Genomic DNA, 101,782 nt, shown 5'->3' with positions numbered 1-101,782 from the left:
CGGCGGCGCGGAGGTGGCCGGTGCATCGAGTGCGGCGGAGCCGTGGTCGGCAACGGCGCCGGACGCGGCTTGGGCGGCGAGCGCGGCGGGGTTGCGGTCTGCTACGGCGTCAGGGGCGGCTTGAGTGGCCGGCGGCGCGGAGGTGGCCGGTGCGGCGGAGTTGCGGTCCGTGGCGGCCTCGGGTGCGCCTTGGGCGGCAGGCATCGCAGAGGGCGCGGGCACTCCGGAACCGGCAGCCACCGGGGGCACGGCGGAACCCTGGTCCGCGGCGGGTTCGGGAAGCGCTTCGGTGATAGGTGGGGCGGAGGTGGCCCCCGCGGGGGTGGCTGACGCATCGGGGCCGGCGGAGCCCTGGTCCGCTACGGCGTCGGCTGTGGGGTCGGGGGTGGGGGGTGGCGGGGTTGGGTTTGTGCTCATCGTGGTTCCCCCTGTTCCGTGGTCCCCCGCGCATATCCACCCCGGTCGCGGAGCCGGGCGCACGCCCATACGCTCCGGAATGTGACGTCATCCTTGATCCGGGGCCGGCCAAGGCGTGCCGCGTCGCACATACGTGTGCGGGTGGCGCACACCGTGCTGGGCGGCGTCGTCTCGGTCGCGTGGCTGGTGTTGCCGGTGATGACGTTCGGCGCCCAAGATCCGGTTCCCGAGGCGCGCGCGGGACCCGTGGCCGACGCCGCGGTGCCGGGGCGGACCGGGACGTCTCCGGGCGATCTCGTCCTGCCGCTGGTGGCGGTGGGCACGGCGGTGGTGCTGGCGGGGTATGCATACCTACGGCGCACCCGGCGGGCCCGGACCCGTACGACACCCGGGGCACCGTCCTCACGCCCGCCCGCCCGGGTGCCCGCCGAGTCCGACCGGCAGGCCCGCGCCGCCCTGGTCGCGGCCGACGACGCCGTGCGCACCAGCCGGGAGGAACTGGCCTGGGCAAGGGCGCGGACCGGGCCCGCGACCGTCGAGCCGTTCGCGCGGGCCCTGCGGGCGGCCGAGACCGAGTTGTCGGCCGCGTTCGCGATACGACGGCGCTACGAGGAGGGGCTGCCGGGGGACGACGCCGCCCGGCGGCAGGCGCTCGTGGGGGTGGTCGGGCGGTGCGCGGAGGCCGGCCGGCGGCTGGACACGGAGGCGGCGGCCTTTGACCGGGTGCGGGCGCTGGAGCGTGACCCGGGCGGGGCGCTGGGACACGCGGAGCGGCGGTTCCGGGCGCTGGCGGGGCGGACGGCCGGCACGGAGGCGACCGCGGCCGGACTGGGCGAGCGCTATGGGCCGATGGCCGCCGAGCCGGTCCGGGGCCATGCCGAACAGGCCAAGGACCGGCTGCTGTTCGCCACCGCGGAACTCGACCGGGCCCGCCGGGCCGCCGATTCCGAGGACGCCGGGCGGACGGTCCGCCATCTGCGGGCGGCCGAGGGCGCCATCGCCCAGGCGGACGTCTTCGTGACCGGCGTCGAGCGGCTGGCCCAGCAACTGGCCGAGGCGGCGGCGCTGGTGCCGTCGGCGCTCACCGGAGCGGAGGCGGAACTGGCCCAGGCCCGGGGGCAGGTCCCTCGGGCACCGGCCGTCGAGCCCGGGGCCGCGGGCCGGCGCGGGGCCGCCGGGGCAGCGGGCGCCGGGGCCGAGGGCGCCGGGCCGGACGCGCCGCCGCCCCAGGGCCGGGCGGCCGCGTACCGGATTCCGTTCGGCGAGTTCCGTGCCCGGCTGGCGCACGCCGACGCCGTTCTGGCCGCCGTACGGGGGAAGCTGACCGGCGGGCCGTACGACCCGCTGGACGCGCTGCGGCGGATCGCGCGGGCCGTCGAGCCGGTCGGGGCGGGCCGCTCCGGCGCCGTACCGCTCGCCGGGTTCCTCGCCGCCCGCAGCGCCACCGCGATCGCCGAGGACTTCGTGACCACGCACCGGGCGGCGGTGGGCGCCGAGGCCCGCACGCTGCTGGCGGAGGCGGTGCGGCTGCTCGCCCGGGGCGACACCCGGGCGGCGGACGAACTCGCCCGCACGGCCCGCGAGTTCGCCGAACGGGACGTGCGCACCCACGGCACCCCGTACACCGGCGAGTCCGGGTACGCGGCCGGCCTGGCCGGTGCCGTCCTCGGCGGCGTCCTGCTCGGCGAGGACCCGGACGGCGGCCCGCCGGCGAGCTTCGGCGGGCCCCGCACCCGCGATCGCCTCCGGCGCTGAGCGCTGCGCTGGGCGTGCGGCGAAGTGCCGTCGGCCGGCTGCGGCACGGTTCGCCGCGGGCGCGCGCGACACCAAGTGCTCCGGTAGATGCCGCGATCTGCCGTCGGTCCGCTGCGGCCACATCGTGGCTGGTCGCGCAGTTCCCCGCGCCCCTTGCGGGGCACGGTCGAGTCGCCGCGGGCGCGTTCGGCACTGAGCGCTGCGCTGGGCGTGCCGCGATCTGCCGTCGGCCGGCTGCGGCCACATCGTGGCTGGTCGCGCCCACGCGGCGGAGCCGCATATCGACACAGCCCCGCGCCCCTTCGGGGCGGAGCCGCCTATCGGACCGCAGTGGGCTTCGTGGACCTGTTGAACCTGATCGGCGGTCAGAACAGGCTGAGTAGGGCCTCTGCTGGGTCTGTCAGGGGGGTTTCTCCGTCGGGGAGGGGGAGTTCGAACCAGACCGTCTTGCCGCGGGGCGTGCGCCGGGAGCCCCACGCCGCGCTGAGCAGGCCGACGAGTTGCAGGCCCCGGCCGCCCTCGTCGGTGTCCCGGGCCCGTCGGCGGCGCGGCTGGACCAGGCCGGAGTCCCAGACCTCGCAGACCAGGGTGCGGTCCAGCAGCAGACGGAGTCTGATCTCTCCCTCGCCGTACCGAAGCGCGTTCGTCACCAGCTCGCTGACCAGCAGCTCCGTGGTGTCGACCAGGGGTTCCAGGTCCCAGCCGAGCAGTTGCCCGCGCGCGTACTCACGGGCCCGGCCCACACTGCGCGGCTCACGCGGCAGCGTCCAGTCGCCGACGGACTCGGCGGGCAGCCCCTGCACCCGTGCCATCAGCAGCGCGATGTCGTCCTCGCCGTGATGCGTGTCGAGGGTGTTGAGGACGTGGTCGCAGACGTCCTCCAGCGCGCTGGTCGGATCCGTCAGCGCGCCCACGAACGCCTGAAGGCCCTCGTCGAGCGGATGGTCACGGGATTCGACGAGGCCGTCGGTGTAGAGGGCGAGCAGCGCGCCCTCGGGCAGTTCGACCTCCACCTCCTCGAACGGCTCGCCGCCCACGCCGAGCGGCATCCCGGGCGGCACGTCCAGCATCAGCGCCGCCTCGCCCGGCTCCACCAGCACCGGGGGCAGATGCCCCGCGTTGGCGAAGGTGCAGCGCCTGGTCACCGAGTCGTACACCGCGTACACGCACGTCGCCAGGTAGACCTCGGAGAGGTCCGCGTCCCGGGACTGACGGGCCGTGCGGGTCGCCTGGTGCACCCCGCCGGGCGTGCCGAGGCCCCGGGCGATCTCGTCCAACGCGGACAGCACCTCGGCCGGTTCCAGGTCGAGCAGGGCCAAGGTGCGTACCGCCGTGCGCAGTTCGCCCATGGCCACCGCCGCGCGCAGACCGCGGCCCATCACGTCGCCGACCACCAACGCCGTACGGTGGCCGGGGAGTTCGATGACGTCGAACCAGTCGCCGCCGACCTCCGTGGCCGCGTTGCCGGGCAGATAGCGGCAGGCGATGTCGAGGCCGGAGGCCTCCGGGTCGCCCGGCGGCAGCAGGGACCGTTGCAGTATCAGGGCGCGTTCGTGCTCGCGCCGGTACAGGCGGGCGTTGTCGATGCAGACCGCGGCGCGCGCGGCCAGCTCCACGGCGAGGTCCCGGTCGCGGTCGCCGAACGGTTCGCTGCCCTTCGTCCGGGAGAACTGGGCGAGGCCGACGACCGTGTCGTGGGCCACCATCGGAACGGCCAGCGTGGACTGGACGAGGCCGCCCTCCTCGGCGGGGACGGTCTGCGGGCGCGCGGTGCGCAGGGCGTCCGCGCAGGGCGAGTTGAAGGGGTAGTGGTGGACCGCGCCGACCGCGACCGGCGAGCCGCCGCCGGCGATCGGCGCGCCGGAGACCGCGCTGGCGAAGGCGACGCGGCGCAGTTCGGCGCTGCCGTCGGCGAGGCCCGGCGGGGTCTCGTCACCGGCCAGCAGCCCCTGGTAGAGGTCGACGGAGGCGAGGTCGCAGAAGCCGGGGACGACGACGTCGAGGAGTTCCCGGGCGGTGGTCTCCAGATCCAGGGAGTTCCCTATCCGGGCGCCCGCCTCGTTGAGGAGGGCGAGATTGCGTCGTGCGGCGGCGGCCTCCCGGGCCGCCTCCCGGCGGGCGGTGATGTCCGTGCCGAGCCAGGCGATGCCGAGCGGGCGACCGCTGCCGCTCTGCACGCGGTAGAGGTTGACGGACCAGTGCCGGCGTTCCTCGGAGTCCGGGACGAAGCCGGTGACGTGCATGTCCGTGATGGGTTCGCCGGTTTCCAGGACCCGGCGCAGGGTGGCGGCGATGCGCTCCGCCTCGCCCCGTGGCAGATAGTCGTGGACCCCCCGGCCGCGGTGGTCGTCGGGTGTGCCGCCGAAGATCGAGGCGATCCGTGTGTTGACGCGGCGCACCCGCAGCTCGGTGTCGATCAGGAAGAACCCGAACGGGGTTTGACCGAAAATCGCCTGCGAGGCGGCGAGGTCGGTCTCGATGCTGCGCAGGGTGCGGACGTCCACGACGATACAGACGGCGGCCCTTTCGCCCTCGGCGGTGCGGGTGGGCATGACGTAGACCTCGGCAAGGCCCTCTTCGCCGCGCCCGCCGCCCGGTCCGTCCGGCACCCGGAAGGGGACCACGCCGGTCCACTCCCGTCCATCGAGGACCTCGGCCATCTTCCGCTGGCCGCGCTCGCGCTGGTCGGGGTCGACGAACGCCTCGATGGGGTCCATGCCCACGGCGCGTTCGGCGGGGATCCCGAAGAGCTGCTCGGCCCGCAGGCTCCACTGGTCGACGAGCCCGCCGGGGCCGATGGAGAAGGAGGCGACCTTGATGTAGTCGTAGATGGAGCCGGGCGGACTGCTCTGCCACATGGCGTCGCCGGGCGCCGCGGCAGCCGCCACGTCCCGGGCCCTCGCGCCGTGCGACGGGTCCTCGGACTCCGTGGCCTTCGCTGGTATCTCGCTCACGCGAACCGTCCCCTCCAGCTCACCGCGCCCGGCACCGGTCACCGGGGGCGGCTGCCCGCAGTATCCAGCACTACGGGCCCGCACAACACGGTGTTCACGATCACAGCCTGGTCCAGGCGCTGTTCGGGCCGGGCCGTGACAACACTTCCAGTCTTCTAACCAGGGAGCACGCCGTCGAATCACGTCCCCCGGCAGCCGCCACCGGACGGCCGCCGAGCGTGGACACCACGGCAGACTCTGTACATCGTTTCCTGGTGCTTCCTGCTGTTTCCTCCCCTGTTCCGCACACCACCGTTCTACTCCCTCGCCCCGGCGGTTCAGTTCGGCACCGCCAGTTCGAACCACACCGTTTTACCGCTGTCGGCGGCCCGGGTCCCCCAACGGCGCGAGGAGTTGGCGACCAGTTGGAGACCGCGGCCGCTCTCGTCGTCGGGGCGGGGGATGCGCTCGCGCGGCAGGTCGGGGAGCGGGTCGGAGACCTCCACCCGCAGGGTGGCGCCGAGGTTCGCGGAGCGGACCAGGCGCACCCCGATGGGGCCCGTCGCATGCCGCAGGGAGTTGGTCACCAACTCGCTCACCAGGAGCGCGGAGAGGTCGGCGAGGCTGTCGAGCCCCCAGTCCCGCAGTTGGTCGCGGACCGCGCGGCGGGCGGTGCGCACGGAGCCGGGCTGCGCCGGAAACGTCCATTCGGCGCAGTCGCCTTCGGTGTCGATCACGCCGATCACTTCCCAGGCCAGCGAACCCATCCCATGTCCGGTTTCGTGGGGTTAATAGGCACATACCCGATATCCGGGAGCCAGTACCGCCCGGATGGGCGCACAGTGGCACGAACGGCGTACAGGTTGCTCAGCGGGCGTCCGAAGTCAGTCGGCCCATCACTTCGCGCACCGCGGGGACGTCCTGGTCGAGCCAGTCCACCTGCCAGATCTCGCCGGGGGCGAGCAGCCGCAGCGCATCATGGTCCTGAAGGGGTTCGGGGGCGGCGGAACCGGGGCGCAGCCGGACGGTCCACACCCGCAGCACATACGGGGACTTCAGGGGCCACTCCCCCGGGACGCGCGCGACGACTTCGGCGTCCACGCCGAGTTCCTCGCGCAGTTCACGCACCAGGGCATCCTCGGCCCGCTCACCGGGCTCGACCTTGCCGCCCGGCAGTTCCCAGCGGCCGGCCAGTTCGGGGGGTGTGGTGCGGCGGGCGGCGAGCAGGCGGCCGGTGTCGAGCAGGGCGGCCGCCACCACCACGATCCGTTCGGTCATGCGCCGGAGCCTACGGGAGCGCGCTCCGGCTCAGCCGCCGGTGCCCTCTCCGATCTGGCCGATGCGCTCGACCCAGTAGAGCTGTTTGTGTCCGCGGGCGTCGAGACTGTCGGCGATCTTCTGGGCCTCGGCGCGGGTGGCGTACCTGCCCACGCGATAGCGATTGCCGTTGTCGTCCTGCCGTATGACGAGCCAGGGCAGTAAGACCGTGCCGTCGCTCATCGCGCCCCTCCGCCGCCCGTCGCCCCGCCTGCTAAGGAAACCGCAATCCGCATATGCCCGAGCGTACGCCTAACCTTCACTCAGCGAATACGGCTTTTCACAAAGAGGTACGCAACCAGTCAGAGCCCCGGGGGCGCACCATGACGGGTGCGCCCCTCGTGCCTCCCGCCGCACGGGGCCGGGGCGCACCCGGCACAGCGCGGGCCACCTGCGCGGACGACCGGATCCCAACGGGCCGCCGGCGCACGCCGATCCGCGCGGTGTGAGGCTGAACACCCGGGGGGTGTGCGCTACTTCACCGGCAGGTGGTACGAAACCCGGTAGCGGTCCGCGGGGATCACCACGTCGGCCGTCTCGACCGGCCGGCCCGAGGCGTAGAAGGTGCGCTGGACGACCAGGACGACATGTCCGGGGACGCCGCCCAGCAGGTGCAGTTCCTCGGCGAGTCCGGGACGGGCGCCGACCTCCTCGGTGACGTTGTCGACGATGACGTCGATGGCGCGCATGCGCTCGACGACGCCCATGCCGCCGAGCGGGCCCTCCTCGGGGAGCATCACCGGCGTGCGCCCCGTGACGGCGAGGGGTTCCCAGGAGGTGGAGAGCATCATCGGCTCCCCGGCGTCCCGGAAAAGGTACTTGGTGCACATCACGCGGTCGCCGGCCCGGATGCCGAGCCGCTCGGCGATGACGCCGCTCGCCTCGGTCTGCTCGCTTCTGGACTCCCAGGTGCCGCGGGCGGTGACATCGGCCTGCTCCTGCCGGAACGGCGTGGCGCCGCCGTCCGGCCGGTACCCGGAACGGGCCACGCGCCGGGGCACGGGCCGCTCGCGCACATACGTCCCCGAACCGGAGCGCCCCTCGACCAGGCCCTCGGCCATCAGCACCTTGCGCGCCTCCAGCGCGACCGTGTCCGAGACGCCGTACTCCTGGCGGATCCGGGCCTGTGAAGGGAGCCGGGTGTGCGGCGGCAGTGAACCTTCGACGATCTTCTTGCGGAGATCACCCGCGACGCGTAGATACGCCGGCTGCTCACCGAAAGTCACTGGCCGCTCCCATCAGGTTGTACAGACAGCAACAGCGTGGCAACCCTGGGTTGAGACGTGCAAGCAAAGGCCAGAGAATCACTCGATGTGATTACTTACGGCCGGGGAAGGCCGTGCCCAGGCATTTTTTCTCCCCGCTCCCGACGCGATCACACCTCCATGCCGGTGCCGCCCCCGCCGCCGCCCGTACCGCTGCCGCCGTCCGCCTCCGACGGCGGGGTCGTGGCCAGCCCCAGAGCCTTGCGCGCCGTGACCGACCGCTTCGGGTCAAGAAGGTCGTACCCCTTCTCGTAGTGCTCGTAGAAGGTGTCCACGTCGCCGGACCCGGCGGCCTTCGACCACTGCGCCCGTGCCTTGTCCAGATCGTCCGCCAGGGCCGCCACCGGCCCGCTCGCGCCCTTCGGCCAGTCGTGCCCGCGCAGCATCCCGGTCTGCTCGTCCAGCGCCGTCGACACGCGCCGCGCCCACGCCCGGTGGCCCGGCAGGTCGTCCTCGACGTACTCGGCGTCGGGCGCGGCGTCGAGGGCCGCGTTCAGGACGTGCGCGGCCTTCAGATAGGCGACCTGGTCGGCGTCGAGGACGGTCTCGTCGTTGCGCAGCGAGCCGGTCAGCGGCTCGCCCTCGACCGTGTTGCCGAACAGGCAGGTCACCGCGCGGTCGCCGATGGACCAGCTCTCCGTGGTGGGCACGAGGTAGTACACGTCGACGTCGTCGGGCACGGCCCAGGCGTCCATCGCATAGCCGTCCTGGAGCCCGTAGCAGCGGTCGCCGGCCGTCTCGTCCAGCGCCTCCTGGCCCGGGTAGGAGCCGCCCGGCAGGTCGTAGGACGCGAACACCTCGGCGTCGTGCTCCCCGTCGCAGTCGACCGTGTCGAGGTCGTAGGTCTCGCCGTGCAGCGAGCCGCCCGGCGCGTTGACGCACTCGCCCTTGGACAGCGTGAAGACGACGTTGTCGCGTGCGCCCTCCTTGACCCCCTCCCAGAACGCGCCCGCCCCGCCTGTGGCGAGCATCAGCACCCACAGCCCGAGCCCGAGCCCGGACAGCACGGAGCCGCCGATCGCCAGCCCCCTGCCGCGTTCCCCGCGCCGCTTGATCTGTCGGAGCGCGACCAGCCCCAGCGCCAGGCCCACGCCGGGCAGACAGCACAGGATGCCGAGGACGAGGGAGGAGATGGCGAGCCCGTTGACGGGCGCCGGCCGGTTGTAGGGGCTGTAGCCCTGCCCCCACGCCGGGTACGGCGGCTGCCCGTACGGAGCCTGCTGATACGGACTCTGCTGATACGGACTGTGCTGGTACGGATCCTGCGGATACGGCCCCGGCGCGTACGGGCCCGGGCCCTGCGGGTGCGGGCCTGGCTGGTGCGGATACGGACCGGGCTGCGGGGAGGGCCCTTCGGGCTGGTGGGGGCCGGGGGGCGGGGGTATGGACACCGGTACCGTGCTCCTGGGTTCGGACGGCGGCAGCGCTGAACTGACGTACGACTTCGCGCATGGTAAGCGCGTTACGGGTGGGGGTGGAATGCGGGTCACGCGCGCGACGGTTCCCGCGGTGCACGGTCCGGCTCACGGGCCCCCGCCTCGCTTCGAGGACGAGTGGGAGAACGACGAGTGAGCGAGCTGACGCCCGAGACGGTCCGCGCGGTCAACGCGCTGACGGCGAGCTGGGCCGGGACCTCGGCCGAGGGCACCGTGCTCTCGGCCGCCGGGGTCTGGCCCCTGCTGGCCTTTCTCGCGGACGGGGCGGCGGGCCCGGCCCGCACCGAACTGGCGCGGGCCGTCGGGGTGCCCGCCGAGCAGGCGGCCGGTGCGGCACGGGAGGTGCTCGCCGCGCTGGACGGCATGCCCGGACTGGGCGCCGCCGTCGGCCTGTGGACCGGCCGCACGCTGGACGTACGGGACGAGTGGCGGGCCGGGCTGCCCGCGGACACCCACGGGAGGCTCGACGACGACCCGGAGGCCGCGCAGCGGACCCTCGACGCCTGGGCGGCGAAGCGGAGCGACGGACTGATCGAGCGGATGCCGGTCACGCTGACGCGGGACGCCAGAATGGTGCTCGCCACCGCCCTCACCGTGCGCACGGACTGGCCGCGGCCCTTCACGGAGCAGCCGAGCCACCCGCGGACCGGACCCTGGCGGGGGCGGACCCTGCTCGGACTGCACCGCAGGGGCGTGCGGCCCGACCGGATCGGCGTGGTCAGCGCCGCCGAGGGCCTGGTGACCGCGCTGAAGGTCCCCGGGGACAACGGCATCGACGTCCATCTGCTGCTCGGCGAGGAGCGGATGACCCCGGGACAGGTCCTGCGGGCCGGCATCGGAGCCCTGGAGCGCACGCTGCCGGTCGTCGGGGGCGGCCAACTCCCCTACGGGCACGTCGGACCGGGCCTGACCGTGGAACGGCAGCCGGCCATGACCCCCGAGCCGGTCACCCTCGACGTCACCACCGTCGCCTTCGATGTGCGGGCCGACCACGATCTGCTCGCCCTGCACCAGCTGTTCGGGCTCACCGGCGCGCGGGACACCCGCCGGGGCCACTTCCCCGGGATCAGCGGCTCCCCGCTCGCCATCGGGGCGGCCGCGCAGTCCGCGGTCGCCCGGTTCGGCGCGCTCGGCTTCCGGTCGGCGGCGGTGACGGCCGTCATGGCCGCGCCGGGCGGCATACCGCAGTACCGCCACGAAACCACCGTCGTACGCGCCGTCTTCGACCGGCCCTTCGCCTTCCTGGCCACCCACCGCCCCACCCGACTGGCCCTGGTGGCGGGCTGGGTGACGGGGCCCGTGGCGTATCCCGCGGGACCCGGCTCGGCGTGAGGGTCCGCCCGGTGCGAGGGGGTGCCGCCGCGCTCCGGTGCGCGGCACCCCGGCGGACGGGGAGAGCGCAGCCGACCGCGGTGAACTCCGGTCGGCTGCACGCCCGTTCGGGCGGTTCCACTCAGGGCTTGACGACCTGGGAGATCATCCAGCGCTGCGCGCTCAGTTCATTGTCGCCGCACCTCACCACGTAGAGCCTGGCGTCGTCTTTGGCGTTCCTGCCACCAATCACACTCATGCACAGGTTGCTCGCGATGTTGCGGATCCAGTAGCCCTGCGGCCGCGGATCAAGCCACCACTGCTGGTTGTCGGCGTTCGTGCCGTCGCAGTAGTACTCGCTGACCTTCGTCTGGGGTGCCACGCTGCCGTAGTACGGCAGGTCCAGGCACAGCCCGTCCTTGCGGTTCGTGATGACGAACAGGCTCGCTCCCCCCGGCCCGCCGTCCGGGTCCGTCACCTTCAGGTCCCAGAGCATGTTGTCCGCGGAGGTCGTGATGCAACTGTGCTGGTTCACCGCGCCGTCGACCGAACCGTGCCCGTAGCCGGGGATGTCGGCGCACCTGCCGGTCGCGACGTTCAACAGCAGCGCGTTGGCGCGGTTGGAGAGGGCGTTGACCAGCTGCCGGGTGGTGGGCGCGGGCGCCTTCTTCGCCTTCGTCTCGGTCGTCGGCTTCGCCGTGGGCTTGGCGGCGGCCGTCTCCTTGACGACGGGCCGGGGTGCGGCCTTCACCTCGGCGGGCGACGCGCTCGGCGAGGCGGACTTGGACGGGCTCGGTGAGGCCGAGGGCGAGGGCGACGGGGACTCGGCCGCGTAGTCGGCGGCCGGTTCGTCGGGCAGGCCGGCATCGAGCGTCGTACCGCCGACGGGCGCCGCGTTGACCGTGCGTTCGTCGTCACCGCTCAGAGCGAGCACCAGGAACGGCACGGAGATCAGCACCGCCCCGGCGATGGCGGCCGCGGCCAGCATGGGGCCGCGCGGCCGTCCCGGCGACGCCCCGGCCGCGTTCGGGTCGTCCGGGCCGTCGTCGCCGCCGGCGAACAGGACACCGGCCCCCGCATCGGGCTCCGGTCCGTCGGACGCCGCCGCCTGCCGCTGCCGTTGTTCCGGCTCCCGCTGGTGTCCCTGCTCGGCGGATGCCGGTTCCGCGGCGGCGGGCGCGGAGCGCCGCCCGAAGAGCCGCCTGGGCGCGGGCGCGGGGGACGCCGGTATCGGTATCGGGGCGGCCGGATCGGGGCCGGGGTCGGGGGTGCGCGGGCCGAGGTCCGCGCCGGGGTCCGCACCCGGCGGGGGCACGGGCACCGCACGGCGAACGGCGACGGAGGACGTCGTCTCGCTGGCCGGGGGTTCGTGCTGACGGGGCATGAACACTGCTCCTTGTCGATGAGTGGGGGCTTGCCGTGCGCTCCCGTCAGCTCTCGTCCGGGCCGCCGACGGGTCCGGCGCACCGGCCGGGCCAGTCGCCCGCGCCGGGGGCCGTACGGTCGGTCAGGGCGTGGTCGAGCCGCGCGAGCGCGGTGTCGTCGGCGTCCTCCAGGACGGCGGACACCGCCTGGGTGTCGGGCAGTTGACGCAGCAGCACCAGACGGCTCGCGGCGTCGGTACGTACGTCGAGCACCTTGAAGGCGGTGCCCGGGGCGAACACGACCTCGTCGCCGCCGTCCAGGAGCTGCCGGACTCGGCGGCCGGTGATCGACCAGATCGCGAAGCCCACACCCGCGACCCGGTCCTTGCCGGCCGGGTCGAGCGGCAGCCCGCTCAGCGGCGCGGGATCCCGCAGCACGTCACCGGGCCGCAGTCCGCCGAGGCCGGGCACGTCGGTACCGCCGCGCAGCACGGCCCCGCGGTACGACGGCAGCCGCCCGAGCCCGGACGCCAGACACCCGGCGTAGGGCACGAGGCGCTGCTCGCCGGCCCGCAGGGAACGCGTCAACTCCGCGGGCCCGAGGGGGCCTTCGCCGTTGTGGAGGTACATGCGCAGCGCGATCAGGTCGGTCCTGGCCGCCTCCTGTTCCTCGCCCCGCAGCGCGGGCATACCGGCCAGCGCCCGGTTCACCGCGGCGCTGTGCCGCTCCCACACCGGCTCCGCGAGCCTCCGGAAGGAGTCCCGCTCCGGGGTGGTGCTGCGGTGCCGCGGCGGCACCGGTACGGCGGGCAGCGGCCGGCCGCCGCCGGTCCCGGCCGGGGGCGGGACCGCGGGAGCTGGGGCCGGGGCGGCACCGCCGTCGTCCGGCTTGCGCGGGACCTCGGTGCGGGGTGCCTCCGGCCGTATCTCGGTGCGGGGTGCCTCCGTCCGTGTCTCGGTGCGGGGTGCCTCCGGCCGTATCTCGGTGCGGGGTGCCTCCGTCCGTGTCTCGGTGCGGGGTGCCTCCGCTGTCCGTGGTGCCTCCGTGCGGGGGGCCTCTGCGCGAGGGGCCACGGTCGTCTCGGGAGGGGACGGCGGCCGGGGCACCGCACCGCCGGCGGTCGGTACCGGACGCGCGGGCGCGATGGGAGCGGCGGGTGCGCCGACGGCCACCGGATCCCGGCGGGGCGTCCGCGGCGCGGACGCCGGCCCGGACGCCGGCCCGGACACCGGCTCGACGGCCTCGGGAGTCGAGACCACCACCTCGGGGGACGTCTCGGAGGATGCCGCGGAGGACGGCTCGGAGGACGGTTGCGCGACGGGGTCCGCGAGCGGCGCGGAGGACGGCTCGGATACCGGCGTAGAAACCGGAACGGCAACCGGAGCGGAGACCGGCGTAGAGACTGGAACGGAGACCGGCTCGGGCTTCGGCTCGGGGGCCGGACCAACGGGTGACAACGTTGGTTCCGAGGATCCGCCGGCCGGGTCGCCCCCGGACACGGTGGCCGGGCGACCGGGGGCCGCCGGGCCGGTCCCGGTTCCACCGGTCGCGGTGACGGGCACCCGGCTCGGCTTCGGCGGCCGGGGCGGACCGTCCGGGCCGGGCACGGCCACGGCAACTGCCGCGGAACCGTCCGGAACCGATGCCGCGGCACCGGCCGCCACGGTCTCCCCCGCGGCACCGGCCGCCGTCAACGGCGGCGGTACGGGCCGCGAACCGGCCCGCTGGACGGGGCCGTTCACCGGGCCGCCCGCCGGGCCGCCCGTGCGCACGGCGGGCCCGTCGCGTCGTGCCGGAGGCGCGGTCCGTGCCGCCGGGGCGAAGCGGATGACGCGCAGGGCGTGCTCCGCCGCCAGGATGCGCAGGGCGCGACCGCCGTCGGGCGCGGCGGCCTGCACATCGAGGGTGGTGCGGGCGCGCAGATCGGGGGCGAGACGGCCGAGGAAGCGGGACAGCACGGGCCAGAGAGAGGCGTCGAGCCGGTCGCCGACCCGGCCGACCTCGATGACCGGGCCCTCGATGCTCACCTGCCGGGCGCTCCTCGGCGGCGGGGTGCCGTCGCGGGGCCCCACCCACAGCCCGGCCCGGGTGACCACGGCCTGCCACGCGTCGGAGAGGCCGATCGCGCCGTCCGCGGAGGCCCCGAGGTCCGGCACCGGCGAGGACCAGCGCAGCAGCCGGGGAGCAGGGGCGGACCGCGGGCCCTGCGCGGGTCGGGCGTCCGGGCCGGGCGCCGGCTCCCGCGCGGGCAGGCACATCACCGCGTCCACGAACGGCAGCCAGCGCGGCTCCCCGTCCGGGCCGACCAGCACGGACCGTACCCGGTAGGTGCCCAGCGGGCCGTCGGCGGCGAAGAGCGGAAGACCGGTGGTGACCTCGACCTCCGCGTTCAGCAGGGCGGCCACCGACTGGCCGAGCGGCAGCAGGTCCCGCCGCCCTCCGGGGACGAGCCGGACCCCGGGGCGCACGGCGGCCGGCAAGGCGCCGAGGAGTTCGGCGACGTCGGTCGCGACGACGTCCTCGCCCCACGGCACGCCGACGATCACGGCGAGGCGCCTGGGGTCCACCGGTATGGCGTGGAACAGGTCGCCGGGCCGGGGCGCGCCGGCCTCGGCCGGACGGATCAGCAGGCCCGCCGGGATCTGGTCCACGACGCAGCCGTCCGCCGTACGGACCGGCGTGCGGCGCACCGCGGCCTGCCAGTCGGGCGCCGGGGTGCGCGGGCCGAGCAGTTCGGGCTCCTGCCCCGCGGCGAACCGCCACCAGCCGCCGTCCCCGGGCGGTACGAACACCGAGCCGCCGGGCACCACGAGGACCGGTCCGTCGGGGGCCTCGACCGTGACGTCCCAGGACTCGGCGATCCGGCGGGCCAGGGCGGGCCGGTCCGTGCGGTCGTGTCCGGCGCCGGACATCACCAGCCGCACCGACCGGGTGCCGGTGTCCCGCAGGGAGTCGAGCGATTCGCTCAGCCGGGGCCAGAGCGCCGTTGCCGCGTCGCCCTCGGCGACGGCGGCGATCGTGACGGTGCCGTCGTCCGCCGCGCGCAGCGCGCGGGCGAGGTCGGCGACGTCGGCCGGGAGCAGGGTGTCGTCCGTGGGCAGGCGGAGCAGCAGCAGGCCGTCATGGTCCTCGACCAGTACCCGCGGCTCCGCTCCGGGCACCGGACCCGGTGCGGTGGCGGCGGGCCGTTCGCGCTCGGCCCGAAAGGCCCCGCCGGCGGCACGGCGGCGGGCCGGACGGCCGTTCCAGCGGCTCATCCGACGTCCTCCCCCGGCGTACTCGCTTCACACACCCGTACGCCTCTCCCCAACCCACATGCCCTACGTTGCAGTTCCACCGGTCACACGCCCGTTCCACGTACTCACGAAGCCCTCGAACCACTCAACCAACTCTGAACCAACACTGGTTGCCGGCGAAGCTCGAATTCGGTGAACGTCGGGCGACACGAGATCACCGGGTCCGTGCCGACGCGGGCACACCGTCCTCGGCCCCGGCCTCAACCCCGTCGCCGGCCTCAGCCCCGGCACCGGCACCGGTCCCGCGCGCGATCGTCTCCGCCAGCGGCCCGGGTGCCAGGACGGCGCCCGCGGGGCTGGACGGGTTGACGTACAAGTGATGCCCGGATGGGAGTTGGGGCAGCAGGTCGTCCGTGGTCCGGCGCGCGAAGGCGAAGCCGCCGACGAGGTCGAGGTGGACGGTGGAGGTGAAGACGGGAACCACGGGGGTGCCGTCCGCCGCGGTGGCGGTCACCGGTGAGCCGTCGGGCAGTGTGAGCACCGCGAGGTCCGCGGCGGCCAGGGCGTGGGCGACGTCCTCGGCCGGTCCGTAACCGGTGACGGCGAGTTGGAGGGCGGCGTCGACGGCGTCGGTGGGCTCGGGCCAGCCCAGGGTCTCCGGGGAGGGGCGGTAGGCGTCGTTGTCCTCCCACTCCTCGATCTGCCCGCCGGCACCGGAGCGCCACCGGCCGGCCACGGCGAAGTCGGGCGGCATGCCCTCCCCGCGCCAGCCCGGATCGATCGCACTGATCCAGTGGTCCGGGGCGAGCCGGGCGGCCTCCACGACCTCCTTGGGCGGCTCGGGCGGCTCGGGCGGGGTGCCCCGGAAGGTCGTGCCGGCGTCGTGCGATGCGGACGAAGCAGTCGGCGCGGTCGGCGCGGTCGGCGCGGTCGTGGGCTGGGAGGGCATGAGGTCGTCCAGGTGGTGGGAAGGCGGCCAGGTGGTCACGGTCGGTTCAGCAGTGGCTCGACGGCCGGGGACGGGCCGAAGTGCCGTACCGCGCCGTCCGGTTCGGTGAGGGTGATGCGGACGCCGAGATCGGCCGCGGCCAGGGTGACGGCGATCTCCGCGACGGTGGCGCCGGCGTCGCCCCGCTGCCGCAGCAGGCGGTACCGCTGGGCCAGGGTGAGGGTGACCTCCTGCGGCGTCAGCCCTCCCGCGAGGGTGGCGTATCCGAGTTGGTCGCCCGTCAGTTCCACGCCGACTGCCTTCAGTTCATCAACGGTCAGCGAGGTGCCGGCTCCGGCCCAGTCGTCGGCGGCAAGGCGTGGGACATGGTGCGCCGCGTCGGGTTCGGCGAGCCGGGACTCGACCCAGCGGTGCAGCCCGTCGGCGGGGTCCGGCCCCGAGAGCGCCGCGCCCAGGCCCGGCCGGCCGAGGCGCCCCGGCGCCCGGGAGTGCAGCGCGCCCGCCAGGACTCCCGGCAGCCAGTCGCCGCCGCCCGCGGGCTGACGCAACGTCAGCATCGTGGCGTCCGGGTCCGGGCCGGCCGGCTGCGGCGCCTGCGGGGCCGCGGCGGCGGGGACCGTCAGGGGCGCGGAGGGCCGCGTCCCGGGGGCGGCAAAGGCGCGGGGGGCCGTCGAGGTGCCGCCGGGCGCGGCGACGGGGACCGGGACCGTAGCCGGGCGCCTGAGCGGCCTCGGGCGGACGAAGGTCCAGTCCCCGCTCCTGCTGTACTCCGTGGTGGTCATCACGAGGTCGATCACGCCCGTCGACGGGTCCTCCCGGAGATCCATCCGGCGCCGGGTCGCGACGACCACGCGGCCGACGGCATCCCGGCTCGCGAGGACCTTGCCGAGTTTCCTCGTGTCCGGGCCGAGACCGACGGGGACGATGCGCGTCTCGCTGGGGGGCGTCGCCCTCATGTCGGGGTCGTGGCGGATCAGTTCGGCGATCTCCTCGTAGGGCACGGACCGGAAGGTCCCGTCGGGCCACGGCATGGCGACGGTGTCCGGTTCCGTACCGGGAGTCAGGACCACGACGTACGGGGTGCCGCTGTCAGCTCCCGTGGTCCACGGAGTGGGGTAGTGCGGCTGTGGGCGGCCACCGGTCGGATCGACCACTGAATACCGCCCGGTGTCGAGCAGGCCGGTGTGCGGGTGCGGCGACCAGTTCCGTCCGACGGCACGGTCGCTCGTGCCGAAGACGCGGGTGCTGTCGTCCAACGCGCCGTGCCGTTGCAGGTCGTAGGCGGCGAGCGCGGTCGCACTGTGGACGTCACGGCCCACCGCCGCCGCCCCGGCCGCCGTCCACAGCAATGCCGCCCGATGCGCCGGGCCACCGGGATCCTCTCCCGGCGGCAGGTGCAGCACCCGCCGGGTGAGGTCATCGGCGTCCGGGTGGTTCTCCACCGCCTCGACGGCCCTGACGGTGGCCCACAGCAGCCACTGGCGGTCAGCAGGAGTGACGCTCTGGCCGGGCGGAATCCCCAGCACCTGCCGGGCCCGCGCATCGAGGTCGCCCGTGGCCAGCAGCTCCCGTGCCCGGTCGACGGCCGGGAGGGAGACGAACGCCGACAGGGCTGCCGTGTCGTCGGCGTCCAGAGCGGCACGCGCCGCCTGAAGCGTGGCACGCACATCGGCCGGCTCCAGGGGTGGCGGCTGGGGTGCACCGGCCACCGGCCGCCGGCCGGTGTGCGCCCAGGTGACCCGCTCCAGCAGATCGAGGGTGAACGCACCACCGCCCGCGCGGTCCGGGTCCCGCCGCCGCATGACCTCCAGGGCGCCGATGCCGCTCAGCAGCGCCCGGTGGGCGTTCCGGTCGTCCTCCACCTGGACGCCGAAGGTCTGCCGCAGGGCGCGTACCAGCCGCAGGGCGGTGTCCCGCCGCTCCTGCGGGTCGATCCGCAGCTCGTCGAGGCCGGCTGCCTCGGCGAGGGCGTCCAGACCGTTCTGGTCGGGCTCCGGCCGCGCCTCCGTCCAGTCGGCCAGGGACCCCAGGGCGGACGTGTACACCCCCTGCCGTGCGGTGCGACCGTCGTGCCAGAAGACGTGCATGCGGTTGGGGGAGAAGACGGTGCGCCGGTTCTCGTTGGCGACGTCCTGGGCGACGGACGTGACCGCGAGGCGGTCGGCGACGAAGGGGGTGGGGCTGTCGTAGCCGACCCGCTCGCCGCTGGCGGACGCGTCACCCCAGCACGAGATGAGCACGATCGGAACATCGGGGGCGAGTCTGCGCAGGCTGGGCCGGCGGCGGAGATAACGGCCGGTCGACGGGCCCGGCATGGTCCTCGGTGCGGAGTCGGTACCGACCACGCTGTTCAGGCCCGGCCGTCCGTGCAGCCACAGGAAGTAGGGTCTGCGCCCCCGCCACGGCACGGGGCGCGGGGCACCGACCGGCCGCTCGGTGACCGGGTCGATGGCGTGCCACTCACTGGACGACACCAGGTCCGCGACGCTTCCTTCGCGCATCCACTGGTCGCTGCCGCCCATCAGCATCCGGCCGGTCGGGCGCCCGTCCAGGGGCATGGTGACGCTCTTGATCGCGTCGGCGTGGACGGTGGTTCCGTCGGTCAGGAGCAGATCCGCCGGCTCGTCCGACGGGTCGGGGTCCGCCCAGTCGTCCGGTTCGCTCGCGACCCAGGTGCCCAGCGGCAGCCCGGCGTCACGGTCGTCCAGCACGTTGATGCGACGGCGGGAGGTCTGCGGGTACGTGCCCAGCAGCGGCGTACCGGTGTGCGCCCACACGGTCCGCCCGCTGCGGAACGCGGCCCGGCCGGGCAGTTCCAGGCCCATGTCGGCGGCCTTCGGCGAGACCAGGACCACCGGCACGGCGGGGTCGGCGCGCGTCAGGACGGGATCCAGGGCGAGGAGTTCGGCGAACACCTCCGGGGAGATCCGCCACCGCCTGCCGTCGGGCAGCGCCAGCTCGACTTCCGTGTGGTCGCCGCCCGCGGTGGCGACCAGGTACGGGTCGGGCGCCCCGGCCCGCGCCGCCCAAGGACCGGGCCGGGGCGTGCTGGTGAAGCTCTTGAGCGACACCACGTGGAACGCGGCGGTGTCGACCTCCTTGCCCGTCTGGTCCGTCCACTGGCGGCCCCGCGGTGTGCCGTCCGGCGCGGTGAGCAGGGTGTCGTCCGAGAACAGGCCCTGCCGACTCAGATGGAAGGCGGTCAGGGCGGCCGACCCGGCGGCCCGCCCCGCGGCCATCGCGTCGGCCACCAGGTCGTACAGGTCACGCAGTTCGTCCGGCACGGCGTCGGTGTCGAGGGAGATCCCGGGTGCTGCCGCGGAACCGCTCTGGTGCGCGGGGCTCTGGGCGGCGGCCGGAACGGCGTCGGGGCGGCCCAGAACGAGTTCCGCGACCTCGGCGAGACGCAGCGAGGAGCCGCCGGTCCCGAGGGGATCGAGCCGTGGGTAGAGCCGCCGCAGCCTGTCGAGCGCGGGGGACAGCGGCGACCGCTCGACGTCGATGACCGCCCGGCGCCGCTCGGCACGCCCGTCCGTCGCGACGGCCGTGCCGCTCGCCCGACCGGTACGGCCCCCGGTGCGCACGGCGATCGGGAAGTCCTCGACGCGGGCCTCCCTGCCCCGGCGCGCCCGCACCACCGCCAACGCCGCGCCCGAGGCGGCCAGTTCACGGCCGATCGCGGTACGCAGCGCATCGGCCACCGCCTGCGCCCGGCCTTGACCGGTGCGCTCCGCCTGCCGGATTGCCCCGGAACCGATGGCGAACCGGGGGCCGTTGCCGTACCCGGTGACGGTGACCCGGGGCACGCGAAGCCCGGCGCTCAGGTCGCGCAGCCCGTCGGCCACGATCTGCCGTGCCAGATCATCGAGCTGCCTCAGCCCTTCCTCATCGAGGTCCTTGTCGCCCTTGCCGAAGTCGACGTACGGCCGGGACGGTGCCCGGACCGGTACGGCGGCGGTCACCGCAAGCGTGCGCGCCGGGTGCGGTGAGGGCGCCTCCGGGGAGGCCGGCGCGTCACCGGCCGACGTGGCACCGGGCACGGGGGACGACGTGGCGCGGAAGACCGGGGCGGGCGTGGCAGCGGACACGGACGACGACGTGGGCACGGGCGCCGGAACGGGAGGCGGGTCCGCGGCGGGGTGCGGGTCCGTGCGGGAAAGCTCGCCCGGACCGGGGTCGGATGTCGCACCATCCCGGACGGACAGCTCGTCCAGATCCGCGTCGGACGGGTCCGTGTCGGACCAATCCGTGTCGGAACCCTCCGTATTGGACAGATCCGTGTCGGACCAATCCGTATGGGACAGATCCGTGTCCGACAGATCCGTGTCGGACACCTCGTCATCCCGGCCGGACCACTCGTCGGAACCCGTGTCGGTGTCCGGTCCTGCCGCCGCTTTTGGTGCCGGGGACGGGGCGGCGGCGTTGAGAGGGGTGAACCCGGTCGGCGGAGCCGCGGCGGTGATGACGATCGGCGGCCGGCCCGCCGGCGGCGAGAACTGGGTGAGCTGCCGCGCCTGCCACGCGTCGCCTGGCTTGGTGACGGCCCAGTCGGCGGCGGAGCTTGCGCCCACGGAGAACGGCCCGGTGTTCCCGGCCCGGCCCAGACCCGCCATGCCCCCCGACGTCCACACGGGCCGGGCCGTGGCCCAGGAGACCTCGTGCCGCAGCGGGAGCGGGGCGCCGGGCCGGGGCACCGCGGCACCGGCCGGAACACCGGCCAGCACGATGTCGGTGGTCAACAGGTCACGGCCGACGAGACCGGGATCGCGGGCGATGAGTTCGGCGACCTCCGCGTCCGGCACGGCGAACCGGCCGCCGGGCAGGTTGAGCCAGGTCCGGCCGGAGCCGGCACCGCCCACCGAGACGACGTACGCGGGATCCTTGCCCTGGGCGAGCCAGGGCGACGGGTCCTCGCCCGTGCGGCGCAGCCCGCCGCCGGGCCCAGGCGTCACGGTGCCGAGAACGGACGCGTCCAGGTGCGCGCCCGCCGGCAGCGGTTGCGCCCAGTTACGGCCGGACGGCCGGCCGGCGGCGTCGCGCATCCCGGTCTGCGCGGCGAACGCCCCCCGTTCCTCAAGGTGGAACGCGGCCAGCTCGACCAGGTTGTTCGGGTTGCGTCCGGCGGCGATCGCCCTGGTGGCCAGCCAGCCCAGCTCGACGCGTTTCGCGGGGTCGGGCGCGTTCAGGTGCAGCACCGTGGCGGCGGTGGCGCCCACGTCGGCCACCCCGCTGAGCCATTCGAAGGATCTCACCTGGGCCCAGAACAGGCGTGAAGTCTCCCGCTCGCCGACCGTGGCCGACGGGTCAAGGCGCAGCACCTTGGCAGCCGTCGCCGAAGGGTCCTTGAAGGAGCGTGTCTGCTGGGCGATCCCGGCGAGGTGCGGCACCCGGACGACGTCGGTCAGCGCGGTGCCCTGGGGCGCGGCTGCCGCCCGCGTGAGCAGACCGCGGTAGGCGGCGGCGTCCACCGGGCCCGACCCGCCGCCGTGGGCCCGCCGGTCGGCGAAGGCCGCCCGCTGGAACAGGTCCATGGTGAAGGGCCCCATCCCGGCCAGCTTCGGATCCCGGTGCCCCATCGCCTCCAGCGCGCCGATGCCCCGGAGCAGGTCACCGTAGGAGGGATCGTTGTCGATGCCCGGGCCGAGGGCCAGCCGCAGCGCTCGCACCAGCCGCAGGGTCCGGTCCAGGATCTCCCTCGGCACCGGCCCGGCGCCGGTGTGCAGGCCCGCGGTGCGGGCGCGGTCGGCCAGTTCCGCGTCCAGCGGCTCGGGCCAGAACTCCAGGATCCGGCCGTACCGCCCCTGGGCATCGGTGTACACCCCCGTCCAGAAGCTCGGGTTCGGGCCGGGCGTTTCCTGGTGACCGGTGGCGCGGTCCACGGCCCGTACCCGTTTCCGCGTGCCGTTCGCCACGATCTGGGCGACCGGGAGGTCCGCGAGCGGATCGGCGGTCGGCGGCAGGGACACGGCCACGTTCCCAGCCGAGTTCGCGTTCTGGCCGTCGGCGCTCCGACCGGCCCAGCACGCCTCCAGGTAGATCCAGTCCTGGTCGCGGAGCCTGCGCACGCTCGGCCGTCGTTTGAGCCAGCCCGTGAAACTCTCGCCGGACGCCCGGTAGGTCCTGCCGTCCTCCTGCGGTACGGAGACGCTGTCCGGCATACCGTGCAGGATGAGGTGGTACACCCGCTCACCGGGACGCGCGCCGACGTTCAGCGGGATGGCCGGGGTGCTGGCGAACGAACCGGGGTGCACCTGCCGATAGGACGTGATCTTGTGCAGGTTGCGGTACAGGTGCTCCCGCTTCCCGGTCAGTTCGGCCGGGCTGAAGAGCGCCCGGCCGAGCTGCGGGTGGCCGTCCTCGTCGGCGACGAGGGTGAAGCTGACCATCCGGCGTTCCCACTCGGGGACGTCCGTGCGGTCCTCCGTCTCCACCTCCCCGGGGCGGCTGCGGATCCAGTCGCCCCGGGGTACGCCCGGTTTCTTCTCCAGGCTGAGCGTGGCGGGCGTTGCGTCGTCCTTGGTGTTCAGGGCGGGCGTACCGCTGGTGGACCACACCTCGCGACCGAGCCGGTCGGCGAGCGCGCGCGGCAGCTTCAGCTCCCCGGCTCCGCCGCGCGGGACGACGAGCACCACGGGGACGTCCTTGGGCAACCCCGCCAGCACCGGGTCCAGGGCCAGCAGTTCGATGAACACGTCCTGCCCCACCGTGACCTCGGTGCCGTCGCGCAGCTCCACGGTGAGCACCTCGGAATTGCCGCCCGCCAGGACGACGAACGGCCGTGGCCGCCCCGGCGCCGGCCGCCACGGTGCCGGTCGGGGATCGGTCTCCTCGAACGTTCCGTCGTCGTGTTCGACGAGCACCGCCGTGGTGTCCGGGTTCAGGTCCAGGTGCTCGCCGGTGCCCGGCCGGTCGATCCAGTTGCGTCCGTACGGGGTGCCGTCGGAGCCGGTGAGCGCGGTCGCCGGGGACTGGCTGCCCCGCAGGGCGAGACCGAAGGCGGTCAGGGCCGCCAGGCCGCGGGTCTGTGCCACGGCCGGGTCGAGGGCGATCCGGAACAGGTCCCCGTGGTGCTCGTTGGTCACCGGCGTTCCCGGGTCGAGGAGCAGCACGTCGCGGGCCACGGCGTCCACGTCGAGCGGCCCCTCGCTCAGCGCGGGTTCCTTCGCGGACTGCCGCAGCCGGTCCAACCGCCCGACGGCGTCGTGCAGTTGCGGGTACAGCCGGTTGCGGGTGATGCCTCCCCCGAAGATCCGGACGAGTACCTGGTGGTACAGGGCGTCGGGGGCGGGCGGTGCGGGAGCGGGTGACTCGGGTCCGGGGGTGTCGAGGTCCATGTCCGCCGAGCCGAGGGAAGCAGTCGGGGAACCCGGAGCGGCGGGCGCGGAGGTCAGTGTCCAGGAGTCGGCGGAGGTGCCGTTGGACGTGGTGACCGGTGCTGTGCCCGTGGCTGTGGCCGGTGCCGTGAGGGTGGCCGTGGACGTCGCCGGTGCCGTGGCCGTCGCCGGTGCCGTGGCCGGCAGCGGCCGGGGGCGGTGGAGAGCCCAGTTCCTGTCGCTGTAGGGCGGCGGCACGGTCAGTTCGAGGGACATCGTGTTCTTGGTGGCGTCGTGACGCAGTTCCAGCGGGCGCAGCGTCGCGATCACGCCGCGGCTGACGGAGCCCCGGTCCGTGAACAGGTCGACGAGTTTCCCGGTGTCCGGACCGAGGCCCACGGGGACGACGCGCACCTCGCTGGCATACGGCATCTGCCGCATCACCCGGTCATGGCGGACCAGTTCGGCGATTTCCGCATAGGGAACGGACCGGGTCGTACCGTCGGGCCATGGCATGGCGACCGTGTCCGGTTCGGCACCCGGGCTGAGGACCACGAAGTACGGGTTGCCACGGTCAGGTCCCTCGGCCCACGGCGTCGGATGCTCCGACGACGCACGGCCCCCAGTCGGATCCACCACGGTGTACCGCTCGGTCTCCAGCCGACCGGTGACCGCACGCGGCGACCAGTTCCGCCCCACGGCACCGCCAGCCGTGGACGAGACAAGGCTGCCGTCGTCCAACGCGCCATGCTGCTGCAGGTCGAAAGCGGCGAGCGCGACCGGACTGTGGACGTCACGGCCGATCGCCGCCGCCCCGGCAGCCGTCCACAACAACGCGTCCCGATGCGCCGGATCACGGGGGTCCTGCCCCGCCCGCAGGTGCAACACCCGCCGGGTGAGGGCATCCGCGTCGGGATGGTTGTCCACCGCCTCGACAGCCTTCACCACAGCCCAGACCAACGCCCGGCGATCAGCCGGTGTGACGCTCGCACCCGCCGGCATACCGAGCACACGGCGGGCCCGCTCGGGCAGACCACCCGTGGTCATCAGCAGTTCCCGCGCCCGGTGCACGGCAGGCAACGAGACGAACCCCGACAACCGCGCCTGGCTGTCGGCGTCCAGAGCAGCACGCGCGGCCCGGAGCGTGGCCCGCACATCAGCCGGACGCAGGGACGGGGGCACAGGGGTTGCGGCCCCTGGTCGCTGCCCGGTGTGCGCCCATGTCACCCGCTCCAGCAGATCAAGCGTGAACACACCCCCGAACGCGTAAATCGGATCCCGCCGCCGCATGACCTCCAGAGCACCCAGCCCGCCCAGCAGTTCCCGGTAGGCGTTCCGGTCGTCCTCCACCGACACCCCGAAGATCTGCCGCACGGCGCGCACCAGCCGCAAAGCGGCATGCCGCCGCTCGTCCGCACCGATGGCCGGATCATCCAGACCGGCCATCCGCGCGACAGCGTCGAGACCGGCCTCATCCGGCTCCGGCCGCACCTCCTGCCAGTCGGCCAGGGTCCCCAGGGAGGATGTGTACACCCCGGATCTGGTTCCCCCGCCGCGGCTCTGCGTCAAGTGCTTCCGATTCGGGGCGAAGACGGTGCGCTGGTTCTCGTTGGCGATGTCCTGGGCGACGGACGTGACCCCGAGGGGATCACTGACGAAGGGGGCTGGACCGTCATCGCCGGGCCGTTCCGCGGTCGCGAGGCTGCCACCCCAGCACGAGACGAGCACGATCGGAACGTCCGGGGCGAGTCTGCGCAGGCTGGGCCGACGGCGGAGGTAACGGCCGGTCGAGGGGCCCCGCATGGTTCTGGGCCGGGTGTCGGCACCGACCACCTGGGTTCGCCCGGGGGTTCCGTGCACCCACAGGAAGTAAGGTCTGCGTCCCTTCCACGGCACCGGACGCGGGCCACCGACCGGCTCGTTGGTGACGGGGTCCAAGGCGTACCAGTCCGTCGACGACATCACGGCGGGGACGTGCGGTTCACGCGCCCAGTGGTCACGGGTGCCCATCAGCATCCGGCCTGACGAACGGCCGTCGAGGGGCAAGGTGACGCTCTTGATCTCCTCGGCATGGACGGTGGTTCCGTCCGTCAGGGGCAGATCAGCCGACACGTCCGACTGGTCGTCCTGGGCCCAGTCGTCCGGTTCGCTCGCGATCCAGGTGCCCAACGGGAGTTGGATCGCACGTTCGTCGAACACGTTGATACGCAGGCGGGAGGTCTGCGAATCCTCGCCCAGCCTCAGCCGACCGGCGTGGGCCCAGACCGTCCGCCGGGTACGGAACGAGGCCAGACGGGGCAGGCCAAGGCCCATGTCAGCGGCCCTCGGTGAGACCAGTACCACCGGAACGTCGTGGCCTTGGCCCGCCAGGACCGGATCCATGGTGAGGAGTTCGGCGAACACCTCCCGGGAGGTCCGCCACCGTCTGCCGTCGGGCAGCGCCAGCCTGACCGTCTCGTGGTCGCCATGGGTGGCGACCACGTACGGCGCTCGGGCGCCGGCCTTCGCCCAAGGTCCGGGGAGGGGAACGCTGTTGCTCCCGACCAACGGCACCTCGTGATACGTGGCGGTGTCGACCTCCTTACCGGCTTGGGACGTCCAGTTGCGGCCCCGAGATGTGCCGTTCTCGGTGAGCAGGGTGTCGTCCTCGAACAAGCCCTGCCTGCTCAGGTGGAAAGCGGCCAGGACTGTTGCGCTGGAGTCCCGCCCGGCGGTCATCGCGTCCGCCACCAGGTCGTACAGGTCACGCAGCTTGTCGGGCCCGGCGCCGCGGGCGGCGGCCGTGCCGGCGGGGAAGCTCAGCGCAAGGTCCGCGACCTCTTCGAGACTCAGTGACGACGGTTTGAGCTCGAAGAAATCGAGCTGCGGGTAGAGCTGCTGCAGTCTGTCGAGCACAGGGGACAGCGGCGACCGCTCGACGTCGATGACCACCCGGCGCCGCTCGACCGGCCCGTGCACCGCATCGGTCATACCGCTCACCGGGACCGTACGCCCCCCGCTGCGCACGGCGATCGGAAAGTCGTCGACCCCGACCGCCCTGCCCCGGCGCGCCCGCACCGCCTGCGACGCCGGACCCGACGCGGCCAGTTCACGGCGGATCGCGGTACGCAGCGCGTCGGCCACGGCCTGGGCCCGGCGCCTGCCGGTGTGCTCCGCCTGCCGGACGGCGCTGGAACCGATGGTGAACCGGGGGCCGTTGCCGTATCCGGTGACGGTGGTCTCGGGGACGCTCAGCCCGGCGCTCAGTTCGCGCAGCCCCTGGGACACGATCTCCTTGGCCAGTTCACCGATCTGCTGGAGTCCGTCCTCGTCGAGGCTCTTGTCGCCCTCGGTGAAGTCGATGTGTGGCCGGGGCCGTGCCCGGACGGGCACGGCGGCGGCCACCGAGAGCGTGGCGGCCGGGGGCTGCGAGCCCGCCTCGCCGGGTATCCGCACGTCGGCGGCCGGTGTGGAACTCGTCAGGCCGCGAGAGCTGACGTCAGGGGCGGCCGCGGCGACGTACGAGGCGGGCGATGTGGGCACGGGCGCCGGATCGGGAGCAGGCAACCCGGGCACAGGCGCCGGGGCCGGAACGGACGACACGGGCGCCGGCGCGGGAGCGGACGACACGGGCGCCGGCGTGGGAACGGACGACACGGGCACAGGCGCCGGATCGGGAGCAGGCGACCCGGGCACAGGCGCCGGGGCCGGAACGGACGACACGGGCGCCGGCGCGGGAGCGGACGACACGGGCACAGGCGCCGGATCGGGAGCGGGCGATGTGGGCACGGGCGCCGGGTCGGGAGCAGGCGACGTGGGCACGGGTGTCGGGGTCGGAGGGGGTGACGTGGGTGTCGGGGTCGGTGGGGGTGATGTGGGGGTGGGTGATGTCGGGACGGTCCGTGGGGTATCGGCCGTGTCGGGGGTGTCGCCCCGTTCCGGGGGCCGTAGGCCGAGGTCGCCTCGGAGCCGGTCGGCGAGCGCCCTCGCGTCCCTCCGCGAACCGTCCGTCACCAGCAGGTCCGCCACCTGCCGTACGGCATCCCGGACCCGGTCCACGGCAAACCGGGGGTCGGCGAGGGCGGACTCCCGTTCCACCCGGGTGATCAGGCCGAGGGCCCGGTACCAGTTCCGCCGGATGTCCCCCCGGTTGGTTTCCGGATCGGCGTCGAGCGCGGTGTCAGCGAACCGCGCGTACGTCTCGTTCCACAGCCGCAGGGTCGCGCGCGCCGCGACGGCACGGATCGGCTGCGACCAGGAACCGGTGCCGGCCATCAGCTCGCGGACCTGGTCCACGGGATCGTCGGCGTCGTAGATGCCATCGGGGTCGGGGATGCCGAGCCCGGACCGATCGGCCGGAAGGTCGTCGTGCGTCACCTGCCGGGCGATCCACCGGCGATGGGTCTCGTCGAGGTCGCCGACCGGGACGTCGAGCGCGGCCGGGTCCAGACCCAGCCCCCTGTCCACCGGCGGCTCGGTCGTCTCCGTCGTCCCCGTGGTCTCCCGCGTCGTCGTCCCCGGCGTCATCAGCGCCGACGTCACCGGCGCCACGGTCTCCGTCGTCCCCGGCGTCGACTCCGTCTCGGTGACCACCCGCACCGGCGGGGGCGGAGGCGTCGGGACGGGAGGTGCGGGAGGTGCGGGGGGCGGTGGAGTCGTCGTGGTCGTCCGCTCGGTGACGGCCGTCGCGGGGCCGTGGGGGCGCGGCAGGGCGGACAGGTAGGAGTCACCCCGGCGGTACACGGTCGCCTCGCCGAGCGGTCCGGTCGCGCGCGGCCCCGCGCCGGAGTACCGCCGCGCTGAGCCGTCCTCCTCGACCACCGTCAGGTTCACGCCGAGCGTGCGCGCGGTCAGGGACGCGGCCAGGTCGGCCGTGTCATCGTCCCAGCGGCGGGCCCGCTGCACATGGAGCCGGACCAGACTCCGCCGCTGGAAGGGGGTGAGCCCGTCGCGTACGGCGTCGGTCAGGCGTCCCCCGTCGGCCTCGATGCCGGCACGCAGGGCCGCGTCGCGTGCGAAACCGCGGCCGATCCTGATGTCCAACTCCCGTGTGTGGAACACCGCGTCCGGGTCGAGGGCCGGGTCGTCGGGCATGTACCGGCTCCGGGCCACCCGGGCGGCCAGCTCGGCGAGGGGCACGGTCCGGCCGCCGACGGCGTGGGCGACGGCGGCGAAGAAGCCGTTGCCGTCCACGTCCGGCCGGTGCAGGTCGTAGACCCGGGTACCGCCGTCGGGTTCGGTGGCGGTCAGGGTGCGGTGGTCGGTGGCGGCGTCGAAGCGTACGCCGGGCCGCGCCGGGTCCGGCTGCCAGGGCGGCCGTGCGTAGGCCGGACGGGCCCCCCGGCCCGCGCCGCCGTCGGTCCCACTCCTCTCACCGTCGCCCTTCTTGGCCTCGCTCTTCTTGGACTCGTCCTTCTTGGTCTCGCTCTTCTTGGACTCGTCCTTCTTGGGCTCGGCCTTCTTGGTTTCCGGTGGCTTGCTCTCGCCGTCGGCCGGCGGCGGGGTGAAGGTGACGTCGGCCGGTTCGGGAGTGGTGCCGAGCTGCCGGCGTCCCGCCTCGGTGGCGTTGAGCTGGTGCCACCGGGTCAGCCGGTCCGCGCCCTCGCGCACCCGGGCGTACTCGTCGGCCAGTGCCTCGGCGGTGGTGCGGGCCCGCTGCAGCCGCTCGGTGAACGTGCCCAGTTGGGCCTGTGCCTCGTCCCGGAGCCGCCGGGCGGCACTCACCTCGTCCGCCGCCGCCCGCCGCAGGTCCGCCAGCCGTTTCCCGGCCCGTGCCAGCTGCTCGCCTTGCAGTTCGGCCCAGCCGTCGTGCGCGGGTTCCGCGGACTCGGTCTCGTCCTGGATGCGCCGGTGGGCGTTGCGCGCCGCGACGATCTGCGGCAGGGTCTCGGGGTCGCGGGCGACGAGCCCGGCCAGGTTCCGCTCCGCCTGCTCCAGCGCCGCCTCAAGCCGCGCCCCCTCGTCCCGGCGCAGGTCCCAGTACTTCTTGTCGGCGGCCGTCCACGCCTTGTCCGCCTTGGTGACCGCGTCCCACGCCTTGGCCGGCTTCGGCGGGAAGCCGGCGTCGTCGATGAGGCCGAGGTCGCGGGCGATGTCCTCGCGCACCCACGCCAGCACGGCGGTGTCGGTCGCCACCGCCTGCGGCGCGCGGGTGGTGTCGCCGAACGGGCCACGCAGCAGCCGTACCGCCCCGCTGTCCTTGACGTGGTGGCGGACGGCGGCCACGCTCAGCCAGGTGGTGGGGATGGCGAACAGGAACGAACGCGTCGTGTTCGGCTTGACGTTGACCGAGGCCAGCCGGTCACCACCGGTGGTGAAGGCGTCGGAGTCGGTGGAGGAGTCACCGGGTCCGGAGGCCCCCATCTGGTTGGAGCCGGTGTTCTGCGTGGAGGTGACGGGGCCGCCGCCCAGCGAGGATTCGGTGGTGCCGACACGGCTGGCGGACATGCCGCCGGCGTGCGTGTCCCGTTTGGGCGCCTCGTGCTTCATCCCGTCCGTGACGGCGAGCAGTTGGGCCCCGCCGAAGTCGGGTTTGGAGTACAGCGTCAGATCGCCGTCCGCGCCGCCGAAGAAGCCCCGGTCGGTCAGGCCCGGCACCTGGTATCCCTGCGCGGTCAGGGTGCGGTCGTAGAAGGCGGTCAGCGCCCCGTTGCCGGTGCCGTCCTCCAGGTTCTGCGCGGAGCCGGTGCCGGCCCGGGTCAGCGGGGTGTCCAGCGCCTTGGCGAGCAGTTGCTCACTCGGCCCGCCGGTGTGCGGCACCTGGAGGGAGGAGTCGTACGCGGCCGCCAGCGCCAGGGTGTTGGCGTCGTGCAGCCGGTCCAGACCGATGATCCGGCGGACCTTGAAACCGTCCTCGGGCAGGGGGAACGGTTTTGTGCCGCCGTCGCCCGGATGCGGCACATCGTGCCAGCCGCCCGGGCCCATGGCGGGCGGCAGGGCCACCTTGCGGGGAGCGCCGGGCGGGGCGAGGGCCGGCGGGGCGAGCGGGTCGGGTTCCGGGGCACCGCCTTCGGCCGGGTCGATCGGATCGGGACGCATCAGGCTGAGGGGGTAGTGCTCGATCAGATCTCCCACATCGCCCTCGGAGACGACGGACAACCGGCGTCGGCCCGTGACCTTGCGCGCCCATCGACCGGCCCGCTGCTTGAGGGTGGTGGCCGTACCGGTGTCGGGGGTGCCGTGCGCGTCCCCGGTGTCCGTGACCTCCAGGCTCAGCCGGAGCCGGTAGCGGGTGACGTACTCGCCGTGCGCCTGGGTGGTCGTCGCGGTGGCGATGCGGACGCTGCCCTCGGAACGGTTCTGCCCCACGTTCTGCTGGGTGGAGCCGACCTCGGAGTAAGTGGGGCCCGCCGCCCGCACCGTGTCGTTGCCGGTGTGCACGCCCTCGGTGACGACGGTGCCGACGCTGGCGCCCGAGGCCCGGTCGCGGCCCTCCTGTACGGTCTCCACCGCCTGCCGGTGCTCCTCCAGCTCCACGCTGTGACCGAGGCCCGCGAACCCCGGCCCGTCACCGTCGGTGTCGGCCCGGGTGCGCGGCACCCGGACCGGAATCAGTTCCGCGCGGGCCCTGGCCTGCCGCTCGCCGATCCAGAACTGCACGCTCTTCGAGCCCCAGCGGCCGATTCCCGCGGTCACCGAGGAACCGGAACCGACCATCTCCTTGCCGAGCGCCCGCACCACCCGGTCCGACATCAGCCGCAGGACGGCGTCCCGGTCCGCCTTGGACCAGCCGAGCGGGCGCAGCTTCTGGTCGAAGTCGAGCAGCACGGACGCCGCGTTGAGGGAGTTCACCGGGAATCCGCCGAAGGGGTTGTCCAGCAGCCACGGCTGCGGTGACCAGGAGCGGCGGGTGTAGAGGGGCACGCCGCCCTGGCGGTCGCCGCTCCAGTGGTCGCTGAGCAGGCCCAGCCGGTAGGCGCTCTTCTCCGGGATGTGCCCGGTCCAGCCGTCGTCGACCCGCACCCGCCGCCCGGCGGCCCCGGCCATCCGGCGCGGTATCCCACGCCGGCCGAGCGCCTTCTGGCCGACCGTGGAGGAGGCGGCCGCGATCTCGTGCTGGACGTCACCGTTCGCCAGGACCTGGCGGTTGAAGTCCTTGCGGTTGATCTCGGCGACGGCGGACCGCGACACGGTGAGCACCCGGGAGCGGTCGAGCCGGTACGGGCTGACGGCGACACCGTAGGTGCCGGTCACTCCGGGCCCGGTGTGGTGGGAGTGCAGGTAGCCGAGCTGGCCGCCGAAGAACAGGGTGCTGACGCGGGCGTTGCGGCCGGCGGCCGGGGTGATGCCGCCGATCGTCGTCTCGGTGTCCACCGGGACGGGACCGGTCAGCGCGGTGAGGCTGCCGGGCACGATCGTCGTACGGTGCGCGAGGACCGAGGAGCGGTTCAGGTACGGCGCCCTGTCCCACAGGCCGGCCACCCGCCAGGCGAGCGGGCCGGAGGTCTGGTCGAAGTTGGCGGTGAGGTACTGGCTCTGGAAGGCCCGCAGCGCGGCGTCGTGCGAGGGGGCGCCCTCCTGCGACAGCAGCCACGAGCCGCCGGACGCCTCCTCCAGCGTCTCCTGGGCGGCGTGGGCGAGCCCGGGGTGGGTGGTGACGGTCAGGGTGGAGAAGGGGTGCCTCTGGTGCTGCTGGGGGCGGCGGCGCGCGGCCTGGCCGAACAGGGCGGGGGTGGCCAGGGCCAGATCGCGGGCGAGCCGGGGCGGCATGCGCAGCGGCCTGCCGTGCAGGGGGTGCGGGTCACGGGGCGTGGTGCGGGCCGTGGGGACGTGCTCCACCGGGATGCTCAGCAGCACCCGCCCGACCACCGGCGGGCGACCGTGCGGGGCCGGCCCGAGCAGATTGCTCTCCCGCTCGGAGAAGACGAACGGCTGGGTGCCCAGCAGGTTCAGGAAGAGGATGCCGCGCAGCAGGCTGCGGAACCGCCAGAAGCCGCCCCGCCGCGCGGTGACGCTGAGCTGGTAGCTGTAGAGGTGGGAGCCCTTGGTGCCGATGGACATGGCCTCGTGCGTGACGCTCGGGCCGTGGGAGCTGTCGGAGTCGTGCCGGGTGCCGTACCGCCCGCCGAGCGAGGCCGTGCCCGCGTGCAGCGGGACGCCGATGTTGTCCGTGCCGGCGTCGCGCGCCGAGAGCAGGCCCTCCGCGCCGACGTGCAGGCCGCGCCCGCTGCTCTGCTGCCCGCCCAGGTTCTCGCTGCCGGGCGCGCTGAACCGCAGCCGCAGGTCCTTCTGCGCCCCCTCGAACCGACGCCCGGTCAGCGTGGCGTCGATCCACACGTACCGCAGGCCCCGGGTGAGCCGACCGGAGTCGACCAGCGCGACGCGCAGCCCGCTGGTCATCATGGTTTCCAGGTTGCCCGCCATGCTGTGGTGGGTGAGCGTGTTCAGGATCTCCAGGCTGTTGGAGAGCACGATCTGGAAGTGGTCGGCGTCGCGCCAGCGCGGGTTGTCCGGGTTGAGTTCGGCCAGCGGCGCGACCAGGTCCGGGTAGACCCGGGCGACCTGGTCGAGCAGCTGCTCGGCGAGGTGTTCGGGGAAGGTGCGCTCCCGGCCGCCGGCGGTGCGGGTGAAGGCACCGTCGGCGAAGGTGAACTCCTCCGGGCGGGCCATGCCCAGGGTCGTCGGGTCGTCCTCGGCGAGGTATGGCGGCACGGCGGGCTCGGCGCCGTGCGGCGGGTCCCCGTCGAGGCCGGCCAGCCGCCGGGCCTCCGTACGGGTCAGCCGTTCCACCGCCCAGGTCTGGAAGGTCTGGCTGCGCGGCGGCAGGCTCCACGCCCCCGGCGGGTTCTTGCGCAGCTTGCCGCGCCGCTCTTCCCCGTCGCCCCGCTGGTCGGGCAGCGGGGCCTTGGTGTCGGGCGGCGCGGTGACGGTGATCGTCTTCTGGACGATGTAGAGCCCGGTCGGGTCGCCCTTGGCCTGTCCCGCGGCCTTGATGGCGCCGGTGCCGCCGGTCGTCGAGGTACGGCCGCGGGAACTGCCGTAACGGGCGTTGATCCCGAGCAGCAGACGCAGGTCGAACACGCCCCGTTCCAGGCCGAAGAACTGGAAGGAAGGCCCGACGGAGCCGCCGATCTCGGTGTTCTTCGACCGGCCCACCATCCGTTCGTTGCGGACCGTGGACTGGGTGATGTCCCGCAGTTCGGCGGCCTTGGTCTCGCTGATGCGGACCGCGTCGCCGGAGCGGACCTCCACCGAGAAGACGCCGAGCGGTGACTGGCCCGCCGAGTCACGGAACAACGGCGGAGTGGTGGTCCGGCCGGCGTTCAGCACCCGGCTCATCCGGTGGAAGCCGTCGGTGGAGAAGAAGTCGCTCAGCTGCGATCCGGCGATGCTGTCCGACTTCACCCCGGCCTGGTGCAACGCCCAGTCGCGGATGTGCGCCACCGGACCGTACGCCTCGGTGTTGACCAGGCGGTAGGAGGGCCTGCCGCCGAGGTCCATCCGGTCGGGCAGCGACTCCGGGAGCGCCTTGTCCTGGGTGAGGCTGTCGGCGAGCCGGGCGCCCACCCCGTCCCGGACGGCGAAACCGAAACCGACCGTGCGAGCCCTGCCGTCCCGGACGGCCTTGCCGGCCTCGTCGACGGGACGGCCCAGGCGGTCGGTGACCTTGACGTCGTACCAGACGTCCCCCAGGTGGGGGTGGGAACCGTCGGTGGTACGGGTCTCGATCTGGTTGAACGTCTGGTTCTGCAGCGCGTACTGCGCCCGCTTGCCCCAGGACTTGCGGAAGTAGACCCGGCCCCAGACGTGGAACTGCTCCTTGACGGGCCCGAGCGGCACCAGCGGCACCAGCGAGGTGGACGTGCTGTTGACGGCGGTCCGGCCGGTGGTGGTGGTGGACCGCTGCATGGTGTCGACCTTGACCGGATTGGCGTAGCCGAACGTGAACCGGCTCCAGTTCCCGTACGGGCGGGCGGTCACCGTGACCACGCGGGTACGGCCGCCGGCGGTGCGGTACGTGAACCGCTGCCCGTCGCCGAAGAAGCCGCGCGGATTCCGGGCCAGCCGGTGCTGTACGTCCTCCCGCAGGCTCCGCCCGGCGGTGCCCCACCGCTTCTTGGGCGGAGCGGCGGCCACCCGGCCCGGGAGCCGTCCGACGACCTCCGCCGCGACCTGGTCGGCGCCGCGCAGCTCGGGGTCGCTCTGGCCGAGCGTGTAGGAACGCCGTACGACGTCAGCGGGGAGTCCGGGGTGCAGGGCGGCGATGCCGCCCATGTAGGCGGGCAGCCGGGACCCGTCGGTGAACCGTACCGGTCCGCCGCCGTCCACGGGGGCGGGAGGCAGGTCACGGTCGATGCGGGGCGGTCGCCGCCGGTCGATGTCCTGGCCGACCCATGTGGGCGGCCGGACACCGCGCAGCGGCGGGGGCGGCGCGGGGGGCGGGGGCGGCGCGGGCGGCGGGACGGTCAGGGGCGCGTCCTCCGGGATGGTGCTCAGCGGGGTGGCGAGCGAGTGCGTGCGCGGGGGCGCGGCGGACCGGGAACGGCGGGCAGGGGGCGCACTGTCGCTGGTCTTCGGCGCGGCGGACCCGACGGCACGCGTCACGGGAGCGGAGGACGGCGTCTTGGAACCGACGCGCTTGAGGGTGGCCGGCTCGGCGGGCGGTGCGGTGGTCGACGACGTCACAACCGGGATAGACGGGACGTCGGAGGACGGGTCGGCGACCGACGGGGAGTCGGAGAACGGATGCGTGTCCCGCAGAGTGTCGGAGGACACGACGCCCGGAACCGGCGGGGTGTCGGAGGACGGGTGCGTGTCCCGCGGTGTATCGGAGGACGTGACGCCCGGAACCGGCAGGGCGTCCGAAGACGGGACCGCGACGGGCGGCGCGCCGGAAGACGGGACCGCAACCGGCGGGGAGTCGGAGGACGGGGCCGCAACCGGCGGGGAGTCGGAGGACGGGGCCGCAACCGGCGGGGAGTCGGAGGACGGGGCCGCAACCGGCGGTGTATCGGAAGACGTGACGACTGGGGTCGCCGGGGCGTCGGAAGACGGATGCGTGTCCCGCGGGGTATCGGAAGACGTGACGACCAGGGCCGGCGAGGCGTCGGAGGACGGTGCCGCGACGGGCGGGGGGTCGGAAGACGGGTCCACAACCGGCGGCGTATCAGAGGACACGACGACCGGGACCGGCGGAGCGTCGGAAGACGGGTGCGTGTCCGGCGGGGTGTCGGAGGACGTAACGCCCGGAACCGGCAGGGCGTCCGAAGACGGGGCCGCGACGTGCGGGGCGTCGGAAGACGGGTGCGTGTCCGACGGCGTATCGGAGGACGTGACGATCGGGGGCGGCGAGGCGTCGGAAGACGGTGCCGCGACGGGCGGGGGGTCGGAAGACGGGTCCACAACCGGCGGCGTATCAGAGGACACGACGACCGGGACCGGCGGAGCGTCGGAAGACGGGTGCGTGTCCGGCGGGGTGTCGGAGGACGTGACGGTCGGGGGTGGAGGTGGCTGCTTGAGTGATCCGGGGCGGGTGGGCGTCCGCTCGCCGGCGTGGCCACGGACCGGCAGGCCCAACCCGTCCCGGAGACGGTCGGCGAGATCGATGGCCGCCCGCGGGTTCCCGCCCGTCACCAGCAGGTCGGCGACCTGTCGTACGGCGTCCCGGTACGGTGCCCCGGCATACCGGAAGTCGGCGAGCACGGGGTGCGTCTCCGGCGGCAGCACCAGTGCCGTGGCCGTGTTCCACGCCCGGGACGGGTCCTCGGCCGGGCTCCCGTTGGTCTCCCCCGCCGCGGAGTTCACGAAGTCCGTGTACGCCTCCCCCCACAGCCGCCGTGTCACGTTCGCGACGATGACGTCGAGCGACTGCAGCCACGGCCCGGGACTCAGCATCAACAGCCGAGCCTGCTCGACCATGGACAACCCGATGCCCTGCAAGGGGAATTGATCGACGCCGAGCTGCTCCTGCACCAGCATCTCGGGCGGGATCGTGACCCCGGCCGCCCTCAGCTCGTCGAGACCGACCGTGCCGTCGACCCCGGTGTCCGGCATGCCGCTGCGCAGATCCTCGGCGGAGACCTGCTGGGCGATCCACACACGCTCGACGTCGTCGTGGGGAGCGACCGGAACGATGTCGGGCTGGGAGTCCGATGCCGGGCCGTACGGATCCACGCCCAGGTCCCGCAAGTGGCCCTCGGTCCGGGCCACATCCTCCCAGGCACGCTCGGCGTCGGCCATGGCCTCGTGAAGGCCGGCGTCATCGGTTGCCGCACCCGTCTGCGTACCGTGCCGGAGTTCGGCCACGGAGTGGACGGCGTCCGTGAACGCCCGTACCGCCTGGGCATGTTGGCCACCGGCGAGGTCGATGTCCGCGTCGGACGGCGTGTCGACGTGTTCGCCGCCCATGAAGTCGCCGCTCCCGTCGGCCTCCGGCAGGCGGGACCTGCCTCTCGTGTCGCCGTCCGGGGTGGTGCCGGACGGGTTCGGCGTGCGCTGCACGTCCGTCGCGTGGCCGGCGCTGGAGGACGTGGTCACCGGGGACGGGGACAGGACCGACGAGGAAGCCGGGGGCGGCACGGTGGGTGGGCCGGTGTTCGACTCCGGTTTCGGGGTCTCAGCCAGATCCTGGTCCTGGTCCTGGTGCTGGCTCTGGTCCCGGGGCTGGGGCTGGGGCTGGTCGGGATCCGGGGTCTGAGTCAGGTCCCGGCTCTGGTTCCTCCCCTGCTCCTGGCTCTGGGGCTGGGGCTGGGGCTGGGGCTGGTCATGATCCGGGGTCTCGCCGAGGTCCCGGCTCTGGTTCCTGCCCTGCTCCTGGCTCCCGCCCTGACTCTGACCCTGGTTCCCGCCCTGGCTCTGGCTCTGGCTCTGGTCGGTCTGTGTGTCGACGCGCTGCGGGTGAGTCGCGGAGCCGCTGTCCACGCTCCTCTCCTCGACCTCGCTGCCACTGTCACTGTCGACGTCGCCGTGCTGGGTGCGGTGACCGCTGCCGGTGCCGGAGTCTCCGGGCAGGCCCTGGGAGGACCCCGCGGAGGACACCGGAATGCGCGGGGCGTCGCTGCCGGCTGTCGGCGGGCGGTTGCTGGGGGCCGTCGTGGTGTCGGCCGGATTCCCGTCGGGCGTGGACTGCCGGTGCGTCTGGTCCTGCCCGTGCGTCTGGTCTTGCCCCCCTCCCTCGCCCTGCCCTTGGCTCTGACCGGAACGGCCGGGGACGTCCGGGACCGTGGACGATGAGGTGACGGGTCTCCCGCTGGGGGTGTCGCCAGGGGGCGCCTGCGTGTGGACATCCGCGTCGACAGCGCCACTGCCCCTGGTGTGCAGGCCGTCGGAACTCCCGTTGAAACGCCCGGGGTTAGCGTCGGAGCCGCCTGCGTCCCCGGTGAAGTTCCCCGTGTTGCTCTCGAAGCGCCCTACACCCCCGGTGAAGTTCCCCGCGTTGCTCTCGAAGCTCCCCACACCCCCGGTGAAGTTCGCGACGTCACCCTCGAAGCGCCCCTCGCTCCCCCCGTCGAAGCCTCCGGTGCCGAAGTTCGTCGGCTTGCTCGTCAGGTCGAGCGAGGACGGCAGACCGCCGTTCGTCGCTCCGGTGCCGTCGGCCCCCCGGTTACCCCCCTCGTCGCCGCCCTCCCTGCGACTGCCGGACGTATCGCCATGGCCGGACCTGCCGCCCGTACCGCCGGAGCGCCGGTCGCCCCAGTCCCGCGTGTTCGTGTCCCTGAAGCCGTTCGACGAGGGGTTCTTGAACGTCAGGTCATGCAGCGAGCCGAAGCCTTTCCCGATGCCCGCCTCCAGGCCCGCCTCGACCCGTTCGCTGAGCCCCGCCCCGACGAAGGTCATCCAGCTCGCGCCGAAGTCCCCGTAGAACGCGCCCATGGTGATGGCCTCGGCCAGCCACTCCGCCCCGCCGTCGGCGACGAACTGCAAGGGCTGTTCCTTGAGATCGAAGTCGTCCCCCTCGTCGTGGTGGTCCTTGCCGTTGCCGTAGCCGCCACCGCCGTTGGGGCCACCCACACCGTCCGGACCGCCCCTGCGATTCCCGTCGGGGAAGTCATGGTGGTTGCCGTTCGGGACGTCGTTGCCGCCGCCCCGGTGTCTGCCGGGGCCGTTGATGTCGTCGGGGCCGAAGTTCTTGCCCCATTTGTTCGGCGGATCCTTCAGCGTGTTGTTGAAGACCTTGTCGATGAAGCCGGTGATGTCCTTCGCGATGTTGCTGAAGATCGACGCGAACGCGCCGGCCAGCCCGCCGACGAACGCGCTGATCCCGACGTCCTTCCAGTCGACCCCGTCGGGCCGCTGGCCGTCCGGGCCCCACTTCATCAGGGCCAGCCGGACCACCAGGGTCTGGAACGCCTCCTCGATCGCCTCCGTGATGCTCGGCAGGAAATGCAGCCGCGTGCTCAGCTCAAGCAGGATCACCAGCATCCGGGCCTTGGCGACCAGCTTGCGCACCGCGATCGCGCTGAGTGAGGTGCCGCCGGTGAAGTACGACAGCGCTGTGAGCACGGCGATCTCCACCGCCAGCCTGATCAGTTCGGCGATGAGCTGCCACTTGGCCTCGCGGACGTCCATGGCCGTCTTCCGCAGCCCGTCCGCCACCTCGGTCATGCCGTCGGTGAGCTGGTCGAGGTACGGCAGGACCTCGTTCATGGAGTCGATGAAGCTCGCCCCGACATCACCGGGCAGCGCATCGCCCACGTACTTGATGGCGTCGCGTATCTTCCCCTTCAGGATGTCGACGTTGCCCTTGGTGGCCAGGTAGTCGAGGTTCCGTATGTTGGCCTCGTCCTCATCCGTCCGGGGAAACCGCTCTCCCGTCAGGATGAAGATCATGGTCTCTTGCCATGCGTTGGGCTTGAGCGTCATGAGCTAGCCCCGTCGGCCGCCGCCGTACTCACCCGACTGCTCGCCGATCGCGTCGAGGATCCCGTCCTGGGTGCCCTTCGTGGTCTTCAGGTTCATCAACGTCGCGTCACCGGTCCGTTCGAGGGCCTCGCCGAGGGACTGGAGGGTGCCCGTGGTGGAGTCCCGGTTCTCCACGAAGTTGCTGAGGATCTTGTGCCCGTTCTCGTCGTCGCCGGTCCAACTGGTGTCGGCCATGACGCTCTTGAACTGGGCCACGATGCTCCAGGCGTACGAGCCCAGCTCCGAGATGAGGGCGCTGCCCTGGTGGATGCGCTCGGGATCCACCTCGAAGGAACCCTCGTCGGTCACGTCTGCCTCCTGGCTCTCGATCGGAATCCCGCGCTGACACCGCTCACCGGCGGCGCTGCGCCCCGTCCGCCGGGCGGACCACGTCGTCGTCCTCGTCGATCTCGTCGCGCAGCCGGTCGTTCGCCGTCCGCTGTTCCGGCTCCCCGGGCAGCGCATCGGCCGCGGGCCCGACGAGCCGGTCCCAGTCGATCTCCATGCCGGGCAGCTCGGGCAGGGTCGCGCTCGGCCGGGTGAGCGGTTCGAAGAGATCCCGTACCGCGCGGGCGAAGTGCGAGCGCGCCTCCTGCACCGTGTCCAGCACGGCGTCGGCCAGTTGCGCGGGGGGCATGGACCGGTACTTGCCGTCCAGGAACCTCAGGCCCGTCAACTCGCCCTGCGCGCCCACCGTCACCTCCACCGAGCCGTCCTTGGACACCACGGTGGACGAGAAGGCGCCCATCCGCCGCTCGGCCTCCGCCACGGCGGCCTGTACGGACTCCAGCTCCGCGTTCGCCTGCGCGAGCCGCTTCTCCAGCCGCTCGACGTGGTCACTCATCGCCGACCCCACACTCCTGTCATCGTCCGATCACCGCGGGTGTCGTGCCCTCGTCGGTGCCCCAGACGTCCTCGTCCTCGGCCACCCAGGCCACCCGCTCGCGGTCGCCGCTCTGGGTGGCCCGGCCGCGCTGCGCGGGCGGTGGCACCGCGGGCACCAACGGCGCGCCGGAACGCGTGGTGATCACGTCCTCCTCCACCTCCTCGTCGGGCGTCGCCGCCGCGCGACGGCCGGCGGCGGCCTGCGAGGACGCCGAACCGCGCCGCATGGCCGTCCTGCTGACCCGGGGGCCGGGACTGGACCGCTCACGTTCCGTCGGGGACTCGCCGCCGCCGCGCATGCCGCCCATCGGCGGCATCATCGGGCTTCCGCCCCCGCTCCCTGAGCCGCCGGCGCCCAGCGCGCCGGAGCCCGCGCCGCTCTGGTCGCCCTGCGTGAACGGGTTGCCGGAGCCGGTCCCGTCGTAGCCGTTGGTCGATCCGGAGTGCGACGCGGCGGCCGCGTCGTCGTACGCGTAGCCGTCGGATGCCCCGTCGCTCCCGTGCCCGTACGAGTGCCCGCCGCCCGACCCGAGGCTCGACGAGTCCCCCGGGCTTCCGGGGATCGAGGGGTACGTGGTGTGCGAGCCGGACGACGAGTGCGGCATGTTGACGTCGACGTGCCCGGAACTGCCGCTCGGGTAGCGGGTGTCGATGTGGGATCCGGGGCCGGAACCGCTGCTGGAGTGGTTGGGGCCGTCGACGGTGATCGAACCGTCCGGCCTGGTGTGCGTGGACGAACCGTCCGGAGGCGTCACGGTGGTGCGGCCGTCCGGGGACGTCACCGTGGTGCTGCCGTCCGGCTGCGTCACCGTCTTACTGCCGTCCGGCCCGGTCACGCTGACGCTGCCGTCCGGATAGGTCGTGGTGATCCTTCCGCCCGGATCCGTCACCTGCACGCTGCCGTCGGGCAGGGTCACCTTGGTGCTGCCGTCCGGCGACGTCACACTGCTGCTGCCGTCCGGATGGGTCGTGGTGACCCTGCCGCCCGGATCCGTCACCTGCACGCTTCCGTCAGGCGACGTCACCTTGGTGCTGCCGTCCGGCTGCGTCACCGTCTTACTGCCGTCCGGTGAAATCACCGTTCTACTGCCGTCCGGCGATGTCACACTGCTGCTGCCGTCCGGATGGGTCGTGGTGACCCTGCCGCCCGGGTCGGTCACCTGCACGCTTCCGTCGGGCAGCGTCACCGTGGTGCTGCCGTCCGGCGACGTCACCGTGGTGCTGCCGTCCGACTGCGTCACGGTCCTACTGCCGTCCGGCGAAATCACCGTCTTGCTGCCGTCCGGGCCCGTCACTGTGACCGTGCCGTCCGAGGACGTCGTCGTACGGCCGCTCGGGCCGTCCACGCTCGTCGAACCGTCCGGATGCGTGGCGATCTCACCGCTCGGACCGGAAATGGTCGTCCTGCCGCCCGGGGAGGTGATCTCGCCGTTCGGGCCCGTCGTCCGCACGGAGCCGTCGGGGGCGGTGACGGTCATGGAGCCGTCCGGCTTGGTGACGGTGACGGTGCCGTCGGGACCGGTCTGGGTGACCGTTCCGTCCGGGCCGGTGGTCACCTCGGTGCCGTCGGAGTAGGTGGTCGTCTCGCTGCCGTCGGGGTTCTGGACGGTGACGCCGCCGGTTCGCTGGCGCGAGCCGCCGAAGGAACGGTCCGCCGGCGGCGCGGAGGTGACGAAGCTGCTGGTGGGCCCGAGCGGGACGCCGGACTGGTGGTTGCCGCTCTGGAGTTGGTCGTTGGCGTCGCCGATGACGGAGCGCGCCTGGTTGTTGGCCTCGTCGACGGCCTTGTCGGCCTGGTCGATCGCCGCGTCGATCGCCGACTTGGCATCGGAGTTCACCTTGTCGGCGGCGTCGTTGGCCTGGTCGTTCGCGGCGTCGATCGCCGACTTGGCATCGGCGTTGGACTTGTCCGCCGCGTCGTTGGCCTGGTCGTGCGCGCTCTGGACGGCCTTGTCGGCCTCGGAGTTGGCCTTGTCGATGGCCGCCTTGGCGTCGGCGTTCGACTTGTCGGCCTGGTTGTTGGCCTCGTCGATGGCCGACTTGGCCTGGTTGTTGGCGTCCTTGGCTGCCTTCTCCGCGTCCCCCTTGGCCTTCTCCGCCGCCTCGTTCGCCTTGTTGACGGCATCGTCGGCCCTGTCGTTGGCTTCGTCGACGGCCTTTTCCGCCTGCTCGCCGGCCTTCTTGATCGCCGCCTCGGCCTCCGCCCTGGCCTTGTCCGCCGCCGCGTTCGCCTTGTCGATGGCGTCCTGTGCCGCTTTGTTCGCCTTGTCGATGGCGTCCTGCGCCGCCTTGTTCGCCTTGTCGATCGCGTCCTGGGCGCCGTCCTTGCCGCCGCTGCCGGAGCCGCTCCCGCCCGACCCGCTGAAGTAGTTGGTGACCTCGGGTTCCAGCACCTCGTCGATGACTCGCCGGGCCGCGATGAAGGCGTTGTTGACGCTCGACAGCGTCTTGTCGGCCGTGGGAGCCAGGTGCTCCTCGACGCCCTTGTTCCAGGACTCGACGGCCCTGGTACCAAGACCGGCCCACGTGGAGACGTCGTTGAGGTAGCCGAGCCCGGGGATGACCTGCTCGGCCTCGGGCCTCAGGACGTAGAAGTGCGTCGTCGTCTTTGTGTCCTTCCAGCTGCCGGAGCCGCTGGTGTTGCCCCCGTAGTACGTCGACTCGGTGGACTCTTTTGTGCCTTTCACGGCGAACCTGGCGTTGTGGTTGTAGGCCCAGGTCTGGGCCGACTCCAGCATCGAGTAGAGGATGCCGTAGGGGCTGCCGAGGCCCGGCAGGTACTCCACTGGGTCATCGCCGGTGCTCAGCGGTTTCCAGTCGGCGTTGGTTCCGGTCTCCCAGTCGGTCCACGCCTGGTACAGGTCACGGATCGCGGTGAAGACGGCGTTGCCGGCGCCCAGGATCGCGTCCCCCTGGAGGCTCGACGACGCGTAGTAGTCCCACATCGACTCGTGCTTGGCGGAGAAGCCTTTGGGATGCATCTGGTCGGCGAACCCGCTGTAGTTCTTGTGCAGTCCGTCGATGAGATCGGCGAACACCTCGGCCGCCTTGCCCTTCCAGGCCGCGGTGTCCTCGCCCAGGGACTCCTTCCACTGCTTGAGCGTCTCGGCGTGGTCCATGAAGAACTTGGCCACCCGGTCGTACGCCTGGGCCGTCCTGGTGAAGGACTCGAAGTCCATGGCCCGGGACGCGTCCACCGTCACACCGTTGGACTCGAAGTCGATGTTGTTGTGGCTCGTGATCCCCCGGTAGCCGAGCTGGTACAGCGCGCTCCCCGCGCCCTGGACGAACTGGCCCATGGGGTGCTTCATCCCGACCAGCGAACTTCCGCTGTCGCCCTCGCTCCAGCTGAACGGGCTCAGGTAGTTGAGCTTGACGTCCGCACCGTCCGGACCGACGAAGTCGATGACGACCTTGCGGAGCCTCGGGTAGATCTTCTCCTTTAGCTCGTCCTCGGAGTAGTCGTCGACATCCACCTCGTCCGGGTCCTCCTTGCCCGGCAGGAAGAAGTGGATCACGAAGTCGTGCCCGTCGACGTCCGGTCCCGAGTAGAGCTGGTACGCGCTCTCCGTCATCTCCATGAACTCGCGGTCCTCGATCTTGACCGAGATCAACGGCGCGTTGCCGTTCGGCTCAAGGCCCTTCACGTCGTCGAACATGGTGTGGCGCGAGGGCATCTTGTAGCCGGTGAACGACTCGACGGCTCTGGCCCAGTGATCGGATTCGTCGGCCATGGGAGGACTCCCGGAGGTGGAACCTGTGGGTGGGTCAGGAGCAGAGAACGGAGGGCAGGGACGGCAGGAAGTGCGTTACTTGCCGCCGCCCTTGCTTCCCTTGTCGCCATCCTTGTCGCCGGACGAGTCCCCGTGATCACCGCTGCCCGACTCGCCCGAGAAGCCGGTTTCGGACAGGATCTCGGAGAACTTGTCCGCCCCGATCTTGCCGAGGTTGTCGCCCTGGGCCTTGAACAGCTCCTTGACGGTCGTGCGCAGGGCGTCATCGATCTCGTCGAATGTGTCCTGCTGTCCCAGCAGGACGTTGACGACCGTTTCGATGTTGGTGGCCAGCGCGTCGGCGAAGCTGGAGCCGGACGTGAGGTCGTCCGCGTCGATCAGCCCCATCATGATCGGCTTGCCCGCGGAGATCGCGCCCACGGTCTCCTCGGTGGTGATGCCGTCCGCCATGTCCCGCATGGACGGGTCGCCCTCAAGGATCTGCTTGAGGTCCCCGATGAACGTCGCGAGGTCCCCGTCGATGAACGACTGGAGGGACGTCTTGTCCAGGTGACTCAGGTCCGCCATGGCTGTTTCCCCTCTTACGGATGTCCCCGGTACGGCGGTGACGGCAGGCCGTGCGTACCGTGCGTGCCGTGTGTGCCGTCGTGGTACCGCCTCCGGCCGACGGTGCCCTGCTGCTGCCGGAGGCGGTGGCTCTCACGACACGGCTCACCTGCCGATGGACACCTCGGACCAGAGCTGGCTCAGGTTCTGCTCCGTGTACCGGTAGTTGTCCGAGACGTCGGTCAGCAGGTCGGCGTGCGAGTTCAGCAGCTGCTGCATGATGATGACAGCGTTGTCCCAGGCCGTCTGCTTCTCCTCGTAGACCGACGCGTCGTCACCCCACCAGGTCTGCTTGAGCGCGTTCAGCTCCATCTCCAGGTTGCTCAGGGTGCCCTCGATGGCCCGGGTCTGCTGGACCATGTCGTCGGCGGCATTGGTGACGGGGCTGTACTCGACGTGGATGTAGCCGTCGTTCAGGTCGGACATGGGCGATCCTCATCTCGTGGGGGTGCCGGTGGGGCGGGTCGGCGGTGACCGCCGCGGGCATCAGGCGACGGGGGAGCTGGCGGGCTTGATGGCCCCGGAACTGGACAGGGCGTCGAAGGCGGCCTCGCTCGCGCCGAACGCCTGGTCGATGGCCTCGTTGCCGGAGCCCTGGGCCAGGTTGTGCTGCACCAGGCTCGTGTTGAGCTTGTCGATCATGTCTTCGAGGTTGTTCAGGATGATGACCACCTGGTCGTCCCACAGGTCGAGCAGCCTGCCGTAGGCGCCGCCGTCCGAACCCTGGTAGGACTTCGACAGGTTGTTCTTGGTGCCCTCCACGTCCTGAAGGATGCGCTGGACGCCGCTGTACGCCTGCTCCAGCGCCAGGATCCCGCTACGGGTGGACGATTCCGATGACTGCTGACCGCCGGTCTCGCTCATGTTGCCCCTTCCCTGCTCCACGGCGCCGCCTCCGGCCCACGGCTGGTCGAACCGTCGCACCGGCCGAACCACGGTGCGGCGCACGCTGGTTCAGGTACCGACGCAAAAGACCGGAGGAGCTTCATGACTCATTTCCCGACCGCTTTGATTCGCTGCCAGCCTAAAGAGCGTCAAATTCATGGTGCAACAGTTCATGGCCCTTGACACACAAGCATCAATACCAACTCCGCCCCCATTCACCTTCTCGTCACCTTCAGGTATCCAACGAGACATTTGAAGGGTCAAACGCGCTCCTTTGAGCGCGAGTTGGGGTCACGGCTTCTGCTCGGTCCGCTGGGTCCTCCCGGGTGATTCCGACTACCGGCCCTGTGCCGGCGATCCCGCCGTCCGCGGTCCGGAAGCCCGGCAGCCCGCGCCGTCCGGTGCGCTGCGCGCGTCCGCGGCGGAGACCGCGACGGCCGCGTCCGCCGCGCCGAGGTCCGGCCCGGTCGGCAGCATCGACAGCAGCAGCGAGGGCACGGTCCGCACCTGGCCGGCGCTGTAGCCGAGGGCCGACCCGTCGCCGTCCGTGGGCACCCGGTACTTCACCCCGGTGTCCGTGACCAGGTACCGGCTGCCCCCGGCTTCGCCACCGGCGGCGCTGCTCGCCCGGACCAGTGCGCCACCGCCGGGTTCGACCACGACTCCGTCAACGGCCAGGCAGGCCGCGGCCGTCGGGGTGGCGGGCCGCTGGGCGAGCGGGGCCAGCGCGCTCTCGGCCACCACCGCGACGCCCACCCGCACCCCGGCTCCGGCCGCGGTACCGGGCGTCACGGACGCACAGACCCCCTGGTCCTCCTTGACCGCCGCGAGGGCGGGCGGCGACTTCGGCAGTGCCTCGGCGGAGCCGGCGGATGAGCCGGTGTCCGTGCCGCCGGCCGCCAAGTGGCCCTTGAGTGCGCCCGCTTCCAGCTGCCGCGCGCTCACGGGGCCGCCGCCGTACGCGTCCTTGGCGGTGTCCGGATCGCCTAGCTGCAACGCCGCCTGGGTGTTCGTCAGCGGCACCAGGCCCTCGTCGCGCAGCAGGTAGTACTGGGTCCGCGCGGATCCCGGCACGCTGGTGCGGAAGACCTGTCCGATCCGGGTGTCGAGCCCGCCGAGCGACGGTCCGGCCTTGCCGCGGCCCGGCACGTCGACCGGGGCCAGGTCGGGACCGGCCGGCAGGGCGTCGATGAACGCGGCGGAGACCTTGCGGGGTTCGGCCGATCCGTAGCCGAGGCCCTCCAGGGCGCTGCTGCCGGTGTCGATCCGCAGTCTCATGCCCTGCCAGACCAGATGACGGTTCCCGGACGGGTCGGCCACCAGCAGCGCACTGCTGGAGGGCAGCGGGCGTTCGATGGCGGTGGAGGCCACGGAGAGCACGGTGGCGTCGGTGCCCGCGCCGCCATCGGGCGCCGAACACACCAGCCAGGGGCGGGAGTCGGCGAGCGCGTCCGCGTCCGGCAGTACGTCCGGTGCGCCGCTGATGCCGACGGCGGCGCCGCGCGGGGTGTGCCGCAGCGACCCGGTGCCGACCGCCGTGGTGGACATCCCGCCGCCGCTCGCACCGGCGAGCAGCATCGCGGACGCGTAGTTCAGGACGGGGCGCAGCTCGCCGTCCTGGTAGAAGTAGCGGGCGCCGGTGTCCTTGTCCACGATCAGGGTCCCCGAGACCCGCCAGGAGTTGGTGGTGGACGGGGATATCAGGCCGTAGACGAAGGCGCCGGCCGACACCAGCAGCGCGACGACGATCCCGATCGCCAGGCCCCGGTTGGTGCGGCCGACGGGGCTCTCCGGCGCGTCCAGGTCGGTGCGCAGCAGTCCCGAGGTCAGCCGCCCCATGACGAACATGTGCGCCTGGACCTGGTCGCGTCTGTTCTGCACGTCTTGCTCCCTACACGGGTCGGGCTCAGGAGGTGGGCGGCTCGGAGTTCATCGAAGGTTCGGCAGCCGGTCGTTCACAAGTCGTCTGTGAGCAGCCGGCGTTGCGGAGCCGGACGGCCACGAGGGGCGTCACAGGTCCAGCCCCCGCAGGAACCCGTACACGCCGAGGATCCACAGGGCCAGCGGCAGCATGCTGATCGCCGCGGCCGAGTGCAGCAGTTCGGCGGCCCGGCCCCAGTACGGCACCAGCCGCCGGCCCGGCACCGTCCAGGACGCGATGGCGCACGCCGCCGCCGTGGCGAACAGCCCGACCAGCAGGGCCGGCCGGGATTCGGGCGAGATCGCCAGGGCCGCTGACACCACCAGGCCGGCCACGCCGAGCACGCCGGGGCCGATCAGCGCGAGCCGCTGCCAGGAGCTGCCCATGCCGCGGCCGTGCAGCAGCAGGAGCAGCGAGAGCCCGGCGGCCATGCAACCGCCGGGCCAGCCGAACGGCCGGACCAGGGCGGCGATGCAGGCCACGCTGAGCAGCCCTGCGGACGCGAACAGCGCGGTCATCCACGCGTCGGCGATCGCGGTACGGGCGGCCACGTCGGCGCTGGGGTGCGGGTCGATCCCCTGCTGGAGCTGCTGGGCGTTGGTCGGCAGCGGTGGGGTGCGCAGACCCGAGAGCCGGAAGGACAGCGCGGGCGTGAAAGCCCCGAACAACACGGTGACCAGGGCGGTAACTCCGGCCGCCTGCTGCGGCGTCAAGTCCAGCAGGACCAGCAGCAGCCCGCCGAGCGCGCCGCCCACCGCGATCGCGGCCGTGGCCAGGAACAGCGGGGTGAAGGCCGCCACCACGGCGAGCGCCAGCACCGCGCCGCCCGCCGCGGCGGCGGATGCGGCCAGGAGCCGGGCGCCGAGGACCTGGTCGGCCTGGTCGCCCTCGATGGTGCCGCCGGGCAGCAGCCAGCCCGCGTGCGTCCAGTACACGGTGGCCATCACGCCCAGCGCGGCGCCGGCGCCGGCGTCGCCGACGGCCCGGCTCGCCGAGGCCGCGCCGGCGAGCATCAGCAGCCCGCCGGCGAACAGGATGCCGACGCGCAGCGGGAAGCCCATGCCCGGCAGGGCGAGCAGGACCGATCCGGCGGCCAGCGCGGTCACCGTGAGGCCGATCAGCACCCGCCGGCTCACCGTCGGCGTCCAGGCGAACGGGCGGCGTTCCATGGTCGTGGCGATGCCGTCGACCAGGTCGTCGAAGTGCGGCTCGGGCAGTGCGTCGGCGCGTGGCCTCAGGTGCAGGGTCTCGCCGTCGCGGACCCCCGCCTCGTCGAGTGTGGCCTCCTCGTCGAGGGGCGCGCCGCCCAGGCGTTGGAGCACCCAGCCGCCGTGTTCGAGGCCGGCCTCCTGGGTGTCTTCGCCGGCGTAGTCGAGCAGCGCGGGCAGCAGATCGGCCACCGGTACGTCACCGGGTACGGCCAGGTCCATGGATTTCTCGGGTGCTCGCACCGTGATCCGGCACAGATGTGCCACCGTGCTGTCGGTCAAGGCTCGCTCGTCTCTCCGAATTGTGGGCAGGTGGCCTTCGGGCAATGAGGATGGAAGAAACCTTGTGGCAGTGGGGGTGCCGGGACCGACGCGCGAGATCGGCGTCTGGAATCGGACGGCTGTACCCTACAAAATCAATTCCGGTCCCGCCCGGGGTGGCCCGCCCCGAGACATCCGCTCCGGGGAATCCGCCGCTGAAGAACCCACCGCGGAACGCCCCCGCCCCGCTTACGAGTTCCCCAACGGGAGGGCTTTACAGTTTCGGTGCGCCGCGACCCCACTCCGCCAGGGCCACCGACAGCCCCCACCCGCCCCGCCCGACCACCCATTCTCCCACCACACCCAGCCGACCACTCCCGTCCAACGACTCTCCGGCCGACCACACCGCCCGACGTCTCACCCGACGTACCACACCGCCCACCGGCCTCGCCGGGCAAACCACACCGACCACGGCCCCCCAACCCACCCGTCCAAGCACTCCGCCCACCCCATCCAACCGCCCGTCCGCACCGACCACTTGACGGCCCCCGACCGACCACACCACTCCCCCGCCCGACCACTCCAACCGCCTTCCTACTTCGCCCAGCCGACGATCGGGCCCGCCGACCGCCCCACCCGGCCGACCACTCCCCCGGCGCCACACCGCCCGCCCACTCACACCGCCTGACCACCCCATCCGCCTGACCGCTCGACCCACTTGCCCGACCCGACCGGCCGACCGCCGCCACCGGCCACCCGCTCAGAGCAACGCGCCAATACGCCCGCCTGACCACCCCACCCCGTGACCGCCCCACTCAGCCGACCACTCCCCCGGCACCACACCGCTCGCCCCACCACACCCTCCGCCCGCCCACTCACACCAGCCGACCAATACGCCGCCTGACCACCCCGCCCGCGTGACCGATCCGCCAATCCGACCGTTCCGCTCCGTCCGACCGTTGTGTTCGTCCGTTTCGATCGGCCCGCCGTTTTGGCCGTGTGGGCTTTCGCCGCCGAGGAGGCTGTCCCTTGAGTGTGGTTCTCTTCCGTCGTCCGGCCCGTCGCCGGGCCCCGGACCTGCCCGAGGGAGAGCTGAGCCTCCAGGAGCCGCCCACCCTGCCGGAGATCGTGCCGGACACCTCCGCGGTGTGGAACTACCTGCCCATGGGCATGATGTCGGCCTCGATGATGCTGCTGTTCATCCGCATGGGCACCGGCAGCTCGACCCTCGGCTACACCGCCCTGGCCCTGATGGTGACCGCCTCCGGCCTGATGATCCTCGGCCAGGTGATGCGCAAGGCCGGAGACCGCAAACGCCGGCTCAAGGGCGAACGCCGCGACTACCTGCGCTACCTCCGGCAGACCCGGATCCAGGTCCGCGGAGCGTTCGTGCAGCAGCAGTACGCCCTGTCCTGGCGGCATCCCGAACCCGCCGCGCTGTCGTCGCTGGCCCGCACCTCCCGGCTGTGGGAACGCAGGCCCGGCCACGACGACTTCGGCGAGGCCCGGCTCGCGGTGGGCGGGCAACGGCTGGGACTGCGCCTGGCACCGATGTCCACCAAGCCCGTAGAGGACCTGGAACCGCTGTCCGCACACGCCCTGCGCAGCTTCATACGGGCCTACGCGACCGTCCCCGACCAGCCCATCGCGCTGTCCCTGCGGGCCTGGTCGCGGGTGCTGCTCCGGGGCGACGAGGAACGTATCCGCGACGCCGTCAGGGCGCTGGTGGCACAGCTCGCCGTGTTCCATTCGCCCGACGACCTGTGGCTGGCCTTCTGCGTGTCCGAGGACCGGCGCCCGGACTGGGACTGGGTGAAGTGGCTGCCGCACGCCCTGCACACCGAGGAGCAGGACGGCGCAGGCCCGGTGCGGCTGGTCGTGTCCACCATGACCGGCCTTGAGGACCTGCTCGGCGCGGAGTTCCAGGAGCGGCCGTCGTTCGACCCGGAGGCCGTGCCGGGCCGGGAGGAGCCGTTCACGGTGATCGTGGTGGACCAGGGCAGCGTGCCGAGCGGTCACCGGTTCGACGGCGCCGGGTTCCGCAACGCCGTCGTGCTGGACCTGTCCGGCGAGCTGACCTGGCGTCCCGGACGCTCTACGCTGCGCCTGGAGTTCAGCGAGGACGAGGGCAGGACCGGACGGCGGAACCGGACCAACGGCACCGTCACGCTGGTGCGCACCGACCGCAACCGCCAGGAGCAGCACACACTGCTCGGCCGTCCCGACCGGCTCGGCCCGGCCATGGCGCGGGCGGTGGCCATGCGGCTGTCCCCGTACCGCATGGCGTTCGGCAGTGACGCCGCCGAACCGATGTCCGCGGACATCGAGTTGACGTCGCTGCTCGGCCTCACGGACCTGCACCGCTTCGACCCGCGGGAGCTGTGGGCGCGCCGTGCCGGTTCGGACCGGCTGCGGGTGCCCATCGGCATCAGCGCCGAGGGCAGCCCGGTGGAGTTGGACATCAAGGAGGCCGCGCAGGGCGGTATGGGCCCGCACGGCATGCTGATCGGCGCGACCGGTTCCGGCAAGAGCGAGACGCTGCGCACCCTGGTGCTGGCGCTCGCGCTGACCCACTCCTCGGACACCCTCAACTTCGTCCTGGTGGACTTCAAGGGCGGCGCCACCTTCCTCGGCCTGGACGAACTCCCTCACACCTCCGCGGTGATCACCAACCTGGCCGACGAGGTCGCGCTCGTCTCACGCATGCAGGACGCCCTGCACGGCGAGCTGATCAGGCGTCAGGAACTGCTGCGCGCGGCCGGCAACTACACCTCGGCCCTGGAGTACGAGCGGGCGCGGGCCGCGGGCACCCCGCTCCAGCCGCTGCCCAGTCTGTTCGTCATCGTCGACGAGTTCAGCGAACTGCTGGCCGCGCACCGGGAGTTCATGGAGCTGTTCGTGATGATCGGCCGGCTCGGACGCAGCCTCGGCGTGCATCTGCTGCTGGCCTCGCAGCGGCTGGACGAGGGCCGCATGCACCAGTTGGAGAGCCATCTGTCCTACCGCATCGGTCTGCGCACCTTCTCGGCCATGGAGAGCCGGGGTGTGCTGGGCGTGCCGGACGCCTACCATCTGCCGCCGCAGCCCGGCAGCGGCTATCTGAAGAGCGGTGTGGAGGAGCTGACCCGGTTCCGTGCCGCATACGTCTCCGGGCCCTACGAGCACCGCAGCGGGCCGGTGGCACAGGCGCGGGCGGCCGGCCAGGTCGTGCCCTGGACGACGGACTGGATCGCGCCGCGCCCGGCACCGGACACTCCGGATGATCCGGACGTACCGAATGCACCGGACGTACCGGAGGGGAACGCCGCCGCGCCGGACGAGGAGGAGCAGCCCGGCGCCGGGCAGACGCTGCTGGCGGCGGCCCTGGACCGGCTGCGCGGCTCCGGACCGCCCGCCCACCAGGTGTGGCTGCCGCCGCTGGACGCCTCGCCCTCCCTGGACCAGATCCTCCCGCCGCTGGCGCCGCACCCCGAGTACGGTCTGACCACGGTGGGCTGGGCGGGCCGCGGCCGTCTCTCGGTGCCCGTCGGCATCGTCGACCGCCCCTTCGACCAGGTACGGGACCTGCTGACGGTCGACCTGTCCGGCGCCGGCGGCCATGTGGCCATCGCGGGCGGCCCGCAGAGCGGCAAAAGCACGGTCGTACGGACCCTGATATCGGCGCTGGCCCTCACCCACACCCCGCGTGAAGTGCAGTTCTACTGCCTGGACTTCGGCGGCGGATCACTGGCCGGGCTGGTCGAACTGCCGCACGTCGGCTCGGTGGCCGCCCGGGTCGACACCGAGCGCATCGGGCGGACCGTCGCCGAGGTCACCGCCATCCTGGAGGACCGCGAACGGCTCTTCCTCCAGGACGGCGTCGCCTCGATGCCCGACTACCGCGCCCGCCGGGCGGCCGGTGAGTTCGCCGACCAGCCGCACGGTGACGTGTTCGTGGTCGTGGACGGCTGGTCCACCGTCCGCCAGGACCACCAGGACCTGATCCAGACGTTCACCCGGATCGCCGCCCGCGGTCTCAACTACGGCATCCACCTGATCGTCACCACCGCCCGCTGGGTGGAACTGGCCGCCGCCGTGCGCGACCAGGCGGGCACCCGCATCGAGCTGCGGATGGGCGACCCCATCGAGTCCATGGTGGACACCCGCCGGGCCAGGACGGTGCCCGCCGCCCCGGGACGGGGCCTGACCATCGACGGCAAACTGCACTTCCTGTCGGCGCTGCCCCGGATCGACGGCGCAGAGAACGCCGACGACCTCGCGGCCGGGGCGTCCGCCCTGATCCTGGACATCAAGGAGCACTGGACGGGTCCGCGAGCGCCCGAGGTACGGCTGCTGCCGCAGCTGCTGGCCGCCGGCGAGCTGCCGCCCCCGCAGACCACCGCGGAGGGCGGGCTGCGCGTCGCGCTGGGCGTGGAGGAGGACAAACTCGCCCCCGCCTGGCACGACTTCTCCGTCACCCCGCATCTGCTCGTCGTCGGCGACACGGAAAGCGGCAAGACCAACCTGCTGCGGCTCGTCGCCCGCGCCATCACCGAGCGGTACACGCCCGAGGAGGCCCGGGTGCTGGTCGTGGACTACCGGCGTGACCTGGTGGAGGCCGTCCCGCAGGAGTACCGGCTGGGGCACGCCGTGTCCATCGACGCGCTGCGCGAGCTGGTCAGCGGCGCGGCACGGGCGATCCGGCTCCGGGTGCCGGGGCCGGACGTCACCCCGGACCGGATGCGGCGGTGCGACTGGTGGACGGGGCCGCGGCTGTTCGTCCTCGTCGACGACTACGACATGATCGGCGCGGGCCCCGGCAACAACCCCTTCATGCCGCTCCTGGACCATCTCGCGCTCGGCTACGAGGTCGGCCTGCACATGGTCGTCGCCCGCTCCGCGTCCGGCGCCGGCCGTGGTCTCCAGGAGGCCCTGCTGCGCCGTATCCAGGAGGTCAACTCCCCCGGTCTGCTGCTGTCCTGCCCGCCCACCGAGGGCTATCTGTTCGGGAACATCAAGCCCCGTATCCTGCCCCGCGGCCGTGCCATGCGCGTGGCCCGACGTGCCATGACCCTGGTCCAGACGGCCCAGCTCGACTAGGCGCGTGCGCTGGCTGGGCCGTGGAAGCCGTCGTTCGTCTGCGGCGCCGTCGTGGCCGATCGCGCAGTTCCCCGCGCCCCTGCGGGGCACGTCCCCGCGCGCGTCGGCCAACAAGGGCAAGCCCCGCCACCGGCCAGCCACACACGCCGCCGTACACACCCGCAGGCACGTCGTGGCTGATCGCGCAGTTCCCCGCGCCCCTGCGGGGCGCAGTCCCGTGGGGGCTCAGGGGGGTGGGCGCCAGCCGCGGGCTTGGCCGCGGGGGATCACCGCCACCGCCGCGGCCACCAGCAGGACCAGCACCGCCATGACACCGGCGGACAGCAGCGCCCGGTCCCGGGGTGCGGTGGACACCGCGGGCAGGTGCAGCGGGGCGATGCTCGGCGGGGCGGCGGGTGTGCCGGAGCCGGGCGGGACCATGGAGACCGCCGCGTACGGGTCGAGCCGGGGCGCGCCGCCGGTAGGGGCGGCGGAGGCGGTCAGCCGCTCGGCGGTCTCGGCGGCGGTCAGGTCCGGGTGGTAGGCGCGCACCAGGGCCGCGGCACCGGCGGCGAACGCGGCGGCCGCGGAGGAACCCGCGGCGATGTAGTGCCCGGAGCCGCGCGGCCCGATGCCGACCACCGGGCCGCCGGGGGCGGCCAGGTCCGCCCCGGCGAGGCCGGCGGCGCTGCCCAGCGTGCCGCCGGCGGCCGTCACCCCGACCACCGACAGGGCGCCGGGCGCGGACGCGGGCCAGTACTGTGCGGCGCCCTCGCCGTCCCGGGGCTCGATGTCGGGCGCCGCGGCGGCGACGACGAGGACCTGGTGCTCGGTGGCGTATCGGACGGCGGCCGTCAGCTCGGCCTCTCCGGTGGTCAACGCCGCGGACACGGTGACGACTCGGGCGCCGTTGTCGACGGACGCGCGGATGCCGTCGGCGACCCGCTCGGCGGTGGCGTTGCCCCGCTCGTCGGTGCCGCGCACGGCGAGTATCCGGGCGCCCGGGGCCACTCCGTGGACGTCGGTGCCGTTGGTCTGCGCGGCGGCGACGAGGCCGGCGACGAGGGTGCCGTGCCCCACGCAGTCGTCGGCGGCGTCCCCGACGGCGGTGACCCGCCCGGACAGCGCCGCCGCCTTGCCCGACACCCCGGTGTCCACCACCGCTACGGTGATGCCCGCGCCCCGCGACAGCTGCCACGCGTGGGGCAGCGACAGACTCCGCTGGGCCCAGGTCGCGGCCTGCGCCGTACGGTTCGAGGCGGCGGTGCAGGGGTCGTCGTCGCCCAGGGTGAGCGGGATCGGCGGCAGGCTCGTACTGCCGGTGCCGCCGCCCGCGGACGCCGAGGACGCGGGGGCGGGAGAGGGGGAGGCGGCCATGGCGGGCGCCGGGGCGGACAGGGCGCACACCGCCGTCACCGTCAGCGCGCCCAGCCCCGCTGACAGCCTGAAGTGGGTGCGGGAGCAGGGGGGTTGGGGAAGCCCTGGGGACCGGAGAAACCGGGATTGCCTCATGAGGCGCATGATAGGGGGACGCCCCCAGCGCACCCGGGCGGACGTTCGAACGGGCATGATGGCCCCAGCACCACGACCCGTACCGCCCCCGGGGAGGATCCGCCGCAGCCCTCGCGACGCACTGCCGCCGCCCGCTGTTCACCGCCCGGTCCTACAGTCTGTTTACTTGTTCCCTGTCGCCCCACCTGACTGCCGTCGCCCTGACGTCGCTGACGAGGAGGAGATTCGAGCGTGGCACGCCAGCTGCTCACGGTCGGTCCCGAAAGGCCCGATGGGCCGGACAGCTTCCGAACGATAAGCGAAGCCTTGGCCAAGGCCCGTACGGGCGCGGTGATCAGCGTCCTGCCGGGGCGGTACGAGGAGAACCTGCGGATCTCCCGGCGGGTCACCATCGTCGCCGAGGGATCGCGCGGCAGCGTGGAGATCGCGCCCCGCTCCGGCTCCGCCGTGACCCTGGCGGCCGACGCCGTGATGCTCACCGATCTGGTGCTGCGCGGCCCGGACGGCGACGACGTCCCGGTCGTGGACGCCTTCCAGGGCCAGGTCGCCCTCGACGGATGCGACATCGCCGGCACCGGCTGGACCGCGGTGCTCAGCCGCAACACGGGATCGCTGGCCATGCGCGGCTGCCGGATCACCAACCCGGAGGGCGCCGGCGTCGTCGACACCTCGTCCGAGGAGAGCGTCGTCGCCGACTGCGTGCTGGAGAACCTCGGCAGCTCCGCCGTCGTCATCAGCGAGAAGGCCCGCACCACCGTACGCGGCTGCACGATGCGCGACACCCGCGGCAACGGCGTCCTCGCCAACGGCCAGGCCCGCGGATCGGTCGAGGACTGCGACATCTCCGCCACCGACAAGCCCGGTATCGCGCTGGAGCAGCACAGCGCCACCCGGGTGCTCCGTACCCGGGTGCACGACCTGGCGATCGGCGCCCTGGTGACCAGCGCCTCCCGCCCGGAGCTGACCGAACTCGACGTCCTGGCCACCGCCGAGCACGGCATCCTGGTCTCCTCCGGCGCCGAACCCGTGCTGCGCCACTGCCGGGTGAGCCGTACCAAGGGCAGCGGTCTGGCCGTCACCGGGCGGGCCCGGGGTACGTACGAGGACTGCGCGTTCACCGACTGCGCGGGACCCGCCGTGCTGGCCACCGAGAGCGCGGCACCGATGCTGACCCGGACCGTGGTACGGGACTGCTCGGCGGCGTCCGCCGTGCTGCTGACCGGGGAGTCGGCGGCCGAGTTCGACCGGCTTGAGGTGACGTCGGCCGGCGGTGTCGGCATCTCCGTGTTCTCCGGCGCCAACCCGCTGATCCGGCGGGCCCGCGTGGTGTCGGCCGGCGGCCACGGCGTGGAGGTCGTCAAGGGGGGACGCGGCCGGCTGGAGGACTGCGTGATCGAGAAGGCGGGCGGCGCGGCCCTGCGGGTCGCCGACGACGGCCGCCCGCACCTCGGCAACAGCAGCCTGTCGGACGCCGCCGGGCCCGGCGTCCTCGTCGCGGCGGGCGGCCTGGCCGATCTCCGCGACACCGTCGTGGACGGCAGCACGGCGGAGGGCATCCGGGTCGAGGAGGGCGGCGAGGCGTCCCTCGTCCGCAACCGGATCACCTCCTCCGGGTCGCACGGCGTGCTGCTGGCCGCCGGGGCGCGGGCCGCGCTGGGCGGCTGCGAGGTCTCCAGCGGTCAGGCCGACGGCATCCGGGTCGAGACCACCGAGCGGGTCTCCGTCCGTGACTGCACGGTCAGCGACAACCGGGGCGCCGGGCTGCGGCACACCGCCCGGGACGGCATGCTCACCGTGGACCGGCTGTCCAGTGTGGCGAACGGCGCCCGGGATGCCTGGGACGGGGCGCCGCCGCCCGCCCCCGCGGACCCCGCAGGACCGGCCGTCAAGGACGACGGACCCGCCGAACCGCAGGGCCCCGTCGAGGAGTTGGAGGCCCTGGTCGGGCTGGAAGGCGTCAAGCACCAGGTCAAAAGCCTGGTCAACCTGACCCGGCTGGCCCAGCGCCGGGCCAGCCTCGGCATGCCGGCCCCGCCGATGAGCAGGCACCTGATCTTCGCGGGCGCCCCCGGCACCGGCAAGACCACGGTCGCCCGGCTGTACGGCTCCATCCTGGCCGAGCTGGGCGGGCTGCGCTCCGGCCACCTCGTGGAGGTCTCCCGGGCCGACCTCGTCGCCCAGGTCGTCGGCGGTACGGCGATCAAGACCACCGAGACGTTCAACCGGGCGCTCGGCGGGGTGCTGTTCATCGACGAGGCGTACACGCTGGCCTCCGACAGCAAGAACTCCGGGGCCGACTTCGGCCGTGAGGCCGTCGACACCCTGGTCAAGCTGATGGAGGACCACCGCGACGACGTGGTGGTGATCGCGGCCGGCTACTCCAAGGAGATGGACTCCTTCCTCGCCGTCAACCCCGGTCTGGCCTCCCGCTTCGCGCGCACCATCGAGTTCGTCAACTACACGGTCGACGAGTTGGTGACCATCGTGGAGAGCCTGTGCGAGCGGCACCGCTACGAACTCGCCCCCGACACCAGGGACGCGCTCGCCACGCACTTCGCCGACATGCACCGGGGCCCCAACTTCGGCAACGGCCGGGTGGCCCGGCAGGTGTTCGAGGAGATGGTGGACCGGCAGGCGTTCCGGCTGGCCTCGCTCCCGGAGGCCGGGGAACAGGATCTGACGGTCCTGCTGCCCGAGGACGTCGGCGAGGCCGCGGCCGCCGCCGTCAGGGCCGCCTCGTCCGGTCACCGGGCCACCTCACCGCTGGACGAACTCAACGCGATGGTCGGCCTCGAAACCGTCAAGCACGAGGTCACCGACATGATCAACCTGCTGTCGGCGTCCCGGCAGCGGCAGGCCGCCGGGCTGCCCGCCTCCCGCATCAACCGGCATCTGGTCTTCGCGGGACCGCCCGGCACCGGCAAGACCACGGTGGCCCGGCTGTACGGAAAGCTGCTGCGCTCGCTGGATGTGCTGCCCCGCGGCCAACTCGTCGAGGTGGCCCGCGCCGACCTCGTCGGACGCTATGTGGGACACACCGCCCAGCTCACCCAGGAGGTCTTCGAAAAGGCGCTCGGCGGCGTGCTGTTCGTCGACGAGGCGTACACCCTCACCCCGCCCGGATCGCCCTCGGACTTCGGACGGGAGGCGGTGGACACCCTGTTGAAACTGATGGAGGACCACCGCGAGGACGTCGTGGTGATCGTGGCCGGCTACACCGACGAGATGCACCGGTTCCTGGCCTCCAACCCCGGTCTGGCCTCACGCTTCTCACGGCACGTCGAATTCCCCGACTACAGCTCGGAGGAACTCGTCACCATCGTCCAGCAGCACGCCGCCGCCTCCGGCTTCGAGTGCGCCCCCGACGTCCCGCAGGCCCTGCTCGCGTTCTTCAAGGCCCAGCCCCGGGACCGCTCCTTCGGCAACGCGCGGCTGGCCCGGCAGACCGTCGAACAGATGGCGACCCGCCAGGCCCGCCGCCTGGCCGCCATGTCTTCCCCGACCATGCCCCAGCTCCAGACCCTCCTGGTGGAGGACCTGCCCACCCCACCACCGGGACAGCGGGACACCGGCCAGGGCGGCACCTGACCGGACACGGCCCACCATCTACTACCCCGACGACGTGCCGGAGGGCGGGCAGCACCCGGCGCTGGTGATCAACTCCGAGGAGCAGGTCCAGGGCGTGCGCAACGCGGCGACCTTCATCCGCTCGCGGGAGGACGTCGACCCCCGCCGCGTCGGCCTGATCGGCTGAGGCATGGGCGCCGCGAATGTCGTCCTGGCCGCGGAGAAGGCCGGCGACATCGCGGGCGTCGCCGCCCTGAACGGCTTCTACGACGGGGAGCGCTGGCTCCGGTCCATCCACACCTACGACGAGTTCCTCAAGATCGTCGACGAGGTGGCGGAGGACCGGGTCAACCGAGTCCTGCACGGCGAGTCCAAGCTGGCGGACACCTTCGCCCCCTACCCGCTCGATCCGGCGACCGGTGACTACGTCGAGAAGGAACTGTCGCAGGTCTACGGGTTCGGCCATCCGACCCGGCTACAGTTCACGGACCTCGCCACCTGGTACTGAACAGTGCACATCCCAGCACGGGCGCCCGCATCCCATCCCAGCACCATCCCAGCACGGGAAAACCAAGGGCCCGACCCCGAAGAGTCGGACCCTCTGACCTGTATGTTTGCCAGATCAGCGACGTGGTGGTGAGTCAGCCGCTACACATTGAACCGGAACTCCACCACATCCCCGTCCTGCATCACATAGTCCTTGCCCTCCATGCGGGCCTTGCCCTTCGCGCGGGCCTCCGGGACCGAGCCGGTTTCCACCAGGTCAGCGAAGGAGATGACCTCGGCCTTGATGAAGCCCTTCTGGAAGTCGGTGTGGATCACACCGGCCGCCTCGGGGGCCGTGGCGCCCTTCTTGATGGTCCAGGCGCGGGCCTCCTTGGGGCCGGCCGTCAGGTACGTCTGCAGGCCGAGGGTGTCGAAGCCGACGCGGGCGAGGGTGGCCAGGCCGGGCTCCTCGGCCCCGACGGACTCCAGGAGTTCCAGCGCGTCCGCCTCGTCCAGCTCGGCGAGGTCCGCCTCCAGCTTGGCGTTGAGGAAGATCGCCTCGGCGGGGGCGACCAGGGCGCGCTGCTCGTCCTTGAAGCCGTCGTCGGTCAGCTCGTCCTCGTCGACGTTGAAGACGTAGAGGAACGGCTTGGTGGTGAGCAGGTGCAGGTCGTGCAGCAGCTCGGCCCGCTCGCCGCCCTGGACGATGCCATGGGAGAAGAGCGTGTCGCCCTTCTCCAGGATCTCCTTGGCCTCCTCGACCGCCTTGACCTTGGGCCCGACGTCCTTCTTGATCCGCGACTCCTTCTGCAGGCGCGGCAGGACCTTCTCGATGGTCTGCAGGTCGGCGAGGATCAGCTCGGTGTTGATCGTCTCGATGTCGTCCTTGGGCGAGACCTTGCCGTCGACGTGGACGACGTTCTCGTCCTTGAAGGCGCGGATGACCTGGCAGATCGCGTCGGACTCCCGGATGTTCGCGAGGAACTTGTTGCCCAGGCCCTCGCCCTCGGAGGCGCCGCGGACGATGCCCGCGATGTCGACGAAGTCCACAGTCGCCGGGAGGATGCGCTGCGAGTTGAAGATCTCGGCCAGCTTCGTCAGGCGCGCGTCCGGGACGCCGACCACACCGACGTTCGGCTCGATCGTGGCGAACGGGTAGTTGGCCGCCAGCACGTCGTTCTTGGTCAGGGCGTTGAACAGGGTCGACTTGCCGACATTCGGCAGGCCGACGATTCCGATCGTGAGCGACACGTTGCGACTTCCCGTACGTGAGGAGGAGGGCCAGGGGGCCAGCAGACCGGCCGATCCCCCAGTTTACGGCGTGCCGGACACCGCCCCGGCTGAAGCGTCGAACACCTGGATACGCTCCGCTCAACGGCGTGTCTGTAGGGCCATTCGGCACATAAGCCGACCTAAGTTGGTCCAGTGGAGCAACCCAGGACGCGACCCCCGCAGCACGGCCCGCGACGCGGCACGCCACCGGCACCCCTGCCGCCGCAGGCCAGGCGCGGTCCGGCGGGCGGGCAGGCGCCGGCCAGGCGACCGGTGCGTCCGGGTCCGGGACAGCCGCCGCACAGAACAGGCCCCCGGCTCACCGGGCTCGGCGGGGGCCTGTTCTGCGCGGCCCTGATGTTCCTGCTCGGCCTGATCGACCAGCTGCTGTTCGGGGCGTCCCTCACCGTGTACGGGGTGCTGTTCCTGCCCGTGTGCGCGCTGACCGCGCTGTGGGTGCGCGGGAACGACCTGCTGACGGCCCCCGTCCTGGTGCCGATCGGGTTCGCGGTGGGGCTGCTGGCCGTCGCAGACGACGGCGGCGGGATGGCGGGCCGGCTGATGGGGCTGGTCACCGCGCTCGCCACTCAGGCCGGGTGGCTGTACGGGGGGACGCTCATCGCGGGCGTGACCGTGATCGTACGGCGGATCCGGCGGGTCAGGCGCCGGCGGCGGCTCGGGCCCGCCCGACCCGCGGGACGGGCCTGACCGGCATCCACCGGGCCCGCGGCACGGGCCGCCGGGCCAAGGACCGCTAGCCGTCCTTGGACGCGTGCATCGCCGCGCCCACGATCCCCGCGTTGTTCTCCAATTGCGCGGGCACGATCTCCGCCTCGACGCCCTCGATGAGGTGCAGGAACTTGTCCGCCTTGCGGCTGACGCCGCCGCCGATGATGAACAGCTCCGGGGAGAACAGCATCTCCACGTGCGCGAGGTACTTCTGCACGCGGCGCGCCCAGTGTTCCCAGGACAGCTGGTGGTCCTCCTTGGCCTTGCTGGAGGCCCGCTTCTCCGCCTCGTGACCGCCCAGCTCCAGATGGCCCAGCTCGGTGTTCGGGACCAGGGTGCCGTCGACGAACAGGGCGCTGCCGATGCCCGTACCGAAGGTGAGCAGGATGACCGTGCCGCCACGGCCGCGGCCCGCGCCGAAGCTCATCTCGGCGACACCGGCCGCGTCCGCGTCGTTGACGACCGTGACGTCATGGCCGCCCAGGCGCTCGCTGAACAACGCGCGCGCGTCCATGTCGATCCAACTCGTGTCCACGTTGGCGGCGGTGCGGATGGTGCCCCCGCCGCTGACCACGCCCGGGAACGTGAGACCGACCGGGCCCGTCCAGCCGAAGTGTTCGACGACCTCCTTCACGCCGTCGGCCACCCCGTCGGGCGTCGCCGGGTGCGGAGTGAGCACCTTGAAGCGCTCCTCCGCGAGGTCGCCCCGCTCCAGATCGACGGGTGCGCCCTTGATCCCGGACCCGCCGATGTCCACACCGAAGATCTGCATGGCCCCACCGTACGACGCGCGACCGACAGTCACGCGCCGGGCTATCGCCTGCTCACACGTCCGCCGTACCCGAACCGCCGCGCGCGGCGACCAGGGCGGCCGCCTCCTCGCGCAGATCGCGGCGCAGCTCCTTGGGAAGCGAGAAGATGATGGACTCCTCGGCCGCCTTGACGATCTCGACGTCCGCGTAACCGCGCTCGGCGAGCCAGTCCAGGACCTGCTCGACCAGGACCTCCGGAACGGAGGCGCCGGAGGTCACGCCGACCGTGGTCACGCCCTCCAGCCAGGACTCGTCGATCTCGGCGGCGAAGTCCACCAGGTACGCCGCGCGCGCGCCGGCCAGCTTGGCGACCTCCACGAGCCGCTTGGAGTTGGAGGAGTTGCGGGAGCCGACCACGATGACCAGGTCGGCCTCCTCGCCCATCTGCTTCACGGCGAGCTGACGGTTCTGCGTGGCGTAGCAGATGTCGTCGCTGGGCGGGGAGATCAGCTGCGGAAACTTCTCCTTCAGCGCGTCCACGGTCTCCATGGTCTCGTCCACGGAGAGCGTGGTCTGGGACAGCCAGACCACCTTGGACGGGTCGCGGACCTCGACCTTGGCGACGTCCTCGGGGCCGTCGACCAGCTGGATGTGGTCCGGGGCCTCCCCGGAGGTGCCGATGACCTCCTCGTGGCCCTCATGACCGATCAGGAGGATGTCGTAGTCCTCCTTGGCGAACCGGACGGCTTCCTTGTGGACCTTGGTGACCAGCGGGCAGGTGGCGTCGATGGTGGCGAGCCGGCCGCGCTCGGCCTCCTCGTGGACGACGGGTGCCACGCCGTGCGCCGAGAACATCACGATGCTGCCCGGCGGCACCTCCTCGGTGCGTTCGACGAAGACGGCGCCCTTCTTCTCCAGGGTCTGGACCACGTACTTGTTGTGAACGATCTCGTGCCGGACATAGATCGGGGCCCCGTACTGCTCCAGGGCCTTCTCGACGGCGATCACGGCGCGGTCCACGCCCGCGCAGTAGCCCCGGGGGGCGGCGAGCAGGACACGGCGGCCAGGCAGGGCAGTCATGGCACCCATCGTAAGGCCGCCTCCGGGGGACCAAAGAGCGCGTGCGCGTACCGTGCACGGGAAGACTGGGCGACGGCCCCGGAGGGACCGGAAGGGGCAGGAGGGGGCGGCCCCGGTGGTGGGCGCGGTGTGGGCGGCGGCGGGCCTCGCGGTGCCGGCCGCGCAGCGAGGGCGCCGGATTGTCGGAGGGGCCCGTTAGTCTCGCGGCATGGCTGTGAACACGTCCGCGGAGACCCCGCTGCCCGTCGGCGAGGTGTCGCGGCTCATCGGGAGATGGATCGACCGGCTCGGGGCGGTGTGGGTCGAGGGGCAGATCACGCAGTTGTCGCGGCGGCCGGGCGCGGGCGTCGTCTTCCTGACGCTGCGCGACCCGTCGTACGACATCTCGGTGAGCGTGACCTGCTACCGGCAGGTGTTCGACGCGGTCGCCGACGTCGTCGGCGAGGGCGCCCGCGTCGTCGTGCACGCCAAACCGGAGTGGTACGCGCCGCGCGGGCAGCTGTCGCTGCGCGCCGCCGAGATACGGCCCGTGGGGGTCGGCGAGCTGCTGGCCCGGCTGGAGCAGCTGAAGAAGGCCCTGGCCGCGGAGGGGCTGTTCGCGCCCGAGCGCAAGCGCCCGCTGCCCTTCCTGCCGCAGCTGATCGGCCTCGTGTGCGGTCGCGCGTCCGCCGCGGAGCGGGACGTGCTGGAGAACGCGCGCCACCGCTGGCCCGCCGTCCGCTTCGAGGTGCGCAACGTGCCCGTGCAGGGCGTGCACGCGGTGCCCCAGGTCGTGCAGGCGGTCAAGGAGCTGGACGAGACCGACGCCGTGGACGTGATCATCGTCGCCCGGGGCGGCGGCAGCGTGGAGGACCTGCTGCCGTTCTCCGACGAACAACTCGTCCGCGCCGTCGCCGCGTGTCGTACGCCCGTGGTGTCCGCGATCGGCCACGAGCCGGACCATCCGCTCCTGGACTTCGTGGCCGACCTGCGCGCCTCCACCCCGACGGACGCGGCGAAGAAGGTCGTACCGGACGTGGGCGAGGAGCTGGAGCGGGTGCGGATGCTGCGGGGCCGGGCGCGACGGTGCGTGGAGGCGCTGGTGGAGCGCGAGGAGCGAGGGCTGGCGCATGCGCTGGCCCGGCCCTCGATGGAGGACCCGCACCGGATGATCGACGAGCGCGCGGACCATGTCGCCTCGCTGGTCGACCGCAGCCGGCGCACCCTGGGCCATCTCCTGGACCGCGCGGACTCCGAGCTGGCGCACACGCACGCGCGCGTGGTGGCCCTCTCCCCCGCGGCGACGCTGAAGCGCGGGTACGCGGTGCTGCAGCGGGCCGACGGGCATGTGGTGCGGGATCCGGCGGAGGTGACGGCGGCCGAGGCGCTGCGGGCGCGGGTCGCCGAGGGCGAGTTCACGGTACGAGTCGACGCTTAGGGTGAACGGATGACCGGCAAGGTGGAAGAGGCGCTCTCCTACGAGCAGGCGCGGGACGAGCTGATCGAGGTCGTACGGCGGCTGGAGGCGGGCGGGACGAGCCTGGAGGAGTCCCTCGCTCTCTGGGAGCGCGGCGAGGAGCTGGCCAAGGTGTGCCGGCGCTGGCTGGAGGGCGCGCGGGCGCGGCTGGACGCCGCCCTGGCCGAGGAGGAAGCGCACGAAGCGGAGGAAGCAGCTGACGCGGAGGGCCCGGGGAAAGCCGGCGAGTAGCGGATGCCGAGGGGCGTCGCCATCGATGGCGTCAGCCGCGTACAGCTACGCGCAGACGGTGCGGGCGGTGCCGCTCGGCGAGCCGGGCGGCGGCTCCCCCGCGCGCGTGCGGGGTCCGCGGGTCACGACAGCTTCAGCGACTGCGCCATCTTCGCCAGCTGCTCGAACGACGCCGTGCCCGCGACCACCGTGGTGGAGCCGGGCGTGTCCTCCAGCACGAGGGCGTCGTAGCGGCCGCCGGTGTAGCGCTTCCAGGTGCGGTCGCCGATCTTCTCGGTGACGTCGGTGGCCCGCGCGCCCTGGCTGGCCTGGTCGATGAACTCGGCGCGCTTCTGGGTGGACTGCTCGATCTGCACGTACTGTCCGTCGGGGTCCTGGAAGCCCAGGTGCCAGCGCTCGGAGTTCGTCCCCTGGAAGCGGACCGAGGTCGCCTTCCAATCGTCCGGCAGGCCATCAGGCGCGGCGACCGGGTAGGACGCGGCGCGCTGCGCCGTGAGCAGTTCCACGCGGTAGTCGACCCGCTTGAGGTCGGGAGCGTGGTCGTCGTGCGGGATGAAGACGTAGATGACGGCCGCCGCCATCCCGATCAGGCCCAGGGAGAGAATCATGTCCCGGACCGTTTTCTGCTTGCCGTTCGAACCTGCCACGCCCCTATCGTCGCAGGTGCCCGGCGTGCTCATCCGTGGGGGCCCCTGCTCATTCTGTACCCCGGACGGTAGAGTCGGGACGAACACCCTCATCCGGCCGTCGTCGTATCAGAAAGGTGCGCTCCGATGACCGAGCATCATCATTTGCCGTCCGAACTCGACGTCCCCTCCGAGGCTCCCGACCGGAACCTGGCCCTGGAACTCGTCCGGGTGACCGAGGCCGCGGCGATGGCCGCCGGCCGCTGGGTCGGGCGCGGTGACAAGAACGGCGCCGACGGTGCCGCGGTCCGCGCCATGCGCTCCCTCGTCTCGACCGTCTCGATGAACGGCGTGGTCGTCATCGGCGAGGGCGAGAAGGACGAGGCCCCGATGCTCTTCAACGGGGAGCGCGTGGGTGACGGGACCGGGCCCGAGTGCGACATCGCCGTCGACCCGATCGACGGCACGACACTGACCGCCAAGGGCATGCCGAACGCGATCGCAGTCCTCGCGGCGGCCGAGCGCGGCTCCATGTTCGACCCGTCCGCCGTCTTCTACATGGACAAGCTGGTCACGGGGCCGGAGGCGGCGGACTTCGTCGACATCGACGCGCCCGTGTCGGTGAACATCCGCCGGGTCGCGAAGGCGAAGCGGTCCACGCCCGAGGACGTCACGGTGGTCATCCTCGACCGGCCGCGGCACGACGGCATCATCAAGGAGGTCCGGGAGACCGGCGCGCGCATCAAGCTGATCTCCGACGGCGATGTGGCCGGCTCGATCCTCGCCCTGCGCGAGGGCACCGGCATCGATCTGCTGCTCGGCGTGGGCGGCACCCCCGAGGGCATCATCTCGGCGTGCGCCGTGAAGTGCCTGGGCGGGACCATCCAGGGCAAGCTGTGGCCGAAGGACGACGAGGAGCGGCAGCGGGCGCTGGACGCGGGGCATGACCTGGATCGCGTGCTGACCACGGAGGACCTGGTCACCGGCGAGAACGTCTTCTTCGTCGCCACCGGCATCACGGACGGCGAACTGCTGCGAGGGGTGCGGTATCGCTCCGAGACCGCCACGACCGACTCGATCGTGATGCGTTCGCGGTCCGGGACGGTCCGCCGGATCGACTCCGAGCACCGTCTGAGCAAGCTGCGCGCCTACAGCGCGATCGACTTCGACCGGGCGAAGTAGCGCACCAAGGCCAAGGAACCGGCATCGACTGGCGCCCCCTGTGCGGAGGGGGCGCCATGTGCCACATCGCCGACCCGGGCCGCGTCCGCCCGAAGGCCGGGCCCTGTCGATCGAACGGAAGCTCGGGGGTCAGCCTGCTGCTGCTATGCGGCCTGCCGCTCGTGCCGCCTTCTTCAGTTCCATGTCGCGGCGTCGGCGCCGGGCCAGCACCACGCGGCGTTCGGCGGCGGTGAGGCCGCCCCACACGCCGTACGGCTCGGGCTGGAGCAGCGCATGCTCTCGGCACTCGACCATGACCGGACAGCGCGCGCAGACCCGCTTGGCCGCTTCCTCGCGGGACAGCCGGGCGGCGGTCGGCTCCTTCGAAGGGGCGAAGAACAGGCCGGCCTCGTCCCGCCGGCACACCGCCTCGGTGTGCCAGGGGGCATCCTGGTCCCGCTCTCGCGCTGGCACCCGCTGGGCCGGAACGGCAGCTACCTGCAGGGACGAATGCGGCGGTTGCAGCACGGTCTACTCCTGACGACGGCTTCGCGAGCGAGAGACGATGCAGCAAGCCCTACCCGCTGTGCGCGCGCCTATGCACTGCGTCCCGATCCGCGGGAGCGCGGCGGCCGGTTCACGACCCCCCGCGCCGGCGCGCCCGGGACCGCGCCGTTCCGGATCCGGCCCGATGCGCAGCCGTCAATGCCCGAGATGCTTGCGCAAAGTCCCCTCGACCCTGTGGTGCACGCGGTCGAGGATGTCCGCGACGAGTTTCCCCCGCTTCGGCCGGGCCTCGACGCTGCCCAGCACGGCCCACCCGTCCACATAGACCACGGGCGCCTCGGGCTCGGCCGAATCCAGCGTGTGCACCTCGAAGTTGCCGAGCACGCCACCGCCGGTGCCACGCAGCGACACGTTCTCCGGCACACGGATCTGGACGTCGCCGAAGACCGACACCGCCTTGATGACGACCTGCTGGTACTCGAAGATCGCCTCACTGAGGTCGATCTCGACGCTGCCGAAGACCGAGTACGCGTGCATCCGGCGCCCGGCGCGCCAGCGGCCCTTGCGTACGGCGCTGCTGAACACCGCGACGATGTTGGCGTCCGCCTCCGTCGGTATCGCGCCGGGGGCGGGGCGGGGCGGCGCGTACGCCGAGGCGGCCGGGCGGCCGTGGGCGGCGGGCAGGTCGCGGATGAAGACCTCCAGCTCGCCGACCGTCTTGGCGTTCAGCACCCCCTCCACGCGCTCCGCGTGTTCGTCGGCGGTCAGGCGCCCCTCGGCGAGGGCGTCACGCAGGATGTCGGCGATCCGGTCCCGGTCCGCGTCCGAGGCGCGCAGTTCGGTGACGCGCGGTGCCGCGTCCTGCCGCTGGGCGTGCTTCTGAAGGTCCACGACGGCAGCGTACCGAAACGCGATAGATCGCGACTAGGGGTGTGGACGGCCCGCGCGTGGCGAACCGAGCCGGGGCGGGACCTCGCAGACGGGGGCGTGACGGACCGGACCCGAGGCATGACCTCACGAACGGGGGCGTGACGGACCGGACCCGAGGCATGACCCAGTGAACCGGGGCGTGGCGGGCTGAGCCCGACCTCACAGTCTGGCCGTCACCGCCAGGTTCTACGCTGGGGAGGCCCGCCGACGCCGGCGGGCCGCAGGCGACCGCCCCACAGCCAGCACGCCGAGGAGGCGAGTCGCCCGGACACGCTGCCTGTCGAGTGAGGAATGGGCGAAGATGCCACAGAGTTCCCCCCCAACCCGCCCTGCGTTCGCGTACACCGATCTGCTCCCCCAGGGCGAGGACACCACCCCGTACCGGCTGGTGACCTCCGAGGGTGTCTCCACCTTCGAGGCCGACGGGCGGACGTTCCTCAAGGTCGCGCCGGAGGCGCTGCGCAAGCTGGCCGAGGAGGCCATCCACGACATCCAGCACTATCTGCGCCCGGCCCACCTCGCGCAGCTGCGCCGCATCATCGACGACCCCGAGGCGTCGGCCAACGACAAGTTCGTCGCCCTGGACCTGCTGAAGAACGCGAACATCGCGGCGGCGGGCGTGCTCCCGATGTGCCAGGACACCGGCACGGCGATCGTGATGGGCAAGCGCGGGCAGCACGTCCTCACCGAGGGCGAGGACGAGAAGGCCCTCTCGCACGGCATCCACGACGCCTACACCAAGCTCAACCTGCGGTACTCGCAGATGGCACCGCTGACCATGTGGGAGGAGAAGAACACCGGTTCCAACCTCCCCGCGCAGATCGAGCTGTACGCCACCGACGGCGGCGCCTACAAGTTCCTCTTCATGGCGAAGGGCGGCGGCAGCGCCAACAAGTCGTTCCTGTACCAGGAGACGAAGGCCGTCCTGAACGAGGCCTCCATGATGAAGTTCCTGGAGGAGAAGATCCGTTCGCTCGGCACGGCCGCCTGCCCGCCGTACCACCTGGCGATCGTCGTCGGCGGCACCAGCGCGGAGTACGCGCTGAAGACCGCGAAGTACGCCTCCGCGCACTACCTGGACAACCTGCCCGCCGAGGGCTCGCCGCTCGGCCACGGCTTCCGGGACAAGGACCTGGAGCAGAAGGTCTTCGAACTGACCCAGCGGATCGGCATCGGCGCGCAGTTCGGCGGCAAGTACTTCTGCCACGACGTCCGCGTGGTCCGGCTGCCCCGGCACGGCGCGTCCTGCCCGGTCGCCATCGCCGTGTCCTGCTCGGCCGACCGCCAGGCGCTCGCCAAGATCACCGCCGAGGGTGTCTTCCTGGAGCAGTTGGAGACGGACCCGGCGCGCTTCCTGCCGGAGACGACGGACGAGCACCTGGACGAGTCCTCCGACGTCGTCAGGGTCGACCTCAACCAGCCGATGGACGCGATCCTCGCCGAGCTGACCAAGTACCCGGTCAAGACCCGGCTGTCCCTCACCGGCCCGCTGGTGGTGGCCCGTGACATCGCGCACGCGAAGATCAAGGAGCGGCTGGACGCGGGCGAGGAGATGCCGCAGTACCTGAAGGACCACCCGGTGTACTACGCGGGCCCGGCCAAGACCCCGCAGGGCTACGCGTCCGGCTCCTTCGGTCCCACCACGGCCGGCCGCATGGACTCCTACGTCGAGCAGTTCCAGGCCGCGGGCGGCTCCAAGGTGATGCTCGCCAAGGGCAACCGCAGCAAACAGGTCACGGCCGCGTGCGGCACGCACGGCGGGTTCTACCTCGGCTCCATCGGCGGTCCGGCGGCCCGGCTCGCCCAGGACTGCATCAAGAAGGTCGAGGTCGTCGAGTACGAGGAACTGGGCATGGAGGCCGTCTGGAAGATCGAGGTCGAGGACTTCCCGGCCTTCATCGTCGTCGACGACAAGGGCAACGACTTCTTCAGCCCGCAGCAACTCTCTCAGCCGACCTTTACCAGTATCCCCGTGCGGGGTCCGGGCCTGGGCTGACCCCGGCAGTAGCACCCACAGAGAGCCCCTGGCATCCGCCGGGGGCTCTTGCCGCTTCTCCTGGCCGAAACTGCGCCCTTGACGCGATCACTCTGCCCTCGCAAGGTTCGTTGCGTAGAAGTCCGTGCAATGCGCTTAGCCCGGGAGGCTGCTGTGTCGCTACGGTTCATCGCCAAGGACCCGAACACGGATGGGGCCAACTGCCCCACCGCGTGGGTGGACGAGGAGAAGCAAGAGATCGTGTTGCAGGGTTGGACGGTGGACGAGGCCACGCGTGCCGAGTGCCTGAAGACCGGTCCTATCCCCGACAGCGAGACCGTCATTCGGCTGCCCATGCGCATGGCCGCCGCTCTCCGGGAGGCATGCGATGCCGCAGACGGCACCGCCGTTCACTGAGCTGCTGGCGAACTGCCAGCGGTCCGCCGTACATCTTGAGATGCGCGACTTCTACGACGATCCCGACGAAGCCCCGCGCGTGGCCGCGTGGAAGGCCGGGCATCGGCCCGACCCGAACGACCGCGCCTCTTGGTGGCGTCCGTGGCTCGACATGGTGTCGGAAGCCGTCTCCCGTGGCGTGGTCATCCGCCGTGCCCGGATCGTCTCGGAGCCCGTGAGCGAGTACACGCGGTACCTGTACGACGGGACGTTTACCAACGTCGCCGCTGGTGAGCAGATCCGATGGCTTCCCCGCCGGAACGCATCAGACCTTGCCCTGCCGGGCAATGACTACTGGTGCTTCGATGATCGGTTGGTGAGGTTCGGCTACTTCTCGGGTGAGGGTGTCTACCTCGGCGATGAGGTGGACGACCGTCCCGAGGTGGTCAAGCTGTGCGCCTCGGCGTTCGAAGCCGTGTGGGACCGAGCGATTCCGCACGACCGCTACAAGATCTGAGGCCAGACAGCACCAATGGTCCGTTCCCCGTCGTCCAGCGTCCAGGATGCCCGTGAGGCACTTGCAGCACGTCTCCGGGAGATTCGCCTAGACGCTGGGCTGACGGCGCGGGAGGTGGCCCTACAGGCCGGCTGGCACCCCTCCAAGGCAAGTCGGTTGGAGAACGCGGTCACGCCGCCCTCTGACGCCGATATCCGGGCGTGGTGCGGCATCTGCGGAGCCGATGACCTAGCGCCCGACCTGATCGCCGCTTCACGCTCCGCTGAGTCGATGTACGTCGAATGGCGACGGCTACAGCGCACGGGCCTACGCCGCCTCCAAGAGTCATACGTGCCGCTCTTCGAGCGCACGCGGAACTTCCGGATCTACTGCTCCAATGTCGTGCCTGGGCTGCTCCAGACACCCGCCTACGCCACGGCGTTGCTCTCTGAGATCACCGACTTCCGGCAGTCCCCGAACGATGTGGCGGAAGCCGTCGCGGCCCGCATCGATCGGGCGCGCGTGCTGCGCCAAGGTGACCACCGCTTCGCGATCCTCGTTGAGGAAGCCGTGTTGCGGTATCGCATGGGCGACGCTGCCGTGATGGCCGGGCAGCTCGGGCACTTGTTGTCGATCATGTCGCTTCCGGCCGTATCCCTCGGTGTCGTGCCGTTCGAGGCTTCGCGGCACATGTGGCCGCTGGAGACGTTCAGCATCTACGACAGCGAGCAAGCGCAGGTGGAGCTACTGACTGCGGCTGTCAACGTCACCGCACCCTCGGAGATCGGGCAGTACGCCAAGGCATTCGATCGGCTGTCCGAGATTGCCGTCTACGGGGGCGCAGCACGCGCCCTGATCACCGATGCCATAGGGACCCTCGGGTAACTCGCGTGCAATTCCGTAGAACTTCGTAGAGCCCAACCGTGGCCCGTTCCTAGCGTGTTGGCCACGGAGCGCAGCTACGAGGAGCGGGCGACCATGGCGAGCGAAGCGAGAGCACGACTGGCTCAGAACATCGCAGAGCACGGAGACGACGGGGGGCTACTCGTCTTCAAAGACGCCGATGACCCGCTAGGGACCAGCGCAGAAGGCGCAGACCTGGCCCCGCATTCCGGCGTCGGCAGTCCCCGCCCGACGCTGCGCGAGCGAGTAGCGGAAGCCAACCGGCAGAGCCGCTTGGGCCGTCCGTGACGACAGCCCCGGAGCGCCCGAAGAAGAAGCGGCGGGCAGGCCGCACGGGGTACGGCGACAGGCCGCCCAGGCCGCCCAGCCTGATCGAGTGGCTGAACGAGATGGCGACCATTTGCGGGACGTGCTTGGGTCACCGGACGGTGTGGTGCCCTGGCTGTGCGGGCTTCGAGGGGTGCTCGACGTGCAACGGCCGCGAGAAGGTCGGTGCCCGCAGTGCGCGGGCGGAAGGCTCGACGGCTGGAGATGGTGAGGCGGTTCCTCGGCCGCATAGCTTGGCCAGCCTCCGTGTTCGTTACCTGGCTCTCATGCGGGTTGATCATCACGCTTGCTGCGACACACAACCTATGAACTCCCGTCCCGGTTAGTGGAAACCCTGGACAGGTCGAGCGGCCGGGGCGGGTTGTACGACGGTGCGGGGACCGCTTCCCCGCTGTTCGGAGAAGGGAACGGCAGCATGGCAGTGCCCGAATTCGAGTTCCGCACGTCGAGCGCGTGCACCTACAACAACAATGACCCGCGCTGCGTCGAGGTGGCCACCAACGTCCCCGGCAGGGTGGCGATCCGCAGCAGCGTGACGGGCCGCGCGGTCGAGTTCACCACCGAAGAGTGGATCGATTTCCTGACCGGTGCCAAGCTGGGGGAGTTCGACCTCTCGGCCTAGGAGAAGCCTTGCAGGAGTGCCCCCGCTGTGGCGGTGACTCGGCACCCGATCCCGAGCATGAGCGGGTGCGGTGGTGCCTGTCGTGCTGGCACGCGTGGGTTCTCCCGAGGCAGACCCCGTGTCCGGGCTTCCTGCCCCGATTCATGCCCGCGCTGCGGGTGTTGCGAGATCACCGGGGCTGACTCCCGAGGCCCCGCTGTCGGCCCCGTCCGTCTGTCGTTCCCCCGTGGCAGATGGGCGGGGCTTCCCCGTGTCGTACAGAGAGCGCGCGGGAACGACGAAACCCCCGGCCCGAGGAGGCGCGGGAGTTCCTGTTCGGCGCTGCTGCGCCCTACTCGGAGAGGTGGCGATAGACGGTGGCCTGCCCGACTCCGAGAGCCTTGGCGATCGTCCCGTAAGACTCTCCAGCCGCCCGGCGAGCCTTGGCCGCCGCGATCATGTCTTCGGTCATGGCCTTGGGCCTGCCCCCGGTACGGCCCTGAGCCTTGGCGGCTTCCAAACCGGCGCGGGTGCGCTCCACGATCATGTCTCGCTCAAGCTCGGCGAACGCGACCATCATCGTGAAGAAGAACTTCCCTTCGCCCTTCGGCGAATAGCTACCGGCGAGAGCGCCCGTGAGAATCCGCAGGGCGATGCCTCGGGCGTGAAGGTCCTCGGCGATGGTCAGCACGTCCTTCGTGGACCGTCCAAGGCGGTCCAGCTTCCAGACGACGAGCGTGTCACCCTCACGCATGTAGTCGAGTGCGGACATGAGCCCCGCGCGGTCGATGTTCTTGCCCGAAGCCTTGTCTTCGAAGACTCGGCTACAACCGGCCTCGGCCAGAGCGTCAGCCTGAAGCTGCGCATCCTGCGCCTTGGTGCTGACTCGCTTGTAGCCGATGAGGTGACCGGTGGTGGTGTTCGTCGTCATGCCCCGATCATTCCAAAACTCATTCCGAAACTCAAGGCTTGGAGGCAAGGTTCTGGAACGACTTTCGGAACGACCTAGGTCCCGAGGGCGGCCCGCTCGGCCACTGATCCACTAACCACCATTTTCGGAACGCCCTCGGGGGGCGTCCCTGTGGAGCGGTGCGGGAGTATCCGTCTCCATGCGTGGCGATGTGTCCGTTTCCTTTTGAATTCCCGAGAATTCCCACAAGACCGGGCCAATATGCGCACGCGCACGTCCGGCTAAGGCTGCGGGTGCCATGGAAGCATCCGGAAATCTTTCACCCCTCCCCTTCCCCTTGCGGGCCCATGGTCGGCAACCGACCGAGGTAGCAGAGAAGGCGGTGAGCGGCCCTGAGACGGGCCACGCGAGTCGGGCCGACAAGATCCTGAGCATCTGACTACGAGGCTCCGAGAGGGGCGCACAGGGCGTACGGCTCCCGCCTTGGCGCGACACACTCAGTACCTGATGCCCTTACGCCAATCGTTCTCGCGTCGGACATTGCAGGGCCGACAGAGAACACGGACGTTGTCGAGCGTGTTGGTTCCCCCCTCGGCCAACCGCCGGATGTGGTCGCCGGTTAGGTCGGTAGTGCTCCCACAGAAGAAGCACCAGGGTTGGGGCCGCTATCGCTGCAGCCCTGGCCTTACGCCACTGGTAGTCATACCTGCCCGCTACGCGGGTGTTCTTACTCGGATACCTACGCCTGCCACTGGTCGGGCAGAGCGGGCACCGCTGCCCGAGCGGATGCAGCCGGTTGTGTTTGGGGCACACGCTGTACGGCATGGGGGTTCCTTGGATATTAGAAAGCCGCCTTCGGATTGGGGAGCGGCATTAGGTGGTTTGGTCTACGGCCTTGGGCTCCTCTGCCTCGGCCGGCTGGGCTCCGAGCCTGGTGGCGAAGGAGCGTTGTTCTCTCAGCTCCGGCTTCTCTTCGGAAGCCGTTCGCTCAAGCCTTGGCCGAGTGAGCGCAGCGAGCGAGTAGCGAACTAAGAAGCCTCGGCTCTGATGGCCGAGGCTGTTAAAAGTCTCTGAGTATTTAGGAGAGCCCCGCGTTCAAGCGGGGGCTCTCCTAGTGAATGCTACTGAACAGGGTCCACCTACCCCACGTTCTAGGCGGTCAGGGGTGGCGGAATCAAGTCTCGACCGTCCATAGCATGGTAGTGGCGACGGATTCAAAGGGCAGGCATGAAGGTGCCCCCGAAGCGTCCACGCAACGGGGGCTAGTTTCCAACTTTGTCAGTTCCCGGCGTAGGGCCGTCGAGCTGGAAGAATCCATTCAGATTCCGGCTCCGTCCAGAGATACCCATCGGGGACGTGAAGACCCGTCTCCTGCGCAATCTCCGAAACCTCGGGAATCCTGATGCGCGCCCGACGGTTCCCGTCATCGGTGAAGCCGACCGTCACAGTTATTCCATGACGCTGGATGAACACCCGCTTTTGCTCATCGTCCTTGCTTTCCCATTCTTCGGCGTATGTACGCCCGGTATCCTTCCAAGCCGGAGCGCCCTCCGCCTCTTTGATCTTTTCACGCAGTCTCTCCACCTTAGCGGATTGGAATTCATGCTGCTTCCAGTAACGCTCGACCTGAACATCCGACTTGATGCGACCGGCCAGGTAGTCACTCTCCAAACGGTCAAGAGTGGCTTCCGCTTCGGCTAGCTCGGACTTCGCTTGACTGATCGAGTTATTGACCCGCTCCATTACCGGCAAGGGACCCAGAGTGACCCTCACGAACTGACCAACGGCCATGTCGAGGTCTTCTCTTCGGATTCGTGCGGGACTCGGGCAGGTTCCCGTGTTGATGTTGTTGCAGGCGTAGTAGTAGAAGACCCTTCCGTTCTCCTTGGTCTTCTTGGAAGAAGACATCTTCGCGCTGCACAGGTCGCAGACGGCCACACCGCCCAGCATGGAGCGTGAAGGCGTGGCACGGGCCACCGGGCGATTGGCCGTGAGATCAGCAACCAGGGAAGCCCACTCCCCGTATTCCATCAGCGGCTCATCCGTGATCCGTACCGGTTCCCCGTCTTCATCTGCGACAGTCTCGCCCTTGTAGGTATAGATACCGCCCACCGTGGGGTTGGCCACGATCGCCCTAATGGCGTTAGCCGTCCAGGCGACACCCTTCGACTCATCACCGCGCTCAATTCGCAGATAGTCACGCCACGTTGGAACGTTGCGCTTATTCAGGTCGACGGCAATCTTGTAAGCGGACCAATCGCCCTTCAGCTTCTCAACGATGTCCCGGAGAAGGGCGGCGTACTCCGCATCCTGAATGAGCTTCTTGCCCCCGTCTTCTTGGCGCTCAAATCGGTAGCCGAACGGGAGCACACCACCGATCCACACCCCCTTCGCCTTCCGGGCCATCGAGCCAGACAGGGCACGGGCACGGATGGTGTCCAACTCCCCTTCCGCGAAGGCAGCGATGATCTGAGCGAACATCTTGCCCATGGGAGTGGACATGTCGATGCCCTCGGTCACGGACACGATCACCTTGCCGTGCTTCCGGCACCACTCGAAGACCTCGGCAAAGTGGCCCGCCTTCCTGCTGAGGCGGTCGAGCTTCCAGACGGCCAAGACGTCCCACTCATCGGCCCGCTCGTTGAACCAGGGACCGAGGCCCGGTCTCTTGAAGGGGTGCATGGCGCCGGACACGTCCACGTCCTCGGCCCACCCGACGATGCGTCCTTCTATAGAGGGGCCGTGCGCCCAGTGCTCGACAGCCGCCCGCTGCTTCTCCGGGCTGGTCGTGTCGTCCTTCATGACGGAGAGGCGGACGTTCCCCAGCACCCTCGGGTTAGAGATCATGCGCGGATGCTACGGCTGGTGCCGCGAGATGAACAAGTTGAACGACTTCTTCCAGGATCCTGCGCCCCAGCCGACGTTCACGTCGATTCCGGTACGGGGGCCCGGGCCGGCGTAGCACCTTCGGGGGCGGCAGGGACGAATGCCGCCCCCACCCCGTCCCCTCCCAGGGGCTCCGCCCCCTGAACGGGATGAGAGGCGCCGGCACAGGGTCACCAGAGCGACCTCTCGCCACGTCCGTATGAAGACACCGCGATCGACGGCCCCGCCGTCCGTCACCCGCGCGTGGTTGCATCCCCTGGACGGCTGGCACCCGGACCGGCGCAGACCACCCTTCACGCACGCGTGGAAACACTCACGCTCGCCGACTCCCGCCCCGGCCCCGTCACCCGCGCATGAACGCCCGCGACCGGGGCTCCGCCCCCCATCACCCGCCCGTGGAAACGTCGCCCAGACAATCGGCACCCGCACCCGGCGGAAGCCACCCGCCCCACGCCCATGGAAACGCCCACGACCGCCGACTCCCTCGCCCCGCCCCCCACCACCCGCCCGTGGAAACGTCGCCCAGATAACCGGCACCCGCACCCGCACCCGCACCCGGCGGAGCCGCCCGCGGGCAGGCGGAGGGAGCGGACCCGGCCCCAGGTCGTGGTGTGCGTGGGGAACCGTCGTGGGTCATTCGTCGGGGTGGGAACAGGTGTGATGCCGGGGGTGCTGTGACTGACGGAGGTGATCGGCAGTGGCCGACAAGGAGCAGGAGTACCGGATCGAGCACGACTCCATGGGGGAGGTGCGCGTTCCCGTGGAGGCGAAGTGGCGGGCCCAGACGCAGCGCGCCGTGGAGAACTTCCCGGTGTCCGGGCAGCGCATCGAGCGCGCCCACATCGAGGCGCTGGCCCGGATCAAGGCGGCGGCGGCGAAGGTGAACGCCGAGCTGGGCGTGCTCGACAAGGATGTCGCCGGGGCGATCCAGGACGCGGCCCGTGAGGTGGCTGAGGGCAGGTGGGACGGGCACTTCCCCGTCGACGTGTTCCAGACCGGGTCCGGGACGTCGTCCAACATGAACGCCAACGAGGTCATCGCCACGCTGGCGAGCGAACGGCTCGGCCGGGACGTGCATCCCAACGACCACGTCAACGCCTCGCAGTCGTCCAACGACGTCTTCCCCTCCAGCATCCACATCGCGGCCACCGCGGCCGTCACGCACGACCTGATCCCCGCCCTTGAGCACCTTGCGGACGCGCTGGCCCGCAAGTCCGCGGAGTTCGCCGACGTGGTGAAGTCGGGCCGGACGCACCTGATGGACGCCACCCCGGTGACCCTGGGTCAGGAGTTCGGCGGATACGCGGCCCAGGTGCGGTACGGCGTCGAGCGGCTGCACGCCACCCTGCCCCGGCTCGCCGAGCTGCCGCTGGGCGGCACCGCCGTCGGCACCGGCATCAACACCCCGCCGGGTTTCTCCGCCGCCGTCATCGAGGAGGTCGCCCGGGTCACCGGGCTGCCGCTCACCGAGGCCCGCGACCACTTCGAGGCGCAGGGTGCCCGGGACGGCATCGTGGAGGCCAGCGGCCAGCTGCGGACCATCGCCGTCGGCCTGACGAAGATCGCGAACGATCTGCGCTGGATGGCCTCGGGACCGCGGACCGGGCTCGCCGAGATCCGGCTCCCCGACCTCCAGCCGGGTTCCTCGATCATGCCCGGCAAGGTCAACCCGGTCGTCCCGGAGGCCGTTCTCATGGTCTGCGCACAGGTCATCGGCAACGACACGACCATCGCCACGGCAGGCGCCGCCGGGAACTTCGAGCTGAACGTCATGCTGCCGGTGCTCGCCAAGAACGTGCTGGAGTCGGTCCGGCTGCTCGCCAACGTCTCCCGGCTGCTCGCCGACCGGACGGTCGACGGCATCGTGGCCGACCGGGACCGGGCCCGCGAGTACGCCGAGTCGTCACCCTCCGTGGTCACTCCGCTGAACCGGTACATCGGCTACGAGGAGGCCGCGAAGGTGGCCAAGCGGGCCCTGGCCGAACGGAAGACGATCCGTCAGGCCGTCCTGGACGGCGGGTACGTGGAGCGCGGCGATCTGACGGTCGAACAGCTCGACGAAGCGCTGGATGTCCTGCGGATGACTCGGCCGTAACCGGAGGTTTCGGATGCGAGAACCGTGTCGCCCGGCGCAGCGTCGTATGCCTGGGGCACCTAATATCTGTGCATGGCAGACGGCGGAGCGGTGAGACGCGTGGCACGCGGAGGAGCGAGCGGTTCGGCGGGTTTCTGGGCGCCGGGCAGTCACATCCTGTGGCGGTACCGGGAGAACGGCGGCGAGCACGTCCACATCGCCCGCCCCGTCACCGTGGTCCAGGACGACGCGGAACTGCTCGCGGTGTGGCTGGCGCCCGGCACCGAGTGTGTGAAGCCGGTGCTGGCCGACGGCACGCCCGTGCACGTCGAGCCGCTGGAGTCCCGGTACACCAAGCCCCGTGCCGTGCAGCGCGACCGCTGGTTCGGCACGGGCGTGCTGAAGCTGGCCCGGCCGGGCGAGCCCTGGTCGGTGTGGCTGTTCTGGGAGCCGGGCTGGCGGTTCAAGAACTGGTACGTCAACCTCGAAGAGCCGCTGGTCCGTTGGCGCGGCGGGGTGGACTCCGAGGACCATTTCCTGGACATCTCCGTGCACCCGGACCGCAGTTGGCACTGGCGCGACGAGGACGAGTTCGCTCAGGCCCAGCGGGACGGGCTGATGGACCCCGGCCTGGCCGAGCGGGTGCGGCGGGCGGGGCGGTCCGCGGTGGAGGTGATCCAGGCGTGGGGTCCGCCGTTCTCGGAAGGCTGGCAGGGTTGGCGCCCGGATCCGTCCTGGGCGGTACCGTCGCTGCCTGAGGACTGGGACCGTACGCCCGCGCATGTGTCCTCATGAGACTCTTGATGCGCCCCCGGGCCACAACCGTAGGATCGTCCTCCGCAAGGACGCACAGCAGCAACTCCGGGTACGGACGCCGAGTCTGACCCAACGTCACCGAGGGGCGGCAGGACGTGAGCGAGGGGTACGAGGGCACCACCGGCGCGGACCGGAAACGGTTCGCCGGTGACACAGGAACAACCTCTGACCACGCGGGAAATCCGTTCCCGGGGCACATATTCCGGGTATCGGGACTTCTGCGGGACGAACTGCGCGCGCTGCGCGCAGCCCCGGACGGACGGATTCGACACGCGTGACGGAGCACCCCACCTCCTACGAACGCCCCCAGCCGGGCGCCGACCCCGCGGATCCCCGCGGGGCGCTCGTGCGTTCCCCGAAGTCCTACGGCGGCGCCGCCCTACCCGTACAGGCCCGCGCCGGCGAGACGCCCTCCTCGCCGGGTGCCGCCACGCCCCGCGGCAAGGAGAAGGAGCCCCCCGTCAACGGCCCCGAGCACGCACAGCCCGCCGCCGCGGAGAGCGACCCGCACCGTCCGCGTCCCACCCCGGCGCCCGACAGCATCCCGTCCCAGCCGGGCGGCGAGCAGGAGCGGGCGGCCGGCGGCCAGGAGCGACGTACCGGACGGGGGCTGCCACCCGGACGGCCCATGCCGATGCGGCGGGACGGGGACCGGTTGCGGTTCGTGGGCGCCGCGACCCGGCGGATCGCCCGCGGCATCGACCTGGACGAGATCGTGATGGGGCTGTGCCGGGCCACCGTGCCGACCTTCTCGGACGCGATCCTCGTCTATCTGCGCGACCCGCTGCCGGTGGGTGACGAGCGGCCCACCGGCCCGGTGGTGCTGCGGCTGCGCCGCACCGACCGGATCCCGGAGGAACGCGACACCGACGGCGGTTTCCTGCCGGTGCCGCCGGAACCGGAGCCGCCCGAGTTGTCGGGCCTGTCCGCGTTGACCGCCGAACTGTGCGAGGTGCGGCCGGGCGGCGCCCTCAACGAGGTGCTGCGCGGTGTCCGGCCGGTGTTCGGGGACGCGCCCGGAGCCCGCGCGGCGCTGCCCGAACTGCTCGGCGAGAGCGGCGAGTCGGCGGTGCCCGGCGGCCGGCACGCCATCCTCGCCCCGCTGCGCGGCCGCCGCCGTGTCATCGGTGCCGCCCTCTTCCTCCGCCGTCCCGAACGCCCGGCCTTCGAGGCCGACGACCTGCTGGTCGCCGCCCAGTTGGCCACCCACAGTGCCCTCGGCATCGACAAGGCGGTGCTGTACGGCCGCGAGGCCTACATCGCCGACGAGTTGCAGCGCACCATGCTGCCCGAGACCCTGCCCCGTCCGACCGGTGTCCGGCTCGCCTCCCGCTACCTGCCCGCCGCCGAGACCGCACGCGTCGGCGGTGACTGGTACGACGCCATTCCGCTGCCCGGCAGTCGGGTCGCCCTCGTCGTCGGCGACGTCATGGGCCACTCCATGACGTCCGCGGCCATCATGGGCCAGCTGCGCACCACCGCGCAGACCCTCGCCGGACTCGACCTGCCACCCCAGGAAGTGCTGCACCACCTGGACGAACAGGCCCAACGCCTCGGCACCGACCGCATGGCCACCTGCCTGTACGCGGTCTACGACCCCGTCTCGCACCGCATCACCATCGCCAACGCGGGACACCCGCCGCCGGTCCTGCTGCACCTGGGCGGGCGGGCCGAGGTGCTGCGGGTGCCGCCGGGCGCCCCCATCGGCGTCGGCGGAGTGGACTTCGAGGCGGTCGAACTGGAGGCGCCCGCCGGGGCCACGCTGCTGCTCTACACCGACGGGCTGGTCGAGTCCCGGCTGCGTGACGTGTGGACCGGCATAGAACAGCTGCGGGAGAAACTGGCCGCGACCGCGCAGCTGACCGGGCCCGACCATGCGCCGCCCCTGGAAGCGCTGTGCGACGAGGTGCTCGACATGCTCGGGCCGGGCGACCGGGACGACGACATCGCACTGCTCGCCGCGCGCTTCGACGGAATCGCCCCGAGCGACGTCGCGTACTGGTTCCTCGAACCGGAGGACGCCGCGCCCGGCCGGGCCCGCAGGCTCGCCCGGCACGCGCTGGCCGGCTGGGGCCTGGAGGAGCTGACCGACTCGGTCGAACTGCTGGTCAGCGAGGTCGTGACCAACGCCGTGCGCTATGCGTCACGCCCGGTCACGCTTCGTCTGCTGCGCACGGACGTGCTGCGCTGCGAGGTCGGCGACGATGTGCCGCAGCTGCCGCGGCTGCGGCAGGCCCGGGCCACGGACGAGGGCGGGCGCGGGCTCTATCTGGTGAACAAGATGGCTCGGCGCTGGGGCGCGACCCGGCTGAGCACCGGAAAGGTGGTCTGGTTCGAACTGAATCGGACTTAGACCCGGTCCAAAAGTTGCCGATGTCGTGGTGACGGAGTTGACTGGCTGAGGTGAACGAAGCGACCTGACGGAACCCCCATGCACGACGGGAGGACGCTCGTGACGCAGACACCTCAGCAGACTCCGTACACCACCAACAACGCCGGAATCCCCGTGGAGAGCGACGAACATTCGCTCACCGTGGGTTCCGACGGTCCGGTCCTGCTGCAGGACCACTACCTCATCGAGAAGATGGCCCAGTTCAACCGGGAACGGGTCCCCGAGCGGGTGGTCCACGCAAAGGGCTCCGGGGCGTACGGCGTCTTCGAAGTGACCAACGACGTCAGCCAGTTCACCAAGGCGGATCTGTTCCAGCCGGGGAAGCGCACGGAGATGCTGGCGCGCTTCTCGACGGTCGCGGGTGAGCAGGGCTCCCCCGACACCTGGCGCGACCCGCGGGGCTTCGCGCTCAAGTTCTACACGGAGTACGGCAACTACGACCTGGTCGGCAACAACACGCCGGTCTTCTTCGTGCGGGACGCGCAGAAGTTCCAGGACTTCATCCGCTCCCAGAAGCGCCGGCCCGACAGCGGACTGCGCGACAACGACATGCAGTGGGACTTCTGGACGCTGTCCCCCGAGTCCGCGCACATGGTGACGTGGCTGATGGGCGACCGCGGCGTCCCGAGGACGTACCGCCACATGAACGGGTACTCCTCGCACACCTACATGTGGGTCAACGGCGGCGGCGAACGGTTCTGGGTCAAGTACCACATCAAGACGGACCAGGGCATCGAGTTCCTCACCCAGGCCGAGGCGGACGAGCTGGCCGGCGCCGACGGTGACGTGCACCGCCGGGATCTGTTCGACTCGATCGCCTCGGGCGACGCGCCCAGTTGGACCATGCATGTGCAGGTCATGCCGTTCGAGGACGCCCCGGACTACCGGTTCAATCCGTTCGACCTGACCAAGGTGTGGCCGCACGGCGACTACCCGCTGATCGAGGTCGGCCGGATGACGCTGAACAGGAACCCGGACAACTACTTCGTCCACATCGAGCAGGCCGCGTTCGAGCCGTCCAACATGGTGCCGGGCATCGGCCCGTCGCCGGACAAGATGCTGCTCGGCCGCCTCTTCTCCTACCCGGACACGCACCGCTACCGGATCGGCCCCAACTACGCCCAGCTGCCGCCGAACCGACCGCACTCCCCGGTCCACTCGTACGCCAAGGACGGGCCGATGCGGTACGAGGCCGCCGACACCGGTGCCGTGTACGCGCCGAACTCGTACGGCGGGCCGGCCGCGGACGTCGCCCGGTTCGGTGACATCGCCGGCTGGCGGACGGCCGGCGAGATGGTACGCGAGGCGTACGCGCTGCACCGTGAGGACGACGACTGGGGGCAGCCCGGCACGATGGTCCGCAACGTCCTCGACGACGCGGCCCGGGACCGGCTGGTCTCCAACGTCACCGGCCATCTGAAGCAGGGGGTCAGCCGGCCGGTGCTCGACCGTGCGGTGCAGTACTGGCGCAACATCGACAAGAAAACCGGCGACCGGATCGCTGCGCTGACTTTGGACGACGTCGCGCCGCGTTAGCTGAGCCCGGCGGGCAAGGTTGCGCCGCGCTGGCTGGGCATCGTCGGCAACTGCGGGCCCGCTGTGGCCGATCGCGCAGTTCCCCGCGGTTGCGCCGCGCTGGCTGGGCAACATCGGCAACTGCGGGCCCGCTGTGGCCGATCGCGCAGTTCCCCGCGGTTGCGCCGCGCTGGCTGGGCAACATCGGCAACTGCGGGCCCGCTGTGGCCGATCGCGCAGTTCCCCGCGCCCCTGACGGGGCTCGACCGGCTCGCGTCGTTTCCCGCGCCCCTGGCGGGGCTCGACCGGCTTGCGTTGCCCCTAGTGGGGCTCGTTTCTCTGGTGGTCGTTGGGGGGGTCTTGGGGGGGTTGGGAGATTGGGGTTGTTGGGGTTTGGGAGGGGGTGGAGGGGGCGTTGGTTGTGGGGGTTTGCGAGGGGGGTTGGGACGTGGGTGTCTGGGACGGGCTTTGGGAGGGGGACTCGGAGGTCGGGGGCGTGGTGGTCGGGGTCTGGGAGGGGGTCTGGGACGGCGGCGGGGTGTAGGTCGGGGTGTCCGTCGGCTTGACGGCCGCGCCCTGCGTGGTGTCCAGGTCGAACTTCGCCTTCTCCGTGACGCCGAACGTGTAGGCCGCCCAGATCTCCGCCGGGTAACCACCACCGTTGATGCGGCCGCTGCCCGGTATCAGCCCGGTCGCACCCATCAGCGTGGTGTGCCGGCCTGACTTGGCGTCCTCGCCGAACAGGCCGACCGAGGTGACCAGATCGGGTGTGTAGCCGGTGAACCAGGCGGAGATGTTCTCGTCGGACGTACCGGTCTTGCCCGCCACCTGCTGCCCCTTGCGCAGCGGGTTGTCCGCCACCGACGTCTTGGCCGTACCGTCGTCGACCACACCGGTCAGCACCGAGGTCACCGTGTCCGCGACCGTCCGGCTGACCACCTGTTCGCCGACGGGGTCGGGCATCTCGACCGTACGGTTCCGTTTCTCCGCCGACTTGACGATCGACGGCGTCACCTTCCGGCCATGATTGTCCAGGGTGGCGTAGATCCCGGCCATCTCCAGCGGACTGGCGCCCATGGAGCCCAGCGTCTGCGCCGGCACCGCCTGCATGCCCTTGGTGTCCATGCCGAGGTCCTTGGCGGTGCTCATCACCTTGTCCATGCCCACGTCGACGCCCATCTGCGCGAAGACCGAGTTCACGGACTTGTTCATCGCCGTCTGGACCGAGATGTCGCCGTAGCTCCGGTTGTCCTCGTTGGGCGGGGCGAAGCCGACCTTGGTGCCGTTGTCCGTGACCGGGTGGCGGCTGGTGCCGTCGTAGGCCGTGTCGGCGTCGATCTTCTTGCCGTCCTGCGTCTTGGCGTCGTTCTCCAGCGCGGCGGCGAGGATCACCGGCTTGAACGTCGACGCGGGCTGGTAGTCGCGGCGCGTGGCGTTGCTGAAGTAGTGCTTGTAGTAGTCCTTGCCGCCGTACAGCGCGACGATCGCGCCGGTCTTCGGGTCGACCGATACCGCGCCGGCCTGGACGTTCCCGTCGACCTTGCGTTTCTTCGCGTCGAGCTTCCCGGTCAGCTCGGACTTGACCGCCTTCTCCAGCTCGGCCTGCCGCTTCTTGTCGATGTTCAGGGTGATGGTCCAGCCCTGGTCGACGACCGCGCTCTCCGCCTGGGACTGGGTGAGTCCCTCCTGGTCCATCAGCTGCTGCTCCAGCTGCTTGTTGGCGAGGTCGACGAGATAGCCCTTCTGCCCGTCGAGGCCGGGGGCGCCCTTGGGGTCGTCGGGCACGGGGAACGTCATGGCGTCGCGCTCGCCCTTGCCGAGCCAGCCCTCCTCGACCATGTTGTCCAGGACGTAGTTCCAGCGCTGCTTCACCAGTTTCTTACCGGTCTCCGAGGCGACCGCCCAGTCGTACTGGCTCGGTGCCTGGAGCAGCGCGGCCAGGTACGCGCCCTGCCCGACCGTGAGCTCCTGGGCGTCGACCCGGTAGTAGGCCTGTGCCGCGGCCTGGACACCATAGGCGTTACGGCCGTAGTAGCTGGTGTTGATGTAGCCCGCGAGGATGTCGTCCTTGGACTTCTGGCGGTCCACCTTCAAGGAGATGACCAGTTCCTTCAGCTTGCGCGTGACGGTCTGGTCCTGGTTGAGGTAGTAGTTCTTGACGTACTGCTGGGTGATCGTCGAGCCGCCCTGCTTGCCCTTGCCCGAGAGGGTGTTGAGCAGACCGCGGGCGGTGCCCCTGAAGTCGACGCCGGAGTCCTTGTAGAAGGTCTTGTTCTCGGCCGCGACGAAGGTCAGCTGGACCTTCTTCGGCACCTTCGACAGGTCGACGATCTCCCGGTTGACCTCGCCCTTGCGGGCCAGGATCGTCCCGTCGCTGTACTTGTAGACATTGCTCTGGCGCTGTGCCGCCGCGTTGCCCGCGGGAACGTCCACCATCAGGTACAGCACGATGAAGGCGCCGATGCCGAGCAGGCACAGTCCGAGGAACGTGCCGAGGATCTTCTTCCAGGTGAACAGCCTGCGTATGCCGCTCTTGCCGGATCGGCCGGCCGCTCGCGACGAGCGGCGCCTGGGCGCTGCGCGGTGGCCACCGCGTTGTCGCGCTCGTCTCTCGTCCGCTCGTCCCATGGATCAGCTCGCTCCGCTTCGGTCTCGGTCAGCTCAGAAAGCTAACACCCGTCTCTATGACAAAGGCCTTCGATCCGCCCCTTTGCGGACGTGACAATCAGCACCAGCCCCACCGGGTCCGACGACCCAGGGGCGTGGAGGGTTGCGTGCGGGGGTAAAGTGATATCACTTAGCTAGTACGCAAGCAGGCACCACGAGAACGGGGGACCACCCATGTCCGCACATGAGACGCCCACCACCGCCGACATCCCGGAGATGCCCGCCCCACGGGTGCGGGAGGTCACGGCGCACAGCATCGGCGGCGGGCTCGCCCTGCTGCTCGGCCTGGTCGGCCTGCTGCTCGGCACCGGGATGACCGTGAGCGCGACCGCGGTCGACGGGGCCGGAGCGAAGGCGGCCCTGATAGTCGTCGGCATCCTGGTGGCCCTCGGCGCCTTCCTCGCCATGTGCGGTCTGAACATGGTCGCGCCCGGCGAGGCCCGCGTCGTCCAGCTCTTCGGCCGCTACCGGGGGACGATCCGGCAGGACGGACTGCGCTGGGTGAACCCCTTCACCTCGCGCACGAAGATCTCGACCCGCGTCCGCAACAACGAGACCGCGGTCCTCAAGGTGAACGACGCCTACGGCAACCCGATCGAGCTGGCCGCAGTCGTGGTCTGGAAGGTCCGGGACACCGCCCAGGCCGTGTTCGAGGTCGACGACTACGCCGAGTTCGTCGCCACGCAGACCGAGACGGCCGTGCGGCACATCGCCATCGAGTACCCCTACGACGCGCACGACGAGGACGGTCTCTCGCTGCGCGGCAACGCCGAGGAGATCACCGAGAAGCTCGCGGTGGAACTGCACGCGCGCGTGGAGGCGGCCGGGGTGCACATCATCGAGTCGCGCTTCACACATCTCGCCTATGCCCCCGAGATCGCCTCGGCGATGCTCCAGCGGCAGCAGGCCGGCGCGGTCGTCGCGGCCCGGCGGCAGATCGTCGACGGGGCGGTGGGCATGGTGGAGGCGGCGCTCGCTCGGATCGCGGAGCGCGACATCATGGAGCTGGACGAGGAACGGAAGGCGGCGATGGTGTCCAACCTGATGGTGGTGCTGTGCGGGGACAGGGCACCGCAGCCCGTCCTGAACACCGGGACCCTCTACCAGTGACGGACTCCGCCGAGACGCCGAGGCGTCGGCCGCAGCAGCGCAAGCAGGTGCTGCTGCGGCTCGACCCGCATGTCTACGAGGCGCTCGCCCGGTGGGCCGGGGACGAACTGCGCTCAGCCAACGCCCAGATCGAGTTCCTGCTGCGCCGGGCGCTGGCGGACGCGGGACGGCTGCCGAAGGAGACCGGGCCGCTGCCGCGGCGGGGCCGGCCTCCTGTATCGGATGTTTCGGAACCGTGACAATCGGCTCCCACCTGCGCACTCGTACGCCCGGCCACGATCACTGCACTCCGCGTATACACGCTGCGTATACACCGTGTGTAGAGTCCCTGGCATGTCCATCGGTCACACCCTTTTGGGACTCCTGGAGTCCGGCCCCCGACACGGCTACGACCTGAAGCGGGCCTTCGACGAGAAGTTCGGTCACGATCGGCCGCTGCACTACGGCCAGGTCTACTCGACGATGTCCCGGCTCCTGAAGCACGGGTACGTGGAGGTCGACGGGATCGAGGCGGGCGGCGGTCCCGAACGCAAGCGGTACGCCATCACGGACGCCGGGATCACCGACGTGGAGCGGTGGCTGGCGGCACCCGAGAAGCCGGAGGAGTACCTTCAGTCCACCCTCTACACCAAGGTCGTCCTCGCGCTGCTGACGCACCGCGACGCCGCCGTCATCCTCGACGCCCAGCGCGCCGAGCATCTGCGCACCATGCGGATCCTGACCGACCGCAAGCGCAAGGGCGACCTCGCCGACCAGCTGATCTGCGATCACGCGCTGTTCCATCTGGAGGCCGACCTGCGCTGGCTCGAACTGACCACCGCGCGGCTCGGCAAGCTCCGAGAGGCGGTGGCCCGATGACCCCGCCCCCCGGTTCCCTGCTCACCGCCGAGGACCTGCGCAAGGCGTACGGGCCGACCGTCGCGCTGGACGGCGCCTCGTTCTCCATCCATCCCGGCGAGGTCGTCGCCGTCATGGGCCCCTCCGGGTCCGGCAAGTCGACGCTGCTGCACTGCCTGGCCGGGATCGTGCCGGCCGACTCCGGCTCGATCACCTACGCCGGCCGGGAACTCGCGACGATGAACGACGCCCAGCGCAGCCTGCTGCGCCGCTCCGAGTTCGGGTTCGTCTTCCAGTTCGGCCAGCTCGTACCGGAGTTGACCTGTGTGGAGAACGTCGCCCTGCCGCTGCGGCTGAACGGCAGGCCGCGCAAGGAGGCCGAGCGTGCCGCGCTCGGCTGGATGGAGCGGCTGGAGGTCGACGATCTGCGGGGCAAGCGGCCCGGCGAGGTCTCCGGCGGCCAGGGGCAGCGGGTGGCCGTGGCCCGGGCCCTGGTCACCGAGCCGCGCGTGCTGTTCGCCGACGAGCCGACCGGCGCGCTCGACTCGCTCAACGGCGAGCGGGTGATGGAACTGCTGACGGACGCGGCCAGGTCCACCAACGCGGCCGTCGTCCTCGTCACTCACGAGGCCCGGGTGGCGGCCTACTCGGACCGCGAGGTCGTCGTACGGGACGGGAAGTCCCGGGACATGGAGCGCGTCGTATGAGCGCCCGGCGGGAGCAGCCGCCCGGCGGCGCGGTGCCGCGGCGCTGGGGCGGGCTCCGGGATCTGACGCTCGGGGCCCGCTTCGCCGTCACCGGCGGGCGCGAGGGCTGGGTTCGGCTGCTGCTGACGGCCGTCGGCGTGGGGCTCGGCGTGGCCCTGCTGCTGCTGACGACCGCGGTGCCGAACGCGCTGTCGGTGCGGCACGAGCGCGAACAGGCCCGGGTGGACTACACCTACGGCACCACCGTACGGCCCCGCTCCGACGACACGCTTCTGATCGCCGACGTCGACACGGAGTTCGGGGACAGGATCGTGCGCGGGCGGCTGGTGGAACCGGAGGGGCCGCGGGCCCCGCTGGCGCCCGGACTTGACCGGTACCCCGCCAAGGGCGACATGGTCGTCTCGCCCGCGCTGCGGGACCTGCTCGCCTCCGACGACGCGCGGCTGCTGCGCGAGCGGCTGCCGTACCGGATCGTCGGCACCATCGGGGAGAGCGGGCTCATCGGCTCGCACGAACTCGCCTACTACGCGGGCGCCCACGGGCTCGCCGACCGGATCGACGGCTCCCTGGTGGGCCGCATCACCGCCTTCGGCGACCCCAACCCGACGGACCAGCCCGCCGACCCGGTGCTGGTCCTGCTGGTCCTCGTCGTCTTCGTGGTGCTGCTGATGCCGGTGGCCGTGTTCATCACCGCGGCCGTACGGTTCGGCGGCGAGCGGCGTGACCGCAGGCTGGCCGCGCTGCGGCTGGTGGGCTCCGACAGCCGGATGACCCGGCGGATCGCCGCGGGCGAGGCGCTCGCCGGTGCGGTGTTCGGCCTCGTCCTCGGCACCGTCTTCTTCCTGATCGGCCGGGAGATAGCGGGCTCGGTCGAGATCCTCGGCATCAGCGTGTTCCCGAGCTATCTGAACCCCTCCCCGCTGCTGGCCGCGCTCGTCGCGTTCGCGGTCCCGGCCGCCGCGGTCCTGGTCACCGTGCTCGCCCTGCGCGGAGTCGTGATCGAGCCGCTCGGCGTGATCCGCACGGCACGGCCCGCGCGCCGGCACCTGTGGTGGCGGCTGCTGCTGCCGCTGGGCGGGCTTGCGCTGCTCTACCCGATGATCGGCCAGGGCCGGGACAACGGGGACTTCAACCAGTACCTGGTCACCGGCGGAGTCATACTGCTGCTGGTGGGCATCACGGCGCTGCTGCCATGGGTGGTGGAAGCGGTCGTCGCCCGGCTGGGCGCCGGCTCGGTGGCCTGGCAACTGGCCGTGCGAAGGCTCCAGTTGAGCAGTGGCACCGCGGCCCGCATGGTCAACGGCATCGCCGTGGCGGTGGCCGGCGCCATCGCCCTGCAGATGCTGTTCGCCGGAGTGGACGACGACTACACCAAGCAGTCGCGCAACGACCTCACCCGGGCGCAGATGCAGCTGAACATCGCGAGGGACATCGACCTCGCCGCGGCGGCCGACCAGTTGGCGGCGACCCGGGGCGTGCGCAGGACAACGGCGCTGGCCCAGTCCATGGTCAGCGACACATCATGGCGCAAGGACCCGGAGCGCAGCGCCGGGCTGACCGTCGGCGACTGCGCCGCGCTGCGCGAGGTCGCCGCACTGCCCTCGTGCCGGGACGGCGACGCGTTCGCCGTGCGCGGCGTGGAATGGGACACGGACACCCCGAAGCTGTCCAAGCCCGGCACGAAGCTCTACGTCGACGCCTCGTACGGCAACCGACCGGGTGGGAGCGGCATCCTGCTGACCGTGCCGGCGGGCCTGAAGCAGGCGCGGACGATCGACTCTCCGAACGGCGGCCGAACCAGCGGCTTTTTGATGACCCCGGGCGCGCTGCCCGCGAAGGCCGTCGGCGTGATGGGCGGCACGATCTATCTGTCCTTCGACGCGTCCGTGCCCGACGTCAAGGAGTACATCCGCAACACGGCCGCGCGGATCGACCCGCGGATCGACCCGATGCTCTGGTCGGCCACCGAGCAGTCCACGAGGTTCACCTCCATCCGTACTGGACTGTTCGTCGGCGCCGCCTGTGTGCTCGCGCTGATCGGGGCCAGCCTGCTGGTCTCGCAACTGGAGCAGTTGCGCGAGCGCAGGAAGCTGCTGTCCTCCCTGGTCGCCTTCGGCACCCGGCGGCGCACGCTGGGCCTGTCGGTGCTGTGGCAGACGGCGGTGCCGATCGCGCTCGGTCTGCTGCTGGCCTCGGTGGTGGGCCTGACCCTGGGCGCGGTGCTGCTGCGGATGACCGGCACCACGGTGAGCGTGGACTGGGCGAGCGTGCTGTCGCTGACCGGCTTCGGCGCCGCCGTCGTCCTCGGTGTGACCCTGCTCAGCCTGCCGCCGCTGCTGCGGCTGATGCGCCCGGACGGGCTGCGCACCGAGTAGCGGGCGCCTCGCAGGACCGGGGCCCCTTCCCGCGGGAAGGGGCCCTCAGCCGTGGGCGAGCAGCCGCACGGGCAGGGTTCGCAGCGCCTCCCGCAGGGCGGTCGCGAGTTCCCGGTACTCGGCGCCGCGGGCCGCGCCGGTGCGCATCGCGAGGGCGACCCGGCGGCTGGGCGCGGGATCGGCGAAGTAACCGGTGAGGAGCCGGGCACTGCGGCTCGTCTCGACCTTGAGGGCGGTGCGCGGCAGCAGGGTGCAGCCGAGCCCGCCGGCCACGAGTTGGACGAGCGTCGAAAGACCCGCGGCGGTGGTCGCCACCGGGGCGTCCGCGCGGCCGGCCTCCCGGCAGATGTCCAGGGCCTGGTCGCGCAGGCAGTGTCCCTCGTCGAGGAGCAGCAGGTTCAGCTCCCTGAGCGCCTCGCGGGGAATGCCCTCCCGGCCGCCGAGCCAGTGCTCCGGGGGCGTGACAAGCACGAAGTCCTCGTCGAAGAGCGGCAGTTCGGTGACGCTGGGGACGCCGAGCGGGACGGCGAGCAGCAGCAGGTCGAGCCGGCCGCTGCTCAGTCCGTCGACCAGGCTGGCGGTCTGCTCCTCGTGCACCTGGAGGTCGAGGTCCGGATACCGGTCGTGGACCACCCCGAGGACGGTCGGCAGCAGATAGGGCGCGACGGTCGGGATCACCCCGAGCCGCAGCGCGCCGGTGAACGGCGCCCGCACCGCCTCGGCCTCCTCCAGCAGCGCGGCGACCTCGGCGAGCACCGCCTTCGCCCGTACGGCCAGCCGCTCACCGGCGGGCGAGAGCAGCACCTTGCGGGTCGTACGCTCCAGGAGCGTGACGCCGAGGGTCTCTTCGAGTGTGGCGACGGCCCCGGACAGCGCGGGCTGGCTCATGCCTATCGCGGCGGCGGCGTCCCGGAAGTGCAGATGCTCCGCGACGGCGGCGAAGGCACGCAACTGGGACAGGCTGGGCTGCCTCCGCTTACCTGCGGTCACTGATAGCTACCTCCGATCAACACGACTGAGTGTAGCTATTTCCCGGATCAATGCCGTCTGTGCCACCATCAGCTCCGTCCAACCCATGGGAAACGCCCGTGACCGGGGTGTTTCCTCGCTGCAAGGAGAGCGCGTGCTCACTGTCGGTGACAAGTTCCCCGAGTTCGACCTCACTGCCTGCGTCTCGCTGGAGAAGGGCAAGGAGTTCGAGAAGATCAACCACAAGACCTACGAAGGCAAGTGGAAGGTGATCTTCGCCTGGCCCAAGGACTTCACCTTCGTGTGCCCGACCGAGATCGCCGCCTTCGGCAAGCTGAACGAGGAGTTCGCCGACCGCGACGCGCAGGTCCTCGGCTTCTCCGGCGACTCGGAGTTCGTCCACCACGCCTGGCGCAAGGACCACGACGACCTGCGCGACCTGCCGTTCCCGATGATGGCCGACTCCAAGCACGAGCTGATGCGCGACCTCGGCATCGAGGACGCGGAGGGCTTCGCCAAGCGCGCGGTCTTCATCGTCGACCAGAACAACGAGATCCAGTTCTCGATGGTGACCGCGGGCTCGGTCGGCCGTAACCCGAAGGAGGTCCTGCGGGTCCTGGACGCCCTCCAGACGGACGAACTGTGCCCGTGCAACTGGGCCAAGGGCGACGAGACGCTGGACCCGGTCGCGCTGCTCGCCGGAGAGTGAGTCCGTGTCCCTCGACTCCCTCAAGTCCCGCGTACCGGACTACGCGAAGGACCTGAAGCTCAACCTGGGCTCGGTCATCGGCAACTCCGACCTGCCCGCCCAGCAGTTGTGGGGCACGGTGCTGGCGACGGCGATCGCCGCCCGCTCCCCCATCGTGCTGCGCGAGCTGGAGCCGGAGGCGAAGGCCAACCTCTCGCCCGAGGCGTACACGGCCGCCAAGTCGGCCGCCGCCGTGATGGCGATGAACAACGTCTTCTACCGCACCCGCCACCTGCTCTCCGACCACGAGTACGGCACCCTGCGCGCGGGCCTGCGGATGAACGTCATCGGCAACCCCGGGGTCGACAAGGTCGACTTCGAGCTGTGGTCCTTCGCGGTGTCCGCGATCAACGGCTGCGGCATGTGCCTGGACTCGCACGAGCAGGTACTGCGCAAGGCCGGCGTGACCCGCGAGGTCATCCAGGAGGCCTTCAAGATCGCCGCGGTGGTCCAGGCGGTGGGCACCACCCTGGACGCCGAGGCGGTGCTCGCCGAATAACCCCCGACTCGGCGCAGGCCGGCGCGAACCAGGCGGTTCCCCGGGCCCCGCTCACCCTTGGTGGGCGGGGCCTTCCGCGTCCGCCGCAACCGGCTCCTGCCGCACCGCGGGTGGGGCCGGGCGCACCCGTCCGGCGCTGCGCAGCGCCTGCTCCTCGGAGTAGGCCCGCAGATAGCCGGCCACCGTGTTGGTCACCGCCACCAGGGGTACGGCGACCACGGCGCCGCCGATGCCGGCCACCATGCCGCCCGCGGTCACGGACAGAACGACGGCCAGGGGATGCACCCGCACCGCACGGCCCAGGATGAAGGGCTGCAGGATGTGCCCCTCGATCTGCTGGACCGCCAGGATCACCACCAGCGTCATGCCCGCGGTGAACACGCCCTGGGTGACGAGGGCGACCACCACGGCCAGCACCCCCGAGGCGACCGCGCCCACGAGCGGGATGAACGAGAACAGGAAGATGAACACGGCCAGCGGAACGGCCATGGGGACGTTCAGGAAGTAGATGCCAAGGCCGATGAAGATCGCGTCGATCAGGGCGACCAGCACCGTGCCGCGGACGTAGGCCGTCAGTGTGCGCCAGGCGCGCGGGCCCGCGCCGGCCACGCCCGGCCGGGCCGCGGCCGGCACCAGCTTCAGCGCCCACTGCCAGATCCGGTCGCCGTCGTAGAGCAGGAACAACGTCGAGAAGAACACCAGCAGAATGCCGGTCAACGCCTCGACGACGACCTGAACTCCCTCCAGCCCGGCCGACGTTATCTGGTCGGTGTTGGCGCCGATCGCCTCCCGCAGGCTCTTGGCGATCTGGTTGATCTGCTTGTCCGTGACATGGAACGGGCTCTGCAGCAGCCAGCGGCGCAGATCGTCGATGCCGCTCTGGACCTGGTCGGAGAGCGTGTCGATGTTCTCCATGACCTGCCAGGTCACGAACCAGCCGATCAGCCCCATCACGATGAAGCCGAGGATCGCGGTGAGTGCGGTGGCCGGGCCGCGCGGCACACCATGCCGTTTCAGCCGGGCCACCGTGGGCTGCAACAGCGCGGTGACCAGCAGCGAGATGACGAAGGCGAACACCACGAGTTGTACGGAGCTGATGACGCGCATCAGCACCCACACCGTGCCGGCCAGCACCAGCAGCCGCCAGCCCGCCTCGGCCGCGACCCGCACGCCCCAGGGCACCGCCTGCGCGGGGTCCGGGCGGACGATCCGGACCTCGGCCGGTTCCTGGAGGCCGTCGGACACCGGCTCCTCGGGGGGCGCCTGCGGTGGTTCCTCGGCGTGCTGCCGCTCCGCCGCCACCCGCCGCTCGTCCAACCGCTCCCCCATCTGCGTCAGTCCGGCTCCGATCCGGCCGAGCCATCCTGGCACTCGCGACATGATCCGTCCTTCTCCCGCATGTCCCCGGGTGCGCCCCACCACTCCTCCCAGGAATCGTCCGTCCGACCGTACACGGCAACAGCCCCTCCCCGTAGGACGGGAAGGGGCTGTGCCGGGTTGAGAGGGAGGCGGCGAACCGCTGTTCGCCTCAGTACCAGTGGTTGGCCTGCCAGAACGACCAGGCGTCACAGGGACTGCCGTAGCGGTCGTTCATGTAGTTCAGGCCCCACTTGATCTGGGTGGCCGGGTTGGTCTGCCAGTCGGCGCCCACGGAGGACATCTTGGAGCCCGGCAGCGCCTGGAAGAGGCCGTAGGCGCCGGAGGAGGCGTTGACGGCACGGTAGTTCCAGCTGGACTCGTGGTCCACGATGTTGCTGAAGCACTGGAACTGGCCGCTCGCCACCATCTGCCGCGCCATCGCCTGGATCTGCGCGACCGAGTAGGAGCTCTGGACGGGGAAGCTGGCGGCGCCGACGCTCTTGCTGCGGCTGGCTTCCTTCGCGGCCTCCTCGCGCTCCTTGGCGGCCTTGGCCGCCTTCTCGGCGGCGTCCTTCTTCGCGATCGCGGTCTCCGCGGCCGCCTTGCGGGCCGCCGCCTCGGCGTCCTTCTTGGCGCTCGCGTCCGCGGCGATGGCCTGTGCGTCCGCCTGCTGTGTCAGGGACGCGGTCTGCACCTGGGCCTGCTGACCCGCGGGAATGTCCGCGAGAAGCGTCGCGTCGGTTGCCGTCGCCTCGGCGTCGTTGTTCTGCGCGACGCTGCCCGAGGCAACTCCGACGACGCTTCCGACGGCGGTGACCGCGGTGGCCGAGGCCACTGCGAATCCCCGGACCGAAATCCGGCTCACACGGTTTCCTTCCAGCATCGCCCGCTTCGGTGACCCTGGCGGACGCAATCGTGCCCCTGACGCTGGCCTCCCAACTGCGGGGTCACGGGAGGCACGGGCCCGGTGGGCAACTCCCTGCACGGGAGCGCCGCATGGTGCTCGGGCGGCATACGACGACGCTATGGAGTTGACCGTGGTGCCTGGGTACTGCCGCCTCAAGGGCGTGGGAGGTGCCCCCAAGGGGCACTGCTGTGTCGTATGCGGGGCCTGACAGGAATGAGACTCTGCCGTAACCCCACGCCGGTAGGCAATTCCGAGTTGCGTGTGAAAGCTCACATCTCGTTTGCCCCCGGCGTTTTCAAGAATCCCCCACACACCACGGCGCCGCCCGGCTAGGCTCAGGCCTTTGCCGGACGGCGCCAACCAACGGGTAACCGACCCAAATCGAGCAGTCGGGTCAGATGTGTCCGTCCTCCAGCATTTCGGTCACGAGCGCGGCGATCTGGGATCTTTCGGACCGGGTCAGCGTGACATGCGCGAAGAGCGGATGCCCCTTCAGTTTCTCCACCACGGCGACGACACCGTCGTAGCGGCCGACCCGCAGATTGTCCCGCTGCGCGACGTCATGGGTCAGCACCACCCGCGAGTTCGCCCCGATCCGGGACAGAACGGTCAGCAGCACGTTGCGTTCCAGCGACTGTGCCTCGTCCACGATCACGAACGCGTCGTGCAGCGAACGCCCCCGGATGTGGGTCAGCGGCAGGACCTCCAGCATCCCGCGCGCGGTGACCTCCTCGATCACCTCACGGCTGGTGACCGCCGACAGCGTGTCGAACACCGCCTGCGCCCACGGGCTCATCTTCTCGGCCTCGGTGCCGGGCAGATAGCCCAGCTCCTGCCCGCCGACCGCGTACAGCGGACGGAAGACCATCACCTTCTGGTGCTGACGGCGCTCCAGGACCGCCTCCAGGCCGGCGCACAGCGCCAGCGCCGACTTGCCGGTGCCGGCCCGGCCGCCCATGGACACGATGCCCACATCCGGGTCGAGGAGCAGATCGAGGGCGATCCGCTGCTCGGCGCTGCGGCCCTTGATGCCGAACACCTCCCGGTCGCCGCGCACCAGTCGGATGGTGCCCTCCGCCGACACCCGGCCGAGCGCCTTGCCCCGCTCCGACTGGATCGTCAGACCGGTGTGCACGGGCAGTCCTGCGGCCTCCGGCACCTGGGCGTGCCCCTCCTCGAAGAGGGTGTCCACCTGTTCGGCGGACAGGGTCAGCTCGGACATGCCGGTCCAGCCGGAGGAGTCCGTGATGGCCAGCTCCGCGCGGTACTCCTCGGCGAGCAGACCGACGGAGGACGCCTTGATGCGCAGGGGCAGGTCCTTCGAGACGACGGTGACGTCGAACCCCTCGGCCTGCAGATTGCGGGCTACGGCGAGGATGCGCGAGTCGTTGTCCCCCAGGCGGTAGCCGGTGGGCAGCACGCTGGGATCCGAGTGGTTGAGCTCGACACGGACGGTCCCGCCGAGGTCCCCGATCGGGATGGGGGCGTCGAGACGGCCGTACCGCACCCGGTAGTCGTCGAGCAGGCGCAGCGCCTGCCGGGCGAAGTAGCCGAGTTCGGGATGGTGCCGCTTGGCCTCCAGCTCCGTGACCACCACGATCGGGAGCACGACCTCGTGCTCGTCGAAGCGGGTCAGGGCGTTCGGGTCGGCCAGCAGGACGCTGGTGTCGAGAACATAGGTGCGCCGGTCGGGCTTGTGGCGCTTTGTGCTGGTCACCACGGAAGGACGTACCCCCTCGGATGAGGTCGGGGAGCGACGGGACGGAAGCTGGGCCGGGAGGGCGGGAGAAACCAGGCCGGTCGCCGGCCGCACCGCACACGCGCGGGCCGAGAACCGGCCCTCCGCGGCTGCTTCCGTGCAGTGACGGCACGGTCGGGCTGGTGCAAAGGGCCTCCCGGGCGGGCGGCCCCGTGCCGCCCGCTGAGATCCGACACCCGTGGTTCGGGTGTCGACCTGTTTGGCTTATGCCCTGGAAGATGCATTGCCATGCAAATGCATGGGACGGCGCACTGATGAACACCTCGTTGCCGCCGCCCCACCAGGGGCGTACGGGATGTCTGCCGTGCGGGGCGTCCGAGGGCCCCGTACCGCGCTCGTTCAGCCGCCGTAGCGCGCTCGTTCAGCCGCCGTAGCGCCGGTGCCGCGCCGCGTAGTCACGCAGCGCACGCAGGAAGTCGACCTTGCGGAAGGCCGGCCAGAAGACCTCACAGAAGTAGTACTCGGAGTGGGCCGTCTGCCACAGCATGAAACCGGACAGCCGCTGCTCGCCGCTGGTCCTGATCACCAGATCCGGGTCGGGCTGGGCGCTCGTGTAGAGGTGACGCCCGATCATGTCGACGTCGACGGACTCGGCCAGGTCCTCCATGGTGACACCCTTGTCGTGGGCGTCCAGGAGCATGGAGCGCACGGCGTCGGCGATCTCCTGCCGGCCGCCGTAGCCGATGGCGACGTTGACCAGTATCCCCTCGACGTGGGCCGTGGCCTCCTCGGCCTCCTTCAGCGCCAGCTGCATCGGGGAGGGCAGCAGATCCGGGGTGCCGACGTGGTGCACGCGCCAGCGGCCGTCCGCGGCGAGCGTGCGTACGACGTCCTCGATGATGCCGAGGAGCGGGACCAGCTCTTCCTGCGCGCGGTCGAAGTTGTCCGTGGACAGCAGCCACAGGGTGACGACCTCGACGTCCGTCTCGGAGCACCAGCCGAGGAATTCGCCGATCTTGTCCGCACCGGCCCGGTGGCCGTGGACGGTGCTGGATCCCGCGGCCTTCGCCCAGCGCCGGTTGCCGTCCATGATGACGCCGATGTGCTTGGGCACCTGAGCGTGGTCCAGGTGGCCTTCCACCCGGCGCGCGTACAGCCTGACCAGGAGGCCGCGCAGCTTGTCGCGCAGGTTCACGTGATGTCAGCCCCTCCGTACGGTGCGGGTGCGTCCCCGCGGGCCCGAAGCCTACTCCTGCGGGGCTTCGGCACGGTTTCCGGGTGCGCGCCGCGGTGGGTCGTACGCACCCCTGGTGAGGGGACGGCGAACGACGGCCGAACGGTTCCGTTCCCTGAAGCGTGGGAAGCCTCGGGGGCGGGGCGCGGGCCGGGGAGCACGGCGGGCGCACAAAGAAACGGGCCGGTCCGTGGGGGGGAGACGGACCGGCCCGAGGGGGGGTTTCCACCATAACCCTTCGTAAGGGATCCCGCGTGCATCGGCTTGCCACAATTACTCTCCGAAGTCGCCCGACGACGCCCTGAGGGTGGTGGAACCCCTTGTTCAGGGCCGTTCCATGGCCGATTCACGGCGGATTCCCAGGCGGCCGGGCCGCGCACGGGATGATCGGCAGGCGCGGCGCGTCCCGGCGCCGCTGCGGACAGTCGCCACGCCGTCCCTCCGTTGGGCTAACCGGGCAGCGAACGGTGGCTTGACGGGCGCACGGGCGCATACCGGCACCGCGCAGCCCCCTCCGCCACGCGGTGCCGACCGCGCGGCTTTGCTCACGCGAATTGCCTTGGTCTGAACTTACGTGAGGGCACACCGCAGATGCGAGCCGCTGGCGATAACGATGTGGAAACCCCGCCGACACACGCGCCCCCACACCGGTCCACGGGCGCGTACGATGCCCCGGCCCCGCGACCGCCGCCGGAGCGCGCCCGAGCGGCGATTCCCGGCCAATCTGCCGCCCAGGCCCGCAGGCGCGTGGCCCGGGCCGGTCAGCGCGGTCAGCGGTCCGGTCCACGGACGTCGAAGAGGTGCCGGGTGCTGTGCGCGACGAAGGGCCCCTCGGCCTCGATCCGCTCGTGCAGGGCCCGGAGCCGGGGCTCGTACGCCTCGACGGTGAAGCCCGGGACCATCCAGACGACCTTGCGCAGGAAGTGCACGACGGCGGCGATGTCGTGGAACTCCATGCGCAGCCGCTCGGCCCGCAGGTCGACGACCTGGAGCCCGGCCCGCTCGGCGTCGGCGCGCTCACGGTCGGGGTGGCGGGCGTGACGGCTTCGCTCCGGTTGCGGCCCGAGGAAGAACTCGACCAGTTCGAAGACGCTGGCCGGCCCCACGTGCTGCGCGAAGTAGGTTCCCCCCGGGCGCAGCACGCGGGCGATCTCCTCCCAGTGCGGGCGCACGGGGTGCCGGCTGAGCACCAGGTCGAAGGCCCCGTCGGCGAAGGGCAGCGGCGCGTCCTCCGCCGCCGAGACGACCACGGCGCCGCGCGGGTGCAGCAGCGCGGTGGCCTGGGCGACGTTCGGCGGCCAGCCCTCGGTGGCCGCGACCAGTACCGGCCGGGCCGGGGCCGCCGTGGCCAGCGCGAAGTCAAGGACCTCGCCGCCCCCGGTCTGGATGTCCAGCGCGGCCGTGGCACGGGCCAGCCGGTCGGCCGCCGAGCGTGCGTACCCCCAGGACGGCCGCTCCTCGCTGGCGCGCCCCTCGAACCAGGAGAAGTCCCAGCCCTCGGTGGGCACGGCGGCGCCTTCCGCGACGAGGTCTTCGAAAGAACGGGGATCTCTCGGGTGTGTCCGGTCCATGAACGGATCCTTGCAGGGCGCCGCCGGTGGGCGCCGCCGGTTTTTCTCAGGGCGCGGCCTTCCGCACCTCCTCCGCCGCGTCCGGGGTCCCAGGGGCGGCCGGGGTCCGCAGGACGAGAAGGATGTGTGCGTCGTCGCCGTGGACTACGGTGCCGGCGTCCTCGAAGCCGTGCCGCCTGAGGAGGCGGACGGATGCCGTGTTGCCGGAGAACGGATCGGCGTACAGGGGCCGGGTGCGCTCCTGGCCGAGGAAGAGACCGAGGGCACGGGACCCCACGCCGCGCCCCCAGTACGCCCGCCCCAGCCAGTAGCCGATGAACCGCCGGTCGTCCTGCGACCAGGAGACGATGTTGCCGGCCACCTCGCCGCCCACGGTGACGGTCCGCACCAGGTTGTCGGGGTCCGCCAGCACCCTCGTCCTCCAGTGCGTCAGGAAGGCGTCCCGCTCCCGGGGCGGGAACCTCGACCGGCGAACGGCCTCCGGATCGTGCTCGTAGGCGAGGAAGGTCTCCAGGTCGGCGTCGGCCACCTCGCGCAGCCCCACGGCACGGGGCTCGGCGCCCCGCGCGGACCCTTCACTCATCTCCGCCCCCTCCGCCCTGGAGTCCGTCATGGACTCCGCCTGGGACTTCGCCTTGGACTTCGCCTTGAACTCCGTCATGGGAAGGGAGTGTGGCAGGACCCACTGACAATCCCGGGCGGCCGGCGTCTACGGCACAAGCGGCCGGACCTCCTCGGCGGCGAACCGTACGAAGCCCTCGGGGTCCGGCTCGTCCCCCGTCGGCTGCAGCACCACGGTGTCGGCCCCGGCCTCGGCGAGCCGCCGCACGGCCTCGGCCACCGCTCCCGCGTCCCCGGCGACACCGAGACCCGGTACGGCGTCCAGTCCCTCGGCGACCAGGTCGGCACGCAGCCGGGCGGCGGCATCCGCCCCGGTGGCGGTGAGGAGGTAGACGACGACCCGGTGCGGCCCGCCGCGCCCGGCCGCGGCCCGTCCCTCGTCGATGAGCCGGCGGGCCCGGCGGACGCCGTCGGGCGGCGTGGCCGACGTGAGGATCGTGCCGTCGGCCGCCTCACCGGACAGCCGCAGCGTGCGGGGGCCGGTGGCGCCGGCCAGCACCTCCACGGCCCTCTCCGGGGGCCAGTCGAGCGCGACGCCGTCCAGCTCGACGTACCGTCCCTGGACGCTCAGCCGCTCTCCGCGCAGCAGGGCGCGCAGCGCCTCCAGGTGTTCCCGCAGCAGCGTCAGCGGGGACTCGGCGCGGGCGCCCACCTGCCCCATCCAGTCCTGCACCCCGTGCCCGACGCCGACGACGGCCCGCCCCGGGAACATGCGGTGCAGCGCGGCGGCCTCCATCGCGGTGATCGCGACGTTCCGCAGCGGCACGGGCAACAGCCCGACACCGACCCGCGTCCGCTCGGTCCAGGCGAGCGCGGCGGCGGCCGTCGAGATCCCGCCCTCCCGAAAGCAGTCCTCCCACAGCCACAGCTCCTCCAGCCCCGCGTCATCCGCCGCCCGAGCCACACCCCGAAGCCGCTCGGGAGCCAACTGAGGCCGAAACACCGCACCAAGTCGAGTCATCCCCCCTTCCTAACGATCCCCACCCCCCACGACAACCCCGCCCGTACCGGTACCCGACCGCTGTGTCGCACGGAGGGGCCCTGGTGGGGGGCGGAGGGTACGGTTTTCGGGGAGGTGGGGTGGGGATGCGGCGTTGGCGGGACGGGCGTGCGGAGTTGACGGTGTACGGGCTGCGCGGGGGGCGGGTGTCGGTACCGCTGGAGATCGCGGTCTCCTATCGCGCCCGTACCAAAGGGTTGTTGGG

At 71.7% G+C, this 101,782-nt stretch carries 64 protein-coding genes and 1 pseudogene (1 of these 65 only partly in view); 27 read left to right on the top strand and 38 right to left on the bottom strand.

The genetic code is table 11. The features are described from left to right. On the bottom strand, nucleotides 1–204 hold a 204-nt coding region (locus ACFYTE_RS02065; RefSeq protein WP_388703574.1), incomplete at its 3' end, for a hypothetical protein. 354 nt (nucleotides 205–558) lie between these two features. On the opposite strand from ACFYTE_RS02065, the gene ACFYTE_RS02060 reads away from it, so the two are divergent. Continuing rightward, complete coding sequence (locus ACFYTE_RS02060) at nucleotides 559–2,172, top strand: hypothetical protein (protein WP_388703571.1); 1,614 nt, start codon at nucleotides 559–561, stop codon at nucleotides 2,170–2,172. Between the two features lie 365 nt (nucleotides 2,173–2,537). On the opposite strand, the gene ACFYTE_RS02055 is transcribed toward ACFYTE_RS02060, so the two are convergent. From ACFYTE_RS02055 to ACFYTE_RS02030, 6 genes are all read right to left on the bottom strand, one after another. Then, nucleotides 2,538–5,126 (bottom strand): SpoIIE family protein phosphatase, encoded by a 2,589-nt coding sequence (locus tag ACFYTE_RS02055; protein WP_388703569.1) that lies wholly within the window; start codon nucleotides 5,124–5,126, stop codon nucleotides 2,538–2,540. Between the two features lie 317 nt (nucleotides 5,127–5,443). Next, the gene (locus ACFYTE_RS02050; RefSeq protein WP_388703566.1) at nucleotides 5,444–5,872 is read right to left on the bottom strand and encodes an ATP-binding protein; all 429 of its coding nucleotides are present in this window, start codon (nucleotides 5,870–5,872) and stop codon (nucleotides 5,444–5,446) included. Between the two features lie 100 nt (nucleotides 5,873–5,972). Then, entirely contained in the window at nucleotides 5,973–6,383 is a 411-nt protein-coding gene (locus tag ACFYTE_RS02045) for a (deoxy)nucleoside triphosphate pyrophosphohydrolase (protein ID WP_388703563.1), read from the bottom strand. A 30-nt stretch (nucleotides 6,384–6,413) separates the two neighbouring features. Continuing rightward, entirely contained in the window at nucleotides 6,414–6,605 is a 192-nt protein-coding gene (locus tag ACFYTE_RS02040; RefSeq protein WP_388703560.1) for an SPOR domain-containing protein, read from the bottom strand. Nucleotides 6,606–6,895: 290 nt separating this feature from the next. After that, nucleotides 6,896–7,648, bottom strand: a complete 753-nt coding sequence (locus ACFYTE_RS02035) for a GntR family transcriptional regulator (RefSeq protein WP_388703557.1) — start codon at nucleotides 7,646–7,648, stop codon at nucleotides 6,896–6,898. A gap of 149 nt (nucleotides 7,649–7,797) precedes the next feature. Continuing rightward, nucleotides 7,798–9,078 (bottom strand): DUF4190 domain-containing protein, encoded by a 1,281-nt coding sequence (locus ACFYTE_RS02030; protein ID WP_388703555.1) that lies wholly within the window; start codon nucleotides 9,076–9,078, stop codon nucleotides 7,798–7,800. A 177-nt stretch (nucleotides 9,079–9,255) separates the two neighbouring features. On the opposite strand from ACFYTE_RS02030, the gene ACFYTE_RS02025 reads away from it, so the two are divergent. Beyond that, entirely contained in the window at nucleotides 9,256–10,455 is a 1,200-nt protein-coding gene (locus tag ACFYTE_RS02025; RefSeq protein ID WP_388703552.1) for a serpin family protein, read from the top strand. Nucleotides 10,456–10,576: 121 nt separating this feature from the next. On the opposite strand, the gene ACFYTE_RS02020 is transcribed toward ACFYTE_RS02025, so the two are convergent. From ACFYTE_RS02020 to eccD, 12 genes are all read right to left on the bottom strand, one after another. Then, nucleotides 10,577–11,818 carry an RICIN domain-containing protein gene (locus tag ACFYTE_RS02020; RefSeq protein ID WP_388703549.1) on the bottom strand — a complete coding sequence of 414 codons (1,242 nt, stop codon included), beginning with the start codon at nucleotides 11,816–11,818 and terminating at the stop codon, nucleotides 10,577–10,579. A 46-nt stretch (nucleotides 11,819–11,864) separates the two neighbouring features. Further along, nucleotides 11,865–15,056: a hypothetical protein gene (locus tag ACFYTE_RS02015; protein WP_388703546.1), complete on the bottom strand. Its 3,192-nt coding sequence runs from the start codon at nucleotides 15,054–15,056 to the stop codon at nucleotides 11,865–11,867. 193 nt (nucleotides 15,057–15,249) lie between these two features. After that, entirely contained in the window at nucleotides 15,250–16,023 is a 774-nt protein-coding gene (locus tag ACFYTE_RS02010; RefSeq protein ID WP_388703543.1) for a type VII secretion system-associated protein, read from the bottom strand. Further along, nucleotides 16,020–39,077, bottom strand: coding sequence for a lonely Cys domain-containing protein (locus ACFYTE_RS02005; RefSeq protein ID WP_388703540.1), 23,058 nt, complete (start codon nucleotides 39,075–39,077; stop codon nucleotides 16,020–16,022). Before ACFYTE_RS02005 ends, ACFYTE_RS02010 begins: the two co-directional genes overlap by 4 nt. A 3-nt stretch (nucleotides 39,078–39,080) precedes the next feature. After that, complete coding sequence (locus ACFYTE_RS02000) at nucleotides 39,081–39,425, bottom strand: hypothetical protein (protein WP_388703538.1); 345 nt, start codon at nucleotides 39,423–39,425, stop codon at nucleotides 39,081–39,083. A gap of 43 nt (nucleotides 39,426–39,468) precedes the next feature. Next, nucleotides 39,469–39,960: a YbaB/EbfC family nucleoid-associated protein gene (locus ACFYTE_RS01995; RefSeq protein ID WP_388703535.1), complete on the bottom strand. Its 492-nt coding sequence runs from the start codon at nucleotides 39,958–39,960 to the stop codon at nucleotides 39,469–39,471. Between the two features lie 19 nt (nucleotides 39,961–39,979). Continuing rightward, on the bottom strand, nucleotides 39,980–43,735 hold the full coding sequence (locus ACFYTE_RS01990) for an AAWKG family protein (RefSeq protein ID WP_388703532.1): 3,756 nt from the start codon (nucleotides 43,733–43,735) through the stop codon (nucleotides 39,980–39,982). A 75-nt stretch (nucleotides 43,736–43,810) separates the two neighbouring features. Further along, the gene (locus ACFYTE_RS01985; protein ID WP_388703530.1) at nucleotides 43,811–44,302 is read right to left on the bottom strand and encodes a type VII secretion system-associated protein; all 492 of its coding nucleotides are present in this window, start codon (nucleotides 44,300–44,302) and stop codon (nucleotides 43,811–43,813) included. A 144-nt stretch (nucleotides 44,303–44,446) separates the two neighbouring features. Further along, nucleotides 44,447–44,767: a WXG100 family type VII secretion target gene (locus ACFYTE_RS01980; protein WP_388703527.1), complete on the bottom strand. Its 321-nt coding sequence runs from the start codon at nucleotides 44,765–44,767 to the stop codon at nucleotides 44,447–44,449. 60 nt (nucleotides 44,768–44,827) lie between these two features. Then, a complete protein-coding gene (locus ACFYTE_RS01975; protein ID WP_388703525.1) occupies nucleotides 44,828–45,205 on the bottom strand; it encodes a hypothetical protein in 378 nt (125 codons plus the stop codon). Nucleotides 45,206–45,562: 357 nt separating this feature from the next. After that, the gene (gene eccB, locus ACFYTE_RS01970; RefSeq protein ID WP_388703523.1) at nucleotides 45,563–47,107 is read right to left on the bottom strand and encodes a type VII secretion protein EccB; all 1,545 of its coding nucleotides are present in this window, start codon (nucleotides 47,105–47,107) and stop codon (nucleotides 45,563–45,565) included. A gap of 129 nt (nucleotides 47,108–47,236) precedes the next feature. Beyond that, nucleotides 47,237–48,637 (bottom strand): type VII secretion integral membrane protein EccD, encoded by a 1,401-nt coding sequence (eccD, locus tag ACFYTE_RS01965; protein WP_388703521.1) that lies wholly within the window; start codon nucleotides 48,635–48,637, stop codon nucleotides 47,237–47,239. Between the two features lie 1,008 nt (nucleotides 48,638–49,645). Between eccD and eccCa the strand changes: the two genes are divergently transcribed. Continuing rightward, complete coding sequence (gene eccCa / locus ACFYTE_RS01960; RefSeq protein ID WP_388703518.1) at nucleotides 49,646–53,695, top strand: type VII secretion protein EccCa; 4,050 nt, start codon at nucleotides 49,646–49,648, stop codon at nucleotides 53,693–53,695. Nucleotides 53,696–53,920: 225 nt separating this feature from the next. Here the strand turns inward: eccCa and ACFYTE_RS01955 are convergent, their stop codons facing one another. Continuing rightward, a complete protein-coding gene (locus ACFYTE_RS01955; RefSeq protein ID WP_388703515.1) occupies nucleotides 53,921–55,186 on the bottom strand; it encodes a S8 family serine peptidase in 1,266 nt (421 codons plus the stop codon). 231 nt (nucleotides 55,187–55,417) lie between these two features. Here ACFYTE_RS01955 and ACFYTE_RS01950 point away from each other — a divergent pair, with 231 nt between their 5' ends. The 3 genes from ACFYTE_RS01950 to ACFYTE_RS01940 are packed head-to-tail and all read left to right on the top strand — an operon-like array spanning nucleotide 55,418 to nucleotide 59,261. Next, on the top strand, nucleotides 55,418–58,774 hold the full coding sequence (locus ACFYTE_RS01950; RefSeq protein WP_388703512.1) for a right-handed parallel beta-helix repeat-containing protein: 3,357 nt from the start codon (nucleotides 55,418–55,420) through the stop codon (nucleotides 58,772–58,774). A gap of 34 nt (nucleotides 58,775–58,808) precedes the next feature. Continuing rightward, nucleotides 58,809–58,940: a hypothetical protein gene (locus ACFYTE_RS01945; protein ID WP_388703510.1), complete on the top strand. Its 132-nt coding sequence runs from the start codon at nucleotides 58,809–58,811 to the stop codon at nucleotides 58,938–58,940. A 3-nt stretch (nucleotides 58,941–58,943) separates the two neighbouring features. Continuing rightward, complete coding sequence (locus tag ACFYTE_RS01940; RefSeq protein ID WP_388703508.1) at nucleotides 58,944–59,261, top strand: hypothetical protein; 318 nt, start codon at nucleotides 58,944–58,946, stop codon at nucleotides 59,259–59,261. A gap of 140 nt (nucleotides 59,262–59,401) precedes the next feature. Here ACFYTE_RS01940 and ychF read toward each other — a convergent pair whose 3' ends face one another. Beyond that, a complete protein-coding gene (gene ychF, locus ACFYTE_RS01935) occupies nucleotides 59,402–60,490 on the bottom strand; it encodes a redox-regulated ATPase YchF (RefSeq protein WP_388703505.1) in 1,089 nt (362 codons plus the stop codon). Nucleotides 60,491–60,664: 174 nt separating this feature from the next. On the opposite strand from ychF, the gene ACFYTE_RS01930 reads away from it, so the two are divergent. After that, the gene (locus ACFYTE_RS01930; RefSeq protein ID WP_388703504.1) at nucleotides 60,665–61,219 is read left to right on the top strand and encodes a DUF6542 domain-containing protein; all 555 of its coding nucleotides are present in this window, start codon (nucleotides 60,665–60,667) and stop codon (nucleotides 61,217–61,219) included. 46 nt (nucleotides 61,220–61,265) lie between these two features. On the opposite strand, the gene ppgK is transcribed toward ACFYTE_RS01930, so the two are convergent. Continuing rightward, the gene (ppgK, locus tag ACFYTE_RS01925; protein ID WP_388703502.1) at nucleotides 61,266–62,012 is read right to left on the bottom strand and encodes a polyphosphate--glucose phosphotransferase; all 747 of its coding nucleotides are present in this window, start codon (nucleotides 62,010–62,012) and stop codon (nucleotides 61,266–61,268) included. Between the two features lie 52 nt (nucleotides 62,013–62,064). Continuing rightward, nucleotides 62,065–63,081, bottom strand: a complete 1,017-nt coding sequence (locus tag ACFYTE_RS01920) for a 4-hydroxy-3-methylbut-2-enyl diphosphate reductase (protein ID WP_388703497.1) — start codon at nucleotides 63,079–63,081, stop codon at nucleotides 62,065–62,067. 199 nt (nucleotides 63,082–63,280) lie between these two features. Here ACFYTE_RS01920 and xseA point away from each other — a divergent pair, with 199 nt between their 5' ends. Next, nucleotides 63,281–64,489 (top strand): exodeoxyribonuclease VII large subunit, encoded by a 1,209-nt coding sequence (gene xseA / locus ACFYTE_RS01915; RefSeq protein WP_388703496.1) that lies wholly within the window; start codon nucleotides 63,281–63,283, stop codon nucleotides 64,487–64,489. A 9-nt stretch (nucleotides 64,490–64,498) separates the two neighbouring features. Then, nucleotides 64,499–64,759 carry an exodeoxyribonuclease VII small subunit gene (locus ACFYTE_RS01910; RefSeq protein ID WP_388703493.1) on the top strand — a complete coding sequence of 87 codons (261 nt, stop codon included), beginning with the start codon at nucleotides 64,499–64,501 and terminating at the stop codon, nucleotides 64,757–64,759. 122 nt (nucleotides 64,760–64,881) lie between these two features. On the opposite strand, the gene ACFYTE_RS01905 is transcribed toward ACFYTE_RS01910, so the two are convergent. Next, nucleotides 64,882–65,406, bottom strand: a complete 525-nt coding sequence (locus ACFYTE_RS01905; protein WP_388703491.1) for a DUF4245 domain-containing protein — start codon at nucleotides 65,404–65,406, stop codon at nucleotides 64,882–64,884. Between the two features lie 126 nt (nucleotides 65,407–65,532). Between ACFYTE_RS01905 and glpX the strand changes: the two genes are divergently transcribed. Further along, nucleotides 65,533–66,567 (top strand): class II fructose-bisphosphatase, encoded by a 1,035-nt coding sequence (gene glpX / locus ACFYTE_RS01900; protein WP_388703488.1) that lies wholly within the window; start codon nucleotides 65,533–65,535, stop codon nucleotides 66,565–66,567. A gap of 129 nt (nucleotides 66,568–66,696) precedes the next feature. On the opposite strand, the gene ACFYTE_RS01895 is transcribed toward glpX, so the two are convergent. Further along, nucleotides 66,697–67,074, bottom strand: coding sequence for a WhiB family transcriptional regulator (locus tag ACFYTE_RS01895; protein WP_388703485.1), 378 nt, complete (start codon nucleotides 67,072–67,074; stop codon nucleotides 66,697–66,699). 174 nt (nucleotides 67,075–67,248) lie between these two features. Continuing rightward, nucleotides 67,249–67,944 (bottom strand): DUF1707 domain-containing protein, encoded by a 696-nt coding sequence (locus tag ACFYTE_RS01890; RefSeq protein WP_388703482.1) that lies wholly within the window; start codon nucleotides 67,942–67,944, stop codon nucleotides 67,249–67,251. Nucleotides 67,945–68,284: 340 nt separating this feature from the next. On the opposite strand from ACFYTE_RS01890, the gene ACFYTE_RS01885 reads away from it, so the two are divergent. The 5 genes from ACFYTE_RS01885 to ACFYTE_RS01865 all read left to right on the top strand — a co-directional run bounded on the left by ACFYTE_RS01885 (nucleotide 68,285) and on the right by ACFYTE_RS01865 (nucleotide 72,702). Then, a complete protein-coding gene (locus ACFYTE_RS01885; protein ID WP_388703479.1) occupies nucleotides 68,285–69,979 on the top strand; it encodes a fumarate hydratase in 1,695 nt (564 codons plus the stop codon). A gap of 153 nt (nucleotides 69,980–70,132) precedes the next feature. Further along, entirely contained in the window at nucleotides 70,133–70,375 is a 243-nt protein-coding gene (locus tag ACFYTE_RS01880; RefSeq protein WP_360942127.1) for a hypothetical protein, read from the top strand. After that, complete coding sequence (locus ACFYTE_RS01875) at nucleotides 70,347–70,871, top strand: DUF6879 family protein (protein ID WP_360942124.1); 525 nt, start codon at nucleotides 70,347–70,349, stop codon at nucleotides 70,869–70,871. Before ACFYTE_RS01880 ends, ACFYTE_RS01875 begins: the two co-directional genes overlap by 29 nt. A 15-nt stretch (nucleotides 70,872–70,886) precedes the next feature. Further along, the gene (locus tag ACFYTE_RS01870) at nucleotides 70,887–71,735 is read left to right on the top strand and encodes a helix-turn-helix domain-containing protein (RefSeq protein ID WP_388703477.1); all 849 of its coding nucleotides are present in this window, start codon (nucleotides 70,887–70,889) and stop codon (nucleotides 71,733–71,735) included. A gap of 760 nt (nucleotides 71,736–72,495) precedes the next feature. Next, nucleotides 72,496–72,702: a DUF397 domain-containing protein gene (locus ACFYTE_RS01865; RefSeq protein ID WP_388703474.1), complete on the top strand. Its 207-nt coding sequence runs from the start codon at nucleotides 72,496–72,498 to the stop codon at nucleotides 72,700–72,702. A gap of 331 nt (nucleotides 72,703–73,033) precedes the next feature. Here the strand turns inward: ACFYTE_RS01865 and ACFYTE_RS01860 are convergent, their stop codons facing one another. From ACFYTE_RS01860 to ACFYTE_RS01850, 3 genes and pseudogenes are all read right to left on the bottom strand, one after another. Further along, nucleotides 73,034–73,612 carry a recombinase family protein gene (locus tag ACFYTE_RS01860; protein ID WP_388703472.1) on the bottom strand — a complete coding sequence of 193 codons (579 nt, stop codon included), beginning with the start codon at nucleotides 73,610–73,612 and terminating at the stop codon, nucleotides 73,034–73,036. A 476-nt stretch (nucleotides 73,613–74,088) separates the two neighbouring features. Beyond that, nucleotides 74,089–74,229: pseudogene (locus ACFYTE_RS01855) on the bottom strand (HNH endonuclease); the annotation flags it as partial. A 640-nt stretch (nucleotides 74,230–74,869) separates the two neighbouring features. Continuing rightward, nucleotides 74,870–76,438: a recombinase family protein gene (locus ACFYTE_RS01850; RefSeq protein WP_388703470.1), complete on the bottom strand. Its 1,569-nt coding sequence runs from the start codon at nucleotides 76,436–76,438 to the stop codon at nucleotides 74,870–74,872. Nucleotides 76,439–77,174: 736 nt separating this feature from the next. Here ACFYTE_RS01850 and ACFYTE_RS01845 point away from each other — a divergent pair. The 4 genes from ACFYTE_RS01845 (at nucleotide 77,175) to ACFYTE_RS01830 (ending at nucleotide 83,295) form a co-directional block, all read left to right on the top strand. Beyond that, nucleotides 77,175–78,572 (top strand): class II fumarate hydratase, encoded by a 1,398-nt coding sequence (locus ACFYTE_RS01845; RefSeq protein WP_388703467.1) that lies wholly within the window; start codon nucleotides 77,175–77,177, stop codon nucleotides 78,570–78,572. 72 nt (nucleotides 78,573–78,644) lie between these two features. Then, nucleotides 78,645–79,346: a DUF402 domain-containing protein gene (locus tag ACFYTE_RS01840; RefSeq protein ID WP_388703464.1), complete on the top strand. Its 702-nt coding sequence runs from the start codon at nucleotides 78,645–78,647 to the stop codon at nucleotides 79,344–79,346. A gap of 295 nt (nucleotides 79,347–79,641) precedes the next feature. Beyond that, nucleotides 79,642–81,720 carry a SpoIIE family protein phosphatase gene (locus tag ACFYTE_RS01835; RefSeq protein ID WP_388703461.1) on the top strand — a complete coding sequence of 693 codons (2,079 nt, stop codon included), beginning with the start codon at nucleotides 79,642–79,644 and terminating at the stop codon, nucleotides 81,718–81,720. Between the two features lie 99 nt (nucleotides 81,721–81,819). Then, nucleotides 81,820–83,295, top strand: a complete 1,476-nt coding sequence (locus ACFYTE_RS01830; protein ID WP_388703458.1) for a catalase — start codon at nucleotides 81,820–81,822, stop codon at nucleotides 83,293–83,295. Nucleotides 83,296–83,595: 300 nt separating this feature from the next. Here the strand turns inward: ACFYTE_RS01830 and ACFYTE_RS01825 are convergent, their stop codons facing one another. Continuing rightward, complete coding sequence (locus ACFYTE_RS01825) at nucleotides 83,596–85,902, bottom strand: transglycosylase domain-containing protein (protein ID WP_388703457.1); 2,307 nt, start codon at nucleotides 85,900–85,902, stop codon at nucleotides 83,596–83,598. A 213-nt stretch (nucleotides 85,903–86,115) separates the two neighbouring features. Between ACFYTE_RS01825 and ACFYTE_RS01820 the strand changes: the two genes are divergently transcribed. From ACFYTE_RS01820 to ACFYTE_RS01800, 5 genes are all read left to right on the top strand, one after another. Further along, nucleotides 86,116–87,051, top strand: coding sequence for an SPFH domain-containing protein (locus tag ACFYTE_RS01820; protein ID WP_388703454.1), 936 nt, complete (start codon nucleotides 86,116–86,118; stop codon nucleotides 87,049–87,051). Further along, nucleotides 87,048–87,290 carry a hypothetical protein gene (locus tag ACFYTE_RS01815; RefSeq protein WP_388703452.1) on the top strand — a complete coding sequence of 81 codons (243 nt, stop codon included), beginning with the start codon at nucleotides 87,048–87,050 and terminating at the stop codon, nucleotides 87,288–87,290. Before ACFYTE_RS01820 ends, ACFYTE_RS01815 begins: the two co-directional genes overlap by 4 nt. 94 nt (nucleotides 87,291–87,384) lie before the next feature. Next, on the top strand, nucleotides 87,385–87,909 hold the full coding sequence (locus ACFYTE_RS01810) for a PadR family transcriptional regulator (RefSeq protein WP_388703450.1): 525 nt from the start codon (nucleotides 87,385–87,387) through the stop codon (nucleotides 87,907–87,909). Then, nucleotides 87,906–88,595: an ABC transporter ATP-binding protein gene (locus ACFYTE_RS01805; RefSeq protein ID WP_388703447.1), complete on the top strand. Its 690-nt coding sequence runs from the start codon at nucleotides 87,906–87,908 to the stop codon at nucleotides 88,593–88,595. Before ACFYTE_RS01810 ends, ACFYTE_RS01805 begins: the two co-directional genes overlap by 4 nt. Beyond that, nucleotides 88,592–90,970, top strand: coding sequence for an ABC transporter permease (locus ACFYTE_RS01800; protein WP_388703444.1), 2,379 nt, complete (start codon nucleotides 88,592–88,594; stop codon nucleotides 90,968–90,970). The genes ACFYTE_RS01805 and ACFYTE_RS01800 overlap by 4 nt, the downstream gene beginning before the upstream one ends. 45 nt (nucleotides 90,971–91,015) lie before the next feature. On the opposite strand, the gene ACFYTE_RS01795 is transcribed toward ACFYTE_RS01800, so the two are convergent. Then, nucleotides 91,016–91,960, bottom strand: coding sequence for a LysR substrate-binding domain-containing protein (locus ACFYTE_RS01795; protein WP_388703442.1), 945 nt, complete (start codon nucleotides 91,958–91,960; stop codon nucleotides 91,016–91,018). Nucleotides 91,961–92,093: 133 nt separating this feature from the next. On the opposite strand from ACFYTE_RS01795, the gene ACFYTE_RS01790 reads away from it, so the two are divergent. Beyond that, a complete protein-coding gene (locus ACFYTE_RS01790) occupies nucleotides 92,094–92,648 on the top strand; it encodes a peroxiredoxin (RefSeq protein ID WP_388703439.1) in 555 nt (184 codons plus the stop codon). A gap of 4 nt (nucleotides 92,649–92,652) precedes the next feature. Next, nucleotides 92,653–93,186, top strand: a complete 534-nt coding sequence (locus ACFYTE_RS01785) for an alkyl hydroperoxide reductase (RefSeq protein WP_388703437.1) — start codon at nucleotides 92,653–92,655, stop codon at nucleotides 93,184–93,186. 51 nt (nucleotides 93,187–93,237) lie between these two features. On the opposite strand, the gene ACFYTE_RS01780 is transcribed toward ACFYTE_RS01785, so the two are convergent. From ACFYTE_RS01780 to ACFYTE_RS01750, 7 genes are all read right to left on the bottom strand, one after another. Then, on the bottom strand, nucleotides 93,238–94,566 hold the full coding sequence (locus ACFYTE_RS01780) for an AI-2E family transporter (RefSeq protein WP_388703435.1): 1,329 nt from the start codon (nucleotides 94,564–94,566) through the stop codon (nucleotides 93,238–93,240). 148 nt (nucleotides 94,567–94,714) lie between these two features. Beyond that, nucleotides 94,715–95,428: a transglycosylase SLT domain-containing protein gene (locus tag ACFYTE_RS01775; protein WP_388703432.1), complete on the bottom strand. Its 714-nt coding sequence runs from the start codon at nucleotides 95,426–95,428 to the stop codon at nucleotides 94,715–94,717. Between the two features lie 418 nt (nucleotides 95,429–95,846). After that, the gene (locus ACFYTE_RS01770; protein WP_388703430.1) at nucleotides 95,847–97,172 is read right to left on the bottom strand and encodes a PhoH family protein; all 1,326 of its coding nucleotides are present in this window, start codon (nucleotides 97,170–97,172) and stop codon (nucleotides 95,847–95,849) included. A gap of 400 nt (nucleotides 97,173–97,572) precedes the next feature. Beyond that, nucleotides 97,573–98,346 carry an isoprenyl transferase gene (locus tag ACFYTE_RS01765; protein ID WP_388703427.1) on the bottom strand — a complete coding sequence of 258 codons (774 nt, stop codon included), beginning with the start codon at nucleotides 98,344–98,346 and terminating at the stop codon, nucleotides 97,573–97,575. Between the two features lie 809 nt (nucleotides 98,347–99,155). Then, nucleotides 99,156–99,956 carry a class I SAM-dependent methyltransferase gene (locus ACFYTE_RS01760; protein WP_388703426.1) on the bottom strand — a complete coding sequence of 267 codons (801 nt, stop codon included), beginning with the start codon at nucleotides 99,954–99,956 and terminating at the stop codon, nucleotides 99,156–99,158. Between the two features lie 46 nt (nucleotides 99,957–100,002). Next, a complete protein-coding gene (locus ACFYTE_RS01755; protein WP_388704029.1) occupies nucleotides 100,003–100,539 on the bottom strand; it encodes a GNAT family N-acetyltransferase in 537 nt (178 codons plus the stop codon). 126 nt (nucleotides 100,540–100,665) lie between these two features. Then, a complete protein-coding gene (locus tag ACFYTE_RS01750) occupies nucleotides 100,666–101,538 on the bottom strand; it encodes an LLM class flavin-dependent oxidoreductase (RefSeq protein WP_388703423.1) in 873 nt (290 codons plus the stop codon). 125 nt (nucleotides 101,539–101,663) lie between these two features. On the opposite strand from ACFYTE_RS01750, the gene ACFYTE_RS01745 reads away from it, so the two are divergent. Then, a protein-coding gene (locus tag ACFYTE_RS01745) for a DUF192 domain-containing protein (RefSeq protein WP_388703420.1) crosses the window boundary here: on the top strand, nucleotides 101,664–101,782 show its start. It continues 259 nt past the right edge of the window; only the first 119 of its 378 coding nucleotides appear in the window; it begins with the start codon at nucleotides 101,664–101,666; its stop codon lies beyond the right edge, outside the window.

The sequence above is a fragment of the Streptomyces sp. NPDC004629 genome (assembly GCF_042873595.1).
Taxonomy (GTDB): domain Bacteria; phylum Actinomycetota; class Actinomycetes; order Streptomycetales; family Streptomycetaceae; genus Streptomyces.
Note: the sequence above shows the minus strand (reverse complement) of the source record. Positions and strands in the feature narration are given on the sequence as shown.

What these genes read in the sequence shown, in the direction of transcription:
- ACFYTE_RS01860 (WP_388703472.1), bottom strand. Translation starts at nt 73,612, where the DNA reads ATGACGACGAACACCACCACCGGTCACCTCATCGGCTACAAGCGAGTC.
- ACFYTE_RS02050 (WP_388703566.1), bottom strand. Translation starts at nt 5,872, where the DNA reads ATGGGTTCGCTGGCCTGGGAAGTGATCGGCGTGATCGACACCGAAGGC.
- ACFYTE_RS01755 (WP_388704029.1), bottom strand. Translation starts at nt 100,539, where the DNA reads ATGAGTGAAGGGTCCGCGCGGGGCGCCGAGCCCCGTGCCGTGGGGCTG.
- ACFYTE_RS01760 (WP_388703426.1), bottom strand. Translation starts at nt 99,956, where the DNA reads ATGGACCGGACACACCCGAGAGATCCCCGTTCTTTCGAAGACCTCGTC.
- ACFYTE_RS01840 (WP_388703464.1), top strand. Translation starts at nt 78,645, where the DNA reads ATGGCAGACGGCGGAGCGGTGAGACGCGTGGCACGCGGAGGAGCGAGC.
- ACFYTE_RS01885 (WP_388703479.1), top strand. Translation starts at nt 68,285, where the DNA reads ATGCCACAGAGTTCCCCCCCAACCCGCCCTGCGTTCGCGTACACCGAT.
- ACFYTE_RS01955 (WP_388703515.1), bottom strand. Translation starts at nt 55,186, where the DNA reads ATGAGGCAATCCCGGTTTCTCCGGTCCCCAGGGCTTCCCCAACCCCCC.
- ACFYTE_RS02005 (WP_388703540.1), bottom strand. Translation starts at nt 39,077, where the DNA reads ATGACGCTCAAGCCCAACGCATGGCAAGAGACCATGATCTTCATCCTG.
- ACFYTE_RS01750 (WP_388703423.1), bottom strand. Translation starts at nt 101,538, where the DNA reads ATGACTCGACTTGGTGCGGTGTTTCGGCCTCAGTTGGCTCCCGAGCGG.
- ACFYTE_RS01810 (WP_388703450.1), top strand. Translation starts at nt 87,385, where the DNA reads ATGTCCATCGGTCACACCCTTTTGGGACTCCTGGAGTCCGGCCCCCGA.
- ACFYTE_RS01990 (WP_388703532.1), bottom strand. Translation starts at nt 43,735, where the DNA reads ATGGCCGACGAATCCGATCACTGGGCCAGAGCCGTCGAGTCGTTCACC.
- ACFYTE_RS01800 (WP_388703444.1), top strand. Translation starts at nt 88,592, where the DNA reads ATGAGCGCCCGGCGGGAGCAGCCGCCCGGCGGCGCGGTGCCGCGGCGC.
- ACFYTE_RS01865 (WP_388703474.1), top strand. Translation starts at nt 72,496, where the DNA reads ATGGCAGTGCCCGAATTCGAGTTCCGCACGTCGAGCGCGTGCACCTAC.
- ACFYTE_RS01775 (WP_388703432.1), bottom strand. Translation starts at nt 95,428, where the DNA reads ATGCTGGAAGGAAACCGTGTGAGCCGGATTTCGGTCCGGGGATTCGCA.
- ACFYTE_RS02020 (WP_388703549.1), bottom strand. Translation starts at nt 11,818, where the DNA reads ATGCCCCGTCAGCACGAACCCCCGGCCAGCGAGACGACGTCCTCCGTC.
- ACFYTE_RS01940 (WP_388703508.1), top strand. Translation starts at nt 58,944, where the DNA reads ATGGGCGCCGCGAATGTCGTCCTGGCCGCGGAGAAGGCCGGCGACATC.
- ACFYTE_RS01875 (WP_360942124.1), top strand. Translation starts at nt 70,347, where the DNA reads ATGCCGCAGACGGCACCGCCGTTCACTGAGCTGCTGGCGAACTGCCAG.
- glpX (WP_388703488.1), top strand. Translation starts at nt 65,533, where the DNA reads ATGACCGAGCATCATCATTTGCCGTCCGAACTCGACGTCCCCTCCGAG.
- ACFYTE_RS01985 (WP_388703530.1), bottom strand. Translation starts at nt 44,302, where the DNA reads ATGGCGGACCTGAGTCACCTGGACAAGACGTCCCTCCAGTCGTTCATC.
- xseA (WP_388703496.1), top strand. Translation starts at nt 63,281, where the DNA reads ATGGCTGTGAACACGTCCGCGGAGACCCCGCTGCCCGTCGGCGAGGTG.
- ACFYTE_RS01805 (WP_388703447.1), top strand. Translation starts at nt 87,906, where the DNA reads ATGACCCCGCCCCCCGGTTCCCTGCTCACCGCCGAGGACCTGCGCAAG.
- ACFYTE_RS01975 (WP_388703525.1), bottom strand. Translation starts at nt 45,205, where the DNA reads ATGAGCGAGACCGGCGGTCAGCAGTCATCGGAATCGTCCACCCGTAGC.
- ACFYTE_RS01920 (WP_388703497.1), bottom strand. Translation starts at nt 63,081, where the DNA reads ATGGGTGCCATGACTGCCCTGCCTGGCCGCCGTGTCCTGCTCGCCGCC.
- ppgK (WP_388703502.1), bottom strand. Translation starts at nt 62,012, where the DNA reads ATGCAGATCTTCGGTGTGGACATCGGCGGGTCCGGGATCAAGGGCGCA.
- ACFYTE_RS01995 (WP_388703535.1), bottom strand. Translation starts at nt 39,960, where the DNA reads ATGAGTGACCACGTCGAGCGGCTGGAGAAGCGGCTCGCGCAGGCGAAC.
- ACFYTE_RS02045 (WP_388703563.1), bottom strand. Translation starts at nt 6,383, where the DNA reads ATGACCGAACGGATCGTGGTGGTGGCGGCCGCCCTGCTCGACACCGGC.
- ACFYTE_RS01820 (WP_388703454.1), top strand. Translation starts at nt 86,116, where the DNA reads ATGTCCGCACATGAGACGCCCACCACCGCCGACATCCCGGAGATGCCC.
- ACFYTE_RS01825 (WP_388703457.1), bottom strand. Translation starts at nt 85,902, where the DNA reads ATGGGACGAGCGGACGAGAGACGAGCGCGACAACGCGGTGGCCACCGC.
- ACFYTE_RS02040 (WP_388703560.1), bottom strand. Translation starts at nt 6,605, where the DNA reads ATGAGCGACGGCACGGTCTTACTGCCCTGGCTCGTCATACGGCAGGAC.
- ACFYTE_RS01870 (WP_388703477.1), top strand. Translation starts at nt 70,887, where the DNA reads ATGGTCCGTTCCCCGTCGTCCAGCGTCCAGGATGCCCGTGAGGCACTT.
- ACFYTE_RS01980 (WP_388703527.1), bottom strand. Translation starts at nt 44,767, where the DNA reads ATGTCCGACCTGAACGACGGCTACATCCACGTCGAGTACAGCCCCGTC.
- ACFYTE_RS02015 (WP_388703546.1), bottom strand. Translation starts at nt 15,056, where the DNA reads ATGAGCCGCTGGAACGGCCGTCCGGCCCGCCGCCGTGCCGCCGGCGGG.
- ACFYTE_RS01780 (WP_388703435.1), bottom strand. Translation starts at nt 94,566, where the DNA reads ATGTCGCGAGTGCCAGGATGGCTCGGCCGGATCGGAGCCGGACTGACG.
- ACFYTE_RS01910 (WP_388703493.1), top strand. Translation starts at nt 64,499, where the DNA reads ATGACCGGCAAGGTGGAAGAGGCGCTCTCCTACGAGCAGGCGCGGGAC.
- ACFYTE_RS01850 (WP_388703470.1), bottom strand. Translation starts at nt 76,438, where the DNA reads ATGATCTCTAACCCGAGGGTGCTGGGGAACGTCCGCCTCTCCGTCATG.